General features: G+C 69.3%; 64 protein-coding genes. 42 read left to right on the top strand and 22 right to left on the bottom strand.

Features of this window, described 5'->3' with window-relative positions; genetic code table 11:
- Positions 1-220 (top strand): hypothetical protein (locus VEW47_05460; protein ID HYS04623.1); only part of this gene is annotated, 220 nt, incomplete at its 5' end.
- A gap of 38 nt (positions 221-258) precedes the next feature.
- On the opposite strand, the gene VEW47_05465 is transcribed toward VEW47_05460, so the two are convergent.
- The gene (locus tag VEW47_05465; protein ID HYS04624.1) at positions 259-4,245 is read right to left on the bottom strand and encodes an FG-GAP-like repeat-containing protein; all 3,987 of its coding nucleotides are present in this window, start codon (positions 4,243-4,245) and stop codon (positions 259-261) included.
- Between the two features lie 169 nt (positions 4,246-4,414).
- Here VEW47_05465 and VEW47_05470 point away from each other — a divergent pair, with 169 nt between their 5' ends.
- The gene (locus tag VEW47_05470) at positions 4,415-6,439 is read left to right on the top strand and encodes a M13 family metallopeptidase (GenBank protein ID HYS04625.1); all 2,025 of its coding nucleotides are present in this window, start codon (positions 4,415-4,417) and stop codon (positions 6,437-6,439) included.
- A 64-nt stretch (positions 6,440-6,503) separates the two neighbouring features.
- On the opposite strand, the gene VEW47_05475 is transcribed toward VEW47_05470, so the two are convergent.
- The gene (locus tag VEW47_05475; protein ID HYS04626.1) at positions 6,504-7,880 is read right to left on the bottom strand and encodes a DUF6600 domain-containing protein; all 1,377 of its coding nucleotides are present in this window, start codon (positions 7,878-7,880) and stop codon (positions 6,504-6,506) included.
- A gap of 189 nt (positions 7,881-8,069) precedes the next feature.
- On the opposite strand from VEW47_05475, the gene VEW47_05480 reads away from it, so the two are divergent.
- Positions 8,070-9,002 carry a proline dehydrogenase family protein gene (locus VEW47_05480; GenBank protein ID HYS04627.1) on the top strand — a complete coding sequence of 311 codons (933 nt, stop codon included), beginning with the start codon at positions 8,070-8,072 and terminating at the stop codon, positions 9,000-9,002.
- A 17-nt stretch (positions 9,003-9,019) separates the two neighbouring features.
- Here the strand turns inward: VEW47_05480 and VEW47_05485 are convergent, their stop codons facing one another.
- Complete coding sequence (locus VEW47_05485; protein ID HYS04628.1) at positions 9,020-11,593, bottom strand: protein kinase; 2,574 nt, start codon at positions 11,591-11,593, stop codon at positions 9,020-9,022.
- A 145-nt stretch (positions 11,594-11,738) separates the two neighbouring features.
- Here VEW47_05485 and VEW47_05490 point away from each other — a divergent pair, with 145 nt between their 5' ends.
- Both VEW47_05490 and VEW47_05495 read left to right on the top strand, forming a co-directional pair.
- On the top strand, positions 11,739-12,200 hold the full coding sequence (locus VEW47_05490) for a hypothetical protein (GenBank protein HYS04629.1): 462 nt from the start codon (positions 11,739-11,741) through the stop codon (positions 12,198-12,200).
- The gene (locus VEW47_05495) at positions 12,197-12,520 is read left to right on the top strand and encodes a hypothetical protein (GenBank protein HYS04630.1); all 324 of its coding nucleotides are present in this window, start codon (positions 12,197-12,199) and stop codon (positions 12,518-12,520) included. The genes VEW47_05490 and VEW47_05495 overlap by 4 nt, the downstream gene beginning before the upstream one ends.
- Here the strand turns inward: VEW47_05495 and VEW47_05500 are convergent.
- Positions 12,456-13,082 carry a bifunctional 4-hydroxy-2-oxoglutarate aldolase/2-dehydro-3-deoxy-phosphogluconate aldolase gene (locus VEW47_05500; GenBank protein HYS04631.1) on the bottom strand — a complete coding sequence of 209 codons (627 nt, stop codon included), beginning with the start codon at positions 13,080-13,082 and terminating at the stop codon, positions 12,456-12,458. The two genes, VEW47_05495 and VEW47_05500, sit on opposite strands and share 65 nt — an antisense overlap.
- A gap of 12 nt (positions 13,083-13,094) precedes the next feature.
- Positions 13,095-14,384 carry a glycosyltransferase gene (locus VEW47_05505; GenBank protein HYS04632.1) on the bottom strand — a complete coding sequence of 430 codons (1,290 nt, stop codon included), beginning with the start codon at positions 14,382-14,384 and terminating at the stop codon, positions 13,095-13,097.
- 114 nt (positions 14,385-14,498) lie between these two features.
- Here VEW47_05505 and VEW47_05510 point away from each other — a divergent pair, with 114 nt between their 5' ends.
- Together VEW47_05510 and VEW47_05515 are read left to right on the top strand one after the other, a co-directional pair.
- Positions 14,499-16,826 carry a protein kinase gene (locus VEW47_05510; GenBank protein HYS04633.1) on the top strand — a complete coding sequence of 776 codons (2,328 nt, stop codon included), beginning with the start codon at positions 14,499-14,501 and terminating at the stop codon, positions 16,824-16,826.
- A gap of 174 nt (positions 16,827-17,000) precedes the next feature.
- Positions 17,001-21,761 (top strand): hypothetical protein, encoded by a 4,761-nt coding sequence (locus VEW47_05515; GenBank protein ID HYS04634.1) that lies wholly within the window; start codon positions 17,001-17,003, stop codon positions 21,759-21,761.
- 80 nt (positions 21,762-21,841) lie between these two features.
- Here VEW47_05515 and VEW47_05520 read toward each other — a convergent pair whose 3' ends face one another.
- The 3 genes from VEW47_05520 to VEW47_05530 all read right to left on the bottom strand — a co-directional run bounded on the left by VEW47_05520 (position 21,842) and on the right by VEW47_05530 (position 25,504).
- Positions 21,842-22,825: a pyridoxal-phosphate dependent enzyme gene (locus VEW47_05520; protein HYS04635.1), complete on the bottom strand. Its 984-nt coding sequence runs from the start codon at positions 22,823-22,825 to the stop codon at positions 21,842-21,844.
- 47 nt (positions 22,826-22,872) lie between these two features.
- Positions 22,873-23,358 (bottom strand): RidA family protein, encoded by a 486-nt coding sequence (locus tag VEW47_05525; GenBank protein HYS04636.1) that lies wholly within the window; start codon positions 23,356-23,358, stop codon positions 22,873-22,875.
- Positions 23,359-23,590: 232 nt separating this feature from the next.
- The gene (locus VEW47_05530; GenBank protein HYS04637.1) at positions 23,591-25,504 is read right to left on the bottom strand and encodes a M2 family metallopeptidase; all 1,914 of its coding nucleotides are present in this window, start codon (positions 25,502-25,504) and stop codon (positions 23,591-23,593) included.
- 275 nt (positions 25,505-25,779) lie between these two features.
- On the opposite strand from VEW47_05530, the gene VEW47_05535 reads away from it, so the two are divergent.
- The 4 genes from VEW47_05535 to VEW47_05550 all read left to right on the top strand — a co-directional run bounded on the left by VEW47_05535 (position 25,780) and on the right by VEW47_05550 (position 32,173).
- A complete protein-coding gene (locus VEW47_05535) occupies positions 25,780-26,709 on the top strand; it encodes a TRAP transporter TatT component family protein (GenBank protein HYS04638.1) in 930 nt (309 codons plus the stop codon).
- Between the two features lie 9 nt (positions 26,710-26,718).
- A complete protein-coding gene (gene dctP, locus VEW47_05540; protein HYS04639.1) occupies positions 26,719-27,816 on the top strand; it encodes a TRAP transporter substrate-binding protein DctP in 1,098 nt (365 codons plus the stop codon).
- Positions 27,813-29,675: a TRAP transporter large permease subunit gene (locus VEW47_05545; GenBank protein HYS04640.1), complete on the top strand. Its 1,863-nt coding sequence runs from the start codon at positions 27,813-27,815 to the stop codon at positions 29,673-29,675. The genes dctP and VEW47_05545 overlap by 4 nt, the downstream gene beginning before the upstream one ends.
- Before the next feature lie 149 nt (positions 29,676-29,824).
- Positions 29,825-32,173, top strand: a complete 2,349-nt coding sequence (locus VEW47_05550; protein ID HYS04641.1) for a MopE-related protein — start codon at positions 29,825-29,827, stop codon at positions 32,171-32,173.
- 22 nt (positions 32,174-32,195) lie between these two features.
- On the opposite strand, the gene VEW47_05555 is transcribed toward VEW47_05550, so the two are convergent.
- The 3 genes from VEW47_05555 to VEW47_05565 all read right to left on the bottom strand — a co-directional run bounded on the left by VEW47_05555 (position 32,196) and on the right by VEW47_05565 (position 35,864).
- Positions 32,196-32,474: a hypothetical protein gene (locus tag VEW47_05555; GenBank protein HYS04642.1), complete on the bottom strand. Its 279-nt coding sequence runs from the start codon at positions 32,472-32,474 to the stop codon at positions 32,196-32,198.
- Between the two features lie 82 nt (positions 32,475-32,556).
- Entirely contained in the window at positions 32,557-35,328 is a 2,772-nt protein-coding gene (locus VEW47_05560; GenBank protein HYS04643.1) for a DUF349 domain-containing protein, read from the bottom strand.
- 80 nt (positions 35,329-35,408) lie between these two features.
- The gene (locus VEW47_05565) at positions 35,409-35,864 is read right to left on the bottom strand and encodes a YbhB/YbcL family Raf kinase inhibitor-like protein (GenBank protein HYS04644.1); all 456 of its coding nucleotides are present in this window, start codon (positions 35,862-35,864) and stop codon (positions 35,409-35,411) included.
- Positions 35,865-35,949: 85 nt separating this feature from the next.
- Between VEW47_05565 and VEW47_05570 the strand changes: the two genes are divergently transcribed.
- Complete coding sequence (locus tag VEW47_05570) at positions 35,950-36,627, top strand: hypothetical protein (GenBank protein ID HYS04645.1); 678 nt, start codon at positions 35,950-35,952, stop codon at positions 36,625-36,627.
- 11 nt (positions 36,628-36,638) lie between these two features.
- Here the strand turns inward: VEW47_05570 and VEW47_05575 are convergent, their stop codons facing one another.
- A complete protein-coding gene (locus VEW47_05575; protein HYS04646.1) occupies positions 36,639-38,426 on the bottom strand; it encodes a S8 family peptidase in 1,788 nt (595 codons plus the stop codon).
- A gap of 293 nt (positions 38,427-38,719) precedes the next feature.
- Positions 38,720-39,214, bottom strand: a complete 495-nt coding sequence (locus VEW47_05580) for a hypothetical protein (protein ID HYS04647.1) — start codon at positions 39,212-39,214, stop codon at positions 38,720-38,722.
- Positions 39,215-39,302: 88 nt separating this feature from the next.
- On the opposite strand from VEW47_05580, the gene VEW47_05585 reads away from it, so the two are divergent.
- From VEW47_05585 to VEW47_05615, 7 genes are all read left to right on the top strand, one after another.
- Complete coding sequence (locus VEW47_05585) at positions 39,303-40,037, top strand: HAD family hydrolase (protein ID HYS04648.1); 735 nt, start codon at positions 39,303-39,305, stop codon at positions 40,035-40,037.
- Positions 40,038-40,052: 15 nt separating this feature from the next.
- The gene (locus VEW47_05590; GenBank protein ID HYS04649.1) at positions 40,053-41,120 is read left to right on the top strand and encodes a dipeptide epimerase; all 1,068 of its coding nucleotides are present in this window, start codon (positions 40,053-40,055) and stop codon (positions 41,118-41,120) included.
- 63 nt (positions 41,121-41,183) lie between these two features.
- Positions 41,184-43,085, top strand: a complete 1,902-nt coding sequence (locus VEW47_05595) for a DUF1800 domain-containing protein (protein ID HYS04650.1) — start codon at positions 41,184-41,186, stop codon at positions 43,083-43,085.
- Positions 43,086-43,094: 9 nt separating this feature from the next.
- Entirely contained in the window at positions 43,095-44,507 is a 1,413-nt protein-coding gene (locus VEW47_05600; GenBank protein HYS04651.1) for a DUF1501 domain-containing protein, read from the top strand.
- Positions 44,508-44,514: 7 nt separating this feature from the next.
- On the top strand, positions 44,515-47,304 hold the full coding sequence (locus tag VEW47_05605; protein ID HYS04652.1) for a hypothetical protein: 2,790 nt from the start codon (positions 44,515-44,517) through the stop codon (positions 47,302-47,304).
- Positions 47,301-48,947 carry a PQQ-dependent sugar dehydrogenase gene (locus VEW47_05610; GenBank protein ID HYS04653.1) on the top strand — a complete coding sequence of 549 codons (1,647 nt, stop codon included), beginning with the start codon at positions 47,301-47,303 and terminating at the stop codon, positions 48,945-48,947. Before VEW47_05605 ends, VEW47_05610 begins: the two co-directional genes overlap by 4 nt.
- Positions 48,944-49,903, top strand: a complete 960-nt coding sequence (locus tag VEW47_05615; protein HYS04654.1) for a serine hydrolase — start codon at positions 48,944-48,946, stop codon at positions 49,901-49,903. The genes VEW47_05610 and VEW47_05615 overlap by 4 nt, the downstream gene beginning before the upstream one ends.
- Here the strand turns inward: VEW47_05615 and VEW47_05620 are convergent.
- Entirely contained in the window at positions 49,900-50,799 is a 900-nt protein-coding gene (locus VEW47_05620) for a LysM peptidoglycan-binding domain-containing M23 family metallopeptidase (GenBank protein HYS04655.1), read from the bottom strand. The genes VEW47_05615 and VEW47_05620 overlap by 4 nt on opposite strands.
- A 213-nt stretch (positions 50,800-51,012) precedes the next feature.
- Between VEW47_05620 and VEW47_05625 the strand changes: the two genes are divergently transcribed.
- The 3 genes from VEW47_05625 to VEW47_05635 all read left to right on the top strand — a co-directional run bounded on the left by VEW47_05625 (position 51,013) and on the right by VEW47_05635 (position 57,088).
- Positions 51,013-52,902 (top strand): CocE/NonD family hydrolase, encoded by a 1,890-nt coding sequence (locus tag VEW47_05625; protein ID HYS04656.1) that lies wholly within the window; start codon positions 51,013-51,015, stop codon positions 52,900-52,902.
- A gap of 186 nt (positions 52,903-53,088) precedes the next feature.
- The gene (locus VEW47_05630; protein ID HYS04657.1) at positions 53,089-55,614 is read left to right on the top strand and encodes a hypothetical protein; all 2,526 of its coding nucleotides are present in this window, start codon (positions 53,089-53,091) and stop codon (positions 55,612-55,614) included.
- Positions 55,615-55,699: 85 nt separating this feature from the next.
- On the top strand, positions 55,700-57,088 hold the full coding sequence (locus VEW47_05635; protein ID HYS04658.1) for a hypothetical protein: 1,389 nt from the start codon (positions 55,700-55,702) through the stop codon (positions 57,086-57,088).
- A 3-nt stretch (positions 57,089-57,091) separates the two neighbouring features.
- Here VEW47_05635 and VEW47_05640 read toward each other — a convergent pair whose 3' ends face one another.
- The 5 genes from VEW47_05640 to VEW47_05660 form a co-directional block, all read right to left on the bottom strand.
- Positions 57,092-58,495 (bottom strand): sigma-54 dependent transcriptional regulator, encoded by a 1,404-nt coding sequence (locus tag VEW47_05640; GenBank protein HYS04659.1) that lies wholly within the window; start codon positions 58,493-58,495, stop codon positions 57,092-57,094.
- Between the two features lie 97 nt (positions 58,496-58,592).
- Positions 58,593-60,275 (bottom strand): sensor histidine kinase, encoded by a 1,683-nt coding sequence (locus VEW47_05645; GenBank protein ID HYS04660.1) that lies wholly within the window; start codon positions 60,273-60,275, stop codon positions 58,593-58,595.
- Positions 60,272-63,400: a CusA/CzcA family heavy metal efflux RND transporter gene (locus tag VEW47_05650; GenBank protein ID HYS04661.1), complete on the bottom strand. Its 3,129-nt coding sequence runs from the start codon at positions 63,398-63,400 to the stop codon at positions 60,272-60,274. The genes VEW47_05645 and VEW47_05650 overlap by 4 nt, the downstream gene beginning before the upstream one ends.
- A gap of 11 nt (positions 63,401-63,411) precedes the next feature.
- Entirely contained in the window at positions 63,412-64,563 is a 1,152-nt protein-coding gene (locus VEW47_05655) for an efflux RND transporter periplasmic adaptor subunit (protein ID HYS04662.1), read from the bottom strand.
- Complete coding sequence (locus VEW47_05660; protein HYS04663.1) at positions 64,560-65,981, bottom strand: TolC family protein; 1,422 nt, start codon at positions 65,979-65,981, stop codon at positions 64,560-64,562. Before VEW47_05660 ends, VEW47_05655 begins: the two co-directional genes overlap by 4 nt.
- 145 nt (positions 65,982-66,126) lie before the next feature.
- On the opposite strand from VEW47_05660, the gene VEW47_05665 reads away from it, so the two are divergent.
- The 7 genes from VEW47_05665 (at position 66,127) to VEW47_05695 (ending at position 76,636) form a co-directional block, all read left to right on the top strand.
- Complete coding sequence (locus VEW47_05665; protein HYS04664.1) at positions 66,127-67,560, top strand: HD domain-containing protein; 1,434 nt, start codon at positions 66,127-66,129, stop codon at positions 67,558-67,560.
- A gap of 125 nt (positions 67,561-67,685) precedes the next feature.
- Entirely contained in the window at positions 67,686-68,564 is an 879-nt protein-coding gene (locus VEW47_05670) for a hypothetical protein (protein HYS04665.1), read from the top strand.
- A 43-nt stretch (positions 68,565-68,607) separates the two neighbouring features.
- Positions 68,608-70,041, top strand: a complete 1,434-nt coding sequence (purF, locus tag VEW47_05675) for an amidophosphoribosyltransferase (protein ID HYS04666.1) — start codon at positions 68,608-68,610, stop codon at positions 70,039-70,041.
- A gap of 109 nt (positions 70,042-70,150) precedes the next feature.
- On the top strand, positions 70,151-71,119 hold the full coding sequence (locus tag VEW47_05680; GenBank protein ID HYS04667.1) for an acyl-ACP desaturase: 969 nt from the start codon (positions 70,151-70,153) through the stop codon (positions 71,117-71,119).
- Positions 71,120-71,148: 29 nt separating this feature from the next.
- On the top strand, positions 71,149-73,218 hold the full coding sequence (tkt, locus tag VEW47_05685) for a transketolase (GenBank protein HYS04668.1): 2,070 nt from the start codon (positions 71,149-71,151) through the stop codon (positions 73,216-73,218).
- A gap of 3 nt (positions 73,219-73,221) precedes the next feature.
- Positions 73,222-75,003 (top strand): glucose-6-phosphate isomerase, encoded by a 1,782-nt coding sequence (locus VEW47_05690; protein HYS04669.1) that lies wholly within the window; start codon positions 73,222-73,224, stop codon positions 75,001-75,003.
- Between the two features lie 172 nt (positions 75,004-75,175).
- A complete protein-coding gene (locus tag VEW47_05695) occupies positions 75,176-76,636 on the top strand; it encodes a trimethylamine methyltransferase family protein (GenBank protein HYS04670.1) in 1,461 nt (486 codons plus the stop codon).
- A gap of 226 nt (positions 76,637-76,862) precedes the next feature.
- On the opposite strand, the gene VEW47_05700 is transcribed toward VEW47_05695, so the two are convergent.
- Together VEW47_05700 and VEW47_05705 are read right to left on the bottom strand one after the other, a co-directional pair.
- Positions 76,863-80,384 (bottom strand): thrombospondin type 3 repeat-containing protein, encoded by a 3,522-nt coding sequence (locus VEW47_05700; protein ID HYS04671.1) that lies wholly within the window; start codon positions 80,382-80,384, stop codon positions 76,863-76,865.
- 141 nt (positions 80,385-80,525) lie between these two features.
- Positions 80,526-81,950, bottom strand: coding sequence for an APC family permease (locus VEW47_05705; GenBank protein ID HYS04672.1), 1,425 nt, complete (start codon positions 81,948-81,950; stop codon positions 80,526-80,528).
- Positions 81,951-82,230: 280 nt separating this feature from the next.
- On the opposite strand from VEW47_05705, the gene VEW47_05710 reads away from it, so the two are divergent.
- The 8 genes from VEW47_05710 to VEW47_05745 are packed head-to-tail and all read left to right on the top strand — an operon-like array spanning position 82,231 to position 89,910.
- On the top strand, positions 82,231-82,842 hold the full coding sequence (locus tag VEW47_05710) for a TetR/AcrR family transcriptional regulator (GenBank protein ID HYS04673.1): 612 nt from the start codon (positions 82,231-82,233) through the stop codon (positions 82,840-82,842).
- Positions 82,839-83,891, top strand: a complete 1,053-nt coding sequence (locus VEW47_05715) for a hydroxymethylglutaryl-CoA synthase (GenBank protein ID HYS04674.1) — start codon at positions 82,839-82,841, stop codon at positions 83,889-83,891. Before VEW47_05710 ends, VEW47_05715 begins: the two co-directional genes overlap by 4 nt.
- Positions 83,891-85,042, top strand: a complete 1,152-nt coding sequence (locus tag VEW47_05720; GenBank protein HYS04675.1) for a thiolase domain-containing protein — start codon at positions 83,891-83,893, stop codon at positions 85,040-85,042. Before VEW47_05715 ends, VEW47_05720 begins: the two co-directional genes overlap by 1 nt.
- 11 nt (positions 85,043-85,053) lie before the next feature.
- Positions 85,054-85,467, top strand: coding sequence for a Zn-ribbon domain-containing OB-fold protein (locus tag VEW47_05725; GenBank protein ID HYS04676.1), 414 nt, complete (start codon positions 85,054-85,056; stop codon positions 85,465-85,467).
- On the top strand, positions 85,464-86,372 hold the full coding sequence (locus tag VEW47_05730) for a CoA-transferase (protein HYS04677.1): 909 nt from the start codon (positions 85,464-85,466) through the stop codon (positions 86,370-86,372). Before VEW47_05725 ends, VEW47_05730 begins: the two co-directional genes overlap by 4 nt.
- Complete coding sequence (locus tag VEW47_05735; protein ID HYS04678.1) at positions 86,363-87,202, top strand: CoA synthetase; 840 nt, start codon at positions 86,363-86,365, stop codon at positions 87,200-87,202. The genes VEW47_05730 and VEW47_05735 overlap by 10 nt, the downstream gene beginning before the upstream one ends.
- Positions 87,199-88,803: a CoA-transferase gene (locus VEW47_05740; GenBank protein ID HYS04679.1), complete on the top strand. Its 1,605-nt coding sequence runs from the start codon at positions 87,199-87,201 to the stop codon at positions 88,801-88,803. Before VEW47_05735 ends, VEW47_05740 begins: the two co-directional genes overlap by 4 nt.
- 57 nt (positions 88,804-88,860) lie before the next feature.
- Entirely contained in the window at positions 88,861-89,910 is a 1,050-nt protein-coding gene (locus tag VEW47_05745; GenBank protein HYS04680.1) for an alcohol dehydrogenase catalytic domain-containing protein, read from the top strand.
- A 19-nt stretch (positions 89,911-89,929) separates the two neighbouring features.
- Here the strand turns inward: VEW47_05745 and VEW47_05750 are convergent, their stop codons facing one another.
- On the bottom strand, positions 89,930-90,487 hold the full coding sequence (locus tag VEW47_05750; protein ID HYS04681.1) for an outer membrane beta-barrel protein: 558 nt from the start codon (positions 90,485-90,487) through the stop codon (positions 89,930-89,932).
- A gap of 186 nt (positions 90,488-90,673) precedes the next feature.
- Between VEW47_05750 and purM the strand changes: the two genes are divergently transcribed.
- The 5 genes from purM to VEW47_05775 all read left to right on the top strand — a co-directional run.
- Entirely contained in the window at positions 90,674-91,837 is a 1,164-nt protein-coding gene (purM, locus tag VEW47_05755) for a phosphoribosylformylglycinamidine cyclo-ligase (protein ID HYS04682.1), read from the top strand.
- A gap of 12 nt (positions 91,838-91,849) precedes the next feature.
- Entirely contained in the window at positions 91,850-92,038 is a 189-nt protein-coding gene (locus VEW47_05760; GenBank protein ID HYS04683.1) for a hypothetical protein, read from the top strand.
- 30 nt (positions 92,039-92,068) lie between these two features.
- Entirely contained in the window at positions 92,069-92,707 is a 639-nt protein-coding gene (purN, locus tag VEW47_05765) for a phosphoribosylglycinamide formyltransferase (protein HYS04684.1), read from the top strand.
- 106 nt (positions 92,708-92,813) lie between these two features.
- The gene (gene radC, locus VEW47_05770; protein ID HYS04685.1) at positions 92,814-93,566 is read left to right on the top strand and encodes a DNA repair protein RadC; all 753 of its coding nucleotides are present in this window, start codon (positions 92,814-92,816) and stop codon (positions 93,564-93,566) included.
- A gap of 99 nt (positions 93,567-93,665) precedes the next feature.
- Positions 93,666-93,857 (top strand): tyrosine--tRNA ligase (locus VEW47_05775; GenBank protein HYS04686.1); only part of this gene is annotated, 192 nt, incomplete at its 3' end.

Here is a 93,857-nt window from a genome sequence, read left to right on the forward strand (position 1 = left end):
CCTGCGGCGCCGTACCTGGTGCGTCAGCAAAAGACGCCTGTGGCTGCAGGCCCACCTCGCCATCGCCACGCTGTGGTCGAACTTCTGCCGCGGCATCACCAACCGCACCGGCACCACCCCGGCCCAGGCCGTCGCCATCGCACCGAGACGGTACCGCCCTGAAGAGGTCCTCGCCTGGAGGCAGGACTGGGGCGCTCTCAGCCCGCCCATCGACCCATGACTCACCCCGGTCAATCCGCACGCTTGTCGGGCATTTTCCTATCTCTTTCGGGGTCCGTCCGGACCGGCGGGACCGGCCGCCGCAGCCGGTTCGGCGTAAGGCTCCGGCTCGCCCGGCAGCGGCACGCCTTCCGTCCCGTAGCCGCTTGCGCCGGCAGAGTCGTGGTACTGCACGAGGTAGAAGAGGGCCCGGCCCGGCGCGGGCCTGGGCTGCGCGAAGTCTTCCTCCCACGCGGTCCCGGACATGGAGCGCGCCAGCAGACTCACCGAGCCGAGCGTGATCCGGGAGCCGCCGACGGCGAGGCTTCCCACGTCTCCCGAGAGGAGATCGTACGAAAGCGCCCCCGGCACCTGGTTCCAATAGACCTGCACCAGCCCGGCTGGCCCTCCGGGGGCGAGCCGCAGCTGCACCGGCTCTGGACCGTTGCCGAGATCGTGCGGCACCGTCACGACCGCCAGGGCCGAGCTGCCGTTGCCCGATGCGTCCGTCGCTGCATAGATGATCTGGTACGTCCGCCCCGTTCCGTCGGCCGATCGCTCCGCGCGCAGCAGGAGGCCGGTCTCTCCGGTCAGGGCGATGTCGCCGGTCGTCCGCCCGTCCCCCTCGCCCGGCGCGTCGTCCGGCTCGCTGCTCTGCACATCGACCAGGCGCGCGCGGGGGGAGGGATCGCATCGATCGGCCACCTGCCAGACCGCCCGCACGGGAACGAGGCGGTGATTGGGCGGCCAGAGGAGCGCCGGGTCGGCCGCGAGGGTCAGCACCGGCGGGGCCGTGTCCCTTACCGTGATCGCGACGGTTCCGGTGGAGGTCGCGCCGCCGAGACCGGTGACCCGCAGCGTGACCGCGTTCGGGCCCAGCGGCAGGGCCGCCTGGAGGACGGGGCCGCTGCCCAGAAGACGCTCGGTCGGCTGGCCGAAATTGGTGAACCAGTCGTAGGAGGTGATGACCGCTCCGGAGCCGGGCGGGCCGGAGAGGCTGCCGTCGAGCGTGACGGTGGACGCGCCGGCGGCCTGGCATTCCACGCTCGAGGGGGCCTGGATCACGCACGTCGGGGCCGGCAGCGGGCCTATCGTCATGCGCGACTCCCCCTGGTGGAGGAAGGGCCCGAACCGCGTCGCGGGGAGAGTCGTTCCGTTGTCGGCCATGAGGTAGAGCTCGTAGATCCGACCTGGGACGAGCGACGAGATGTCCAGATCGGCCGGGAGGCCGGGGCTGTCTTCGTACGGCACGCTCAAGGCCAAATCATAGGGGACCGATGCCTGGAGACCGTCGACGGTGGCGCCGAGCAGCAGGAGATCCGAGGAATCGGCGGGGATCTTGATGTTGCGGGCGCAGATTCGGGCGGGATAAGTCACGCCGGCCAGATCGAGAGACGGGACGAACGGAGACTCGGGGTGGTGGCAGGTGCCGCGGGCGATCAGAGTGTCGGCCTGCCCGTCGTGACAGGCGTAGCGAGAGTCCAGGTCGAACGCGAAAGCACCGCTCGCGTCGAACGAGAAGCCGAGGCCCTCCCCCTGGATTCGTCCGGTGTACCCCGACTGGCTGCAAGGGTTCGTGAACTGGGCCCGGTTGGGGATGCCGATTTCGCGGTAGGAATCGATCTCCACCGAGCCTGAGAGAAGGAGTCCCTGCGGGTCCTTCGCGAAGGCGAAGACTTCCAGGACGTCGCCGCCGTCCTGGAGAATGTCCTGAAGGGTCAGTCCCGGCTGGCAGGCATCCCCCGCGCCGTCGCCGTCGTTGTCCTCCTGCGCCGGGTTCGCGATCGAGGGGCAGTTGTCGCAGGCATCCCCCCGGCCGTCCGTGTCCTCGTCCTCCTGCCCGGGATTGAGTGTCGCGGGGCAGTTGTCGCAGAGATCTCCCGCGCCGTCCCTGTCCGCATCCGGCTGGTCCGGGTCGGACAGGGAGGGGCAGTCGTCGCAGGCGTCGCCGACGCCGTCGTGATCCTGGTCGGTCTGCAGGGGATTCTGTTTGAACGGACAGTTGTCGGTGGGGCAGAGGTTGGCCGGGAAACCCGGGTTGCCGAGACCGTCCCCGTCCGTGTCGGTGCAGGTGTCGGTGGCATCGGGGAGCCCGTCTTCGTCGCGGTCGCCCGCGCGCCCCTGGTTGATCAGGGTCATGTAGCGTTCGCCGTGGGTGAAGAAGTCCCCTTCGGTCCCGACCGGAGGTGTCGTGCCGTCGGTGAGATGGATGTCCAGATGGTGCCGGTCCTGGTCGTTCAGCGGTGGAAGAGGGATGCTCTTCGGAAGACCCGCCGTGAATGGGAACTCGTAGACCGGCCCCGCGGGTGTCGTGAACTGGACCAGGCTGAGATCGAAGTAGTTGACCAGAAGGTCGAAGCGGTCGTCGCGGTTCACGTCGTTGATGGCGCAGACCTGGATCGGCAGCGGCACGCCGAAGAGATTGAGTCCCGTCGCCCCCGAAGACGAGGGCTCGGAGCAGGCTCCCAGGCGGAGCAGGTATCTTTCGGTTGCGCCGCAGCTCAACCCGATCTGGGTCGTCGCGGAGAAATAGTCGAGGAGCATCGGCGCTCCGTAGAAGCCATAGGAATAGGCCACGCCGCCACGCCGATCGGGGAAGAGGAACCCCTGGTTGCAGCCGGGCAGGCGGTACAGATCCTGGAGCAGGGTCTGGGGTGGCTTGGTCGGATAGATGCGCAGCGTTCCCTGGAGCGGGTCGTCCTGCGGATCCCGGACGAGGACCGAAACCTCGAGATTCTCTCCGCCGTCCTCCTGCACCTCCGCCGAACCCAGGAGCGGCTGGCAGGTGTCTCCAAAGTCGGCGCTGCAGTTGTCGTCCGAGCAGATGTTGATCGGAAAGCTGCTGTCCCCCAGGCCGTCGCCGTCGCTGTCGGTGCACGTATCGATGCCATTCGGCACGCCGTCGCCGTCGAAATCGAAGGAGGTGACGAGGTCGAGCATTACGCTCACGCTGTGCGACAGAAAGCCGGAGGCGGCCAGGTCGGGGGCCCCGTCGCCGTTGAAGTCGGCGACGACAGCGCGAACCGGATCGGCCCCTGTCCGGATGCGCACGGGCAGGGCGAACGAGCCGTTTCCGCGGCCCGGAAGGAGGGAGATTTCACCGCTGACAGCGCTCGTAACCGCCAGATCGAGATTGCCGTCCAGGTTGGGATCGGTGACGACGAGATTCACCGGCCTGATACCGGCCTCGAGGATCGCGCTCTCGCGGAAGGTCCCGTCCCCCCGGCCTGAAAGAATCAGGACGTCGCCTGTGTCCGCGACGGCGAGATCCTGCGTGCCGTTCTCGTCCCAGTCGCCGACGACGATGTCCAGAGGCGGATCTCCGTCGCCGTAACCGCGGGAGAAGGCGAAGGTGCCGTCCCCCTGACCCAGATAGACGAAGACCTGGCCCATGAAGCCACCGCCGACGGCCAGATCGCTTCGCCCGTCCCGGTTGAAATCGCCCACGGCCACGCCGACAGGGTTGTACCCGACCGCGTGGTCGTCGGCCACCGAGAACGTCCCGTCGCCGCGGCCGAGCAGGATCGAGACCGTCCCGGTGCCGAAGCTCTGGGGGCTGCTGACGACGGCCAGGTCCAGTCTGCCGTCCGAGTTGAAGTCGCCGCTCGCGAGGGACGTGGCCGGGTCCCCCAGCGACATGCGACCGAGGGTGCGGAACTGGCCGTCGGGGGTGCCGAGAAACACCGACAGACCGTTGACCTCGCCGTTCACCACCGACAGGTCCGGCAGGCCGTCCGAGTTGAAATCGCCGGACAGCATCTCGCCGGGAGCCGCGCCGCTCTGCAGCCGCGTGCGCAGCTCGAACGTGCCGTCGCCGTGTCCCGAGTAGATCCAGACTTCCCCCCCGTACGTGTTCGAGATCGCCAGGTCGTTCTTCCCGTCGCGATCGAAGTCGGCAGCGGCCAGGCCGGTCGAATAGAAGGTGTCCGGAAAGGGGGGGAGCACCTTGAAGATTTCGTTGGGAGCGGCCAGGGCGGTGCCGGCGACGCAGAGAGCGACCAGGAACAACAACAACAAGATGACACGGGCAGGAAGCGGGTGCGGCATGCTGCCTCCGGAATGGTGTTCCCTATACGCCCACGATCGGCCGGTGTCCACCTCTTTCTGCGCGCGAGGGTTGTCTCCGCAACGGAGTTGGGCCAGAATGCGCCCGGAACGGAAGAGGCCGCGTCCACCTGCCGGGCCGGCGAACCATCCATTCAGGGGAAGGATCGACATGCGAAGCACGAGGGTCTTGCTGCTTCTGGCGCTTGTGTGCCTGCCGGCGTTCGGCGACACGGATCATCTGCGCGGCGTGTACGTGTCGGACATGGATCGAAGCATCGATCCGTGCGGCGACTTCTACGACTATGCGAACGGCGCCTGGCGCGCCGCCAATCCGATCCCCCCCTCGATGACGCGCTGGAGCCGGCGCTGGGCGGCGGGGGAGACGGCCAAGGACCAGCTGAAGACGATCCTCGACGAGGTCTCCGTCAGGAAGGACTGGACGAGAGGGAGCGTCGAGCAGCAGATCGCCGCCTACTACGGCGCGTGCATGGACCAGACGCGCATCGACGCGCTGGGGCTGACGCCGATCAAGCCGCTTCTGGCCGACATCGACGCCATGAAGGGGCCGGGGGACGTCCAGAGGATGATCGCGCGCTTCCACGAGATGCAGATCTTCGTCCCGTTCGGGCTGGCGTCGAACCCGGACAATCACGACCCGACCCGGGTCGTCGCCAACCTCTACGCCTCGGGGCTCGGCCTGCCGAACCGGGATTATTACTTGAAAGAGGAAGACCGGTTCAAGGAGGCCCGCGACAAGTACCGAGCGCACGTCGCCCGGATGTTCGTGCTGGCGGGATCCGACGAGGCCAGGGCGAAGTCCGCGTCGGAGAGCGTGTTCGGCTTCGAGAAGAAGCTGGCCGAAGCCTCGCTCGACAACGTGGCGCTGCGCGATCCGCAGGCGACCGATCACACGACGAGCTTCGCCGATCTCAAGAAGCTCGCGCCGCATTTCGACTGGAACGCCTACTTCACGAAGGGGGGACTGTCGAAGACCGACCTCAATGTCCGGGAGCCGAAGTTCCTGCAGGAGGTCGACCGCCAGATCGCCTCGACCCCGCTGCCGGAGTGGAAGGTCTACCTGAAATGGCAGCTCATCAACGCGGCGGCGCCCGCGCTGTCGGCCCCGTTCGTCGAGGAGGACTACGCGTTCTTCGGCAAGTACCTGAGCGGTGCAAGCGAGATCAAGCCGCGCTGGAAGCGCTGCGTCGAATCGACCGACGCCGGCCTGGGCGAGGCGCTGGGGAAGAAGTACGTCGAGCGCTACTTCCCGCCGGCCGCCAAGACGCGCATGCAGGAGCTGGTGAAGAACCTCCTGGCCGCGATGCACGAGACCATCGACGGACTGGCCTGGATGGGCTCCGATACCAAGAAGAAGGCGCTGGAGAAGCTCGCGACCTTCAATCCGAAGATCGGCTACCCCGACAGGTGGAAGGACTACAGCAAGGTCGAGATCCGCCGCGACGCCCACTGGTCGAACGTGGTCGCCGGCCGGAAGTTCGCCGTGCGGGACGACTGGGCGCAGATCGGCAAGCCGGTGGACCGCGGCCGCTGGGGGATCACGCCGCCGACCTCGGACGCTTATTACAATCCGCTCCTGAACGAGATCGTCTTTCCCGCCGGCATCCTGCAGCCGCCGGCCTTCGACATGAACGCGGTAGACGCGGTGAACTACGGCGCCATCGGCGTCGTGATCGGGCACGAGATCAGCCACGGCTTCGACGACCAGGGCTCGCAGTACGACGCGCAGGGACGGCTGTCGAACTGGTGGACGCCGGAGGACCTGAAAAAGTTCCAGGAGCGCACGCAGTGCGTCGTGGACCAGTTCGAGGGGTATTTCATCGAACCGAACATCCACCACAACGGCCGGCTGGTGCTGGGGGAATCGATCGGCGACCTGGCCGGCGCGAAGATCGCCCACCTCGCCTACGAGATCTCGCAGCGCGGCAAGCCGCCCGCCGCGGCCCTCGACGGATTCACGCCGGAGCAGCAGTTCTTCGTCGCCTGGGGTCAGTTCCGCGGCGACGAGATCCGTCCCGAGACGCAGCGTCTGATGGTGCAGAGCGATCCGCATCCGATCGCCAAGTACCGCGTCATCGGGCCGGTCTCGAACCTGGCGGCGTTCCAGGAGGCGTTCGCCTGCATGGACGGAGCGCCGATGGCCCGCGGGGCGGTGGCGAGGTGCGACGTCTGGTAGGCGCAAAAAACCCCGCCCGTGGCCTCGCGGCCCGCGGGCGGGGTTCCTGTTTTACGTCGGAAATCTATGGATTGGAGTCCGGCTTGTCCTTCTTCTTCTCGTCGGAGTCCTTTCCGTCATCCTTCTTTGGCGCGTCCTGCTTCGGCTTGTGGCCCCTCGCGTCCGCCTCACGGGCCGCCTTCCCCTTGTCGTTCCCGTTGTCCTTCTCGACCTGCCCCTTCGGCGGCTCCGATCGGCCCGGCGGCGTCGTGACGCCGCGCTGATCGCCGGGGGATGAATTCCCCGGACGGGTCTGGGCGGGCGGGGCGGGTGGGGCGTCCGGCCCGGACGGCTGGTTCGTCACGGCCGGCGGCTGGCCCGGCGCCGAGGGGGGTGCGGGTGGCGCGGGGGGTGGGGCCTCCTGCGGCGAGCGGCGCGGTCGCCCGCGTTCCGGGTACTCCTCGCGTCCGCGCCCCTGCCTGTCCTGCCCGCGGTTCGTCGAGGGAGGCTCGGGTGGCGGGGGCGTCTGCGTGTTGGTCGCGGGCGGAGCCGAGGGGGGCGCCGGCGGCTCGGGGCGCGAATCGCGCGTGCGGTAATCGCGCTGCCGGTAACGGTCCTCATCGTGCCCCGGCGGATCGGTGCGCCCCTGGGAGTTGCGGCCGCGGGGTGGATCGTGGCGGAACACGACGAAGTCGCTCCCTCTCACCTTGCCGCCGCGCGGTGTCGCGACATCGTCCGACTCGGAGATGTGGTAGCGCGGAATCGTGTGCCCCGCCGCCCGGCCGATCCTTTCGACCTGCACTCCGTTATTGACGACGCGGTTGTCGATGTAGGTGTAGTTGGTCACGTTCCTGGTGACCTGGATGAGGGTGACGTTGCGCGACGTGGGGACGATGCGTGAGCGAAGTCCGGGGTCGACCAGGTAGCGCGAGCTGGTGAAGCACCAGGAGGACGGCGCTATCGTGACGTTGAGGCTGGCCCAGTCGAGCTGGATGCCGGCCTGGACGCGGACCTGCCAGGGAAGCGGCGCCCAGCCGACGTAGCCGCCCCCTTCGTGCCAGGCGACCCAGGCGGGGCCCCACTCGGTGCCCGGGACCCAGACCCAGCCGTAGGACGGGTCCTGGTTCCAGCGACCATAGTGGTAGACCGCCCAGCCCCACTGCTCGTCGGACGACCAGGTCCAGCCGTAGTCGGTGAACACCCAGTGGCCGAGCTGGTACGGACGCCAATCGGCCTGGACGCCGTAGGGCGACCAGACCCAGCCGGGGCCCGAGACCTGGACCCACCGGCCATACGGAGCCAGATCGTCGTAGAAGGGCTCGTCCGATCCGCCCGCCGGCTCGGCGACGGGAGAAGGCTGCCCCATGGAGACTGTCTGATGATACGGGTAGGTCGTGACGCAGCCGATCGCGGCGGCGCAGCCGACAAGGACGATCCCGATCCCCCACAGCTTCATCTTCATATTTGATCTCCTCGAATCCGGTCTCCGGACGTCGTGGCCGCCTCGTCGCGAGTGGCGGCGATCTCGTTGGAATATAGATGTTGGGATCGAGGGAGGCACGCGAATTCGCCGACGGGTTTCTGACGCGCGCGAGGCGCCGGCGTGCGGCCTGTGGACAGCGACGCATCGGTTTGCTTATCATCGCGTCCCATGGGTCTGATGCGGAGTGCGTTTCTCGCAGGATCGCAGAGCCGCTGGCTGCGCGAGCGGGCCGTCAAGTACCGGTTCGTCCACAGGGCCGTCTCCCGCTTCATGCCGGGGGAGGATCTGAACGCGGCCCTCGCCGCGGCGAACGACCTGAAGCCGAAGGGGATCGGTTCGGTCTTGACCTACCTCGGGGAGAATGTGAAAGACCTCAAAGAGGCGCAGCAGGTCGCGCGCCATTACCTCGAGGTCCTGGCGCGTTCCAAGGAGGCGGCCCTCGACGCCGAGATCTCGGTCAAGCTCACCCAGCTGGGGCTCGACCTCGGACCCGCCGCCTGCGAAACCGGTCTCATGACTCTCCTCGAGCGCGCGGCCGCGAGCGCGACCTGGGTGTGGATCGACATGGAGTCGAGCGCCTACACCGACTCAACGCTCGACATGTACAGGCGCGCGCGGGCGCGCTTCGCGAACGTCGGCGTCTGCGTGCAGGCGTACCTGCGCCGCACGGAGCAGGATCTGAAGACGCTCATTCCCCTGGGCGGGGGACTCCGTCTCGTCAAGGGGGCGTACCGGGAGCCGCCCGACCGGGCGTACCCGAGCAAGCGCGACGTGGACGCGAACTACTTCTCCCTGGCCACCCGGCTTCTCGGTCGCGACGCCCGCCAGGCCGGCGTCCGGCCGATCTTCGGCACGCACGATCCGGTCCTCATCAGGCGTATCGAGAAGGCGGGGCGGGAGGCGAACCTCAGACCGCAGCAGCTGGAGTTCCAGATGCTCTACGGGATCAGGCGTGACGAGCAGACGCGTCTCGCCGCCGCGGGGCACCGGTTCCGGGTGCTGATCAGCTACGGCGACGCCTGGTTCCCGTGGTACATGCGCCGGCTGGCCGAGCGGCCCGCGAACGTCCTGTTCGTGGTGAAGAACCTGTTCGCGAACTGAGGGCGGCGCTATCTCTCTCAGCGCAATCCTTCGACGAGGAAGAGCGTCGAGAGGAACCGACGGTAGCTGTACACATACGTGCGGGCGTCGCCGGACAGAAACACGAATGATGTGTCGACCAGTCCCGCCTTGTCGGCGGGCATGAGGGTCTTCCAGGCGGTCCTTCGGCCCGTGGCCGGGTCAAGGCGGTCGACCCGGACTCCGGGCGGCGTCCGGGTGAAGACGAAGAGCGAGCGCCCGTCCTGGCTCCACATCACCGGGAAGTCGCCGGACAGGGAAACGGCGATGGGCCGGGGCTCACCTCCTCCAACCGGAAAGATCTGAAGTGGACCGCCGTTGATCGCCGCCGCCACGGATGCACCGTCCGGAGTGACGGCTCCGGCGTAGCCGGCCCCCTCGGGTGTGATCGGTTTCGGGGTCCCGCCCTCCCCCTCCATGACGTACTGCCGCTGCAGGTGACCCTTCTCGGAAGCCGTGACCAGGAGCCGCCTGCCGTCCGGGAACCAGCGGACCGTGAGGATCGCGAATCCCGGAAGACGCAGGGTGCGCGCCTCACCCGCGCCGCGCGGCACAAAGTCGATCCTGTCGGTTTCGCCGAGCGAGAAGGTCGCGGCCCATTGCCCGTCATCCGAAAGGGCAGCCGCCGCACCGTCCCCCAGCCGTACGGCGGGGGAACCGTCGGTGTTCCTCAGGTAGACGGAATAATCGGGCCCCGCGCCCTGGCCCTCCTCTTCGAACAAGACCCAGCGGCCGTCCCTGGAGAGGTCGCCCGGGCGCGACCAGTCGAGCCAGGAGAGGTCCCGCTCGGTCTCATCACCCGGGCGCGTCCCGAGAATGCCGCGCCGGCCGTCGTTGCGCACGACCAGCGCTTTGCCGGACGCCGAGACGTCCGCAACGGAAATGTCCCCCGGTGCGGCGTCGACGACCCGCGTGCGCCCCTGGAGGTCGACACCGTACAGAGAATGTCGAGAGCCAATCGGGCAGACGCTCACCCAGATTTCGTCGTCCGAGGGGGACCACGCGAGGCCCGCCGTGGAGGGAAACGCCTCGGTCAGGAACCGGACCTGGCCCGACAGGTCGACCACGGCGACGCGTCCGCGGTCGTCTCCGAAGGACGGGTGATCGATGAAGGCGATGCGCTTGCCGTCGCGCGAGAAGCGGGGCGAGCTGAGCCAGGTCTCCGTCTCGTATAACACCTTGCCGGCCGGGTACTCCAGGCGATAACGCCCGCTGACCGTGCGCGCCACGGCGAGGCCCTGTCCATCGGGCGACCAGTCGGCGTCCTGGACGTCGCTCAGCACCTGGCGGGGGACGCCACCGGACAAGGGGGCCCGCGCCAGCGTGCCGGAGCGCATCCACCCGGTCGTGAAGCGCGGGTCGAGAAGGAGCGCCATCTCGCCCGACGCGGACACGGAGAGGATCTCGCCGGACGGCAGGCCGAGCGCTCTCGATTCGGGGCTGCCGGGGCGGGTCGAGAACAGCTCGGCCGGATGGCCGTCCCAGGAGGCGGAGTAGATGACCGTCCCGCCGTCCGGCGAGAAGCGCGCCGAGAAGATGCTTCCCTGGCGGAAGGTCATCTGGCTGTAGGTCGCGGCTGCCGCGGGCGTCCGCGTCCTGAGACCGGCGTAATAAGCGGCAGCCAGGGAGAGCACACCAAGCCCGAGAGCGAGGACGAATCGCGCGCGCGGCAGGCGGTAGCCCGGCCGCACCCCCTGACGCAGCGCGGCCGGGGCCGGAGTCCCCGACAGCGACTCGAGGTCGAACGCCAGGTCGCGCGCCGACTGGAACCGTTCGTCGGGGTTCTTCTCGAGGCAGTGCTGCACGATCCGCTCGAGCCCCGGCGGGACGTCGCGGTTGAGACGCGCGATCTCGGGCGGGTCCTCCTTGAGGATGGCGTTCATCGTCTCGATCGAGGAGGTGGCCGCGAAGGCCCTTTGCCCGGACAGCATCTCGTACAGGATGCAGCCGAAGCTGAAGATGTCGGAGCGCTGGTCGGCGGGCAGGCCGCGCACCTGCTCGGGGGACATGTAGCCGGCCGTCCCGAGCACGACCCCGGTTCCGGTGTCGGCGCGCGTCGGCGTCTGGGTCAGCGCCGCGGCGGAGTCCTCGGACCGCTCGAGCTTCGCCAGGCCGAAATCGAGGATCTTGATCCGCCCGTCGGTGGTGAGGAACAGGTTTTCCGGCTTGAGATCGCGGTGGACGATCCCCTTCTGGTGCGCCGCCGCCAGCCCCTGCGCGATCTGCCGCGCGTAGTCCACCGTCTTGCGGACGGGAAGCGATCCGCCGGCCAGCCGGACCCGGAGGGTCGTGCCTTCGAGCAGCTCCGCCACGACGTAGGGGGTCCCTTCGTGGGTCCCCGTGTCGAACACGGCGAGGATGTTCGGGTGGTTGAGCTGACCGGTGGCGCGCCCCTCCTGCTCGAAACGGCGTAGCCTCTCGGGATCGGCGACGAACGAGGCCGGCAGCACTTTCACCGCCACCTCGCGCGACAGACGCGCGTCGCGGGCGCGGTAGACCTCCCCCATCCCCCCGGCGCCGAGCGGGCCGAGGATCTCGTAGGGGCCGAGCTTCGTGCCCGGTGTCAGCGGCATGGCGGCGGGAGGATATCCTGCCTCGCGCCGTTCGATCCAGCCCGGGAGGGACGCCTCAGGGCGCGGGGACACCGGACCGGGGGGCGACCGAGGCTCCTGCAGGCCTTGCGGGGGACGTGACGATGAGTATATATTGGTATATACCATGCTGCTGCTGCGCGTCGCCCGGGCGTTCCATCGCACCCGCGTGCCGTACGCCCTGGTGGGTGGCTACGCAGTCGCCCTGCACGGTGCCGTGCGGGGCACGGTCGATGTCGACCTGGTGATCCGGTTGCGCGAGGGTGATTTCCTGCGGGCCGAGCGCGCACTCTTGTCCCTGGGGCTCCACCCCAGGCTGCCGGTCACAGCGTCCGAAGTCTTCCGTTACAGGGAGGAGTACATCCGGAACCGCAGCCTGACGGCGTGGTCCTTCGTCAACCCGGCGCTCCCCTCGGAGATCGTGGATGTAATCCTCACCGAAGACCTTGCGAGGATGAAGGTCAGAAGGATCAGGGTCAGGGGTCAGACCGTGCGCGTCGCTTCCATCGAGGACCTGATAAGGATGAAACGATCGAGCGGCAGGCCGCAGGATCTCGAGGACGTCGAGGCGCTGCGGAGACTCCGATGAAGGGGGCCCCCGGCAGGCCCGTGCAGTACTTTTCGGACGAGTACCTGGCGCGCTGCCGGGAGATGTCGCCGGACGAGATCGTCGAGTTCCTGGAGAATTTCCGTCTGCTCCGCGGGGGAGAGCCCCTCTTGAGCCGGCTGATCAGCCTCAAGGTGCCGCAGGCGCTCCTGGATGCCTTCAAGCAGGGATGCCGGCTCGCGGGAGTGCGTTACCAGACGCAGATCAAGAGTCTCATGAGCGACTGGCTGCGGACCGTCAGCGCACCGCGGCGAGCAGGGCGCGGGCGCGCTCCTCGATCCGTTCGAAGCGGCCGGCCTTGAGGTCGTCGGCGTCGAACAGGGCGTGCGTGAATCCGAGGGCGTAGGCACCCGCGTCGAGCCAGGCGCGCGCATTGGCCGCGTCGACACCCTGGGTCGGGACGATCTTCAGAAACGGCAGCGGGCCGAGACAGGCGCGCACGTAGGCGGGCCCGTTGCCGGGGGCGGGGAAGAGCTTCTGCAGGGGAGCGCCGGCCCGGTGCGCGGCGAGCATCTCGGTCGGCGTGTGGCAGCCCGGGATGACGGCGACTCCCTCGGACAGCCCGGTGGAGATCACCTGCGGGTCCATGACGGGCGACACCAGGAACCGCGCCCCGCGCTTCACGGCGGTGCGGGCCTCGTCGCTCGTGAGGACGGTACCGGCGCCGACGATCAGGTCCGGGCGGCTGGAGAATTCCTCGACCAGGTCGAGCGCCCCCGGGATCGTCAGGGTGAACTCGACGATCCGGAAGCCGCCGCGCACCGCCGCCTCCATGGCGGAGACGGCGCTGTCGCGCGAGGAACATCTCAGGATCGCGGACGCCCTGACCTCTCCCAAAAGACCAACAAACTTTTCGGGCTTCATGACCGATCCATTCTACTCTCTCTGCCGCACGAGCCCGTCGATCAGCCGCGCCGCCTTCGTGCGGCCGTCGGCTGCCTGCATGTGGGCGCTCAGACTATGGAGGCGGTCCTGCATCGCCGTGTCGGCGAGCAGGGTCTCGATCGCCGCGACCAGCCCGGCGTCGGTCCAGGTGTAGCGCGGCAGGCGGAGACCGTAGCCGGTCTCCTGGACGCGCGTGGCGTTGTCGAGTCCGTCCCAGCAGAACGGCAGGATGAGCGACGGTTTTCCGAAGTAGAGCGCCTCGTTGAAGGTGTTGTTGCCGCCGTGGTGCACGACGACGTCGGAGTGCGGCAGCACCGCGGGCTGCGGGAAGAATGCCTCGACGCGGACGTTCCCCGGCAGATTGGTGTAGGCGGGGAGGTAGTCCCCGACGCTCACGAGCGCGCGGTACGGCAGCCTGCCTAGAAGGAGGATCAATCGCTTGTAGAGATCGACATCGGCCGCACCCAGGCTGCCGAAGCTTACGTAGAGGAGCGGCCGGTCGTCGTGCCGCGCGAACCGCGGGACCACGTACTCCCCTTCTCCCCGCACGCATCCCTCGAGGTACTGGAAGCGGGCGGGATCAAGAGGATACCGGCGCCTGTAGGCGAGCGGCTCCGGATAGAGCAGCAGATTCAGGTGCGGCGAGGTCTCGAAGAACTGCCCGGGCGGGTAGGACGACAGGTCGAGCGAGACCAGGAAGCCGTTGAAACGATCGTGGCACGGCCGGATGAGGCGCTGGAACTCGGCCTCGAACGCCTCGCTGCAGCGGCGGTCGGCGGCACCGCATCCGGACAAATGCGGCGGGATGTCGGGGTCGGGGATCTCGTTCTCGCTGCACGAGATGATCCGGATCCACGGGCAGCCGGCCCGGGCGATCGCCGGAAACAATATGATGTTGTCGACGCAGACCAGATCGGGCCGGATCTCCTGCAGGACCTGCCGCAGCTCGCGCTCGACGTAGACGGCGCTGTCCACCACCGCCTCCCACACCGGCACGACGTAGGTGGCGATCTGCTCGATCGGAGGGAGCCGGAAGTGCGGCAGGTGCGAGGCGATGAAGTCCTTCCAGAACTGGCTGACCCGGAGCGCGTCCATCGGCTCGGACATCGCCACCAGGCGCTCTTCGAACCCGTATTTCGAGAACACCCCCGCGAACGATCGGTCGGCGACGAACACCGGCCGGTGACCGAGGTCGCGGCAGGCCTGGGCGATGCCGACGCAGTTCAATGCGGGGCCGAAGGCGGCCTCGGGAAAAAAGACGATCGTCCTGGGCTGGCGCACGGCCGCTCCGAGTCTTTCCGACGGGGCCCCTGATCATAGCGCTTGTGCGCTCTCTGTCGTAAGATCCGGGGCGCGCCATCGCCGGCTCCGTTCGAAACCCGGCCATATCCGCACATGGACCTGAAGCCCGGACAGACACTGTCGCACTACCGCCTGGTCAAGGAGATTGGGCAGGGCGGGATGGGTGTGGTGTTCGAGGCGCTGGACGTGAGCCTGGGGCGGCACGTCGCGCTGAAGACGCTGCCGCCGGGCGTGGCGGCGGACGGGGAGCGGCTGCGGTGGTTCCAGCAGGAGGCGCGGGCGGTCGCCGCCCTGAACCATCCGAACATCGTGACGATCCATTCCGTGGAGGAGGCGGACGGAGTCCACTTCCTGACGATGGAGCTGATCGAGGGGGCGACGCTCGACGCGTCGATCCGGCGGGGCGGAATGCCCCTCGGGGACTTCTTCGACGTCGCGGTGCCGCTGGCGGAGGCGCTGAGCGCGGCGCACGAGAAGGGGATCGTGCACCGGGACCTGAAGCCGGCCAACGTGATGGTCACACGCGAAGCGAGGGTGAAGGTCCTCGACTTCGGCCTGGCGAAGCTGTGGAAGCAGGGAGCGCCGGCCGAGTCGGAGCCGACGCGGACCGTGAGGCCGGAATCGGGCCCGAGCGGGACGGTCCCTTACATGTCACCCGAGCAGCTGCAGGGGAAGGAGCCGGACCAGCGCTCGGACATCTTCTCTCTCGGGATCATCCTGTACGAGATGGCGACGGGAGAACGCCCGTTCAAGGGCGGGAGCCCGGCGGAAGTGTCGTCGTCGATCCTGCGGGACACGCCCCGGCCGATCGTCGAGCTGCGCCGCGGTCTTCCCGACCTGCTCGGCCGGATCGTGCGGCGCTGCCTGGAGAAGGATCCCAGAAGGCGCCACCAGTCGGCGCTGGATGTGCGCAACGAGCTGGAGGAGCTGCGCGAGACGGCGGATGTCGCGGGCCCGACCGGTGGCGCATCGCGCCAGGAGCCGTCGCCCGCGGGCGGGGACGCCAGGGCGGGCGGCCGGCGCGCGTCCAGCTACGTCGTCGCGGGTGTGGCGGCGCTGGCCGTCATCGCGATCGGCCTCGCGCTTCTTGTCCGCGGCCGGAGCGGTCCCCCGGCGCCGCGTGGCGGCGCGTCTCCCGCCTCCATCGCCATCCTGCCGTTCGACAACATGAGCGACGACAAGGAGAACGAATACTTCAGCGACGGCATCACCGAAGAGCTGATCAACGCGCTCGTCAAGGTGAAGGGGCTGAACGTGCCGGCGCGGACCTCGGTGTTCGCGCTGAAGGGAAAGAAGATGACGGTGCAGGAGATAGGCGAGAAGCTCGGTGTCGACGCCGTGGTCGAAGGGAGCGTCCGCAAGTCGGGCGACACGCTGCGGATCACGGCGCAGCTCATCAACGTGGCGGATGGCTACCACCTGTGGTCGGAGAGCTACGACCGGCAGATGAAAGACGTGTTCGCCATCCAGGACGAAATCTCCCGGAGCATCGTGCGGGCCCTGCAGCTGACGCTCACGCCGACCGAGCAGCAGGCGCTGCAGAAGGCGCCGACCAGCGACGTCCAGGCCTACGACTACTACCTGCGCGGCCGCAAGCTGTTCTACCTGGCCGGCCGGAAGAACTGGGAGTCGGCCCGGGCCATGTTCTCGCGGGCGATCGAGATCGATGCGCGCTACGCCCTGGCCTACGCGGGGGTCGCCGACGCCTCCGCCATGCTCTACAATTTCGCAGACAGCAGCGAGAAGAATCTGGAAGAGGCGCGCGGCGCCAGCGCCAAGGCGCTGGAGCTGGCCCCGGACCTGGCCGAGGCGCACGCCTCGCGAGGCAACGCCCTGTCGTTGGGCAAGTCGTACGCCGAGGCAGAGCAGGAGTTCGAGACGGCGATGCGGCTGGATCCGAAGCTCTACGAGGCCCCCTATTTCTACGCCCGCACCTGCTGGATAGAGGGGAAGCTCGAGAAGGCGGCGCAGCTGTTCGAGCTGGCGGCGGATCTCCGCCCGGAGGACTACCAGTCACTGTCGCTCCTGGCAGTGGTCTTCAATGCGCTGCACCGGCCCACGGACGCCCTCGCGACGCACGAGCGGTGCCTTGCGGCGATCAAGCGCCAGCTCGAGTCGAACCCGGACGACGTCCGGGCGATCTACATGGGTTCGAGCGACCTGCTGGCGCTGGGTCGAACCGAGGAGGCGCTGAGCTGGGGCGAGCGCGCCCTGGCGATCGACCCGCACGACCAGGCCACGCTCTACAACGTCGCCTGCCTGTACGCGAACGCCCGGCGCTTCCAGAAGGCGGTCGATCTTCTGGAGCAGGCCGTCGACGCCGGGTTCGCGCAGAAGCAATGGATCGAGCACGACGGCGACCTCGACCCGCTGCGCAACGAGCCGCGCTTCAAGGCGCTCCTGAAGCGGATGAAGAAATAGGACCGGCGCCTTCCCCGAAAGACCCCGCCCGCAGTCTCGCCCAGCGAATTCCTCCGTCCCCGGGGGAACTCTGTGGCCGGAGTCATGTCTCAGAGATCGACGAAGCGGTCTTTGCCGTTTCCTTTCTTTGACTTGCGAGGACCCGGAACCTAAGTTCGGGTCGGGAGACCTGACATGTCACCATCGAAGGGCTGGCGGATTCCGGGCGCGGCGCTCTTCCTTTTCTGTTTTCTCCTCGGGCTGGGCGTGGTCTCCGCGCCGGCACGGGCGAGCGAGCCGGAAAGCCAGACGGAGAACGACCGGCTGCCGCGGCTGCAGAACACCGGCGTCCTCATCCCGTGGAGCGACTTCAAGAAGATCCTGGACGAGATCCGCGCCGCACACCCGCAGCCGACCCCTGCGCCGCCACCCGTCGATTTCGCCCTGACCGCCTGCCAGGCGAGCGTCGTGGTCGGGGGGGACGAGACGCGCGCGCAGGTCCGGCTGGAGTTCGGCGTGCAGGTGCTGAACCGCGACGCCTGGGTGGAGGTGCCGGTCCTCGGCGAGGGGGTGGCGCTGTCGCGCTTCGATCTCGACGGCCGCCCCGCCAGCGCCTACAGCGAGGACGGCGAGCAGAAGGTCGCGCTGCGCGGCGAGGGGCGGCACACGCTGGTCCTGGAGTATCTGACGCAGACCGCGGACAACCGCGGCTCGCGCTCGCTCTCCCTGCGGTTCCCGCAGGCGCCGGTCGTGGCTCTCGATCTCGTCATTCCGCGACCCGGCATGGAGGTCGAGCTGCCCGGGGCGGTGGTCCGGGCCATCGAGCGATCCGGCGGTCAGACGCGGGTGCGCGGCGCCTATCAGCGGGCCGGCGATGCGTCGGTGACCTGGTCGAAGCAGGTGGAGCTGGGGGAAAAAGAGACCAAGGTCACGGGCGAGACGCGCACCCTACTGTCCATCGGGGAAGGAATGATGCGCGGCACCGCCATCGCCGCCTACACGATCCACGGGCGCGGCGTGGACGCGTTCCGCGTGGCGCTGCCGGCCGGGATCACGGTGCTCGACGTCACGGCCCAGGGGATGAAGGACTGGTCGGTCGTGGAGGAGAAGGCCGGGCGCGTCCTTCTTGTGCGGCTGAACTACGTAGCGCAGGGGAGCTACGAGCTGCAGGCGACCTTCGAGCAGGAGATCAAGGACGCCGACGCGAAGGGCACGACCGGAACCGCGGGCGCCGACGGTGTATCGGAGGTCAGAGCACCGGATCTGGCGCTCCTCGATGTCCTGCGCGACAAGGGGTTCATCGCGGTCGCCGCGGCGACCAATGTGGAGATCACTCCCTCGGCCGATCTGAAGAACGCCACTCCGGTCGATCCGGCGGAGCTCCCGGCGGACATCGCCTCGCTCCAGGGGCAGCCGGTGCTGTACGCCTTCAAGTACCTGGCGCACCCGGTCGGGATCGGGCTTCGGATCGTGAAGCACGAGGACCTGGCGGTGAAGCGGACGATCGTGGAGTCGGCGCGGCTGTACACCTACGAGAGTCCCGAGGGGCACCTGATCACGTCCGCGCGCTTCAGAGTCAAGAACAACCGCAAGCAGTATCTCGAGATGGTCCTGCCGGACGGGGCCGAGACATGGGGGGCCTACCTCGAGGACCGGCCGGTGAAGGCGGCGCGCAACGCGGCGGGCCGCGTTCTGGTCCCTCTCAAGAAGACCGCGGCCGACGCGGCGGGGGAGCTGGCGCCGTTCGACGTCGAGCTGGTCTACTACCAGCCGCGCACGGCGGGGTTCTGGGGGCGGCACCGCTTCCTGGCGCCGGCGATCGACGTGGACGCGATGGAGGTCGAGTGGCATTTCTTCCTGCCGCGCGACCGGCGCTACGGCGCGTTCGGCGGCAACCTCCACGCCGACCAGCCGCTCAACCGGATCGTCTATCTCTCCGGTGGCGCCTACAACCTGGCGTCGCGAGGGGATCTCAACGCGCTGACGGTCGGCGCGGAGTTCGGCCCGGGGAAGAAGAAGGGGGCGCCCCAGGACCAGGAGATGCTGGACCAGCTGCGCTCGCTCGGGTACATCGGCGGCGGGCCGCCGGGCGAGGCGGGAGCCGCGGACAAGGATGAGGCGGCGCGCGGACGGATTGCCGGCGAGATGAACCGGCGCGATCGTCTCGAGAACGACCTTAAGGAGTTGTCGAAGGCGGCCCCGCCGGTCGTGGAGTCGCCGGTGATCTCTCCCGGAGTCGCCGGCTACCAGATGCAGGCGAACCAGGTGTCCAACTTTGCCGTGAGCGGCGGCGTGGCGCAGCGAGGGGGGAGCGTGGCGCGCGGTGTCCTGCCGGTGCGCTTCAGCATCCCGACCGACGGCCTGCGTCTGTCGTTCAGCGGGCGCCTCCTGACCTCCGGCGAACGGGCGCGCGTGTCCCTCTCCGGCTGGCCTCTGGCGTGGACCTTCTCTCCAGCCGGGATCTTCCTGATGGCCTTCCTTCTGACTCTGACGATCCTCCGGCTGCGGGCGGGCCCGGCGTGCCCCGGTCCGCGGCCTTCCGATCGCGGCGGTGCGGCCGCCACGATCGCGGCGTCGGCCGGTCTCTTCCTCCTCTTCATCCTGAATCCCGACGGCCGGATCGCCTTCGGCTGCGGGATGACGGCGGCGCTTCTCGGGTTCTTCGCCACGAGAGTCTGGTCGGCGCGGCGGCTGGTGCTCGGACTCCTCCTGGTCGTCCCGGTCGTGGGGACCGGATTCCTCGTCGCCGGGCCGGCGCCGGCCTTCGCGGCCACGGCGGAGGCGGCGCGGCGCTCGCTGCCCGATCTGCACGAAACGAAGATCACGCTGTCCTGGCAGGACTTCAAGGCGCTGGTCGAGACGACCTACGTGCCGCCTCCTCCGGAGCCCGAGCCGCCTGCCGAGGCGGTGCTGCGATCGGCGGAGTACACCGGCCGGCTGGAACCGGGTGTCCTGACGCTCGACGGCACGCTCGCGCTCGACGTCCTCAAGAAGGGGTGGATCCGCCTGCCGCTCGCGTACGACGGGACGATCGTCTCGTTCCAGGGACAGGGGGCCATCCTGCATCGCAACGGATCGCTCCTGGAGATCCTCGCGAAGGGGCCGGCGTCGCTGACGCTGAGGCTGGCCCTGGCGTTCCCGGCGCCGGGCAACCCGGGGGAGAACCGAATCGCCGCGCGTCTGCCGGAAACGCCCCGCAACCTCCTGAACCTGGGGGCCGCGCCGATGTTCCACGATCTCCAGATCGAAGGAGGGCTGGCCTACGGGCCGCGTCAGGGGAGGCTGTACGTAGCGCTGCCGCAGAACGCATTCACGCTGAAGTACACCCTGCCGTTCCGCCGCGCCGAGGAGAGGGCCGGCGAAGAGGTGAAGCTCGAGCCGCGCGTCCAGGTGGCCGGCTATCAGCTGCTGCACCTGGGGGACGGAGTCGTGAGCGGGGTCCTGGTGCACGACTACACGGTGCGGGTGGCGAAGGTGGACCACTTCGACCTCGACCTGCCGGAGGGAGTCGTGGTGTTCGAGGCCACCGCCCCGGGTCTGGAGAGCTGGAAGATCCTGAAGCACGAGGGGCGGAGTCTCCTGCGCGTCAAGCTCCTCGCACCTCTCGATGGCCGGGTGCGGGTCGTGGTCCAGTTCGAAGGGGCGTACGACGTCAAGGCGGGTCGCCTGCCGGTGCCGCGCTTCGCCCCCCTTGCGGTCGAGCGCGAGTCTGGCTTCGTCGCCGTCGCCGCCGACGGGGCGGAGGTGGAGCTCGAGCTGAAGGGGCGGTTGCTGCCGGCCGACGTGAGCGAGATCCCGCCCGACGTCGTCGCCTACGGCGGGAACCTGATCAGCGCCTGCAAGTATTCCGAGGCGCCTGAGCAGGCGCTGGTGAAGATCGCCGAGCACGAGGACGCGCCGGTCCTGACCGCCATCATCGAGTCGCTGAACGCCACCGCCGTCCTCCTGGACAACGGCACCGAGGCGACCTGGATCGATCTCTCGATCAAGAACAACCGCAAGCAGTTCCTCGGCCTGACCCTGCCGGGGGAGGAGGTGGAGATCTGGTCGCTCCTGCTCGACGGCCAGCCGGCCAAGCCGAAGCAGACCGGGAGAACCGTGCTGGTCCCCCTGCCGCGCGGGGACGGCGAGGTCGCATCGAGGGTGTCGCTCGTCCTCCTGCGCAAGGGGCCGGAGGTCACGATGCTCGGCCGCATCGAGCCGCGCCTGCCACGCTTCGACGTGCCGGTGTCGGAAGCGCTGTGGACCGTCTACCTGCCGGACGGCAGGAAGTATGTCGTGACCGGCGATCGCTTCAAGCCGGTGGTGCAGACCGCCCCACTGCTTGCGGCCGCGAAGCCGGCGCCTTCGTTCGGGTTTCTGGCGCGAAGCGCGCCGCAGCGGGCGGACAACATGAAGCTGGACGAGGAGAGCATGCGCCAGGTGGAATCCAAGGTCGCGGCGCAGTCCGAAGCGGCGGCAGCGGGCGGCGAGTACGGCGGCATCGCCTCCGACGCGGCGGCGCGGGCGCAGGTCGAGCAGGAAGCGCGCGTGGCGCAGCAGCTCAGACAGAAGGCGGGATCGCGCAAGGGATCGCTGCCGGTGCACATCGCCATCCCCGGCGGGGTCGGCGCGCTGCCGCGCGTCACCGTGAGCCGGATGCTCCTGGTCGGGCGGGACGACAACAGCTTTTCTATCCGCGCCTACCCGGCGTGGCTCGGCAGCCTGATCGGGCTGCTGCAGCCGGGCCTGATCCTCGGTTCGGGGCTTCTGTTCGGACTGCTCCTGGCGGGCGTCGTCGGCCGGCGGCTGCTGGTGCGTGCCGCGGTCCCGGCGGCGCTCCTGGCGATTCTTCCCCTGGGCGGCCTGGGCGCTCCGGCGGCGCTCCTGCTCGTGGCCCTCGTCGCCGCCATGACCTGGGCCGCCGTCTTCGCGTATCGCCGCCTGCAGCAGCGTCTCACGCCCGCAACTCCGTAAGACGGGGTCTCGGGCTTCAACCCGCTCGTCGTGATGCGCGGCGACTGAAGCCGCGTGCCGAAGCCGGCCCGCGCGCGCGATCAGGCCGCCGGCGTCTTCTCGCTGACCCCGATCAGCTCCGCGAACTTGCCGAGGTCGATATTGCCGCCGGAGACGATGGCGACGATCGGCCCCCGCCCGGCTTTCCCGGTCAGCGCGGCCGCGAGAGGCAGGGCGCCGGCTCCTTCGGAGATGACCCGCGTCTTCTCGGCCATCAGGCGCATGGCGCGGCGCGTCTGCTCGAGGCTGACCACGATGGAGCCGTCGACGAGCGACGACATCCGCCGCCACATGCGCGGGAACAGGCTCTTGCCGCCGGCGCCGTCGACGAACGAGGCCTTCCAGGCCTCGAACACCTGGGGGGAGCCGGCCGCGAACGACGCGGCCGCGGGGGCGGCGGTCTCCGGTTCGGCGCCCCAGACCCGGACCTCCGGTTTGAGCGCCTTGACGGCGCTGGCGACGCCGGTGATGAGCCCGCCGCCGCCGATCGCGGCGATCACCGCCGCCGTGTCGGGAGCGTCCTCCAGGATCTCGAGGCCCATGGTCGCGTGCCCTGCGATGAAATCGTGATCGTCGAAGGGATGCACGAAGGTCCCTTCGACTTCGGGGTAGGACCGCTCGTCGAGCGCCTTCCATGCGACATCGAACGGCACCAGGACGAGGCGCGCGCCGAGCGCCTTCATCCGCTCGATCTTCGCGGCGGGAGCGGTCTCGATGGCGACGACCGTGCACGGCACGCCGGCCTGCCGCGCCGCATAGGCGACCCCCTGCCCCGCGTTGCCGGCGCTGATGGTCCAGACCCCCTTCCTACGCTCGGACTCCGGGAGCATCGCCACGGCGTTGGCCGCGCCGCGCAGCTTGTAGGCGTTAATCGGCTGGAGATTCTCGAGCTTCAGCCGGATGTCGGGTTGTCCTTCCCCCAGCTCGAGGCGAAGAAGTGGAGTGCGGACGATCGTCCTGGCGATGCGCTCGCGCGCCCGGCGGATCTCGTCGAGCGTGATGGGGCGGACTTCAGGGATCGGCATGTCGGGCTCCCGCGTTCGCTCGTGCGTCCCTCATTCTACCTCGTGCGTCACGGCCGGATCTCGACCTCCCCCTCGATCTCGACCGGGAAGTCGAAGGGGAGCTCGGCCATGCCGACGGCGCTGCGCGCATGGCTTCCGACTTCGGGGCCGAACAGCTCGAGGATGAGATCCGAGAAACCGTTGATGACGCTCGGCTGCCGGTTGAATCCGGGCGCCGAGTTCACCATGCCGAACACGCGCTGCCAGTGGGCGACCCGATCGAGGTCGCCGAGGGCGCGCTTGAGGCTGCCGAGCATCGACAAGGCGGTGAGCCGGGCCGCGGCGTATCCCTGCTCGACCGTGAGGTCCAGGCCGAGCTTTCCGAGCGGCTCGGCGATCGAGCCGTCGGCGTTCTGCGGGCCGTGACCGGAGAGGAACGCGCGCGAGTCGACGATCCTGACGAACTGGAAGGGCAGGACGACTCCGGGCGGGACCTTGAAGGGCGCCGGAAGCACGAGCCCGAGCCGGGTGAGCCGGTCTTCGATTCGAGGCATGGGGTGCTCCCGGGTCAGGAACGGAAGAAGTAAAGCAGGACTCGGTGCTGCGTGTCCAGCCGGTGTCGCGCGGCTTCAACCGCGACTGCTCGCGGAGCGAGGGCTCCAACATCATTCCCACCTCTCCCAGGTGGATGCCTAGAGCGTGGGCTTTGTCAGGCGTGCCTGGCTCCGGGCGCTCGTGCGGACAGCTGCCGGCCCTTGGCGCAAGGACTAGCGGGCCCGATGGCTTTCAGACCCCGACTTTCTTCCCCCGATTCTGCTCGTCCAGCCATTTCTTGAGCGGCGCGAAGTAGTCGAGGATGGCGCCCGCGTCCATCTGCCTCTCGCCCGTGAGGGCGTAGAGCTCCTCGGGCCAGGGACGGCTCTGCCCCATCTCCAGCATCGCCTGGAGCTTCCTGCCCGCCGCCTTGTTGTCGTAGATCGAGCACTGGTCGAGCGGCCCGGTGAAGCCGGCCTCGCGGCACAGCGCCCGGTGGAACTGGAACTGCAGGATGTGGGCCAGGAAGTAACGGGTGTATGACACGTTCGCCGGGACGTGGTACTTGGCGCCGGGATCGAAATCGGCCTCGCTGCGGGGAACGGCGGGCGCGACCCCCTGGTACTTGAGACGCAGGTCCCACCAGGCCTTGTTGTACCCCGCCGGCGTGACCTCGCCCGAGAAGACCTTCCAGCGCCACTGGTCGACGAGGAGACCGAACGGCAGGAAGGCGATCTTGTCGAGGGCCATCTTCATGAGGAAGCCGAGGTCGCCGCCCGGCGCGGGATCCTTGTCGAGCAGGCCGATGCGCTTGAGATAGGCGGGCGTGATCGACAGGGCGATCGTGTCGCCGATCGCCTCGTGGAAGGCGCCGTTGGCGCCGGCCCGGAACATCCCGGGCTGGCGGTTGTAGGCGCGCTGGTAGAAGTTGTGCCCCAGCTCGTGGTGGATGGTGCGGAAGTCCTCGTCGTTGATCTCGATGCACATCTTGACGCGCAGGTCCTGCCCGGCGTCGATGTCCCAGGCGCTCGCGTGGCAGACGACGTCGCGGTCGGCCGGCTTCTTGAAGAGCGAGCGCTCCCAGAAGGTCGGCGGGAGGGAGGCGAAGCCGAGCGAGGTGAAGAAGCCCTCGCCGTAGCGCACCATCTGCAGCTCGTCCACCTTCCGGGCGCGCAGGAGCTCGGTCAGGTCGTAGCCGGGATCGCCTCCCGGCGGGGCGACGAGCGGGTAGATGTTCCCCCACTGCTGCGCCCAGATGTTGCCGAGCAGATGGGCGGGGATCGGGCCGTCCGGCGGCACGAGCGCGGGGCCGTACCGCTTGACGAGCTGCGAGCGCACGTACGCGTGCAGCGACCAGTAGAGGGGGGCGACCTGCGTCCACAGCCGCTCGACCTCGGCGGCGAAGGCGTCGGGGGGCATGTCGTAGTTCGAGCGCCACATCGCGCCGAGGTCCTTGAAGCCCATCTCGTGCGCTCCCTTGTCGGCGAGCTGGACGAAGCGCTCGTACTTGGGGCGCATCGGCGGCGAGACCGTGTGCCAGCCGCGCCAGACGTCGAGGAGCTGCCGGGAGTCGCGGCTCTCCGCCATGATCCGCGTGATGTCGTTGATGTCCAGACAGCCGGGACCGGCGGCGCCGCCCGGCTGTCCGGGGGAACCGGTCCCGGGCGGGCAGTACTTCCCTTTGCCATAGGTGCTCTCGAGCCAGGCGCTGATATCGGTCAGCTCGGTCTGGTCGGCCGGGTTGTTCGGAGCCGGCAGCTCGACCGCCAGCCTGAGCAGGTCGAACTTGCGCCGCACGTCGTCGGGAAGCTTCACTCCGTCGAAGCGCTTCGCCTTGATGGCTTCGGACGTGACTGCGGCGATGAGGTCCTTCTTGGCCTCCGCAGCGATCTGCTCGGTGTCCTGCGTGATGAAGTTCTGCTGCACCCAGTCGGAGCGGTCGCTCCTGACGCTCAGCTCGAGGAGGCGCTTCTCGACGTCTTCGATGAACGTCTTCGCCTCGACGGCGGTCGCCTGCCGTCCGGCGGGCGGCGGCGCGCCGGGCCTGCCCGCGGGTTTCGGCGGCGTCGCGGCCTTGGGGCCGGGAGCGGCGCCGGTCGCGAGGACGAGACAGACCGCGAGGGCGGGGAGTGTGATGGGCGAGCGCCGGGGGGAGTGCTCGGTCATGGGCACCTCGTAAGGGGAGAATCGGGTCCTGGTGTCGCGAACGACGGACGTTAATCCGGCCGCGGGCGCGGCGTCAAGGAGGTGCGTCCGGGCGCGGCGGCCTCCCAGGATTGACCCGGAAGGGTCCGATCGCATATACGCTAGGGCCGGCGCCACGGGACAATGACCCGGAAGGGGTGAGGCGCCAGTCGGATCATCGAGGTGGCCATGACCGGCGTCATCCGCGACGAACGGATGCGGCAGCACGGCACCGCCATCTTTTCCCCGGGGAGGTCGTGAACCGCGACCTGTCCGGCTGGTTCCGAGCGCTCGTCGCCTCGTGTGGTCTGACCGTGCTGGCGCTCCCCGGCTGCTCGATCAAGAGGTTCGCGATCAACCGGCTGGGGGACGCGCTCGCCGAGAGCGGCGCGACCTACGCCTCGGACAACGATCCCCAGCTCGTTCGCGACGCCCTGCCGTTCGCCCTCAAGCTCGTCGAGAGTCTCCTGGAGCAGAGCCCCCGGCACCGGGGGCTCCTGCTGGCCGCGGCGGGCGGCTTCACCCAGTACGCGTTCGCCTTCGTGGAGCAGGACGCCGACGAGACGCAGGACCACGACGTGGCGGCGTCCGCGACGCTGCGCGTCCGCGCGCGGCGGCTCCTGTTGCGGGCGCGGGACTACGGTCTGCGCGGCCTGGAGACCGAGCACGAGGATTTCGCGCGGCGCCTGCACGCCGATCGGGCCGCGGCGCTGCGCGACGCTTCCGTCGACGATGTCCCGTTCCTGTACTGGACGGCGGCCGCCTGGGGGGCGGCGGTCGCGGCCGGCAAGGACGACCCCGACCTGCTCGCCGACCTGCCGCTGGTGGAGGGGCTCATCCGGCGGGCGCTGGAGCTGAAGCCCGATTTCGATCATGGCGCGATCCACGAGTTCCTCATCTCCTATGAGGGAGGACGCACCGAGGCGATGGGCGGCTCGATCGAGCGGGCCAGACTCCACTTCGAGCAGGCGATGCGGCTGTCGGAGGGGAAGCGGGCGCAGCCGCTCCTGTTGCTGGCGGAAACGGTGGCGGTGCGGCTTCAGGATCGGAAGGAGTTCGAGGCGCTCCTGAGGCGCGCACTCGAGATCGATCCGGACGTCCGTCCGGAGTGGCGTCTCGCGAATCTGGTCGCCCAGCGCCGGGCGCGCTGGCTGCTGTCGCGGGCCGACCTCCTGTTCGCGGAGTAGGAGCGCGGCATGACGAGGGACCTGGATCGATCGAGAGGCCCGCGGCCGGACCGGCCGCCGCCATGGCCCCGGCGCGCGGCGCCGGTCGTTCTCCTCTGCCTGGGCGCGCTCCTGGCGCGCGCGATCCCCGCCTCCGCGGCCCAGGACACGCTCATCGTCAAGCTGGGGACGTCCGCCCCCGAGGGTTCATCCTGGGACCAGATCTTCAAGGAGATGGGGGAGAAATGGAAACAGGCGACCGGCGGTACCGTGACCCTGCGGATCTATCCGGGGGGCGTCCTGGGGGATGAGCCGGATCTCGTGCGCAAGATGCGTGTCGGGCAGATCCAGGCGGCCGCTCTCACGGCGGCCGGTCTCTCCGGTATCGACGCGTCGGTGGCCGCCCTGCAGATCCCGATGATGTACCGCTCCTATGACGAGCTCGACTACGTGCGCGAGCATCTTCGGCCGGCGCTGGAGAAGAGGCTCCTCGAGAAGGATTTCGTGGTCCTGAACTGGGGGGACGCCGGCTGGGTGATGTTCTTCGCCAAGGAGCCGTTCGGGACACCCGACGACGTCAGGAAGATGAAGCTGTTCGTCTGGGCGGGGGATAACGACGCCGTCGATCTCTGGAAGACGGCGGAGTTCCACCCGGTGCCTCTGCCGTCGACCGAGATCCTGACCGGATTGCAGACCGGGCTCATCAACGCCTTCGATACGACACCGCTCCTGGCCCTTTCGTCGCAGTGGTTCGGGCTCGCGCCGCACATGCTGGATCTCAGATGGGCGCCGCTCGTGGGGGCGACCGTCATGACGAAGAAGGCGTGGGATCGGATCCCGAGCGGCGCCCGACCGGCCGTCCTGAAGGCGGCGGCGGAGGCGGGCGAGAGATTGAAGGGGGACATCCGCGCGGCGAACGACAAGGCGATCGCGGCGATGAAGGAGCACGGGCTTCGGGTGATATCCTCGACCCCCTCGATCGAGGCCGCCTGGCAGAAGACGGCCGAGGAGATCTACCCGAAGATCAGAGGGACGGTCGTCCCGCCGGCGGTGTTCGACGAGGCGAGGCGCCTGCGCGACGAGTACCGCGCCGCTCCCGGCAAGGGTGCTGTCGGGTCCGGCGGATGACCCACGAGATCCTCGCCGGCACCGGTGCGAGGCGCGTCGCCGACCGCCGCAGGGCGGGGTGGCGCACACTCTTCCACCGATCGGAAAGCATCGTCCTGGCGCTGGCGCTCGGCGCGATGGCCGTCGTGCCCCTCGCCGAGATCGTCCTGCGCACCGTCTTCCGCTTCGGCATTCCCGGCTCGGCGAGCCTCGTGCAGCACCTGACCCTCTGGGTCGGGATGCTGGGAGGGGCGGTGGCGGCGCGCGAGGATCGCCTCCTGGCGCTGTCCACCGGCTCGTCGCTCCTGAAGGGCCGGTGGAAGACGGCGGCGCGCGTCTTCAGCGGCTCCGTGGCCGCGTCGGTCGCCGCGGTCCTGTGCGCGGCGAGCGTGCAGTTCGTGCAGACGGAGAGGGCGGGCGGGGACGTGTTCGTGGGGCGTGTCCCGCTCTTCGTGGTCGAGCTCATCCTGCCGATCGGCTTCTTCGCCATCGCGTTCCGGCTGTGGCGCCACACCTCCTACACGCGGTCCGGGCGCGCCGTGGCCGCCCTCATCGTGGGGGCGGCGCTCTACCTCGTGGCCCGGCCGCCCATCGATCCCGATCACCTGGTCGTTCCCGCCTTCCTGGCCCTGCTGCTGGCGACGGCCCTGGGGGCGCCGGTGTTCACGGCGCTCGGCGGGGCCGCGATCATCCTGTTCTGGGGGGCGGGGGAGCCGATCGCCTCGATTCCCGTCGAGACGTACCGCCTGACCGTGTCGCCGACGCTCCCGACCATTCCGCTGTTCACCCTGGCCGGCTACTTCTTCGCCGAGGGAGGGGCCTCGAAGCGCCTGGTGCGCGTGTTCCGGGCGCTGGCGGGCTGGGTGCGAGGCGGTCCGGCGATCGCGACGGCCCTCGTGTGCGCCTTCTTCACGTCGTTCACCGGGGCGTCCGGCGTGACCATCCTGGCGCTGGGGGGCCTGCTGATGCCGGTCCTGGTGCAGTCGCGCTACTCGGAGAAGAGCTCGCTCGGGCTCCTGACCGCCTGCGGCTCGCTCGGTCTGCTGTTCCCGCCCAGCCTGCCGGTGATCCTGTACGGCATCGTCTCGCACACGCCGATCGACCGGCTTTTCCTGGGAGGATTCCTGCCGGGAATCCTGATGCTCCTGATCGTCGCCTGGTGGGGCGGCCGCGAAGGAGTGCGATCCGGCGTCGCGCCCCAGAGGTTCGACGCGGCCGAGGCCGGGCGCGCCCTGTGGGACGCGAAGTGGGAGCTGCTGCTCCCGGTGATCGTCCTGGCCGGCCTGTTCGGTGGGTTCGCCACCCTCGTCGAGGCGGCGGCCCTGACGGCGCTCTACGCATTCGTGGTCGAGACCTTCGTCTACCGCGACCTTGGCGTGAGGCGGGACGCCGCGCGCGTCATGTCCGAATGCGGCATCCTGGTCGGAGGCGTTCTTCTGATCCTGGGCGTCGCGCTCGGCTTCACCAACTATCTGATCGACGCCCAGGTGCCGGCCCGCGGCGTTCTCTGGGTCAAAACGACAATCAGCTCGCCGCTCGTCTTCCTGCTCCTCCTCAACCTGTTCCTCCTGGTCGTCGGCTGCCTGATGGACATTTTCTCCGCCATCGTGGTCGTCGCCCCCCTCATCGCCCCCATGGGAGAAGCGTTCCATATCGATCCGGTCCACCTCGGGATCATCTTCCTGGCCAACATGGAGCTCGGCTACCTGACCCCTCCGGTCGGCATGAACCTCTTCCTGTCCTCCTACCGCTTCCAGAAGCCGCTGATGGAGGTGTACCGGGCGGTCGTGCCGATGCTCCTCGTCCTGCTGTTCGGCGTTCTGATCATCACGTACGTTCCCGCCCTCACCACGCTGCTGCCGAGGTGGGCGGGGCGCTGAGACCACCCCGAAAACCCCCGGCGGCTGGCCCCTTTTCAGTCGTCTTGTCAAAAAAGCATTGACAGGCGGAGCCGCCCGCCGGATACTCGGGGGCAACATTGCGGGGACCCGGGCCGGCTTCGGCCCGAAGCGTGCGGGGGACAGCCGACTTGCGACACAAAGGGATTACCGTAGCACCGGTCGTGTGTGCCCTGGCCGGTGCGCTCTTCCTGGGGCTGCCCGAGGCGGGGGCCGCCAGCCTGAGCACCTACCCGGACGAGAGCGGTTTCCTCGCCGCCATCGGGACGCCGTTCAGGCTCGAGACGTGGGACGGCCTGCCCGCCGGGACGCGGGTCACGACCCAGGTGCCCGGCGTCGTCATCTCGTCGCCCAATTCTTCGAACCGGAACTACATCCCGATCCACGTCACCACGGCCACCGGCGCCAACTCGCCGCCGAACGTCCTCGCCGGGGGCAATGTGCGAAGCAGCAGCACGCCGCCGCAGATCATGGTCCTCGACGTGAGCACGATCGCCCGGGGCTTCTCGTTCTATCTCACCGACCAGGACCCGGCGGCGACCGGCGTGACGGTGAAGCTCGATCTGAAGGATGGCTCCAGCCCGACATTCAGCGTCAGCAATCCTCACACGAGTCAGAGCACCCCGATCTTCTTCGGCGTCACCTCGGACACACCGATCAACCGCGTCACCCTGACGGCGGGGTTCAAGCAGGGAGGGAAGGGTGGGTACGTGGCGTTCAGCATCGACAACCTGATGCTGGGCCTGTTCTGCGCAGGGGACGCGCAGGCCCCCGTGTGCACCGGCCAGCCGGCCTCACAGGGCGGCGCTCTGGTGATCAGCGGCCACGCGACCGACGACGGGGCGTGCGACACCGGCATCGCGAGCGTGGCGCTGGCGACCGGCGCCGTGAATGTCACCCTGACCCCCGACCCGGGCTTCACCCCCGGAGATCCTTCGCTGAGCTTCATCGCCTCGCCGACCGACCGCGCCCTGGACAGCCGGGGGACGGTCGTGGTCACCGACGAGGGAGGTCACACCTGCACCGTTCCAGTCTCCCTCCGGCCGGTGCCGGCGGGACCGACCATAGGCCTGGTGCTGTGCAGCGGCGACGGCTTTCTGTTCGAGGTCAGCAACGCCAATCCGACGCCGCCCGGGACCTCGGCCTGCAGCGCCGCCCTGCCCTCGGAATCCGACCCCGCCTTCCCGCCCGGGTACACTCCGTCGCCCGAGGAGGACCCATTCCCGTGCCGCGTCCTGACGATCGAGTCCCCCATCGCCGGTCTGACGGACATGACCTACAAGAAAGACGGCACCTTCGACCCGCGGCTGCGCCTGCTGTTCTCCCGCTCGGAGGACGGCGGCGTCTCGTTCCCGCCGTTCAGAGATGTCACCCAGTCGGTCGAGCCGATCCTGAACATCGATCCCGATCCGACGCGCGCCAAGGGTGCGGCGCAGTGGTCGCCGGTGAAGGTGGCCTGCGCCCTGCAGGGGACCGTCGACTGCTCGACGATCGATCCGGCGTTCGACTTCGACCAGGACGGATACCCGCTCTGTCCCGCGGTGGGCTCGGGGATCCTGGCCGACTGCAACGATCAGATCGCCACCATCCACCCGGGCGCCGTGGAGACCTGCAACGGCCTGGACGACGACTGCGACGGCCTCATCGATGAGGATGATCCGGGCGGCGGGGCGGCCTGTTCGGTCGCGGATCGAATGGGCGCCTGCGCGGCGGGGACCACGGTCTGCATCGACGGCCGGCTGGAGTGCCGGCAGACCGTCTTTCCAAGTCCCGAAATCTGCGACGGCATCGACAACGACTGCGACGGGACTACGGACGAAGGGCTGGGGACGACCTCCTGCGGAGTCGGCGCCTGTCGAGTGACCGTGCAGAACTGCGTCGGCGGGGTGGGCCATGTCTGCACTCCGAACGCTCCGAGCCCGGAGACCTGCGACGGTATCGACAATGACTGCGACGGGCTGATCGACGACAGCCTGTCACCCCTGACGTGCGGGGCCGGAGTCTGCGCCCGCACGGTCGCGAGCTGCATCGGGGGCGTGCCGCAGACGTGCGTGCCGGGCACGCCGGGCGTCGAGATCTGCGACGGCATCGACAACGACTGCGACGGCCTCACGGACGAGAGCTGGACCTTCGGCGGCTACCAGCAGCCGGTCGAGCAGGACGGCAGCGGGGCCTATCACCGCAGGCAGACGATTCCGTTCAAGTTCCAGCTCACCGACTGCGCCGGAAATCCCGTGCCTGGAGCGGTGGCGACGATCGAGGTCTTCTTCTACGCCAACGGTGTGGTGGGAACCAAGGTCAAGGACATCACCTCGTCCGGGCAGGCGAACACGGACAACCTGTACCGCTTCGACCCCTCCGGACACCAGTACATCTACAACCTCTCCACCTTGCCGCTGTCGATCAACACCACCTATCTGGTGCGCACGCGCATCAGCGACGGCACGACGCACGACGTCCTGATCTCCATCGTCAAGTAACCCGGGCGCCGACGCGCCGATATCAGTTGCCGCGCTGCCCTTTGGTGGGGCCGGTCATCGCCGGCCGATGACCGCGCGTGACCTCGTGCGGTCCTGCGGACGTGGTGTCGGCCCCCGCCACGTGCGACGGTCCCCCGTCGAGAATCTCGATCGTCTCGGCCTTGACGAGGGCCTGGATCGATTTCTGCTCGAGCGCCGAGTCCGGCACCTGCCCGCTCCTCCCCGGTCCGAGATGCAGCACCTTGCCACCGGAGAACGTGATCTTGAGCGGCTTGAAGGTCTTGTTGCGTATCGTCTTCACGGGTTCAGCTCCTCCGCACCGCCGGCCGCGAGTGACTCCCGCGGCGGGCGGCATTATGGCAGAACCGGGACGCTCCGGGTCCTCAGGCCCTGAAGCGCCTGCCGCCGGCCGCCGGCGCGCGCGAGGGGGCGGGGGCGTCGCGCTCGGTCCTGGGCATGAGGCGGCCGCAGGCGCGCTCGAAGCGATCGGTGAGGACGCGGCGCTCGTCTTCCGGGACGTAGCCGATCTTCTGCCAGGCCGCCTGGGCCTTGCGCACCTCTTCCGCGGCCGCGCGCTGTTTCGTCTCCTCGGCGACCCTGCCGCCGATGGTGTTCGAGGCGAGCGCCTCACGCCACATCGTCGCGAGGCGGGTGGCCGGCGACAGAGACTGATCCACGGCGGCCCCCGGTCCGGCGAGGAGACGCTCCAGCCGGGCGCACAGGTCCTCCATCCGCAGGCGGTTCGTCCCCGTGTCGAACGGCGTCCCTTTCACGGCGTCCGGGTGGGTCGCGATGAGCGTATCCAGGGCGCGGTTGAAGCGCTCCGTCAGCAGGGCGGCGTGCTCGCGCGGCAGGGGCGGGCTCTTCTGCCAGCGGGTCCAGGCGGAATCGATTCCGCTCACGAGGTCCCCGGCCGGCGGGGGACCGGACGGAGACGCCGCCGCGGCGTCGGCGGGAGCCGGAAGGAGCGCCTCGAGGTCGCGGCAGATCGCCTCGCGCGCCGCCGCAGCCAGCTCGCGTTCGATCTGGTCGCGTCTCTTGTAGCGCTCGAAGAACCGGTCGCAGGCGGCGCGGAAACGCTGCCAGACCGCCTCGGAGCGGTTGGGGCGCACCGGTCCGACCGCCTTCCAATCGATCTGCAGCTTCTTGATTTCGGCGGCGGTCGTCTTCCAGTCGGTCGAGTCCGCCAGGCTCTCGGCACGGGCGCACAGCGTCTCCCTCGCCTCGAGGTTCCTGGCCCACTCCTGCTTCCGGCGCACGCGATCCTCGTCGCGGCGCGTGAAGAACCGGTCGCAGGTGCTGCGGAAGCGCTCCCACAGCGCCTTCTCCTGGCCTCGTCCCGCCTGCCCAATGGTCTTCCATTCGGCCTGCAGCACCTTGATCGCCTCGGCCGACCCCGTCCAGTCGGTCGAATCGGCGAGACTCCCGGCTCTGTCGCACAGGGCGATTTTCTTCCCGGCGTTGGCGGCGTGCAGCGACTCCTGCCGTGCGCGCACCTGGTCGGCGGCGGCCTTGAAACGCTGCCAGAGGGCCTGCGATCGGTCGGGCTCCGCCTCGGCCGCGGTCTTCCAGCGCTCCAGGAGGTCCGGCAGGCGGCGCGCCGCGGAGTCGGCGTCCTCGATCTTGAGGAGATCCTCGGCGCGGGCGCACAGCTCTTCCTGCACGTTCGTGTTGGCCCAGCGCTTCCACTTCTCCCCCTCGCGCAGCTCCAGGGCCCGCGGAGCGAGGAGGGCGCGCGCCGCCTTGAGGCGATCGAGGATCCGATCGTGGTCCCGCCGGGACGGCACGGACGGCACGTCGTCCAGGGCCGCGCGCACCTCGCGCAGGATCGGCTCGGCCTTCTTCAAGGAGAGCGTCTCGCTCTCGAGCAGACGCTCGGCCCGCTCGCAGAGCCGCTGCAGCCGCTCGAGGTTGGCCGCCTTGTCCCGCGCCGCCTCCTGTCGCTTCTGCTCGCTGTCGCGGCGCGCCGCCTCCTCTTTCTCCTGATGCTGCGCCCGTTCGCGCTCCCGCACGAACGTCTCGTAGCGGCACTGGCACGCCTTGCGCGCCTCGTCGAATTGTCCTCCGAGGGCACGCGCCTCCGCCAGGACCTCGGCCTCGATCGCGTCGGCGGGCCGGGTGCTGTCGGGCGCCTCGATCCGGTTCCACTCCCAGCAGGCGTCGTCGAGCAGACGCGGCGCGTCGTCCCCCTGCGCGGCCTCCACCGCCGCGATCAGGGCCAGGCGGGGTGCGATGTGCCGCTCGCGGTGGACGCGCGCGTCCTCGTCGTGCCGCAGGCGCTCCTCGCGCGCCCCCAGGTTGCTTTTCAAGCGCTCGCGCCCCGCCAGGATCGCCGCCTGGAAGCGTTCGTCGAGATCGTCATCGACGCCGGGCACGAGGTCGGTCCAGGCGTCGTGGGCGGCGCCGAGGTGCTGGGCGAGCGACTCGCATTCCGCCGAGCGGGCGAACGACTCCGCCTCCTCGCACAAACGGAGCTGCCTGCGCCGGTCGGTCTTCGGGCGGACGGCCGGGCCGGCCGCCGGTTCCTGTCGATCGTGCAGGAGGGCGCGGGCACGGCGCACGACGGCGTGGCTCTTGCCGTGCCCGGCGACCTCGTTCAGGAAATCGGCGTCCGGCGCGGGGGACGAGGCGGCGCCCGCCGCCTCACCCGGAAGCGCGAAGCGCTCCGAGCCGGTCAGGTGCTCCAGGGCCGACAGGGCGGCGTCGTCGTGGGGGCTCTTCAGGGCGACGGCGCACAGCTCCTCCCGGATCGCCGCGGCCGCGGCCTGGTGATCGACCAGATGCTCGAGGGCGTCGAGTCGCACGACGGCGTGCCGGCCGTGCCGCGCGATGCTGCCGAGCGCCTTGAGATCGTGCAGGCGCAGCAGAGCCGCGCGGCTGACCGACTCGTGGACCCCCGAGCGCGCCACCTGGGCGATGAGTTTCGAGTCCTCGATGGCGGAGACGGCGGTGGCTCCGGCCGCCTGGTCCGTCCCCTCCAGGGCGAGGGACAGGAGCGCCGCGGAGGCCGCCTCCCGCACCGGACCGTCGGGGTCGGAGCGGCACAGTTCGGCGAGCAGGGACGGATCGACGAGCCGACGCACGGCGTCGCGTCTTACCCGGGGATCCGGGTCCTTCCAGCCGGGGTGCGGCCGGAGGCGCTCGAACAGTCCCATTCGTCCAGTCTCCGATGGCAGGGAATTGTACGCGCTTCGGCGCCCGGGACAACAGCGAGTTTTCGCCGCGGACCGCGGAGTCAGCGGCGGCTGCAGGTCCCCAGGAGCTCCGCCTCGGCCAGAATGTGCCCCCGCATCGCCCGGTCGAGGTCCTTCCGGGTGGTCGTGTCCGGGAGATCGAGCGTCACGTCCAGCGCGTACAGCCTGAAAAAATAGCGGTGCGTCCCGGACGGCGGGCAGGGACCGCCGTATCCCGCGCGCCGGAAGTCGTTCATCCCCTGCCGGGTACCATCCTGGAGCGCGGCTTTCTTCGGGAGGTTCGCCGGGAGCGAACCCACGCCGGCCGGGATGTTCCAGGCGACCCAGTGGATCCACGTCCCCACCGGGGCGTCCGGGTCGTCCGCGATCAGGGCGAGCGATCGGGTTCCCGGCGCAGTCCCCGTGAAGGAGAGCGGTGGTGAGATGTCCTTGCCGTCGCAGGTGTATTCGAGCGGGATCGGGGCGCCGTGGGCGTATGCCGGACTCTTGAGTTCCATCGTGGTTCCGATCCTACACGCAGCGAGGGCGCGCCGCGCCCAGGGACGGCCTCGCGGCGTCACCCTGGGGTAGAGTGTCGGCGCCGTGCAGACTCGAAGACTCGTGTGGGTCGGCCTCTTCGCCCTGGCGATGGCTTTCGTCGAGGCCGCGGTGGTGGTGTACCTGCGCCGCGTCCTCGGGGTCGTCGATCTGCTGCGCGACGTGGCGGTCTACGACCCCGCCATCGCCCTGACCGAGATCGGACGCGAGGCGGCCACACTCTTGATGCTGCTCACGGTGGGGTTCGCCACGGGGCGCTCGCTCCAGTCCCGCATCGGTTTCGCGCTGTTTGCGTTCGGCATCTGGGACATCCTGTATTACGTCTGGCTGAGGCTCCTCCTCGGCTGGCCGCGGTCGCTTCTGACTGAGGACGTGCTGTTCCTCATCCCGGTGCCCTGGTGGGGACCGGTCCTGGCGCCGGTCCTGATAGCACTCCTATCGACCGCGTTCGGCGCCGTTCTTGTGGCCCGCGACGAGACGGGACGCGCGGTGCGCCTCGGCGGGATCGGGTGGACGGCGCTTCTCGCCGGGATGACGATCGTCCTCTACACGTTCATGGCCGACGCGATCAGCGCTCTTCCGGCCAGCGCCGAGGAGCTCGGCCGGCTGAAGCCGACCTCCTTCCTCTGGGCGCCGTACGTCGCCGGTTTCACTGCGATGGTGTTCGCTCTGTGTCGCGCGGCCCGGCCGGCATCGCGCCGGGAATCCCCCTGCGGGAGCTGAGGAGAGGCTGACTACCTCCGGCTGCTTCCGTCGCCGCCCCAGATGGCTCCGTCGTCGGTGACGGAGCCGCTGGTCGAGCTGAGGGATGACCTGTTGCCGCCCCAGATGGCGCCCGAGCCCGTGACCTGCGAGTTGTCGAGAGTGGATCGGACACCGCCGTTGCCCCCCCAGATGGCGCCGCTGCCCGAGGTGATCGAGTACGGCACCGGCGTGAGGGAGACGCCGCTGGCGCGGCCCTTCCCGTCACCCCAGATGGCCCCCTGTGTCCAGGACGAACCCCACAGGACGGCGGTGTCCTGGATGTACACGAACCCGTCGCTGGCCGCCATGGCCAGGGGGGACTGCGCGCTCTGCGCGGAGCCGGTCGCATTGACGGCCGCATAGACGTCGAGGAACCCGGCGCCGGTCTCGAACACGAGCCGCGTGTCCTTGACCGCCGACTTCATCAGCCGCGCCTTGACAGTCGCGGGAGTGAGGGTCGGGTCCTTCTGCAGCATCAGGGCGGCGGCCCCCGCGACCATCGGGGCGGCCATCGATGTTCCCGACAGGCTGTAGTAAGCGCCGTCCTGGCTCGCGTGGGCGGGGTCGTTCTTGTAGTCGGAGATCTGCAGCGTGAGCTCGTGGTGCTGGGTGTCCAGCCAGGAGGAGACGGAGCGGGCCGAGACGATCCAGGTGCCCGGAGCGACCAGGTCCGGCTTGACGACGAAATCGACGAGGGACGGTCCCTTGCTCGAGTACCACGCCAGGACGTCGTCGCTGGTAGGGACCGTGTTCCGGTCGGCGATGGCACCGACGGTCACCGCGACGGGGCTGTTCGCGGGGCTGGTGATCGTCCCGAATCCGCTCCCGACCGCTCCGTCGTTGCCGGCGGCCACCACCACGACGATCCCCTTGCGGACCGCGGCGGCCACCGCCCGGCACAGGGGATCGGTCCGGTACGACTCGTAGACCGGGTGGCCGAGGGACAGGTTGAGAACGCGGATGTTGTAGGTGGCGGCGTTCTTCACCACCCAGTCGATCCCCTTGATGACGTCGGAGGTGCGGCCCGTCCCATCCGGCGCCAGGGCGCGGACCGAGATCAGCTGCGCGTCGGGCGCCAGGCCGCGGAACTTGCGGAACGACAGGCTGTCGCTCGACGCCGCACCGTTGCCGTTGAGGATGCCGGCGACGTGCGTCCCGTGACCGTAGTAGTCCTGGAGCCCGGTCTCGTGACCGACGACCTCGACCTCCAGCGCCTGCTTCGCCCCGTACGGCCTCTGGAAATCCTGATGGAGCTGCACGCCCGTGTCGACCAGGGCGATGGCGAGGCCCTTGCCGGTCAGCCCGGTCCCCCACCATCCGGAGAGGGCGGCGGCACGATCCCCCCGAATGGCGGGGTAGGCAATGTCCAGGTGCGCCTTCACCGGAAGGTCGCCCGAGATCCGCTCGACGTTCGAGTTCGCCGCCAGCTGCGCCAGCGACCCGGCCGAGATCTTCGCCGAATACCCGGTGATGCTCGTATGGGTGGCCGTGAGCGTTCCGCCCAGGCTCTGGAGCAGGTTCAGGTCGCTGTAACTCGGCGCCTGGTAGGTCTGGACGACAATCGCGACCTGCGCATCCGCCGGCCCGCCCGCCTCCTGCACCACGTCGTCCGAGGCCTTGCCGAACAGGAGATCGGTCACCGCCCCGAGCAGCGACACGACAGGCGAGAGCAGGGAGCCCAGCAGCCCCGCCTGGGCGGGGAGCGGGAACAGGACCGTGAAGAGGACGAGGATGATGGCGGTGATCGATCGGGTCAGGGGACGGCTTCGGTTCGTCATGCGTCCCCTCTGTGCAAGCCTTCTGCCAGATGGGAGTCCGGTGGGGACCTTGCCGGAATTCACGACGGTGCAAGGACTTCGAGCGAACGATCGGGGAAGACGTGTCGCGGCCCCCAAAAATCGCGCTGTCGCGGCTGACGACAGCCCCACCCGGCGTGGCGGTCGGGAAATGCCGCTAAACCCATGGACTCAAGGGCCTTCGAGCCTGTGCCCGTAAATCGTACAGTCCGTGTCCAGCCTCTGGTCAAACGGACTGGCGGAACGAGTGCCCGGAGCCCGCTCGATCGTCGTTCCTAGTGGTCCACCACCTCGAGCGACACGCGCAGCCGGGCGTCTCCCTCCGCCGGGAGCAGGTCGACGGGCACGACGAGGTAGCCGGTGCCGTGAGCCTCCTTCTTTTCTTCGGCATCGATCCCTTCGATCGTCGTCGATTTCACCACCCGGTCCGCGGCGAGGACCTCGATCGTCACGTCGACCCGCTTGTCATGGCCCGGCTTCGTGAAGGTCGTGACCTTGAAGGTGACCTCGAGCTCCCCCTGGGCGTTCTTCTTCGCCCTGGAGCGGAACTCGATCACCGCCACGTCGTGGCAGTACATCTCCTTGAGGTCGGTGCTCGAGACCCAGGTGTTCCAGGAGCGCGGGCTCGCGGATGCGAAAGGGAGGGTCACGCCGCCGGGCGCGCACAGCGTCTCGCTCCGCGCCGGCGCCTGCTCCTGGGCCTGGAGCGGAAGCAGGAGCGCTATTCCGGAGAGAACGGCGATCGGGATCCAGCGGGACAGAGTCTTCATGTGGGTCTCCTCGGGCGAGAGGGACAGGATCGGTCCGCATCATACGCGCATTGATCGGGACGCTTCCAGAGGCTAGACTCCACGCACCATGAGCGAGCCTGTCGGCGGTCGCGGGACCGGCAACGGCCGGGGCGTCACGATCGTCCTGTTCGACATCGACGGAACCCTTCTGACGACTGCGGGCGCGGCGCGCGCGGCCTTCGCCCGCGGCCTCACCGAGGCCGCCGGCCGGCCGATCAACCCCGACGGTTATTCGTTCTCGGGGCGCACCGACCCCCAGATCGCCCGCGACATCCTGTCGAGTCACGGACTGAGCGAGGCGGAGCTGGGGACGGCGATCCCGGAGTCGATCCGGCTGTATCTGAAGTATTTCGCCGGGGCCCCGAGCCTGGACAAGGCACGCCTCCTGCCCGGTGTGACGGATCTCCTGAATGCGCTCTCCACGCGCGGCGCCGCGCGCACGGCCCTTCTGACCGGCAACGTCGAACCGGGGGCCCGCCTGAAGCTCGGACACTTCGGAATCGCCGGGTACTTCGATTTCACGCTGAGCTGCTTCGGAAGCGACGACGCCGACCGCTACCGGCTGCCGGCCCTGGCGCTCGAGCGGGCGCGCCGGCACGTCGGTCCGGAGGTGGCGGGAAACCAGCTCGTCGTCGTGGGCGACAGCGATCATGACGTGCTGTGCGGCAAATCGATCGGCGCCCGATCGGTGGCGGTCTGCACCGGCTGGACGCCGGCCCCTGTCCTGCGATCCCTGCGGCCGGACGCTCTGCTCGACGATCTGTCCGACACCGAGCGGGCGCTCGAGGCGATCCTGCGCTGACGCGGCCTCACGGAGGTGCGCACGACCCGCGGAACGGTCCGCTTCGAGAGGAAGACGATCGAGCTCGGCCTGCGGCGTCCCTGGACGATCGCGCGCGGGACGAGCGCCGTGAAGACGAACGTCCTGACCCGCCTGCGGTACGACGATATCGAAGGGCTGGGAGAAGCGGCTCCCAATGCGCGCTACGGCGAGAGCGCCGTCTCGGTCCTGAAGTCCCTCGGGACCCTGGCCCCGCTCATCGGAGAAGACCCCTCGCGTCTGGACGAGATCCTCGATCGGGTCGACGCGGCGCTGCCCGGCGGGAACTCCGCGAAGGCCTCGATCGACATCGCGCTGCACGACTGGGCCGGCCGGCGCGAGGGGGTCCCTCTGTGGCGCAGGTTCGGGGCCGACCCGGGCAAGGCGCCGCTCACGTCCATGTCGATCGGCCTGGACGACCTCGAGGTCATGCAGGAGAAGGTCCGCGAGGCGGCCGGATTCCAGATCTTCAAGATCAAGGCCGGCCTGGCGGACGACCGGCGGATCATCGAGGGGATTCGCCGCGTGACCGGGCGGCCGTTGTACGTGGACGCGAACGAGGCGTGGACCGATCCGGACCGGGCCGTCGAGATGATCCGCTGGCTGGCGGGGATGGGTGTCGTCCTGGTGGAGCAGCCGCTGCCGGCGTCCGACCTCGAAGGGGCGAAGCGCGTCCGCGACCGGGTCGATCTGCCGATCCTTGCCGACGAGGCGGTCCTGACCGTGGACGACATCGCGCCGCTGGCGCAGGCGTACGACGGGATCAACGTGAAGGTGCAGAAGTCGGGTGGTCTGCGCATGGCGCGGCGCATGATCGCCGCCGCGCGTTCCCTCGGCATGAAGGTCATGCTCGGCTGCATGATCGAGACGTCGATCGGCATCACCGCCGCGGCGCACCTGTCGCCGCTCGTCGATTTCGCCGATCTCGACGGCAACCTGCTTCTCGCCGACGACCCGTTCCGGGGGGTGCTCGTGCAGGCCGGGCGGCTGGTCCTGACCGACCGACCGGGACTGGGGATCGAGGGGGACTTCGACGCGCTCCCGGAAAATACTGGTGGACGATAAACCTTTTGCGCGGTAAGAAGCTCCCATAACCGAGACATCGGGTCCTGTCCAGGGAGGGACGCCATGAACCGGAAGCGCTCCGTTTCGTCTTTCCCCGCACTGCTTCTCGTCCTCGCCTCCGGGGTCGGTCCGGCGGTCGCGGCCCCGCCGGGGGAGGTCACCGGCGACCGGATCGACCAGAACTCCCAGCTGACCTGGACCGCCGTCGCCGGGGCGGACGACTACAACGTCTACCGGGGGGAGGTCGCCTGGCTCCGGTCCCGGACCGGGGCGGAGTGCCACGGCGACGAGATCGCCGGCACGTCGTTCGCGACCCCCCTGCAACCCTCCGCCGGCCACGGATACTTCTATCTCGTCACCGCCGAGTCGAACCTGAACGGCGAGGGGACCCCGGGGAACGACACGAGCGGCACCCCCAGGCCTCTGCGCGGCTCCTGCGACCGGATCATGCGTCACCACTACCTCGATCGCCTCGGGTACGGGTGGAACGAGTGGACGCGCGACCGGTTCACGGCGCTGGGCCGGCAGGGCTACATCGACGAGCAGCTGAATCCGGCGTCGATCGACGAGTCCACCAACACCGATCTCGTGACCCGCTCCTCGACCCTGGTGCCGCCGGACACGATCCAGGAGCTGCAGGGGCTCGACCTCGTCCGCGCGGTGTACGCCCGGCGCCAGCTCGAGCAGCAGGCCACCCTGTTCTGGGACAACCACTTCAACACCGACTACCACGAGAGCTTCGATTTCTTCTCCTTCTACCAGACGCTGTTTCCGGCCACGCGTCTCTACGAGTCGGCGAAATTCCATTTCGATCTCCAGAACTCGCTCCGGGGCCTGGCGTTCAACGGCACGTTCCGGGAGATCGTCGAGGCGAGCTCGATGAGCCCCGCCATGATCGTCTTCCTCGACACCGACAGCAACGTCAAGAGCGCCCCGAACGAGAACTTCGCCCGCGAGCTGATGGAGCTGCACACCCTGGGGGTGGACGGGGGCTACACGCAGCAGGACGTGGTGGCCCTCGCGCGCGTGTTCACCGGCTGGAACGTCTGCAAGAAGGCGGACGCCGACGCCGGCGATCCCCTGGCGGCCTGCATCCCGCGCAACACTTACGGCACCGCGACCGAGCCGCTGGGGCAGTTCGTACGCAACTTCCGCATCAACCAGCACGACACCGGCCAGAAGATCCTGTTCGCCGGCACGCCGTACCAGGCGGTCATCCCGGACACGTCGGCCAATCCGGCGAACGGGATCAACGACGCCGACCTGGCGCTGGACGCCATCGTGGCGCACCCCTCCACGGCGCGCTTCATCGCCAAGGAGCTCTTGCAGCGGTTCGTGGACGAGGACCCGCCGTCGTCGATGATCGACACCGTCGTGGCCGCCTGGAACAACCCGGCCAACCCGCGCGGAGTCGGCGACCTGCGCGAGGTGCTGCGGGCCGTCCTGGCGCTGCAGGAGTTCAAGAGTCCCGACTTCGTGGGGCGGAAGATCAAGACGCCGTTCGAGCACGTCGCCTCGGCTCTGCGCACGGTGCGCGGCAAGACCGACGGAGCGACCATCACGAGGCTGTACCTGACGCCGCTCCAGGAGGTGTTCCACGTGAACCCGGTCCCGACCGGCTACTCCGAGCTGGGCGGTGACTGGCTCGACACCAACAATCTCCTGGTGAGGCAGAATTTCGGGCTGGACCTCGGCTCGCGCACCGGCACCGCCTTCGGCAACGATGTCATCGGGCTCCTCAACGCCAACGGCGTCGCGACCGCCCCGGCGCCCAACAACGCCCCGGCCATCGTCGACTTCCTCTCGGAGGCGATGTTCGGATCGGCGCTGACCGGCGCCGAGCGGCAGGCGGCGATCGACTACCTGAACACCGATGACACGGGCGCCGTGAGTCCCTACAACGACGCGCGCATCCGCGAGACCGCCGGTTTTCTCCTCGGCTACCCCCAGTTCATCGAGCAGTAGGAGGAACGCATGGACCCGACGAAGGATTGTGACTGCTCGCGCCGGTCGTTCCTGAAGGGGGCCGGGCTGACCCTCAGCGGATTCTCGATCGCCTCGCTCTTCCCGGGACCGTGGATCCGCTTCGCCATGGGGGCCGGGCCGTTCAACAACAGACGGCTGCTGTTCATCTTCCTGCGCGGCGGCAACGACGGACTGAACACGGTCATTCCCGCGGGCGATGTCGACTACAACACGCTCAACCGTCCGACGCTGTACATCCCCCCGACCGCGTCGCTCGACCTGAACGGCTTCGCCCACCTGCACCCGGCCCTCGCCGACCTGATGGAGATCTACAACGCCAACAACCTGGCCGTGGTGCACCGCGTGGGGTTCCCGAACAACAGCCGGTCGCATTTCGACGACCAGCGGACCTGGGAGAACGGCGACCCGGCCGATCCGAAATCCTACGAAGGCTGGCTGTACCGCTACATCGTTCAGAGCGCCATCGACCAGGGGGTGCGTCTTCCGGCCATCACGGTGCAGGCGCTGCCGCCGGTGATCGTGAGGGGGGACGAAAAGTTCGTGAACGTGGCGAACCCCGACTCGTTCGATTACATCTTCCCCGATCCGAAACGCTCCAAGTTCATGAACTCCTGGCGCAACGTGTACTCGAGCCTCACGGGGCTCGAGCCGTTCCGTCCGGCGCTCACCGACACCAGCGTCAAGCTGATCGACACCCTGGACGAGTACCGCTCGTGGGACCAGCTGCACTGGGACCCGAAAGACCCGAACACGGGGTACTCTCTCTTCCCGGTCAGCGACGCGACCAATCCTCCCGATCCCGCGGGGCCGGGCGGCCTGAAGTTCGCGGCCACCAGCTACCCGTTCTTCAAATCGCTCAAGATTTGCGCCCTGGCGTTCCTGGAGAGCGACGCGGCCAACCAGAACGGCACGCGGGTCGCCGGCACCGAGCTGTCGAGCTTCGACACGCACAACAGCCAGGGCTCGACCGCGGGCACGCAGGCGACGCTCCTGTCCTGGCTGGCCTACGGCATGCGGTCGCTGCACGTCGTCCTGTCGGGGGCGGCGGTCGATCCGCGCAACTACGCGTCGGTCTGGCAGGACACCGCGGTGGTGACGTTGTCGGAATTCGGACGCACGTCCAAGGAGAACGGCAGCGTCGGCACCGATCACGCTGCCGCCTCGTGCCTGTTCGTCGCCGGCGGCGACGTAACAGGAGGAGTCTACAACTGCGACGATTCGACCTGGCCGAAGGGAGTCATGTTCGGGGACTCGGGGCGGTACCTGCTGGTGAGAACCGACTACCGCGCCATCTTCTGGGAGATCCTGCGCGATCACATGGGGGCGTCGGCGTCGGCCGCCGACACGGTGTTCCCGGGATACTCGTCGCTTGGTCTCGCCGAGCTGAACCTGATCGCGTAGAGAGAGCATGCGCAGAGCGGTGCCACAGCGCCTGGCCGCGCTCCTTGCGGCCGTGGCGCTCGTCCGGCTCGCGGGGCCGTCCGGAACGGCCGCCCCGTCGGCGGCCTCGATCCGCCTGAACGCCGCCCTCCTCGCCGGGGTCACGCCCACGCACGGCGCCCCGGATGCGCCGACCCTCCTGTCGATCTCCGGGGACGGACTCGCCCCGGGGTCGCGTGTCTCGCTGCTCGACGGCGGGCCGTTCCTCCTCGGGTCCTACATCATGCCGGAGGGTGCGCGCGCCGTGGAGGTGCACGGCGACCATGCCTGCGTCGCGTTCTACAGCCACGCCCGGAAGCTCGGCGGCATCGAGATCCTGGACCTGACCGACCCGACGACGCCCGCCCGCGTCGGCGCGTTCGAGACCGGGGACAGCGGCGTGGGGGTGGTGGTCGCGGGGTCGGTCGCCTACGTGCCGTTCCTCAACCCGTACACCTTCGAGGGAGGGCTGCACATCGTCGACATCGCGGCTCCGGACGATCCGCGCCGTCTGGGGACGTTCTACTCTCTCGTCGATCCGCAGGCCGTGGCCGTCCAGGGAACGCGCGCCTACGTGGCGGACGGTGTGGAGGGACTGAAGATCATCGACGTCACGGACCCCGCCTCGCCGCGCCTGCTCGGAGTCTACGACACCGCCGGCACGGCGCGCGACGTGAAGGTCATCGGCACCCGCGCCTGCGTCGCCGACGGCGAGGGCGGTCTGCTCGTCCTGGACGTCGGCGATCCCTCCGCACCGGCCGTCGCCGGGACGTATGCGTTCCCTTCGAGCGCCGTCGTCTCGGTGGCCCTGGACGGGTCGCGTCTGTACGCCGCCGACACTCTCGCCGGTCTGCTCGTCTTCGACATCGCCGACGATGGCCGGCCGACGCTCCTCGGGACGACGCGGACATCGGACAGCGCCTCGGGGGTCGCGCTCGCGGGCCGCCTCGTGGTCGTCGCCGACGGTGTGTCCGGGCTGCAGATCGTGGACGCGTCCGACCCGGCCCGCCCGAGGGTCGTCGGGAGCCAGGGGCTGTATGGAAATTCCGGCTACTTCTTCGCGGTGGCGGTCGACGGGACGCGTGCCGTGGTCGCCGACATCATCAACGGCGTGCAGGTGATCGATCTGCGGCATCCGGCGCAGCCGGCATCCGCCGGGGCGCTCGAAGGGCCGCCGGTGATCGCTGCGGGGGTCCCGGGGGGTGTCACGGGGGTCGCGGTCGACGCCGCCTCGTCCCTGGCCGCCCTGGCGGACGGCGCGGGCGGGCTTGTCCTCGTCGACGTCCGGAACGCGGCGTCGCCGTCGGTGCTCGGCTCGCTTTTGACGGGCGGCCCCGCGAACGGGATAGCACTCGCGGACGGCACGGCCTACATCGCCGCGGGCGGCGCCGGGCTGTCGATCGTCGACGTGCGCTTCCCCGGGGCGCCGGCGCTTCTCGGGACGCTCGACACGCCGGGGGACGCCCAGGCGGTGGCCGTCGCCGACGGGAGGGCCTACGTCGCGGACGGGAGTCGCGGACTCCAGGTCGTCGACGTGTCCGACGGCAGGCACCCGGCGCTCCTCGGAGCGTATGACACGCCCGGAAGCGCGCGGGGCGTGTTCGTCGCGGACTATGCCTACGTCGCCGACGATTTCATGGGGATGGAGATCCTCGACATAAGCGCCGCCGCCCCGCGCCTGGTCGGCCGGTACGACACGCCCGGCCGGGCGGTCGGGGTGGCGGTCGGCGGCGGCCGCGCCTACGTCGCCGATCTCAACCGCGGTCTTCAGATCCTGGACGTCCGCGACAGGGAGGCGCCGGTCCTGGTCCAGAATCTCAGCACGCCTGGTGCTGCGCAGGGGGTCGTGCTGGCGGGCGACCGGCTTTACGTAGCCGACGGCTTCAGCGGTCTTCTGGAGATCGACGTCGGCGACCCGGACCGGCCGATCCTCGCCGGCGCCTACGATACGCCGGGGATAGCGACCGCCGCGGCGACCGCGTCCGGACTGGTGTTCGTGGCCGACGGGAGTCACGGTCTGAGGATCATCAGGCCGAACCCCGCGATCCCCGGGCCGCAGGCCAAGCCGGACTCGGGCCTGGCCGTCATGCTGCCGGCCGGCTTCACACCCGGCCCGTACGACTTGCAGGTGACCGGCCCGGACGGGGCGATCGCTCTCCTCCCGGACGGATTCCTGGTCTGCAGGCACCTGGATCTCGCCGCGCGTCTCGTGTCCGTGGACTCGAACGACGCGCCGGGGCGCGCGGCGGAGGGAGCCCCCGGGCTCTATCGCCTGGTGCTGAGCGGCGACGACGATCTGTTCTCGCCCGGGGCCGCGAGGCGCGCGCGCCTCCTCCTGCCCGCGCTCCCGGCCCGGGTCGAGGTGCGGGCGGCGACCGGCCCGTCGATCATCGAGCTGCGCATCGGTCCCTCGCCCGGCGAGGCGACGGTGCTCGTCTCGGGGCCCGATCCCGCCGCGGCGGCGCTGCAATGGGAGACGATCCGCGCGGCGGGTGGGGTCGACCTCCCCCCCCTCGACGAAACGACCTACGGCGATCTGCGGCTGTCCGTCCTGGCCGGCGCAGGCGGGCCGGCCGGCCGGGCGGCGGGAAGAGCGCCGCGTGAACCGGGACCGCCCGTGCGGTATCGTTATGTGTTCGAGGCGGGGCGCCTGGTCGGGGCGGGCGCCTGGGGCCCCGGCGCCGCGCTCCTGTTCGACGTCTCGGCCGGCGATCCGGACGGCTGCGGCGCGGAGACTCGCGTGACCTTCGACGAACCCCGGGGAGGAGGGACGCCATGAGAGTAGAACGTTCGGTGCCTCCGGTCATCCGGCCGGCCGCCGCCTGCTTCGCCGCGGCCTCCCTGCTGCTGGCGGCGCCGCGGTCGGAAGCGGCCTTCGACTGCACGGGTGTGACACCGGCCGCCAACACTGTGCTTGTGGCCGTGCCGGTCGCGACCGGCCTCACGGCGCGGCCGCACCTGGTGACTTCCCCCCCGGGCGATACGGCGCGTCTGTTCATCGTGGAGCAGGGCGGATTCATCCGCATCAAGAGGCGCGGTGATCCGTCCGGCACGCTCTCGACCTTCCTGGACATCAGCGCGAAGGTGCAGGCCTCCACGATTCACAACGAGATGGGTCTTCTGGGCCTGGCGTTCGATCCCGACTACGGCACGACGGGCTCCTTCTACGTGAACTACACCGAGGGGCCGCTGAACGGACCGTGGTTCAGCGTGGTGGCGCGCTATCAGGTGTCGGGCGATCCGAATGTCGCCGATCCCAACAGCGAGCAGCGGCTCCTCCGCTATTCGCAGCCGCAGGACAATCACAACGGCGGTCAGCTCCAGTTCGGTCCCGACGGATACCTCTACATCTCCACCGGGGACGGCGGGGGGGCCGGCGACCAGCACGGCACCTGCGGCAACGGCCAGAGCCGGGCGAGCCTTCTCGGCAAGCTCCTGCGTCTCGACGTCCGCGGTGTCGCACCGTCCAGCCTGCCGCCCGACTGCGGAGGGACGACGGCGGTCTACAGAATCCCGTCCGACAATCCGTTCGCCGCGGGTCTCGGCGGCGACTGCGACGAGATCTGGGCCTACGGGCTGCGCAACCCCTGGCGCTCCGCCTTCGACGAAGCGACGGGGGACCTGTACATCGCCGACGTCGGCCAGAACTGCTGGGAGGAGATCGACTATGTCCCGGGCCCCGGCGCCGGCGGGGAGAACTTCGGCTGGCGGATGATGGAGGCGAACCACTGCTACAACAACAGCACTCCGAACACCTGCGACCCGACGCCCGCCTCCTGCGCCGGCGTGCCGGCCTGCAAGGACCCCTCCTTCACCGACCCGATCGCCGAGTACGGGCACGGCAGCGGCTGCTCGATCACCGGCGGGTTCGTGTACCGCGGCTGCCTGATGCCGAACCTGGCGGGTGCCTACTTCTACGGCGATTACTGCTCGGGGTTCATCCATTCGTTGCGCGTCGTCGGCGGTGTCGCGACCGATCCGCGCGACTGGACGGGGCAGATCGACCCCGGCTCGACCCTGAGGAACAGTCTGACCGGCTTCGGCGTCGATCGACAGGGGGAGCCGTATGTCGTCGACCGCAAGGGCACGATTCTCAAGATCATGCCGCCGTTGTCCGACCTCGAAGTCGCGGGCCGCAACACCCTGCAGCCGCTCCTGCTCCTGGCCGCGGCCTGGACCTGGGAGGACCTCGCGTTCGACACCATGGCCCCGGTGGTCTCGTACCGCGTCTATCGCGGCGTCCCCGGCGGATCGTTCGCCTGCGTCTTCACCGCGCCCACGCCGCAGTGGACGGGAGGGGACCCGGCGTCCCCCGCCGTCGGCCATGTGTTCGCCTACGTGGTCACGGCGGTCGGCCCCTACGGCGAAGAGACGAAGAGCGGCGATCCGCCCGTGAACCTCCTCCCCGGTTCCTGCCCGTGAGACGGTCCCTGGCCGGGGCCCTGCTCGTTCTGGCCGCCTGTCCCTGTCCGGTCGATGCCGCCTGGACGGCGCGGCCTCAGCACCCCGCAGCCTCGACACCCGAGCCGAAACGCGCCGAATTTCGCCGCCGGATCGAAGAGAGGCTCGCCCGCCTCGTCTCCGGGCTGCAGGGGGCCTCGGGATACGTCATCCGCGATCTCGCCGGCGGTGAAGCGTTCGAGAAGGACGCCGGCGCCGTGTTCCCCGCCGCCTCGACCATCAAGCTGCCGATCTTCCTCGATCTTCTCAAGCGATCGGAGGAAGGAAGGCTCGACCTGGCGCGCCCGGTGCCGATCGATCCGAAGACGCGCGTGGAAGGGGGCGGCGTGCTGGAGAAGTGGTCGGAGCCGTACCCGGTCCTGTCGGCCGATCATCTCGCCGTCCTGATGATGGACTTCTCCGACAACTATGCCACGAACGTCCTCATCGATCTCGTCGGCATGGACACTGTGCAAAGACGTCTCGACGCCTGGGGGATGAAGGAGACGCTCCTGCGACGCAGGATGATGGACCTCGAGGCGGCGCGGGCCGGGCGCGAGAACGTCACGACACCGCGCGAGATGGCCGGGCTGCTCGAGCGGTTGTACCGGGGCGAGATCCTGAACGCCGGGAACACCCGCAAGGCGATCGAGATCATGAAGCGGAACGAAAAGACTCCGATCAAGAGAGGGCTGCCGCCGGGTGTCCCGGCGGCCGACAAGGACGGGGATCTGGACGGGCTGCGCTGCGACTCGGGGATCGTCTTCGTCGCGGGCCGCTCCGCGGACGCCGCGCGGCCGTTCGTCATTTCGGTGATGACCGCCTACCTTCAGGATGACAGGGCGGGCGAGGAGTTCATCGGCGAGGTCGCGCGGGCGGCGTGCGATTATTTCGAGACCCTGGCGCGCTCGACCGAGCACGGGCGGAAGATGGATTAGCGGTCGGCCCCCATCATCCCCGGCTTCAGGTAGGGGATCGGATCGACCGGGCGGCCGTCGCGTCGCACTTCGAAGTGCAGGTGTGTGCCGCGGGCGTTCCCGGTGGCGCCGACCTCTGCGATCGTCTGGCCCTGCTCGACTTCGTCCCCTTCGCGCACCAGGAGCCGGCTGGCGTGGGCGTACAGCGTGGTCACGCCGTTGCCGTGATCGATCACCACCGTCTTGCCGTACTTCCCCTCGCTGCCCGAGTGCACCACGATCCCCGGGGCGACGGCGCGGACGTCCTCGCCCCGGACACCGTCGATGTCGATGCCGTCGTGGTGATGGTGCCGTCCGCGCTGGCCGAAGGCCCCCGTGATCAGGCCATCGAGAGGCCAGGCGATGCTCATCTCGGAAGGGGCCGAAGCGTCCTCCGACATCGGCTTCTGCCGCGGGACGGGGGCCGCCACGGGGGGAGCGGCCGGCGCCGCGCCCGGTTGCGCCGGCGCCGGTATGTAGATTTCGGTGCCGGCGCGGATGGTTGTCGGGTCGCGGATGCCGTTGGCGCGCAGAATCGTCTGGAGCGGCACCTCGTACGCCCGCGACAGCGAGTACAACGTCATGCCGGGTTGCAGGCTGACACGCACGCCGGCCGCGGTCGAAGCACCGCCCGCCTCGTCGCAATCCTCCGAGCACCCCTCCGGCTCGGCCGGTGGCAGGGAGACGCGGGGGCGGTCGAGACGCACCGCGGGCTCGGCCCCGCCCAGTCTCGAGGGGTGTTCCCACTCGGCGACCGGCGGAGGCTCCGCAGAGGTCACCGCGCGCGACGCGGCGCGCCCCCCGCAACAGGGCAGCAGGAGCGCTCCCGCCGCCGCAAGCAGAGACAAGGGAAACCGGCTCCCGATGCGTCCGTGCATGAGGCAATCCTCCCTATTAATATGATGGAGGGTGATCAGCCCGTCCACCCCTGCAACGGCCCGAATTTCCGGGCCTTCGAGAGGAAGCCCACGTGTAACCCGCGCCCCCGGCGGCTTCCGCCGATGGCGATTTTGTAATGGTCCGGCGTCGGCACGGTTGATCGACCCCTCGACCGGATGGTACAGTCCGCCTCCATGCCCCGGACGGAACTCTTGCTCCGGCTTTCCGCAGCCGCCCTGCTCGTGGCCTCGACGGCCTGCCGCGCCGAGCGCCCCGCGCACCTGACCGGCGCTGGTGCGGCGGACACGGCGAACGCCGGCCCGGCCGCGCCGACGGGCGCCCTCGTGCAGCAGCCCTACTTCGCCAACATGACCGTCGAGAGGAACACCGCGGTGCCGATGCGCGACGGGGTCGTCCTGCGCGCCGACATCTACCGCCCGGCGGCGCCCGGTAGGTTCCCGACGCTGGTCTATCGAACGCCCTACGGCAAGGACGCTCTCGTGGAGTCGGGGTACGAGCCGACCATCGTGAGAGCGGCGCGGGCCGGGTACGCGGTCGTCGTGCAGGACGTGCGCGGACGGTTCCGTTCTGACGGCGAGTTCCGCCCGTACCAGCAGGAGGGCCACGACGGTTACGACACGATAGAGTGGGCGGCTGCGCAGGGATGGAGCAACGGCCGCGTCGGCACGTTCGGGCTGTCTTATCCGGGGGCCGTGCAGTGGCTCGCGGCCATGGAGGCCCCGCCGCACCTCGTGTCGATTTTCCCGGCGATGACGTTCGACACGGGCCGGCACTTCTTTTTCTTCGGCGGCGGGTTCAACCATGACTGGATGCGCTGGATCCTCCTGAACATCGCCCCCGACGTCAGGCAGCGCAAGGGGCTGCGCGGTGCCGTGACGGAGAAGGAGGCTCAGGCGGAGTGGGACCGCCTCAAGTGGCAGTGGGAGAACTACCTGCCCCTGCGCGAGTTTCCCGTCCTGAAGGAGGTCGCCCCCTGGTACTACGAGTGGCTCGAACACGCGGACGACGGGCCCTACTGGGACTTCGCCGACGTGACCCGGGCCCACCCGAAGATCACGACGCCGGCGCTCAACTTCTCCGCCTGGTACGACAGCAACTACGGCCCGCTCGGGGCGATCGCCAATTACAACGGCATGCGGGAGAAGGGCGCGACCGATCTGGCCCGGCGCGGCCAGAGGCTCATCCTGGGCCCCTGGGACCACGGGGATCCGACGGAATACGAGACCAAGGTGGGGGAGATCGATTTCGGGCCGAACATGACGTTCGACTACTACTCTCTGGTGATCAAGTGGCACGACCGCTGGCTGAAGGAGATCAGGAACGGTGTGGACGAAGGACCGCCGGTGCGCATCTTCGTGATGGGGGACAACGTCTGGCGCGCCGAGAACGAATGGCCGCTCAAGCGCACGCTGTACGTGCCCTACTACCTGCACAGCGGCGGACGCGCCAACACCGCTGCGGGGGACGGTTCGCTGTCGACCGCCGAACCGGCCGCCGCGGCCGCAGGAGCCGAGGAGCCGCCCGATCGGTACGTCTACGATCCCCATCGACCCGTCGTCGTGGAAAACTTCGAGAAGATGGGACCGTACGACCATTCGAAGATGCAGTCGCGCCAGGACATGCTCGTCTACACCACCGGGCCGCTCGCCGAAGACATCGAGGTGACCGGTCCGATCACCGTGCACCTGTGGGCGGCGTCGAGCGCCGTCGACACCGATTTCGCCGTGATGCTCTGCGACGTCTATCCCGACGGCCGCGCCTACAACCTCGCGCCGAACGAGGCCGGCTTCCTGCGCGCCCGCTACCGCAAGTCGGAGTCGGCGCCCGAGCTCCTGACGCCGAACGAGCCGACCGAGTTCGTCATCGGCCAGATGGTGACCAGCAACGTCTTCAAGAAGGGGCACCGCATCCGGCTGCAAGTGACCAGCAGCCGTTTTCCCTCGTTCGATCGCAATCCGAACACCGGCGACCCGTTCGGCGAGTCGAGCCGCGTGATCGTCGCCCGCCAGACGATCCTGCACGACGCGATCCACCCCTCGCGGGTCGTCCTGCCCCTCATCCCGCGCGGCCCCGGACAGTGAGCTGAATCGGATTGACAACCGGCCCGGATGGGGGTATGTGAAAGGCTGAACGCCGCCGCACCCCATGCCATGATGCGGTCGAAGAGTCGAAGTCGGCCTGTCCTGGCACGTCTCGCTCTAACGACGTGCGTCTGTGTAGGGCTCTGCACTTCTCATCCGGGTGCGGCCTGGTACCTGAAAGCCGACGTGCGTGTCATCTCGGCCGCCTACCGTGATCTCGACGGAGACCACGACGCCTTCCCGGACACGGGAGAGTCGGGTCGGCTCGTCCTCACAATCAAGAACTTCGGCCCGACGCTCACCGGAGTCAACCTCTACCTGACGACGGACGATCCGAACGTCGCGTGCATCTCCACCCCCGCCTATGTCCTCGGAAACCTCGCGGCGAAAGCGGTCAGGACCATCGGCAGCTTCGATCCGACAGTCCCCGGCTTCACGTTCAGGGCGAGCGACACGCTCCATACGATCTCCACGGCGACACCGGCCAACGTCACGCTGTATCTGACCGCGACCGCCTCAGGATACGGGACCTCCGATCCTTACCCTATCCGTCTGGCGGCCGACATCGATGCCGCTCCCGGCCTTCCGTCCGCCTACGTCCTCGGCCCCGACGGGGTCGCGGGGACGGGGGATGACGGCACGGTCCTGGAGTCGTTCGACAGGGATCGTGACGGCGACGGGACATTCTCGACGGCCGACACGTTCGGCCTGCTCGATGCGGGCACGGGGGAGATGAGTCATGGCTCCTTCGCGCACGGCGGTGCGGCATCAGGGACGGACGCTCTGGCGGCCATCGCCTGTGGCGGGTTCAACACCCCCGCCGAGGGAAACCTGGAATGCCGCCTCGACACGGACTATCCCATGGACTGGCACTTCCATTGCCCGGCCGGCGCGACCGGATGCCCCAACACCGAGAGCGGCGGCTTCGGCGCCCTCCGCCAGGGTTGCGTCGGAGGCTGCTCGTACAACACGCCCGCCGACGGACAGAAGGCGCTGTCCCTCCCCAACTCACTGCACATGGGAGCGCACTTCGATCCCAACGTGTCTTCGAACGGCGACACGACCCACCTGAGAACACTGCAAGCCTTCGTGTCGGCTCCAATCAATCTGGCGATCCCGCCGCGCGACCTCGACGATCTCACGCTGTCGTTCTGGCAGATCGTCGATCTGTTCGGCCCGATCAACAGCGAGGGGAACATGTGCCTGGACTGCGCCCAGGTCCACATCCAGTCGGACCGCGACCCCGACCCGGCCGTGGACGACTGGGGCCCCTGGGACACCCTGACGCCGTTCCAGAGCTCCTACGACATGAAATTCAGGGCCTGGAGCGCGTTTGGAGCCGCTTACTGCGATTTCACCCCGGTCGACACCGGCTCGAATCCTCCCGCGCCTCGCGGAGTGCACGAGACGATGTGCGCCGGCGAACACGCCTGGTCGAAATGCGGCAGTCTCCAAGCAGTCACCACGGGGCCGAGCGACAACTGCTACGGAGGAGTCCTCGACCCCTCCGGACGCGGCACCTGGGTCCAGACCAAGTTCAACCTCGCGCCCTTCCTCGGCCGCAGGATACGGATCCGCTGGATGGCCAGCACCTGGCAAATGGACGGTGTCACCTCTTCGTACTACGAGTCATTGGGATACCGCGACCTGCCGGACGACAACGGCTGGTGGCTGGACGACATCCGGATCGCCGGTGCGGTCCAGGGACAGTCGCCGCCCGCGCTGGACGTGCGCCCCTCGCCGGGCTCCGTCTGCCCGGTCGCATGCGATCCCCAGACCGGCGATCGAGGGACGCACATCGTCCTCAGGGCCACCGACTCTTTGTTGGGGCCGGTCTTCGACGGATTCGACTCCGTTCCGGTCACCGGAACGACGGTCGTCATCGATGCGTCCGCCTCGACGCTTCCCGGCGGGTGCCTCGGCGGCCTGCCGCAGTTCCAGTACCTGGTGGATGGCGGGCTGGTGCAGGACTGGACCGCTCAGCCTTTCCTTTCCCATCAGACGACCTATAGCAGCACCTTCGTGGTCACGGTCCGGATGCGTTGCAGCTCCGATCCGGATTGCACGAGCCTGTCGGGCGCGACTCTCGCCGTCCCGGTCGACACGCTGGACGGTGACGATACGGTATTCGGGGAATCGATCAATCCTCTGAATCTCGCGCACGGAGTCGACTATGACGGCGGAGCGCGCGCAACGACGTTGCGCTTCTGGACCTCGCGGAACGGCTCCGTCGACGTGTATCGCGGCCTCATCGGGCCGGGGATCAGTAAGGGAACGCTCCTGGGGCCTCCGTCCGATCCGAATTACCGCTGGTTGGTGGACACGTCCGGAGCGGCCGGCTCGTCCGCCACGTGTCTCTTCAGCAATCTTCCGGTCGGTCCCGCCGCGGGCGGGGGCGGCGCCGGGGCGACGGGATCGATGGACCAGGCCAGTGATCCGGATCCCGCCGTGGGGTTCGCCGTGTACTACCTCGCGTCGCGAAACACGGCGGCCGGCTCGAGCCTCAATCAGCTGGGCTGCGCCAATCCGGGCGTGTGCGGGTCGACGACCACTCGCACGGGGGCCGCGTGCCATACGAGCGCGGATTGCCCACCGTCCGGCTACTGTTTTCTGACCGTCCCTGCGAATCCTCCGCCGGTCCCTCTTCCTTTTGCTTGCCCGCTCGGTTACCCGCTCGTCCGCGAGGTTCCCCCGGCCGCGGTCTGCCCGTGACCAGAGGGCATGATCCCCGGTTGACCGTAAGCACCCGGGGCGGTATATACGGTGCATCGACGACGGCCGGAAGCGAGGGCGCCCGATGGACCGCGTTCGGGAACGATCTCGTGGACTGTGGGCGATCGCAACCGTCCTGTCGTTTCTCGCCTGGGCCGAGGCCCGGGCCTCGGTCAACATCCAGAGCTTCTCGCTCGCGCCCGCGTCGCCTGACACCGGCGACCCGCTCGTCCTGACGGCGGTCATCCAGTCGACGTCCTCCTGCGACTTCATCGACGCCCGCATCGGCATCGGGGCGCAGGCCGAGCTCGGCGGGCGGACGGGCTGGGGCATCGACGTCGAGTTCCGGGATGGTGTCCTCCCGGTCGTCAGCACGTGTCCGATCGAGAAGAGCCTGGGCACGCTGCCTCTGGCTGTGGGCGAAGGTGTCCTGAGGGCCCGCAACGACGGGATCGTGAACGACGTCGCCCTCTTCACCCTGGCGGTCGCACCGGGACCCGCACCGGGGTGGGACGGCCCGGCCCTGCACGGAGGATTGCCCCTCCAGGTCGTCAGCGCGGCGGCGACATCCCTGCCGGGACGCCTGGCGGTGTCCGATCTCCTGGCCCTCCGGATCCTGGTCCTCGACCCGGAGACCGGGGATCTCCTGTCGTCGTTCCGCTCGCCGGGTTCGGGCGACGTGCGCGGTCTGGCCTGGGACGGGAGCAGTCTCTACGCGTCGGTACGCGATTCGTTCGGCCCGCGGATCTACAGGCTCGATCTTCTGGGGAGAATCCTGGATTCGTTCCCGAGCCCCTCCATCACCCCAGGCAACGCGCCGCTCGAAGGGCTGGGGTTCCAGGGCGGCGTGCTCTACGGTTCGTACGAGAGTCCGCCCACGCTCTTCGCGATCAACCCGTCCACGCACGCGACCCTCTGGAACCGTCCGCTGCGGGACAAGATCCTGGCGCTCGACGCCGCGCCGGAGGGTCTCCTGGGAGCCACCCCGACGGGGTCCTTCTACTTCATCCAGCCGGATCCCGCGGGTCAGGACATCCTGCTCGCCGACGCGGCGGACACGGGGATCACCACGGTCCCGCAGATCACCGGGCTGGCCTACGACGGCAGCGGCCTCTTCGCGTGGGACGCGGCGACCTACACGATGATGTCGATGCGGACGTTCGCGCTGTGGTGGGCGAGGGACGGGACGCTGCAGGCCTACGTGCCCGCTCCGGACCAGGCCGTGGACGTCATCCGGGGGGATCTCGACGATACGCAGCAGCTGTCGAACTTCCTCGACCTGGCGTTCTTCGCGCCCCCCGTCTGCCTCGCCTCCCGCAGCCCCGGCGGCGTCGTGGCCGATCCCGACAACCCGCCGGCGGGCCACGTCTTTTTCTATCTCTCGCGCTTCATCGACGCGGCGGGACACAAGAGCTTCTACGGCAGGACCTCGGACGGCTTCCGCCGGATCGACGGCAGCGACGCCTGTCCGTGACGGCTACTCCAGCCCCAGCTCGCGCAGTCTCTTGAGGAACGTCGGGTAGGAGATGCCGAGCGCTTCGGCGGCCGCCATGCGCCGGCCCTGGCAGAACTGGAGCACGCGCGCCACGTAGGCGCGCTCGACTGTCTCCAGGGTCGGGGGAGAATCGTCCGGGCCGGGGCCCAGGCGGAAGAAGGCGCCGTCCGCCGCGACCGGCGGCGCCGACGCCCCGGTCTCGGGCAGGATGAGATCGCGCGGCGTCACCTCGGGTCCGCGCGCCAGGATGACGGCGCGCTCGATGATGTTGCGCAGCTCGCGCACGTTGCCGGGGTAGTCGTACGCGACCAGGGCCGCCAGCCCCTCCTCCGTGAGACCGGTGAGGCGCTTCTTGACGCGGCCGGTGAAGAAACGGACGAACGTCAGCGCGAGGTCCGGGATGTCCTCGCGCCGCGCCGACAGCGGCGGGATGGTGAGCCAGAAGACCGCCAGGCGATGGTACAGATCCTCGCGGAACCGGCCCGCCGCGACCGCCTGCTTCACGTCCTGGTTGGTGGCCGCCACGACGCGCAGCTCGACGGCGATCTCGCGCTCTCCGCCGAGGCGCCGGAAACGCATGGTGTCGAGAACCTTCAGCAGCTTCGCCTGCGATCGCTGCGGCAGCTCGGTGATCTCGTCCAGGAAGAGCGTTCCGCCTGCCGCCAGCTCGAAGAGACCGCGCCGCATCGTGCGGGCGTCGGTGAACGCCCCCTTCTCGTGGCCGAACAGCTCGCTCTCCACCAGGTCGTCGGGCAGGGCGGCGCAGTTGACCTCCAGAAAGGGGGCGTTCGGGTCGCTGCCCGACCAGGTGAGGGCGTGCAGGAGCTCCGCCGCGCGCTGCTTGCCGACCCCCGAGGGACCGTACATGAAGACGGGGGTGAGCGGGCTGACGGCGACGCTGCGCAGGCGCTCGACCACCTCGCGCATCGCGGGACTCTTCGGCTCGACCATCGCCGGACCCTCGGCGCTGCTCCGGGCGATCGCCAGACGGTCCTTCAGACCGCGGGTCTCGAGGACCTTGCGCAGCTTGACGACCAGGTCGGTGAGCTGCACCGGCTTCGTGAGATAGTCGGAGGCGCCCGCCTTCAGCGCTTCGACGGCGTTCTCGACGTCGCCGTAGGCGGTCACCACGATGACGACCGGGGCGGAGGACGGATCGCCGCGCCCCGAGGAGTCGTCGCGGAGCCTCTTGAGGAAGTCGATCCCGTCGCCGTCGGGCATCCGGCGGTCGAGGATCAGGACGTCCGGGGCGGCGCGCTCGAACTCGGCGCGGGCCTTCTTGAGGCTCTCCGCGGTCCTGACCTCGAACCCTTCGGCCGTCAGGGCCTCCTCCGCCAGGACGCGGAAGACCGCCTCGTCGTCCACCACCAGGATGCTGGCGTTCATGACTCCTCCCGGAAACGTCCGTCTATCGTACCCCCGGAGTGACCGGCCTGCGAGGTGAGAGGCGCCCGGCACGCGTCGCGGCGGCGCTCCCGCACGGTCACGCGGAAAGCGGCAGGGTCAGGACGAACGTCGCGCCCGCGGCCCCGTCCTGCAGCGCCAGCTCTCCGCCGTGGGCGCGCGCGATGTTGCGCGACAGGGCCAGGCCGATGCCGACGCCGCTCGGCTTGCCTGTGACGAACGGCTCGAACAGACGGGGCCGGACCTGGGGCGACACACCCGGCCCGTTGTCCAGAACGCGCACCTGCGCCGACGGGCCGCGTCGCTCCACCTCGACGCGCACCCTGGGAGTCGAGGAGTGATCGCCCGACAGAGCCTCCAGGGCGTTGCCGACCAGGTTGGTGATGACGATGTGCAGAAGCGTCGGGTCGGCCCTGACCTGGACGGGGCCCGCGGGTACCATGACCTCCAGCGCCACGCCGAGATCCACGGCCCGGCCGCGCAGGAGCTCGGTCACCTTGCGCGACAGATCGGCCAGGTCCAGCGACACCGGGCGGGGCACGACACCCTTGGAGAAGCTGAGGAGCTCGGTCGTGAAGTTCGACAGCCGCTCCATCTCGGTGCGGAGACCACCGACGGCCTGGCGGTGACGGGTCTCGAGGGCGAGCCGATCCCCCTGGAGGATCAGGTCCAGCCCGACCCGCAGGCCATTGAGCGAGTTCTTCACTTCGTGGGCGATGAGATTCACCGCCTCCCCCAGCATGCGCAGGCGCTGGCCTCGCAGGGCCACCTCCTCCGACTTCTCGAAGAGGCGGAACGAGCGGCGCAACAGGAAGACCAGGAACAGAACCGGGGCGAGCGCCAGGACGAGCCCCAGGGAGAGGCGTGTCGCCAGGCGGGCGCGCGCCGGGCCGAAGAAGAGATTCGCGTCGCTCAGCGTCAGGAGGAGAAACTCGGTCCCCTGCACCGGGCTGCCGGCGATCATGGTGCGGGCGGGGGGCCGTGTCGTCCCGGGCGAGTCGTCCGGCAGCGTCAGGAGCGCCTCGGTGATGAACGGATCGTCGGGGTGGCTCTCGACGATCGACTTCCAGTCGGCTCCCGAGGAGAAGGAGGGGGGCTTGGGCGGGTAGATCACCAGGCCGGAGCGCGTCGCCAGGACGTTCATGCTGTGCGTCCCGGGATGGAACTCGGTCCCCAGCGCCCCTTCGGGAGCCAGGTCGATGGCGCCCAGAAGGACCCCCTGAAACTGTCCGCCGCGCAGGATCGGGGACACCATGTAAAGCACCGAGTCGCGCTCGCGCTCGGGCATCACCGGGGCGATGAGGACGTTCCGGGTGCGCAGGACCGCCTGGAACCAGGGCTCCGACGCGAGCGACACGCCCGCGGGCAGGAAACTCTGCGGCTCGGCCCAGATCGCCGCCCCGTCCGAGCCGATGACCGCCACGCCGACGTTGAAGAAGGCGCTCTTTTCGTGCGTGAGTCTGAGGAGGCTGCGCTCGGGCTCCGAGTTGCGGTCGAGCAGGTTCACCTCCGAGCGCAGGCCGAGACGCGACAGCTCCGCGGCCAGGAGGTGCAGGTGGCGGCCGAGGTAATAGGCGTGCACCTGGGTCTCGAGCAGGAGCGTCTCGCGGGCGACCTCCTGCTGATAGGCGAGGTCGGTGGCGAGCGCCGCCACCAGGAGCGCGACGGCGACGACCGCCGTGCCGAGGTAGATCAGAAGGACGGCGCGCGCGAAGCGGGAGTGGACGGCCGAGAGGTCCTGCCCCTCCCCGCCGGGGCTCACGGCAGGAGCGGGGACAGCGCCGGGGCGCGACCCAGGAGACGCTCCTTCAGACGGGTCGCCCAGTAGTACGTAACGGGCAGGATCACCAGGGTCAGCACGGCCGACGATAGAGTACCACCGACCACGACCACCGCGATGGGGCGCTGCGTCTCGCTGCCGATGGCGTGCGACAGGGCCGCCGGCAGAAGACCGAGCGACGCCAGGAGCGCCGTCATCAGGACGGCCCGCAGCCGGTCGCGCGTTCCCGCGACCACCGCCTCATAGAAGTTCTCGCCGCGCTCCACGCGCGCCTTGATCGAGGCGACCACGAGGACACCGTTCAAGACCGCCTGCCCGAGGAGCGCGATGAAGCCGACGGCGGCGCTCACCGACAGAGGCATGCGCGCGGCCGCCAGTCCCAGGACACCGCCGATGAGGGCGAGCGGCACGTTCAGCATGATGAGGGCGCAGTCCCACACCGAGCCGAAGGCCGAGAACAGCAGGAGGAAGGTCAGGAGAAGCGACAGCGGGATGACCAGCTGCAGCCGGGCCATGGCGCGCTCCTGGTTCTCGAACTCCCCGCCCCAGGTGATCTCGTATCCCGCCGGGAGGGCCTGGCCCGAGGCGACGCGGGCGCGCGCCTCCTGCACGAACGACCCCATGTCGCGGTCCCGCACGTTCATGCGGATGCCGACGTAGCGCCGTCCGTTCTCGCGGGTGATGGCGGCGCGGCCGGTGCCCATGCGCACGTCGGCGACGGCGGTGAGCGGCACCAGGGCGCCGTTCTTCAGCGGCAGCATGAGAGTGCGGATCGAGCCGATGTCCTCGCGCGTCGCCGAGGGGAGCCGCACCGTGACGTCGAAGCGCTTCTCGCCCTCCCACAGCTCCGACGCGATGTGACCGCCCATCGCGGTCTCGACGTAGTCCTGCACGTCCGCCAGGTCGAGGTCGTAGCGCGCCAGGGCCTGTCGGTCGAGCGTCACGGCGATCTGCGGCATCTCGCCCGCCTTGACGATGCCGAGATCGGCGACACCCGGCACCTTCGCGATCGCGTCCTCCGCCTTCAGCGCGGCGTCCTGCAGGACGTCCAGATCGTCCCCGTAGATCTTGACGGCGATCTGACCGAACTGGCCCGAGATGTTTTCGTTCACGTTGTCCCTGATCGGCTGCGAGAAGTTGTACTCCGTTCCCGGGACTTCCCGGATGTTCCGCTCCATCTCGGCGATGAGATCGTCGAGGCCGTGCACCGACGAGCGCCACTCCGGCATCGGCTTGAGCTTGACGAAGATCTCCAGGTTGTTCGACAGCGTGGGGTCGGTGCCGTCCTCCGGACGACCGAGCTGGCTCAGGAGCTCCGTGACCTCGGGCGTGCGCCGGAGCCGCTCTTTCAGGAGCGGCACGAGCCTGCGGCCGGCGGTGAGCGACATGTTGCCCGGCAGCGTGAGGGTGACGTACAGCGCCCCCTCGTTCAGCTCGGGGAGGAACTCGGAGCCGAGACGCGGCAGGAGCGTCAGGGCCGAGAGGAACGCTCCGGCGGCGAGCGTCAGGACGATCTCCGGACGCAGCATGGAGAAGCGGATGGCCGGGTCGTAGGCCCGCCGGGCCCACGAGAGCAGGGGCGAGTCGGGCACCGGCCTCGAGCGTCGCAGCGACATGTGGGCCAGGACCGGGACGAGCGTGAAGCTGACGAGCAGGGCGCCCAGGAGGGCGCTGACCACGGTGTTGGCCATCGGCCGGAAGATGCGTCCCTCCACGCGCTGCAGCGAGAAGATCGGCAGGTAGGCGGCGATGATGATCAGAAGCGAGAACAGGGTCGGCCGCGCCACCTCGCGCGCCGCCTTCAGGATGCGATCGGACAGACGCTCGGCCTCGTTCCCCGGATGGACGTCGTCGCGCAGGTCCTCGCCGTGCACCCGGTGGAACAGGTGCTCGACGAGGATGACCGCGCCGTCCACGATGATCCCGAAGTCGACCGCACCCATCGACAGGAGGTTCGCCGACATCCCCCGGACGTAGAGATAGAGGAACGACGAGAACAGCGACAGCGGGATGACCGCGGCGACGATGAGGGAGGCCTTCACCGAGAGCATGAACAGGAACAGGACGAGCACGACCAGGAACGCCCCTTCGGCGAGGTTGTGGAACACCGTGTGCAGGGTCGTGTCGACCAGCTCGGTCCGGTCGTAGAACGGCTGGATGCGGATGCCCTGCGGCAGGACGCGATCGTTGATGTCCGCGATCCGTTCGCGCAGCCCCTTCAGGACGACCGAAGGGTTCTCGCCGCGGCGCATGAGGACGATCCCCTCGACCGCGTCCTCGTCCTCGTTGCGCGTCACGATCCCCTGGCGGGGGGCGTACCCGATCGTCACCCGGCCGACGTTCTTGACGGTCACGGGCACGCCCCCCTTCGAGCCGACACGCACTTCCTCCACGTCCTTCAAGTCCTTGAAGATGCCGAGGCTGCGGATCACGAACATCTCGCTGCCGCGCTCGACGTAGCCGCCCGAGGCGTTGTCGCTCGCCTTCTTGAGCGCCTCGAAGATGTCGGACAGGCCGACCTCCAGGGCGGCCATGCGCACGGGGTCCGGCTCGACGTGGATCTCGCGCAGCAGGCCGCCGTAGGACACCACGTCGGCCACGCCGGGGACCCGCAGCAGCTGCGGTCTCACCACCCAGTCCTGCTGCGTGCGCAGCGACATCGGGTCGGCCCCCTTCCCCTGCAGCGTGTAGCGGTACACCTCGCCGATCGGCGTCGCGAGGGGGCCGAGGGAGGGCTGGACTCCTTCCGGAAGCTCGGCCTGGCCCATGCGTTCGAGGACCTGCTGGCGCGCCAGGTAGGGTTCGACGCCGTCCTCGAAGGTCAGGGTCACGAACGACAGCCCGAAGAGAGAGATGCTGCGCAGCCGGAACAGGCCCGGCGTGCCGTTCAGCGCGCGCTCGAGCGGGATCGAGACGCGCCTCTCGACCTCCTCCGTGGGCTGGCCGGAGAACAGCGTGATGACCTGCACCTGGGTGTCGGTCGGGTCGGGGAAGGCCTCGACCGTGAGCCTGCTGAAGGCGTACCAGCCGCCCGCCGCGAGCACCGCCGCCAGGACGAACGGGGCGATCCGGTTCTTCAGGGAGTATCGGAGGAGCGCGTCGAGCATCGGGTCGGGTCTCAGGCTCCGAGGGTGACCTGGTTGTCGAGCAGGAGACCGCCCTCGTCCGCGATGATCTCGCCCGGAGTGAGACCCGACAGGACGGGGACGCGCCCGTCCCGCGAGGCGCCCGCGACGATCTCGCGCCGCGCGAAGCGCCCCGCGTCGTCGCGCACGTACACGTACTGCCGCGCGCCATCGCTGATCAGCGCGGTGGCCGGGATCTCCACGGTCCCGGCCCGGCTCGCCGTCGCGAAACGCACGCGCGCGTAAGTGTTCGGCCGCAACACGCCGTCGGGATTGGCGAGCCGCACCCGGATCGGGACGGTGTGCCGGTCGGGGTCGACGACCGCCGACACCATGGCGACCGTCCCCTCCGCGTTCAGACCGGGAATGGAGGGGCTCGTCACGACGGCCCGGGACCCCTCCTTGATCTGGGTCGCGTCGGACTCGAAGAGATCGGCCAGGACCCATACCGAGGCCAGGTCCGCGATGACCATCTGGGCCGTCCCCGCATCCGGCCCCACCTGCTGCCCGGTCAGGACGTGCTTCTCGACGACCACCCCCGGACAGGGGGCGACGAGGGTGAACTCGTTGTCGGCCTTCTCGGAGACCCGCAGGGCGTCGACCTTGGCCGCGGCGACCTTGAGGGACATCTCGGCTTCCTTGAGCTGCTGCTGCGCCAGGATCTCCTCCTTCGCCGGCAGGGCGCGGGTCTGGACCATGGCGTGCACGCGCTCGAAGCTGGTCCGCGCCACCTCGAGATCGAGCGCGGCCTTTTCCTTGGCGGCGCGCAGGTCGGCGATCTCGGGGCTGGTGACGGAGAACAGCGGGTCCCCCTGCTTCACCTTCTGCCCGAGATCGACGAAGACCTGCCCGACGCGGCCGCTCAGGGGTGTCTGCACCTTCGAGGCCCGGGTCTCGTCGATGGCGACCCGCGCCGGCACCGGATCGGTGAGACGCGTGTCGGCGGTGGTGACGATGCCGAGCTTCAACGCCTGCCACTGCGGCGCGTCGGGGGCGATCGTCAGCGCGCTTCCCTCGACGGTCAGACCGGCGGGTTTCGCGGCGACGACAGGCTCGCGGCTGAAGCCCGTCGACAGCCACACCGACAGGCCTCCCACGAGCATCGAGCTGGAGAGACCGAACATCCGGACCACGCGGAATTTCATGGAGTCACCTCCGACGACGTCATCGAGCCGCGCGCCAGATCGGCATCGAGCCCCAGGGCCCGGCGCAGGTCGTTGCGCACGGAGAACAGGTCGAATTGAAGATCCATGACCTTGAGGAGCAGATCGGTGTGCGTGCGGCGCGCCAGGAGGAGGTCGGTCATGCTCACGCCGCCTCTGTTGACCGCCCCGAGGGTCGCCTCCAGCACCCCCTTCGATTTGGGCACCGCCTGCTCGAGGAGCCCGTCGAGCGTGCGCTCCAGGGACGCACGACGCTCCTGGAGCGCCTGCACGTCGGCCCGCCCCCGCTCCCGCAGGCCGGCGGCCGCAAGCTCCAGCTCGCGGGCCCGCGCTTCGGCGCGGCTCGCGTCGTGCTGGCCGCGGTCGAAGATCGGCAGAGGGATGCCGATGGAGAACAGGTAGGTGCGCGGCTGGTCGCCGGAAATCGTCAGATTGTCATGGGTGTATCCGAGGCTCAGGCTGGGATCCGGGATCCTGCGCCGGCGGGCCAGGAGCGCGTCCTTCCCGGCCGCGTCGCGCTCGAGCATCAGCGCCTGGATGTCGGGCCGGCGGTCGATCGCCGTCCGGATGTCTCCGGGCTCCGGCAGCGCGGCGGCGCCGTTCACGCTGTCGATGCCGGTCTCCTCCACACCGCAGGGGGCCGCCAGCACCGCGCCGCAGGAGGCCACCTCGGCCTCGGACTCCCGGAGGTTGGCGGCGACCTCCGATTCGAGAAGCATCGTGTCGACCAGGAGACGGTCGAAATCGTTTCCGCTCAGATCCCCGTTGTCGACCCGCGAGCGCTGCAGCTCCACGTTCTGCTGAGCCGACGCCAGGCTGTCCTCCAGGACCGACTGGCGCGCGCCCAGGTAGGCGACGCGGCCGAGGACGGCGCGCGCCTCGGCCATGGTGTCGCCGAGCACATCCAGGTACAACCGCCGTCCCGATTCGAGGCGCAGGCGGGCCGATTCGATGCGCGGCCCGCGCTTGCCGATCTCCACCGTCTGCGACAGGACCGTGCCGTAGATCGCGGTGTCCTTCGAAGTCAGTCCCGGCGGGTTGGTGTCGCCCAGCGGCAGGTCGGAGACGCTCCCGGAGAGAGAGGGATTGAGGTGCAGTCGATCCTGCCGGAGCGCCGCCATCGCCTGGTCGACGCGCGTGGCCGCGGCCAGGACATCCTTGTTATTGTCCTTGAGCCAGGAAAGGAGCATCCGGTCGTCGGCGAGCAACGACTTGACCGCCACGGAGTCGCCGGTCTGCCGAGGTAACGCAGCCGGCGAAGCCTCCGTGGCGGTGTCCACGCCTGTGTCGGGAGGCGCGGCCACGGCCAGGCCCGCTGCGAAGTAAAGCAGGAGTGCGGCCCCGGGGGAGAACGCGGGCCTCCTGGCGATCCTCGCGATGGCGGTTCCTCTCTTTCCCATGGCCCCTTCGGTAGCCTCCCTGTTCAGCTTGTTCGTCCAGGATCGCAAGCTTCGTGCCACGGTCCTCGTCCACCTAACCCGTTGAATCGACGGGATGCCTCGAGTTGGGCGGCCCGGCGTCGGCGGTCCGCTGAAAAAATCTTTCATGGCCGGTTTCGGTGCTGGCGTATCCTGTCCGGGAAGCCCGGCGTGTTCGGGGGAGGGGGCCCTGGCAAACAAGTACCTGCGTGACCCGATCCACGGTTCGATCGGATTCGACAAGGATCGGGAGAAGGTGGTCCTCGATCTCCTGAACACCCGCGAGTTCCAGAGACTGCGGCGCATCCGGCAGCTCGGCGCGCTGTTCCTGACTTTCCACGGCGCGGAGCACACCCGCTTCACCCACTCGGTCGGCGTGGCCTTCATGGCGAAGCGGATCTTCGACGCGCTCCTCGCCGCCGGGCAGATCCCTCGGAAGGGGCGCGCGCTGGAGCGCACGCGCCTCGTGGCGATCGCCGCGGCCCTCCTGCACGACGTCGGACACGGCCCGTTCTCGCACCTGTACGAGAAGGTGTTCAACGACCGCAAGCACGAGGAATGGACCCGGCTGATCATCCGGCATGCCCGCGGGGAGGCGGGGCGGCTGCTGCGCCGCGCCGGCCTGGTGGACGAAGTCCTGGCGGTCTACGATCGCACCTATCGGCCGTCGTTCGTGTCCGACATCGTCTCGTCGCAGCTCGACGCGGATCGGCTCGACTACCTGCTGCGCGACTCGTTCATGACCGGCGTCGCCTACGGTCAGTACGATCTCGAGTGGATCCTCACCAATCTGAGGCTGGCGCGGCGGGGCCGGCCGGGCGCCGGGAAGGATTCGGATCTGAGGCTCGCCATCAACGGGACGAAGGGGTACCACGCGGCCGAACAGTTCGTCATCGGCCGGTACCTGATGTATCAACAGGTGTATTACCACAAGACGAGCCGAGCCGCGGAGCAGATGATCCGCACGGCCCTCCAGCGCCTGGTCGACGCCCACGCCGAGAGCGGCCGGCTGCCCGATCCCTGCCCGGAGTCGATCGGTCGCCTGGTCGAGACACGCGGCAACCTGCCGGTCGAGGACTTCCTGCGTCTGGACGACTGGCTGTTCCTGTCGGCCTTCCAGGAGTGGTCGCTCGCGCCCGTCGGCCGCGTCGACGCCGTGCTGCGGGACCTGTGCGACCGGATCACGCGGCGGCGGCTGTTCAAGACGGTTCGACTGACGACGGGCACGCGGCACAAGGCGTTCGGCCAGGCGATCGAAGAGCTGAACGATCTGTTCCGGAAGAAGGGGTTCGACCCGCGCTACTACCTCCTGGAGGACGACGCGACCGATCTGCCGTACCGCGATCTGGCCTACTCCGATCGCATGGGAACGGCTCCGGAGGACATCGGCCTGGCGGTGCGCGGGCGCATCGTCGGCTACATGTCCGAGCGCAGCGTGTCGCCGCTCATCGACTCGATCCGGAATGAGCCGCGCAAGCTGCAGCGGCTGTGCTTCCCCGAGGCGATGCGCGGCGTCGTCGAGCGCCGGCTGAAGCCGTTCATCGCCAGTGAACGGCAGTAGAGGCCGGCCGGCGGAGAGCGCCCCTCAAACGCCCTGCGGTCAGGCGCTTCGGAGCGCTTGACGGGCTCTCGGGGGCAAGGTACCGTTTCCGGCCCTCGGTCGGGGCGGGGAAGGGTGGTCGCGGCATGAGAAGACTCCAGAGAAACGTTTCCAGGGTCCGGCTGGGGCTGGCGCTGTGTCTGGCCTCGACGATTCTCATCGCGGCCGGGCGACCGGCCCTGGCGCAGACGCCGGAGGAATCGCCGGCGCCCGACACCGGGCTCGTTCCGGATGAGCAGGAGGGGACGCCGGCCGCGGAGGACCCGACGCGCACGGCCGGCGGGGCGCTGCGGTTGTTCATGGCGTCGCGCCACTATCAGACCATCCGGCAGCTCAGGGGCGTGATGACCGAGAGGCTCCAGGCGCGCTTCGATCACGATTCGGCCCCGTTCAACGGCAAGCGCGGCAACCGGCTGGCCGGTTTCGACTTTGCCGAGAAGGATCTGAAGCCGGCCAGGACGGCCGGCAAACAGGTCACGCCGGCCTCGAGCTATATCGCGTCGGTCCGCAGCCTCTGGGAGGAGCAGGGGGAGGCGTCGGAGAGACGCACCGAGGCGATCACCCTGGTGCTCCAGGACAGCGGCCTGTGGCGGGTGGCGGATCTCGCGATCGGCGCCACCGAGAAGCTGCGCTTCGCCGACGCGGTGAACGGCGTGACCGCGCTGCGCATGGTTCTGCGCGCCTGGATCAGGGGGGACGCGGCGGCGGCGCGCCAGGGCATGAGCCCGGCGTTGCTCAAGAAGCTCGACGAGGACGCGCTCAGGGCGCTGTTCACGCCGGCGACGGGCCGAGGCCACGTCGCCTACCAGATCGTGGACATGACGCCGCAGGGGACCACGGGAGCCGTTGCGCGCGTGCGCCTTTACGAAACCGTCACCGGCGAGCCCGGATCGATCGACGGGCAGCCCCGGACCCTGAGGATGGTCAAAAAGGGATCGCGCTGGCTCGTCGACGGGTGGGACTGAGCGGCGGAGGATCCGAAGTATAATGTTCGTCCAGGAGGATCGCTTGGCCCGAATCCGTCAACACGCCCCCGCGACGCGCGACGATCGATTCCACGACGAGTGCGGCGTATTCGGCGTCTACCATCATCCCGAGGCCGCGCACCTGACCTACCTGGGGCTGCACGGCCTGCAGCACCGCGGCCAGGAATCCGCCGGCATCGTGTCGTCGAGCGGCGATCGCCTGCACGAAGAGAAGGGGATGGGGCACGTGGCGCGCATCTTCAAGAAGCCGATGCTGAGGCGGCTGAGGGGTGATCTCGCCATCGGGCACGTGCGCTACTCGACCGCCGGCAAGAGCAGCGTGGAGAACGCGCAGCCGTTCCTGATCGATTCGTGCAAGGGCGAGATCGCGGTGGCGCACAACGGCAACCTGGTCAACGCCCAGGCGATCCGCATGGCGCTGGAGAAGGAGGGATCGATCTTCCGCACCACCAGCGACACCGAGGTCATCCTGCACCTGATCGCCCGCTCGAAGAAGGAGGACCTGGAGGCCGCCATCGTCGACGCCCTGAAGCAGGTGGAGGGAGCCTACTCGCTCATCTTCATCGCCCGGGATCGAATCATCGGCGTGCGCGACCCGCGCGGCTTCCGCCCGCTGTCGCTGGGCCGTCTGGGAGACTCCCACATCCTCAGCAGCGAGTCCTGCGCCTTCGACCTCATCGACGCCGTCCTGGTCCGCGACATCGAGCCGGGCGAGATGGTGGTCATCGGGGAGGCGGACGTGAAGTCGTACCGGCCGTTCCCCCCGCAGCCGGTGTCGCAGTGCATCTTCGAGTACGTCTATTTTTCGCGACCCGACTCGCAGGTCTTCGGGCGGAGCGTGCACGAAGTGCGCAAGCGGCTCGGTCGCATCCTCGCCAAGGAGCAGCCGGTTCAGGCCGACATCGTGGTTCCGGTGCCCGACTCCGGCATGTACGCGGCGCTCGGATATTCCGATGAATCGAAGATCCCGCTGGAATTCGGACTGGTGCGCAATCATTACGTCGGGCGCACGTTCATCGAGCCGCAGCAGTCGATCCGTCACTTCGGGGTGAAGCTGAAGCTGAACCCGGTGCGCGCGCTCCTGAAGGACAAGCGGGTCGTGCTCATCGACGACTCGATCGTGCGCGGCACCACGAGCCGGAAGATCGTGTCCATGGTCCGCTCGGCCGGAGCGAGCGAAGTCCACATGCGCATCTCGTGCGCGCCGACCGTGGGTCCGTGCTATTACGGCGTCGACACGCCCCGCCGGGCGGAGCTCATCGCCTCCTCGCACACCGTCGAAGAGATCCGACGCTACATACGGGCCGACTCCCTCGGCTACCTGTCGCTCGAGGGCATGTACCGCGCGGTGGGCGAGGGCCGTTCGTTCTGCACCGCCTGCTACACCAATACGTATCCTGTCCCGGTCCCCAAGGAGGAAGAGGCGCACGGGATGGTCTCGGGTCGCAGGTTGTAGCCTCTTTCGTTCTCAATCGAGCTTCTTCTGGAAGCGGCGGCGCGCGCCGCAGGGGCCTTCGGTCCCATAGGGGACCGGCGGTGCGCGCCCTTTGACGAAAGGCGAGTCGATGACCCTATCCAACGCGAACGCCGCCACTGGCTCCGGCCAGGGCACTCCGCGGCCGTACGTCCCGGCGCGGCCGTCCATCCCGATCGACAGCGCCGTCCTGACCGATCGATTCGGCAAGTTCGAGGCCGGCGCGCGCAAGATTCGCTGGGACGACCAGGGTCCGGTGACGATCGACTGGTCGATGTTCGACCGCAGCAAGCTGACGCTCGACAACCTGCTGGTGGTGAAGCTCGTCACGTTCGTCGAGTCGTACGCCGACGTGTACACGTCGCTCCTCCTCGACCAGTTCTGCACGAACGACACCATGGCGACCTTCTTCCAGCTCTGGGAGAGGGAGGAGTCGAACCACGCGGCGAAACTGGTGGCGTACCTGCATCTCGTCGGACTGGACAAGAAGGAGCTTCACGAATCGCTGCAGCGGCCGCGCTCGAAGAAGTTCGACGTGCCGTACATCAAGACTCCGCTGCAGGCCAACTGCTTCACGTACTGCCAGGAGCTCCTGACCGCCTTCTTCTACCAGATGTTCCGGCGCACCGTGCAGGAGCCGCTCCTGAACGAGCTCCTGACCAAGATCATCGCCGACGAGTGGCGCCACTTCCACTGGTACGAAGGCGTCCTGGAGATGCACCTGGAGACGGATCGCAAGAAGACGATCGAGGAATGCATCCCGGTGTTCGAGAATTTTGCCATGCCGGGGAACCAGATCCTCGGGTCCGAATACGATATCCTGACGGACGAGATCATCAAGCGCATGCGGTTCAGCACCTCCGAGATCTTCCAGATCGCCCGCCACATCACGTCGACATTTGGACTGATCGACGGGGGAAAGATGTTGGCGCGGTCCTCCTACGCCCGCAACATGAAGGACGTGGTCATGCGCAAGAAACCGCCGAAGCCGCACCACGAGGAGGTGGTGCGCTCGTTCGTCGCCGACCTCGAGAAGGCCCTTCAGGCCAGCCCCGCCTGAAGAGGGGGATTCCAAGGAGCGTCCGCCCGATGCCGTCCGCAGCCGACAGCGCCGAGTCGACGCGCCTCGCCATCGACACTCTGAAAACGCTCGCCATCGACGCGGTCGAGCAGGCGAAATCGGGCCACCCCGGCCTGCCCATGGGGGCGGCCGACTACGCCTTCTACCTCTGGACCCGGCACCTGCGTTTCGATCCGGGGGCCCCCGACTGGCCGGACCGCGACCGCTTCGTGCTCTCGGCCGGTCACGGCTCGATGCTCCTCTACGCCCTCCTGCACCTGTCCGGCTACGACCTGCCGCTCGAGGAGATCAAGAGGTTCCGGCAGTGGGGGAGCATGACCCCCGGCCACCCGGAGCACGGCTGCGTGCCGGGTGTTGAGACGACCACCGGGCCGCTGGGGCAGGGCTTCGGCAACGCGGTCGGCATGGCGATCGCGGCGAGGATGGCGGCGGAGCGTTTCAACATTCCCGGCATCAAGGTCGTCGACCATCGGACCTGGGTGATCGCGAGCGACGGCGACATCATGGAAGGAGTGCAGAGCGAGGCCGCCTCGATCGCCGGCCATCTCGCGCTCGCCAACCTCACCGTGCTCTACGATGACAACCACATCACCATCGAGGGAGAGACCTCCCTGACGTTCTCCGAGGACGTCGGCCGCCGCTACGAGGCCTACGGCTGGTCGGTCGAGCGCATCGACGGGCACGATCACGGGCAGATCCAGGCGGCGCTCGCCCGCGCCGCCGCCGAGACCGCGAGGCCCCGGCTCATCATCGCGCGCACGCACATCGCCAACGGCAGCCCCGGCAAGCACGACTCGGCCAGGGCGCACGGCGAGCCGCTGGGTCCGGAGGAGGCGGCCGCGACCAAGCGGGCTCTCGGCTGGCCGGCGCAGCCTCCCTTCCTGGTGCCGGACGGAGCGAAGGCGCCGTTCGCGGCGCGCGCCGAGGCGGGGCGCCGGGCCCGCGAGGACTGGAGGAAACGCTTCGAGGCCTGGAGCCTCGAGCGCCCCGACCTGCGCGCGCTGTGGGACCTCTACCACGCGCGCGCCGTCCCCGGGGATCTCTTCGCCCGCCTGCTCGAGTCGGTGTCCCCGCCCGCGGGCTCGCCCGCTCCGAAGCCCGAGGCGACGCGCGCCACCTCCGGCAGGGTGCTGCAGAAGGCGGCGGAGCTGGTCCCCTCCCTGTGCGGCGGCAGCGCCGACCTGGAGCCCTCGACCAAGACCTTCATCAAGTCCTCGACGGCGGTCGGTCCCGGCTCGTTCGCGGGACGGAACTTTCACTTCGGGGTGCGCGAGCACGGCATGGGCGCCATCCTGAACGGCCTGGCGCTGTACGGCGGGCCGATCCCGTACGGCGCGAGCTTCCTGATCTTCTCGGACTACATGCGCCCCCCGATGAGACTCGCGGCGATGATGCGCCTCCAGGTCGTCTATGTGTTCACCCACGACAGCATCTTCCTGGGGGAGGACGGTCCGACGCACCAGCCGGTCGAGCAGCTGCCGGGCCTGCGGCTGGTTCCCAATCTCGAAGTGGTGAGACCCGCCGACCCGCTCGAGGTGGCGATGGCGTGGACGCTGGCGCTCGAGCGCCGGGACGGCCCGACGGCCCTCGTCCTGACCCGACAGGAGGTCCCGTTCCTGACGCGGGCCCCCGGCTTTTCTCCGGACGTCATGCGACGGGGGGGCTACGTCCTGTCGGAGGCTCCGGCGCCGCGCGGGTCGGGTCCGGCCGGGAACGCCGGCACGGGACCGTCCCTCGTTCTGATCGCCAGCGGCTCCGAGGTCGGTCCGGCCCGGCAGGCCCAGGAGATCCTGTCGTCCCGCGGAGTCGCCGCGCGCGTGGTGTCGATGCCCAGTCCGGATCTCTTCCTGCGCCAGGACGAGCCCTACCGGCGCTCGGTCCTGCCGATGGGAGCGAGGTGCGTGGTCATCGAGGCGGCGCGGAGCCAGGGATGGGAGCGCGTGGCCGGGCGCGACGCGCTTCTGATCGGAGTCGACCGCTTCGGCGCCTCGGCCCCCTGGAAGGTGAACGCTGAAAAGTTCGGCTTCACGGGCCCGCAGATCGCCGAGCGCGTCCTGCGTTTCGTCGGCGCCGCTTGAGCCGTGCGGCGTAGCGGCCCGATCGAACCCTTCCGCATCCCCGCGCGCGACGTCCGTCTCCTCGGATATGCGCCCGCCGTGGCCCGGCGGGTCGCCACCCTGTCCGCCGGCCGCTTCGCAGCGAAGATGTTCCGCGGCGATCCGTCCCCGTGGACTTCTGATCCCGCTGCACGCCGCATCGTCAAGAACCGGCTCGGCTGGCTGCGGTCCCCGCAGGAGATGCTGCGCGAGGTCCCGCGACTCGAGGCGTTCGCCGCGAGCGCCCGCGGCGACGGCATGCGCCACGCCGTCCTCCTCGGCATGGGCGGGTCGAGCCTGTGCGTCGAGGTCTTCCGGCGGGTCTTCCCGCCGCCCGCGGGATTTCCCGAAATCATCGTCCTCGATTCGACCGTCCCCGGGGCGGTGCGCCGCGTCGAGTCGGACATCGACCCGGCGAGGACCCTCTTCGTGGTCAGCAGCAAGTCGGGGACGACGGGGGAGACCCTGGCCCTGCAGTCGTACTTCTGGGAGAAGATGCGCCGGCTGCGCGGCGACCTGGCGGGCCGGCACTTCGTGGCGATCACCGATCCCGGCACGCCCCTGTCGGCCGAGGCGTCGGCGCGCGCCTATCGCGCCACGTTCCACAACCCCCCCGACATCGGGGGGCGCTACTCGGCGCTGTCCTATTTCGGCCTCCTGCCGGCGGCGCTGGGCGGCGCCGACATCGCCGCGATCCTCAGGTCCGCGCTCCTGATGCTCGATGCCTGCGGGCCGGCCGCGGCGGCCTCGGACAACCCCGGTCTGATGCTCGGCGCTGCGCTCGGTGTGCTGGCGCGCCGGGGGCGCGACAAGGTCGTCCTGGCCGTGGACCCGGGGCTGAGACCGTTCGGGCTCTGGATCGAACAGCTCCTCGCCGAGAGCACCGGCAAGGAGGGACGGGGTCTCGTCCCGGTCGAAGCCCCCGCCTCACCGGCCGACGCCCGGGCGACGCTCCTCGGACCGGATCGCGTCGCGGTCGTCATGACCCTCGGGAGGAAATCCACGGCCGGTCCGCCCGCGGGGCGCGGCGGGGCCAGGACACCGACGGTCGTCCTGCGGCTGCGCGATCGTTTCGATCTGGGCGCCGCGATGGTGCAGTGGGAGATCGCGACGGCGGTGGCCGGCGCGGTCCTCGGCGTGAACCCGTTCGACGAGCCGAACGTCGCCGAAAGCAAGACGAACACCGCGGCGGCGCTCGCGGAGTTCGACGCGACGGGCGGCCTGCGCGAGGAGGAGCCGGCCCTGGCCGAGGGGCGCGCGCGCGTCTTCCTGGGGGGGATCAAGCTGCCCTCGCGCGGGCCGGCGACTCTCTCCGCCGCCGTCGGCTCGCTCCTGGGCCGAAGACGACGCGGCGACTACATGGCCGTCCTGGCGTTCGTCGACCCCGGAAGCCGCTCTCCGCGCGCGGCCCTCGAGACGATCCGATCCCTCCTTCTGGAGGCCACCGGCTGCGCGGTGACGCTCGGTTACGGCCCGCGCTACCTCCACTCGACCGGCCAGCTCCACAAGGGGGGGCCCAACCGGGGCCTGTTCATCCAGATCGTCCCGGACGACACGATGGTCCTGCCGATTCCTGGCACGCCGCACGATTTCGAAACGTTCAAGCAGGCGCAGGGGCTCGGGGATTACCTGTCGCTGAAGCGGCGTGGTCGCCGCATCGTGCGGCTGTGTTCCCCCGACGACGCCGCTGGAGCGCTGCGTACTCTTGTGGCCGCACTGCGCGCTGCGCGTGCGGTGTCCCGCCGCGTGCGCCGGACACGCACTTAGGACCGTCCCCGAAGCGCCGCAGCGCGCGTCTCACCATGCGGCCGGGTGTTCCGGGCCCGCCTTGTGCGGCACAGGCACCTCTGCTACGCTTCCGGCTCGAATCACCGACCCATCCTCCAGCCGCCGGTCGTCCACCGCCCCCTCGTGAGGCGGCCGGGCGGGGACAACGCCGATGCGCGGTTTCAAGAACACTCTCAAGCCGCTGAACATCCTGCCGCCCGAGGCGGAGGAGCAGGTGCACCGCGCCACCCTGAAGATCCTGCGCGAGCACGGGGTGATCTTCGAGGACGGGCGCGCCCTCGACCTGTTCCGCAAGGCGGGGCTCAAGGTGGATGACGCCGAGCAGCGCGTCTTCTTCCCCCCCGAGTTCGTGGAGCAGCAGATCGCGAAGGCGCCGGCGCAGTTCACCCTTCAGGCGCGCAATCGCGACAACGACGTGATCATCGGCGGCGACCACCTGGTGTTCGCGCCGGTCAGCGGACCGCCGTTCGTCGCCGATCGCGAGGGCGGCCGGCGCGACGGCACGCTCGAGGAGCAGAACAATCTCGTCCGCCTGTCCGAGGTCATCGACGTCATGCACCACGGCTGCCCGGAGGTGGCGGTCAAGGACCTGCCGGTCGAGACGCGTCACCTCGACATCCTGTACCACCAGGTCCGGCTGAGCGCCAAGGGGATGATCGGCGACGCCTGGAGCACGGAGCGGGCGCGCGACCACATCGACATGATGGCGATCGTCTTCGGCGGCCGCGAAAAGATCGCCGAGCGACCCGTGCTGATCGGGATCATCAACTCGAACAGCCCGCTGCGCTACGACTCGAACATGGCGGAGGGGCTCATCGAGTACGCCGCCGCGGGGCAGGTGAACGTCATCACGCCGTTCATCATGGCCGGCGCGACCAGTCCGGTGACGCTGGCGGCGGCGGTGGCCCAGCAGAACGCCGAGTGCCTGGCGGCGATCGTCCTGGCCGAGACGGTGCGTCCCGGAGCGCCCGTGATGTACGGGTCGTTCCTGACCGGCCTCGAGATGCGCACCGGCGCCCCCGCCTTCGGCCGGCCGGAAGCCGCGCTCGGCATCCTGTCGTCGGCCCAGATGGCGCGGCGGTATTCGCTCCCCTGCCGGGCCGGCGGTGTCCTGACCAACTCCAAGGTGCCCGACGCGCAGGCCGGGTGGGAAAAGATGATGCAGCTCTGGCCGATCGTGCTGGGCGGGTGCCACTACGTCCTGCACGGCGCGGGCTGGCTGGACGGCGGCCTGACGGCCTCGTTCGAGGCGATGGTCCTGGATGCCGAGATGCTGGAGATGCTGCCGCGCTTCTTCGCGGGTGTGCCGGTCAGCGATGAAACGCTCGCTCTGGACGTGATCGCCCATGTCGGGGCGGGCGGACACTTCCTGGGGGAGGAGCACACGCGCAAGCACTTCAAGACGGAGTTCCACTTCCCGAACCTGGCCGACACGGAGGCCTACGAATCCTGGGTCAAGAAAGGGCGGATGGACGCCGAGACGCGCGCCACCACGCGCTGGAAGAAGCTCCTCTCGTCCTACCAGGAGCCGAAGCTCGATCCCGCCGTCGACGAGGAGCTCCGGGACTTCGTCGCCCGCCGCAAGCGCGCCATCGAGGCCACGATCGACTAGCCCGGATTTCTCACCATCGAGATTGAGAAGGCTGCCTCCCCTCAGGCATAAAAAGCCTGCGAACGACCTGTTCGATCGCGTCCGCGAGCAGGAGTGGACACGCGTACCACCTCGGACTCTCCCGACAGCCGAGTCCTCGACCGCGTCTCACAGGCGCTCGACTAGCGCCTGAGCGGCTCGCCGAAAGAGGCCCTTCAGCGCGGCAGGCGCGCAGCGCCGGGGCCGATCAGAGCGTGCACCCCCGGATCGCCGGGCCCGCGGTGTCGACGGGGCCGTTCCGTCGCAGCATCTCGACGAAGACGTCGTGGCCGCTCTTGTGCTTCGGAATCGGCGAGAAATAGACGGCCCCCTCCTGAGTCACACACGCTTCGCAGGGGATCGTGGCGCTGTTGAGCTGGACACGCTCCCCCTGCGAAGTGAACATCACGATGTTGAAGCCGAGAATGTCGGTCTCGAACTGTGTCCTCCAGCTCACCGTGGCGGATCCCCTCCCGAGCGGGCTCGTGAAGCTGATGCACACCGCGACGATCTGCTGGACGCACGAGGTGACGCCCGGCAGATACGGGCACGGATCGCAGACGTCGCCGACGCCGTCGTGATCTGCATCCGCCTGATCCGGGTTCGGCACGCCGGGACAGTTGTCTCTTGCGTCCGGTATTCCGTCCCCGTCGGTGTCGGGGGGCGTGGTGACGGTGGACGGACAGTACCTGCCGCCTGTGTCGTAGCCAAAGTCGCCGCCCCAGACGATCATCTCGCTGCCGGTCCAGGTCGCCGCGTGTCCCTCCCGGCGCGACGGCGTGGTCGCGTCGTCCCGTGTGGCGCTCCAGACGTCGCCGACGGGATCGTAGAGGCCTCCGGAGCTCGTGGTGAAGCTGAATTCGTTGATCGTGCCGCCCCAGACGATCATCTGGGAGCCGGTCCACACGGCCGAATGATCGAAGCGCGTGAGCGGAGTGAGAGGACCGACGTTGGTGGGATCCCACATGTCGGATAGCGGATCGTAGCGCGCGCCCGAGTTGTACACGACGACATTGCCGTACGTCTCCCCGCCCCAGACGATCATCTGACTGCCGGTCCAGACGGCGGTATGACGCACGCGCGCGGAGGGGCTGCGAGAGTCCACTCGTGTCGGCGTCCAGGAGTCGGAGACCGGATCGTACTGCCCGCCGGTGTCGTGCACCATGTAGGTGCCATTCGACAGGATGCTTTCGCCGCCCCAGACGATCATCTTCGAACCGGTCCAGACGACCGATGGCCGGGCGCGCCCGGGTGGTGCCGTAGCGTCGGCCCGAGTCGCCGTCCAGCGATCGGCAGCAGGGTCGTAGCGGCCGCCGCTGTTGCTCGCCCCCACACCGGCGACGTACCCGCCCCACACGATCATCTCCGTCCCCGTCCAGACGGCGGCCTGACCGACCCGTTCGACGGGGGTCTCGGAGTCCACTCCAGTTGCGGACCACGTGTCGGTCGCCGGATCGTACCGGCCTCCCCCCTGCGTATAGGTGTCTCCGCCCCAGACGATCATCTGGGAGCCGGTCCAGACCGCCGCGTGGTTCCCCGTGGGGGCCGGAGTCGTCGCGTCGAGGCGGGTGGGGGTCCAGTTGTCGGTCGCCGGATCGTAGCGCGCGCCGTCGTTGTGGTACGTGCCCGAATTGCCCCCCCAGACGATCATCTCCGCGCCGGTCCAGACCGCCGTGTGGTCCCCGCGGCCGGCCGGCGTCTGATCGTGCGAGGTCGGGACCCACGTGCCGGAGACGGGATCGAATCTGCCTCCGGTGTTGTGGTGATAGCTGCTGCCGCCGGGACCGCCCCAGACGATGAGCTCGCTTCCGGTCCAGACCGCGCGCTGGGGGACCGGACCGAACGAGGTCGGGTACGCGGGGATGGGCGTCCACGAGTCGGTGGCCGGGCGGTAGCGCGAGCCGGCATAGGCCGACGTCGCCGCGCCCCAGACGATCATGTCGCTCCCCGTCCAGAGCGCGTCGTGCCCGGAGCGCGCGGCAGGGGCCGTAGCGTCGGCGCGTGTCGCCGTCCAGGCGTTGGCAGTCGGGTCGTATCGCCCCCCCGTGTTCAGCGGGAAATAAAGAGGATAGAACGGGCCCTGCGTGTAATAGCTTCCCCCCCAGACGATCATCTCGGTCCCGGTCCAGATCGCCGTGTGGTTCGAGCGCGGCACCGGCGTGCCGGCGTCCACCGGGGTCGGAATCCACGTGTCGGTCTGTGGAGAGTAGCGGCCGCCGCTGTTGAAGTAGGTGAACTGGGAGCCTCCCCGGCCACCCCAGATGAGCATCTCGCCGCCGTTCCAGACGGCGCTGTGATCGGTGCGCGCCTCCGGTGCCGGCGGATCGGTCCGGACGGTGATCCAGGTGTCCGTCGACGGATTGTAGCGGCCGCCCGTGTTCGTGACCGCGAACTCCGATCCGACGGTCCCTCCCCAGACGATCATCTCGGTCCCGGTCCACACCACTGTGTGGCCCGTGCGCGCGGAGGGGGTCGTGGCATCGAGGTGGGTCGGCGTCCAGGTGTCGGTGACCGGGTCGTATCTCCCTCCGTCGTTGAGCACGGCGTTGATGCCGCCCGCGGTTCCACCCCAGACGATCATCTCGTGTCCGGTCCAGATCGCCTTGGTCACTCGCGGCGCGGGAGCCGTGGCGTCCGACCGCACCCGGGTCCACGAGTCCGTCGCCGGGTCGTAGCGGTCGCCCGTGTTCAGGGTCCCGGCGAAGCCGTTCCCGCCCCACACGATCATCTCGCTGCCGGTCCACAGGGCCACGTGATTGGAACGCGGATAGGGCAGGGCGCGGTGGACCTCGGTCCAGGTGTCGGCCGTGCAGCTTGTCTGGGCGATGTCGGGCAGGCGGAAGGAACCGGACAGTGTGTCCGCGCTCGCCGGCAGCCCTCCTCGCACGCCCGCCCACCAGGTGTCGAAGGGCACCTTGCGCCAGACGACCTCGGTCGTTTCGATCCGGACCGCTTCGACACGATGTACGAAAATGACCACGAGGGCATCCTCGTCCTCGATGAGCCGGCTGGGGGTGTCGAGCGGAATGTCGTGTGCCGCGCCGGTCATCCCCTCGAAGGCGCCGGCCAGTCTCGCCCGCAGACCATCCCATTCGGGTCGATTGAGACGAACGACCCCCCGCTCGCCCGGTCCGTCCGCCCCCGCAATCCCGGCGGTCACGCCATCCAGAAGAAAGATCACGCGCGAGACCTCTCCGCCGGCCCGCGACAGGGCGTCGGGGCCCGCGCCTTTCAGCATGGCCTGCACGGCGCGGCTGCGGACCGCTTGGTGAAGTCGATCGTCGTGGGCGTACCAGGTCCGGACGAGGCGGTCGACCAGGGCAGGGCGGGCCAGAGTCTCGGCGGCCAGGAGCGGGTCGCGGCCGAGAGAGGCGAACAGCTCGCCGAGGACCTCGGGCGACCGTGTGTCCGCTGCCATGCGATCGAGCTCGGCCTGCACCTGCGCGGGCGTGAGGTCACGCCCCCAGAATTTCCGCAGCGCGGCCTCCTTGCGGAGAGCGTCGACGACCTTGGAGCGAATCGCCGCGTCGGGGAGAACGCGACTCAGCGGGGGCTTCGCTGACCGGTTCTCCGCCGGCCAGATGCGGTGCCGCCAGTAGACCTCCTCGACGGCCCGTCGGGCGGCGATGCGTTGCTCGATTGTCAGCTGTTCGGACGCCTGAGTGCCGCTGGCCAGCAGGACCAGCGCGTAAAGACTTACGGAAGCGGCGCGCCAGATGGAAGGTCTCATGGTCCTCCTCCTAGGCAAGGAGTACGGTGAGTATGACCCATAAATACCTCGAACAGGCGGCAAGTCAACAAGGAACTTGGATCGCTGCTCGCTGGCACACCCATGGCTGCCAGTCTCGTGGGTGGGCGGAGCGCGGAGGCGCTAGGACCGGCTCCGCCACCGTCCGAACGCGTAGACGACGACCCCGCTGCCGGTGCTCAGGAGCGTCAGCCCGAGGATCTTGGCGACCGCCAGGGCCTTGTGCGGCTCGTCCTCCGCGGGGAAGAAGGACAGCACGATCGAGGCCGCCGTGGTGAGGAATCCGACCGCTCCGGCCAGGACCGCCACCGGGCGGCCGCCCGGCACGCGGATCACGTCGGGGCCGGCAGGCTCGCGCTGCAGACGGATCATCGACGCGAACACGAGCAGGAAGGGGATGAGCGTGCAGATGACCGTCATGCTGACCAGGATGTCGTACGCTCCCTTCACCGTCTGGCCGGCCTGACCGAGGACGATGCACACGACGATCGTCGCGCCCAGGGTCAGAAGGGCCACGTGCGGCGTGCGCCATTTCGGGTGGAGGCGCCCGAAGCTGTCGGGGAGGTAATGGTCGAGCCCGGCGACGAACGGCAGCCGCGCGACCGAGGCCAGCCAGGCGCCCACGCTGCCGAGGGCGCTGAGGGTGATCAGGAAGGCGGCGACGGGCGTGAGACCCTCGAGACCCAGGCGCGTGGCGGCCGCTTCGATGGCGTCGATCGGTCCCTGCAGGCCGCTGAGCCTCTCCGGCGGCAGGGCCACCAGGACGCAGATCGTTCCGAGGAGGTACATGAGAGTGATGAGGGGCAGGGAGACGAAGATGGCGCGCGGAATGGTGCGACGCGCGTCCTTGATCTCCTCGCCCATGAACGACGCCGACTCGAACCCGGTGAGGGCGAAGGCGAGGGTCGACCAGAAGACCAGATCCCTGAGCCCCAGCCCCGGGGTCAGGGAGGCGCGCGTGAACCGGGTCGCCGGTCCGAGACGCACCCAGGCCATCAGGCCGATGATGATGAGGGCCAGGGTCGCGGCCCAGCGGGCGAAGGCGCCCACGTTGCTGATCCACTTGCCGAACTGCAGGCCGAGCAGGTTCGGCACTATCCCGAGTGTGAGTCCCAGGAGCGCCGCCACGATCATGTAGGACGGGCTCGCGGCCAGGCGCCGCCAGCCGCCACCTCCGATGTACAGCGCGTTTCCGGCCGCGAAGTAGAGGACGCCCGGAAAGTAGGGCAGGTTGCTCATCCAGTAGGTCCACCCGGTCATGAAACCCGCGAATTCGCCGAAGGCGCGCTTGCTCCAGACGTACATCCCCCCTTCCTGCGGGTAGCGGGACGACATCTCCACGATCGAGAACGCCAGGGGGACCGCCATGGCCGCGAAGGCGATGAGCCAGACGGTCAGAGCACTCGGACCCGCGACGCTCGCGGCGGCGACCCATTGAAGGTTGATGCCGGCGGTGATGAAGTACAGCACGACATCGCCGAACCCCATGACACGGCGGAGGCCGGCGGTCTGGGTGGTGCTCGTTGAGGTGTGTTCCGACGGCTGCATGGACGCGTGCCCCCGGATGGCGACGTACGGCCGCCGGAGTCTATGCAAGGCCAGGGCGCGATGCAAGGGAAGACGGGCGGGCGCTCCGACCATGGAACGGTGTACACTCCGGCCGTCGCGCGGAGGGCAGGGAGATTGTCCCGGACGAGGACCCACGAGCCGGCCCGGCTACCGCCAGCCTTCGGGCCCGTTGCACCCCGACACTTGACGACATGAGCCGCACCGGACTAAACTACCGACCGGTCGGTAGTGTCCCGGCGGTGCCGCGCCGGGAGACCGGATGAAGAAGAGGACGCGGCAGGACCGGCCGACCCGCCAGGCGCAGATCTTCGAGACCGCGGCGCGTCTCTTCTGCGAGAAGGGATTCGACAAGGCGTCCATGGGCGACATCTCGGCCGCTCTCGGGCTCACGAAGGCGGGGCTCTATCATCACATCCGGAGCAAGGAAGAGCTTCTCTACGAGATCATGTCGTACGGCATGGACCTGTTCGAGCAGAAGGTTCTCAACCGGGTGATGACCATCGACGATCCGCTCGACCGGATCCGGGCCACTCTCAGGGGACACGTCCTCCTGGTCACACGCGACCGGCCCAAGGAGATCACCGTCATCCTGCACGAGAGCAACGCCCTGAAGGGGCGATACCGCGACAGGATCAACGCCCGCAAGAAGAGGTACGTGAAGTTCCTGGAGAAGACGTTCCGGGAGCTGCTCAGAAGCGGCGCCGCGCGCCGCATCGATCCCTCGGTCGCCACCTTCGCGATGCTCGGCATGATCAACTGGATCTACCAGTGGTACCGCCCCGGCGGACGGCTGGACGAGAACGCCCTGGCGGAGACGCTTACCGATCAGTTCCTTGGCGGCGTCCTGAAGCGGGCCGAGAGCACCCGATGAAGACGGCGCGCGCGGTCGGTGTCGCCGGTTACGGCGCCTACATCCCGCGGCCGCGCATCGCCGCGGCGACCATCGCCTCGGCCTGGGGCAAGTCGGCGGACGCCCGGCTCCCCGTGCGCGAAAAGTCGGTCCCGTCCGCCGACGAGGACACCGTGACGATGGCGATCGAGGCGGCGCGCGGGGCGCTGGCGCGCTCGCGCGTCTCTCCTCCGGCGATCCGGGCGGTCTGGGTGGGGACCGAGTCGAAGCCGTATGCCGTGAAGCCCTCGAGCACCATCGTGGCGGAAGCGATCGGCGCGATCCCCTGGGTGAGCGCGGCCGACCTCGAGTTCGCCTGCAAGGCCGGCTCGGAGGCGATGCAGGCCGCCTGCGCCTATGTCGGGTCCGGCATGGCCGACCACGCCCTGGCGATCGGCATGGACGCGGCCCAGAGCCGGCCGGGGGACCACCTGGAGTTCACGGCGGCGGCGGGGGGCGCGGCCTTTCTCTTCGGTCCGGCGGACGGGGCCCTGGCCGAGGTCGAGGCGTCCCGCTCGTACGTCACCGACACTCCGGACTTCTTCCGGCGGCAGCACATGCACTACCCCGAGCACGGGCACCGCTTCACGGGCGAGCCGTCCTACTTCAAGCATTCGCTCGAGGCGTCGCGCGGTCTGCTCGCGGAGCTGGGGCGGAAGCCGTCCGATTACCGCTGGGCGGTCTTCCACCAGCCGAACCCGAAATTCGTGCGCCGGGTCGCCGCGGAGCTCGGATTCTCTGAAACGCAGATCGCGGCCGGGAGCGTCGTGGATCACATCGGCAACACCTACTCGGGCGCGTCTCTCCTCGGCCTGGCGGCGATCCTGGACGTCGCCCGCGCGGGAGACCGGATCTTCTTCTGCTCGTACGGATCGGGGGCGGGGAGCGACGCCTTCTCGCTCCAGGCCACCGCGCGCCTGGAGAGCGCGCGCGCCCTGGCCCCCCTGGTCGGCGATTACCTAGCGAGACGCCGTCCGATCGAGGACTACGGGGACTATCTCAGAGTGACGCGCGCGATCAGGATGCTGTGATGAGAGACGTCGCCATCATCGGTGTCGGCCAGACGTCTGTCGGGGAGCACTGGGATCGCTCCCTGCGCGATCTCGCGGTCGAGGCGATCGCCTCGGCGCGCCAGGACGCGGGGGTCGATCGTGTGGACGTCCTGTTCGTCGGAAACATGCTTTCGGGCGAGCTGGCCGGGCAGGAGAACCTCGCCACCTGCGTCGCCGACGCCGCCGGTCTCCTGCCGATCGAGGCGCTCAAGATCGAGGCGGCCTGCGCCTCCGGGGGCGCCGCGCTGCGGGCCGCCTTTCTCACGGTGGCCTCGGGGGCGCACGACTTCGCGCTCGCGGTCGGGGTCGAGAAGATGACCGATCTCCTCACGGACGGCGTGACGTCGGCCCTCGCCCTCGCGGCGGACGCGGACTACGAGGCCGCGCACGGTCTGACCTTCGCGGCCCTCAACGCCCTCTTGATGCGGCGCTACATGCACGAGCACCGGGCGCGTCACGAGGACTTCGCTCCGTTCTCGGTCAACGCGCACAGGAACGCCGCCGTGAACCCGCGCGCCATGTACCGCCAGCCGATCACGGTTGCGGACTTCGTCCGCTCCCCGGTCGTCGCCGATCCGATCAACATCCTGGACTCGGCCGGGATCTGCGACGGTGCGGCGGCGCTGCTGGTCTGTCCGGCCACCGAGGCGCGCCGGGCCCGCCGCGCCCCGGTGCGGATCACCGGGTCGGCCTGCGCCACCGACACGCTGGGTCTCGCGGAACGCCGGGACCCGCTCCTCTGGCAGGCGGTGGCCGACTCGTCGCGCCTCGCCTGCGAGCAGGCGAGGCTCAAGCCGAAGGACATGGACCTGTTCGAGCCGCACGACGCCTTCACCATCGTCTCGGTCCTGACGCTCGAGGCCAGCGGCTTCGCGGATCGCGGCAGCGCCCTGAAGCTCGCCGCCGAGGGGCGGCTGGCACGCGAGGGGGACATCCCCATCTGCACCCTGGGCGGGCTGAAGGGGCGCGGCCACCCGGTGGGGGCGAGCGGCGCCTACCAGCTGGTCGAGACGGTGCTGCAGCTCCGCGGCGAGGCCGGTCCCGCCCAGGTGAAGGGTGCTTCGATCGGCATGGCCCAGAGCGTCGGGGGGTCCGGGTCGGTCGCGGTCACCCACATCCTGCAGGTCTGAGAGGATCCATCATGGAGCTGCCTCGTTTCCATCGTCTGCGCGGTCCGTTCTACCGCCTGGAAGGAAACGCCTGCGCGGCCTGCTCGCTCCGCTTCTTCCCGCCGCGCCCTGTCTGCCCTGCGTGCAGGGGAAACGGACTCCCGTCCTTTGCCTTCTCCGGACGCGGGACTCTCTACTCCTGGAGCCGGGTCCTGCAGCCGGCGCGCGGTTACGCCTCGATGGCCCCGTACCTGGTCGGGATGGTGCGTCTCGAGGAGGGGCCGCTGGTCTCGGCGCAGCTGGCCGACGCCGACGGTGTCGACCTGACAATCGGGATGCCCGTCGAGATGGTGACCCGCCGGCTCCGCGACGCCGACGAGCACGGCTACATCGTCTACGGCTACAAGTTCAGGCCGCTCCTGCGGGAGACGCGAAAGCAGCCGTGAGCCCCCGGGCGGAGCGCGTCGCCGACCTCGGGGAGGCCGCGGCTCTCCTGCGCGACGGCATGGTCGTCGGTCTCTCCGGTTTCTCCTACCAGAACCCGCCCATGGCGATCGTGCGGGAGATCATCCGCCGCGGAGTCAAGGACCTGACCGTGGTGTCGGGCCCGACCTCGGGGCTGGAAACGGATCTGCTGATCGGGGCCGGGTGCGTCAGGCGCGTGGTGACCGCCGGCGTCGCGTTCGAGCGTGTGGCGGCCATCGCGCCCGCGTTCCGGAGGGCCGCGGAGCGGGGCGACCTGTCGGTCTGGGAGTGCGACGAGTGCATCTGGCACCTGGCGCTCAAGGCGGCGGCCTGGGACATGCCACATCTGCTGTGGCGCGGCGGCGTCGGCACGTCGCTCCCCGAGCTCAACCCCGATCTGGAAGAGGTGACCGAGGGAGGGCGGCGTTATATCCGGGTGCCGCCGGTGCGGCCGGACATCGTCTTCCTGCACGCGGCCGAGGCCGATCCGTTCGGCAATGTCCGCGTGGCGCGCGAGGCGTATCTGGGACGCACCTTCTGCGAGAGGGCGCTGACCCTGGCCTGCCGCGGACCGGTCGTGGCGACCGTCGAGCGCATCGTGCCGAACCTGGACGTCGCCGCCTCCCCGGAGAGGACGATTGTCCGCGGCGCCCTGGTGGTCCCGGTCCCCTGGGGCGCCCACCCCGGCGGCGTCAGCGGACGCTATGTCCCGGACCTGGCGCACTACCGCGAGTACGCCGCGGCGGGCGAGGCGCGCAGGCACGACGACCCGGTCCCGTACCAGGCGTATCTGGAACGGCACGTCTTCGGCCTGGACGGCCAGGAGGCGTATCTGAAAGAGATCGGTGCCGCGCGATTGGACCGCCTGGGGACGTCGTGGGCCTGAGCCCGGCGGGCGGTCACGACGCGGCGGCGCCCCGGACCGCGGCCGGAGACGTGGCGCGGCTTCTCGCCTGCGTGGTGGCCCGGGAGCTTTCCGACAAAGAGACGGTCGCCTTCGGTTTGCACGCCGAGCTGCTTCTGGCCGCGGCCCTCCTGGCGCAGAGACTGCACGCACCGAACCTGACGATCCGGCACGGCCTGCGCGTGGAGCGGGGACACGAGCTCTCCCCCGCCGCCTGGACCGACGAGCCGACGAGCCGATCGTACGGGCTCGTCGAATATCTCGAAGCGCACGACGCGATCCTGGATGTCGCCAGCCGGTCGTCCCCGATGCGATTCTGCGATGTCTTCTTCGTGGGGGGGATGCAGATCGATCGCGAGGGGAGCACCAACCTGATCGGTCTCAAGGGCAGGGACGGGCGCCTCGCGGTCAGGGGGCCCGGTTCGATCGGCACGACCTCCATCGGGACGCTGGCGCGGCACGTCATCCTGTTCTCGGGGGAGCATACGCCGCGGCGCTTCGTCGAGCGGGTCGACTACGTGTCGGTGCCGGGCTGGCGCCGCCGCGCGGCGGCCGGTCTCGAGGGGGGGCCGTCGCTGTGCGTGACCCCGCTCGCGGTCCTCGATTTCGCCGACGGTTTCATGCGGCTCCGTACGGTGCACGCCCACGCCACCGAGGCGGACGTGCGGCGACGCACGGGGTTCACGCTGCCCCCCTCGCCCGTCGTGGGCACGCCCCCTCCGACCGCCGTGGAGCTCGCGGCGCTCGCGGAGATCGATCCCTCCGGAAGGCTGGACGGGCTGGATCTGAGCCCGGACGGCGGGCCGCCGTGAGCGCCCTCGTGACGCTGCGACAGGCGGCCGCCTCCGTCCCGGACGGCGCTCTCGTCACCTTCGGGGGATTCCAGCTCAACCGGGCCCCGATGGCGCTGGTGTTCGAGCTGCTGCGCCAGAGGCGGCGCGGTCTGCGGGTCGTGACGCTGCCGAATCCGCTGCCGCTCGATCTTCTCGTGGCCGGTGGGGCCGTAGCCGAGACGGAGTTCGGGTTCATCGGCTTCCAGTTCGAGGACGGGTTCGTCACGGCGCCGCACGTCAAGCGCCGGATCGAAGCCGGTTCGCTGCCGTTCAAGGAGCGCGATGTGTACGAGATCGTGCAGGGCCTGCGGGCGGCGGCCCTCGGCCTGCCGTACCTCCAGGCGCCGGGGATCGAGGCGTCCGGCTACATGACGGTGAACCGCACGCGGATGATCGAGGACCCGACGACCGGGGAGAAAGTCCCGGTGGCACCGGCGATCCGGCCCGACGTGGCCCTGGTGCACGCCCAGATGGCGGACAGGAAAGGAAACCTGCGCATCGACGACCTGTACGCCGAGGATCTCCTGGCGCGCGCCAGCGACCGGGTCATCGCCACGGCGGAAACGATCGTCGATCGGCTGGAGGCCGCGACCATCCCGCACTTTCTCGTGGACTGCGTGGCCGAGGCGCCCGGCGGGGCGTTTCCGACCTCGTGCCACCGCGCTTACAGATATTCGGCGCCGCACCTGCGCGACTACCTCGCCGCGGCCTCCCAGGGGCGGACGGACGAATATCTCGGGACCTTCGTGAGCGGTCCTGCGGATCACGCGGCATTCCTGAAGCTGGTCGAGAACCCGGGCCGCTGGGAGGGGGAGCCCCGCGTCCCGGAGGCACCCGGCCCGGGCGGTGTGATCACCGACGACGAGGGGACGGCCGACCGTCTGGTGGTGGAGATGGCGCGCGCGATCTCGGACGGAGACGTCGTGGCGACCGGGGTGGCCTCGGCCCTGCCGATGCTGGCGATCGCCCTGGCGCGCGCCACCCACGCACCGCGGCTGACTTACATCAACTGCGTCGGTGCCATCAACCCCGACGTCCGCGCCGCGTCGCCGACCTCCGTCGACCCGCGTCTGCTCGAGGCGTGCGAGGGGAGGATCACGCTGCCGGACATGTTCGATCTGGCGCGGCGCGGCCGCATCGATCTCATGTTCTTCGGGGCGGCGCAGGTGGACGCCGAAGCGCGCACCAACCTGACCTGTATCGGCGAGTTCGCGAGACCGCGCGTGAAGCTGCCCGGTCCCGCGGGGGCTTCGTCCATGCGTCCCTACGTCCCCAAGGTCGTCATCCTCGTGTCGCGGCACTCGCCACGGTCGCTTCCGGGACGCGTCGATTTCACCACGACGGCGCCGTCGCCCCGCAACCGGACGACGACCGTCCTCACCGACCGGGCGCGGCTCGACCTTCTGGGCGGAAGGCTGAGGGTGACGTCGCGGTGCGAGGGGACCGCGCCGCAGGACCTGCGGGACCGCACCGGGTTCCCGATCGAGGACGACGGAGAGATCGCGCGGGCCCCGACGGACGCGGAGCGGCGCGCGCTCGAGCGGCTCGATCCAGAAGGTCTGCGTCACCGGATGATCTGAGGACACGCGCGGCGATCGAACGGCGGCGCCGAGGTGCTTCGAAGGAGGGGGGAGGCGATGGGTCACAAGACGATGCGTGCGGTGGTGATGCGGGAGTTCGGCGGACCGGACAAGCTCCGTCTCGAGGAGGTGCAGGCCCCCGAGGCTTCGAGCCTGCGCGAGCGCGAAGTCCTCATCCAGGTCCGCGCGGTCGGGGTGTGCTACCACGACATCATCAACCGGAGCGGCAACCTGCCGCGCACCAGGCTGCCGTCGATCCTGGGGCATGAAATCGCCGGGGAGGTCGTGGCGATCGGACAGGGCGTGCAGGACTTCCGTCCCGGCGACCGCGTGGCGACCGTCCAGAGGGTGCACTGCGGCCGCTGCGACCTCTGCCGGCGCGGGCGCACCACGCTCTGCAAGGAAGGGGTGTTCTTCGGCGAGGAGATCCCGGGCGGCTATGCCGAGTACGTCGTGTCCGAGGAGCAGGGGCTGGCCCGCATCCCCCATGGGATCCCCTTCGAGGAGGGCTCGATCTGCGCCTGCACCATCGGAACGGCCCTGCACGTGGCGCGCACGCGGGGCGGGGTGCAGCTCGACGAGACCGTCCTGATCACGGGGGCCTCGGGAGGCGTCGGCCTGCATGCCATCCAGGTCTGCCGGCTGATCGGCGCGAAGGTCCTGGCGGTGACCTCCTCCGCGAACAAGGTGGAGCGCCTCAAGGAGGCCGGCGCGGACGAGACGATCGTCGCGCCGAATCTGATGTTCGCCGAGGCGGCGCGCCGCCTGACGGGCGGCCGCGGCGTCGACGTGGTCCTGGAGATCACCGGGGCCCTGACCTTCGACCAGGCGATGCGCTCTCTCGCCCCGGCCGGACGGCTGATCATGGTCGGCAATCTGGAGACGAAGCCCGCCTCCTTCAACCCGGGGCTCGTGATCCTGAAAGAGCTGGAGATCCGCGGCTCGTTCGCCACCACACCGCCGGAGCTGTCGGAGTCGTTCCGTCTGGTGGCCGAGAAGAAGGTCCGCCCCGTCGTGTCGCGCCTGATGCCCCTCGCCGACGCGGCGAAGGCCCACCAGATCCTCTACGACCGCGGTGTCGTCGGACGGATCGTCCTTCAGGTATGAGGGTCGGCCGCCCGGTCCGTTATTTCTGGCCGCCCAGCCTCCAGGTGAAGCCGCCGGTCACGCCGATGTGCTGGGAATTCGTGTCGAAGGTGTTCTCCCTGATGACCGACACCTCGACGCGGACGGCGACCCGCTTCTTCATCCCGAAGAAGAAGCGGCTGCCGCCGGCCACCTGGTAGGCCACGCCGCTGTCGTCCGTCTTCGGCCCCGGATCGAGATCGAAGGTGAGCGTGGCCGCGCCGATGCCGCCGAGAACGTACGGCACGATCGATTTGTTCGCCGGATGAAAGTTGAACACGGCGTTGACGAAGTCGATACCGAGGGTGGTGATCAGGTCCACGCCGCCGGTGTCCTCGGATGCGATCCCGACTCCTTCACCCTCCAGCTCGAACAGCCTGGTGAAGCAGTAGCCGCCGCGGAAGTTGAAGCGGGCGGCCCCCTTGTCGGAGACGTTCCGGTCGAAATGCGTGTAGCCGAGATCGAACCCCAGCTCGCCGTTCTTCGCGTCGAGGCCCGCCAGGGCGGGGGCCGCGCACACGAGGGCCAGGACCAGGGTGACGAGCGTCACGCGTGTCATGTGGATCCTCCTTTCGTCCCGAGATGGTGAATCAGTTTCCGCATGATCGAGGACGCCCCGCCCCGTGTCAAGAGCGCGTTCGACCGGACCCTGGCTCCGTTGACACCCGCGCGCACTCCTGCGATATAATCCGCGACCCAAAAAACATGCGGTCCGCGTGACAGGATCACGGGACGAGGTGCGTCCATGCCAGGGAGTGTGAAGGGAGGAGGCCGGGAGCGCGCCCCGCGTCCCGCGACACCGCCCAGGGAGGCGGATCGCAAGGACGCGCCGTCGCGCGGACTCACCTACAAGGACGCCGGCGTCGACATCGACGCCAAGATGCGCGCCATCCAGCGCATCCGGCTGATCGCCCGTGGCACCTTCAAGAAGGGGGTCCTGACGGAGATCGGCTCGTTCGGCGGTCTGTACGACCTGACGGCCGCCGGCCCGTTCCGCCGGCCGGTCCTCGTGAGCAGCACCGACGGCGTCGGCACCAAGCTGAAGGTGGCGATCCAGACCGGCAACCACAAGACCGTCGGCATGGACCTTGTGAATCACTGCATCAACGACATCCTGGTCCAGGGAGCGGTGCCGCTCTTCTTCCTCGACTACATCGCCATGGGGAAGGTCGAGGGGGACGTGATGCTCGAGGTGATCTCCGGCCTGGCGCGCGCCTGCCGGGACTCCGGCTGCGCGCTGATCGGCGGCGAGACGGCCGAGATGCCGGACTTCTACAAGCCGGGCGAGTACGACCTGGCGGGGTTCATCGTCGGCGTGGTCGAGCGGGAGCACGTGATCGACGGCTCGCGCATCGCCTCGGGGGACGTGCTGATCGGTCTGCCGTCCTCGGGTCTGCACACGAACGGCTACTCCCTGGCCCGCAAAGTGTTCTTCGAGAGGCGGAGCCTCAAGCCGGACTCGCGCGTCGCCGAGCTGGGCCGTTCGGTCGCCGAGGAGCTGCTGCAAGTCCATCGCTCCTACCTGCCGGTGCTGCGTGGTCTCATCCCGACCGGCGCCCTGTACGGCATGGCGCACATCACCGGCGGCGGATTGACCGACAACATCCCGCGCATCCTGCCGCGCGGCGTCTCGGCGCGCGTCGACGTCGGCACCTGGCCGATCCTGCCGGTGTTCCAGTACCTGCAGCGCGAGGGGCGCGTCGGCGACGAGGAGATGTTCCGCACCTTCAACATGGGGCTCGGGATGGTCCTGGTCGTTCCGCTCCACCGCGAGGGGGAGGTCGTCTCCCATCTCGACAAGATGGGAGAGAAGCACTACCGCATCGGGGAGATCGTGCGTGGCAACCGCAGGGTGATCTACGGGCAGGGAAGTCCGGGAGAGCCGGCGCGGGCGGGCGCGGCCCCCTAGGAGTTGCGAACCGTGCACGTCTACATCCTCTATCTCAGCATGATGTGCATCCTGTTCTGCGTGAGCGCCGGGGTTCTGTTCCTTCTGGCCCTGGGGCAGGCCGTGCGCCGGAGGCTGGAGCGCGCCGCCGTGTACCTGGGTCTCACGCTGCTCTCCGGCATCGTGGCGGCCGGCTTCTACTTCTTCCGGCGGCTCCTGTGAGGGTGCGTCGGGGCGCACGAGGCTCCGCGCGTGGGTGAGACGCGCTCCGCCGGAAACCTGATCGGCGTCCTCATCTCCGGCCGCGGGTCGAATCTCGAGGCGATCCTGGACCGGATCGCCGCCGGCGACCTCGACGCGCGCGTCGCGCTGGTCATCAGCAACGAGCCGAAGGCGCCCGGATTGAAGGTCGCCCGCGAGCGCGGTGTCCGGACGCTCGTCGTCGATCACAGGATGAGCCCCGCGCGCGAGGACCACGACCGGACGATGGCGGAGGCGCTCGAGGCGGAGGGAGTGAGGCTCGTCTGTCTCGCCGGCTACATGCGTCTCCTGTCGCCGTGGTTCGTGGACCGGTTCGCGGGGCGAGTCCTCAACATCCACCCCTCGCTCCTGCCGGCGTTCCCCGGCAGGGAGCCGCAGCGCCAGGCGATCGAGGCCGGTGTGAAGCTCAGCGGCTGCACCGTCCATTTCGCCGACGAGCGGGTCGACTCGGGTCCGATCGTCCTGCAGGAGGCGGTGCCGGTCCTGGATGACGACACGCCCGAGAGTCTGGCGGCCCGCATCCTCGAGACGGAGCACCGCGTCTACAGCCGCGCCATCGCCCTGTTCTTCTCCGGCCGGCTGCGCATCGCGGGCCGCCGTGTCCTGGGAGCCGGCGGCGGAGAGGCCTGAGCCCGCGACCGCGGACACTGTCCGCCCCCGGACACGCCGGGGACGTCCCGGGCCCCCTTCCCGCGCGCCGGTGTTCGCGGCACGCTCCTTGCTCAGTTGAAGCGCGATGCCCGATGAACCGACCGCACCCTCCGACGGGACGACGTACGCGGCCGAGGCCCCGCCGGCCGGCGAGCCGGCGCGCGGTCAGAAGAGACTGCGCGAGCTGCCGGCCACCGTTCTTCTGCCGCGCGATAAACTCCAGAAGTTCGGGGTGGCCGGCCTGAGCCAGGCCGAGCTGGTCGCCGTCCTCCTCGGAACCGGCACGAAGGGAAAAAGCGTCATCCGCATCGCCGAGGACCTGGTCGGCCGGCACGGCGGGCCGAAGCTCGTCACTCTGTCTCTCGACGAATGGGCGAGCCACAGGGGCGTCGGCCGGGTCAAGGCGGCGCAGATGCTGGCGGCGTTCGAGCTGGGGCGCCGGCTCCTCGCGCCATCGGCCGAGGAGCCGCGGGTCTCGTCACCGGCGGAGGCGTACGCCCTGGTGCGCGACCTGAGGCGGGCGCGCAAGGAGCACCTGGTCTCGCTCTACCTCGACGCGCAGAACCGCCTGATCTGCCGCGAGACCGTGTCGATCGGCAGCCTGAACACGACGCGAACGCACCCGCGCGAGGTCCTGCAGCCGGCGATCGTCAACTCCGCCCTCGCGTTCATCCTGGTGCACAACCACCCGAGCGGCAGTCTCGATCCCAGCCGGGACGACGTCGAGTTCACGCGCACCATGGCACGGGCCGGCGACCTGATGGGGATCAGCCTCTACGACCACATCATCGTCAGCCGGCGCGGCTTCGTCAGCCTGAAGGAGCGCGGGCTGCTGTGACGAGGAGCGCCGGGGGGGACGCGCCCCACGCGACGGCGGAAACGTTGTAGACTTCGCGCCCGCCGGTCCGTGCGCCGGCTGCTCCTCCCTGGATGCGCGATGACGAAGAGAATCTCGAAAGCCCCGCCCCCCTTTCCACCCGCGCACGAACAGCTGGAGTACGTGCGCAAGGGAGCGGTCGAGATCATCCGCGAGGAGGAGCTCCTCGAGAAGCTGCACCGCTCCCATCGGGACGGAGCCCCGCTGACGATCAAGGTGGGCTTCGATCCCTCCGCCCCCGACCTGCACCTG

This window comes from Candidatus Dormiibacterota bacterium (genome assembly GCA_035635555.1).
Taxonomy (GTDB): Bacteria; Acidobacteriota; Polarisedimenticolia; order Gp22-AA2; family Gp22-AA2; genus Gp22-AA3.

Bases quoted from the DNA above. Each gene is read 5' to 3' on its own strand.
- VEW47_05465 (HYS04624.1), bottom strand. From the start codon at position 4,245: ATGCCGCACCCGCTTCCTGCCCGTGTCATCTTGTTGTTGTTGTTCCTG.
- VEW47_05470 (HYS04625.1), top strand. From the start codon at position 4,415: ATGCGAAGCACGAGGGTCTTGCTGCTTCTGGCGCTTGTGTGCCTGCCG.
- VEW47_05475 (HYS04626.1), bottom strand. From the start codon at position 7,880: ATGAAGATGAAGCTGTGGGGGATCGGGATCGTCCTTGTCGGCTGCGCC.
- VEW47_05480 (HYS04627.1), top strand. From the start codon at position 8,070: ATGGGTCTGATGCGGAGTGCGTTTCTCGCAGGATCGCAGAGCCGCTGG.
- VEW47_05485 (HYS04628.1), bottom strand. From the start codon at position 11,593: ATGCCGCTGACACCGGGCACGAAGCTCGGCCCCTACGAGATCCTCGGC.
- VEW47_05490 (HYS04629.1), top strand. From the start codon at position 11,739: ATGCTGCTGCTGCGCGTCGCCCGGGCGTTCCATCGCACCCGCGTGCCG.
- VEW47_05495 (HYS04630.1), top strand. From the start codon at position 12,197: ATGAAGGGGGCCCCCGGCAGGCCCGTGCAGTACTTTTCGGACGAGTAC.
- VEW47_05500 (HYS04631.1), bottom strand. From the start codon at position 13,082: ATGAAGCCCGAAAAGTTTGTTGGTCTTTTGGGAGAGGTCAGGGCGTCC.
- VEW47_05510 (HYS04633.1), top strand. From the start codon at position 14,499: ATGGACCTGAAGCCCGGACAGACACTGTCGCACTACCGCCTGGTCAAG.
- VEW47_05515 (HYS04634.1), top strand. From the start codon at position 17,001: ATGTCACCATCGAAGGGCTGGCGGATTCCGGGCGCGGCGCTCTTCCTT.
- VEW47_05520 (HYS04635.1), bottom strand. From the start codon at position 22,825: ATGCCGATCCCTGAAGTCCGCCCCATCACGCTCGACGAGATCCGCCGG.
- VEW47_05525 (HYS04636.1), bottom strand. From the start codon at position 23,358: ATGCCTCGAATCGAAGACCGGCTCACCCGGCTCGGGCTCGTGCTTCCG.
- VEW47_05530 (HYS04637.1), bottom strand. From the start codon at position 25,504: ATGACCGAGCACTCCCCCCGGCGCTCGCCCATCACACTCCCCGCCCTC.
- dctP (HYS04639.1), top strand. From the start codon at position 26,719: ATGACGAGGGACCTGGATCGATCGAGAGGCCCGCGGCCGGACCGGCCG.
- VEW47_05545 (HYS04640.1), top strand. From the start codon at position 27,813: ATGACCCACGAGATCCTCGCCGGCACCGGTGCGAGGCGCGTCGCCGAC.
- VEW47_05560 (HYS04643.1), bottom strand. From the start codon at position 35,328: ATGGGACTGTTCGAGCGCCTCCGGCCGCACCCCGGCTGGAAGGACCCG.
- VEW47_05565 (HYS04644.1), bottom strand. From the start codon at position 35,864: ATGGAACTCAAGAGTCCGGCATACGCCCACGGCGCCCCGATCCCGCTC.
- VEW47_05575 (HYS04646.1), bottom strand. From the start codon at position 38,426: ATGACGAACCGAAGCCGTCCCCTGACCCGATCGATCACCGCCATCATC.
- VEW47_05580 (HYS04647.1), bottom strand. From the start codon at position 39,214: ATGAAGACTCTGTCCCGCTGGATCCCGATCGCCGTTCTCTCCGGAATA.
- VEW47_05585 (HYS04648.1), top strand. From the start codon at position 39,303: ATGAGCGAGCCTGTCGGCGGTCGCGGGACCGGCAACGGCCGGGGCGTC.
- VEW47_05595 (HYS04650.1), top strand. From the start codon at position 41,184: ATGAACCGGAAGCGCTCCGTTTCGTCTTTCCCCGCACTGCTTCTCGTC.
- VEW47_05600 (HYS04651.1), top strand. From the start codon at position 43,095: ATGGACCCGACGAAGGATTGTGACTGCTCGCGCCGGTCGTTCCTGAAG.
- VEW47_05605 (HYS04652.1), top strand. From the start codon at position 44,515: ATGCGCAGAGCGGTGCCACAGCGCCTGGCCGCGCTCCTTGCGGCCGTG.
- VEW47_05610 (HYS04653.1), top strand. From the start codon at position 47,301: ATGAGAGTAGAACGTTCGGTGCCTCCGGTCATCCGGCCGGCCGCCGCC.
- VEW47_05620 (HYS04655.1), bottom strand. From the start codon at position 50,799: ATGCACGGACGCATCGGGAGCCGGTTTCCCTTGTCTCTGCTTGCGGCG.
- VEW47_05635 (HYS04658.1), top strand. From the start codon at position 55,700: ATGGACCGCGTTCGGGAACGATCTCGTGGACTGTGGGCGATCGCAACC.
- VEW47_05640 (HYS04659.1), bottom strand. From the start codon at position 58,495: ATGAACGCCAGCATCCTGGTGGTGGACGACGAGGCGGTCTTCCGCGTC.
- VEW47_05650 (HYS04661.1), bottom strand. From the start codon at position 63,400: ATGCTCGACGCGCTCCTCCGATACTCCCTGAAGAACCGGATCGCCCCG.
- VEW47_05655 (HYS04662.1), bottom strand. From the start codon at position 64,563: ATGAAATTCCGCGTGGTCCGGATGTTCGGTCTCTCCAGCTCGATGCTC.
- VEW47_05660 (HYS04663.1), bottom strand. From the start codon at position 65,981: ATGGGAAAGAGAGGAACCGCCATCGCGAGGATCGCCAGGAGGCCCGCG.
- VEW47_05665 (HYS04664.1), top strand. From the start codon at position 66,127: ATGGCCGGTTTCGGTGCTGGCGTATCCTGTCCGGGAAGCCCGGCGTGT.
- VEW47_05670 (HYS04665.1), top strand. From the start codon at position 67,686: ATGAGAAGACTCCAGAGAAACGTTTCCAGGGTCCGGCTGGGGCTGGCG.
- VEW47_05680 (HYS04667.1), top strand. From the start codon at position 70,151: ATGACCCTATCCAACGCGAACGCCGCCACTGGCTCCGGCCAGGGCACT.
- tkt (HYS04668.1), top strand. From the start codon at position 71,149: ATGCCGTCCGCAGCCGACAGCGCCGAGTCGACGCGCCTCGCCATCGAC.
- VEW47_05695 (HYS04670.1), top strand. From the start codon at position 75,176: ATGCGCGGTTTCAAGAACACTCTCAAGCCGCTGAACATCCTGCCGCCC.
- VEW47_05700 (HYS04671.1), bottom strand. From the start codon at position 80,384: ATGAGACCTTCCATCTGGCGCGCCGCTTCCGTAAGTCTTTACGCGCTG.
- VEW47_05705 (HYS04672.1), bottom strand. From the start codon at position 81,950: ATGCAGCCGTCGGAACACACCTCAACGAGCACCACCCAGACCGCCGGC.
- VEW47_05710 (HYS04673.1), top strand. From the start codon at position 82,231: ATGAAGAAGAGGACGCGGCAGGACCGGCCGACCCGCCAGGCGCAGATC.
- VEW47_05715 (HYS04674.1), top strand. From the start codon at position 82,839: ATGAAGACGGCGCGCGCGGTCGGTGTCGCCGGTTACGGCGCCTACATC.
- VEW47_05720 (HYS04675.1), top strand. From the start codon at position 83,891: ATGAGAGACGTCGCCATCATCGGTGTCGGCCAGACGTCTGTCGGGGAG.
- VEW47_05725 (HYS04676.1), top strand. From the start codon at position 85,054: ATGGAGCTGCCTCGTTTCCATCGTCTGCGCGGTCCGTTCTACCGCCTG.
- VEW47_05745 (HYS04680.1), top strand. From the start codon at position 88,861: ATGGGTCACAAGACGATGCGTGCGGTGGTGATGCGGGAGTTCGGCGGA.
- VEW47_05750 (HYS04681.1), bottom strand. From the start codon at position 90,487: ATGACACGCGTGACGCTCGTCACCCTGGTCCTGGCCCTCGTGTGCGCG.
- purM (HYS04682.1), top strand. From the start codon at position 90,674: ATGCCAGGGAGTGTGAAGGGAGGAGGCCGGGAGCGCGCCCCGCGTCCC.
- radC (HYS04685.1), top strand. From the start codon at position 92,814: ATGCCCGATGAACCGACCGCACCCTCCGACGGGACGACGTACGCGGCC.